This is a genomic window from Bartonella quintana, from assembly GCF_009936175.1.
GTDB classification, from domain to species: Bacteria; Pseudomonadota; Alphaproteobacteria; order Rhizobiales; family Rhizobiaceae; genus Bartonella; species Bartonella quintana.
Genome location: NZ_AP019773.1, coordinates 1420343 through 1535685, shown reverse-complemented (window position 1 = coordinate 1535685; position 115343 = coordinate 1420343). Strand labels below are relative to the sequence as shown.

95 protein-coding genes and 8 pseudogenes (2 of these 103 running past the window's edge) are annotated in these 115343 nt (G+C 40.5%); 57 read left to right on the top strand and 46 right to left on the bottom strand.

Features of this window, described 5'->3' with window-relative positions; genetic code table 11:
• Positions 1-168 (top strand): annotated as a pseudogene (locus tag MF1_RS07010) (DUF188 domain-containing protein) (it extends 323 nt beyond the left edge of the window).
• Position 169: 1 nt separating this feature from the next.
• Here MF1_RS07010 and MF1_RS06345 read toward each other — a convergent pair.
• Positions 170-874: a TlpA disulfide reductase family protein gene (locus tag MF1_RS06345; RefSeq protein ID WP_014924592.1), complete on the bottom strand. Its 705-nt coding sequence runs from the start codon at positions 872-874 to the stop codon at positions 170-172.
• Positions 875-908: 34 nt separating this feature from the next.
• Here MF1_RS06345 and argH point away from each other — a divergent pair.
• The 5 genes and pseudogenes from argH (at position 909) to MF1_RS06320 (ending at position 7349) form a co-directional block, all read left to right on the top strand.
• Positions 909-2306 (top strand): annotated as a pseudogene (gene argH, locus MF1_RS06340) (argininosuccinate lyase).
• 59 nt (positions 2307-2365) lie between these two features.
• Positions 2366-2545 carry an LPS translocon maturation chaperone LptM gene (gene lptM / locus MF1_RS06335; RefSeq protein ID WP_042995521.1) on the top strand — a complete coding sequence of 60 codons (180 nt, stop codon included), beginning with the start codon at positions 2366-2368 and terminating at the stop codon, positions 2543-2545.
• An 8-nt stretch (positions 2546-2553) separates the two neighbouring features.
• Positions 2554-3828 carry a diaminopimelate decarboxylase gene (gene lysA / locus MF1_RS06330; protein WP_161510714.1) on the top strand — a complete coding sequence of 425 codons (1275 nt, stop codon included), beginning with the start codon at positions 2554-2556 and terminating at the stop codon, positions 3826-3828.
• Positions 3829-3939: 111 nt separating this feature from the next.
• Entirely contained in the window at positions 3940-6354 is a 2415-nt protein-coding gene (locus MF1_RS06325; RefSeq protein ID WP_161510713.1) for a TIGR02302 family protein, read from the top strand.
• 260 nt (positions 6355-6614) lie between these two features.
• On the top strand, positions 6615-7349 hold the full coding sequence (locus MF1_RS06320; protein ID WP_240532098.1) for a class I SAM-dependent methyltransferase: 735 nt from the start codon (positions 6615-6617) through the stop codon (positions 7347-7349).
• A gap of 74 nt (positions 7350-7423) precedes the next feature.
• Here the strand turns inward: MF1_RS06320 and MF1_RS06315 are convergent, their stop codons facing one another.
• The 3 genes from MF1_RS06315 to tsaD all read right to left on the bottom strand — a co-directional run bounded on the left by MF1_RS06315 (position 7424) and on the right by tsaD (position 12400).
• Positions 7424-8107 carry a response regulator transcription factor gene (locus MF1_RS06315; RefSeq protein ID WP_011179924.1) on the bottom strand — a complete coding sequence of 228 codons (684 nt, stop codon included), beginning with the start codon at positions 8105-8107 and terminating at the stop codon, positions 7424-7426.
• Between the two features lie 1179 nt (positions 8108-9286).
• A complete protein-coding gene (locus MF1_RS06310; RefSeq protein WP_161510712.1) occupies positions 9287-9715 on the bottom strand; it encodes an EVE domain-containing protein in 429 nt (142 codons plus the stop codon).
• Positions 9716-11305: 1590 nt separating this feature from the next.
• Positions 11306-12400, bottom strand: a complete 1095-nt coding sequence (tsaD, locus tag MF1_RS06305) for a tRNA (adenosine(37)-N6)-threonylcarbamoyltransferase complex transferase subunit TsaD (protein WP_011179922.1) — start codon at positions 12398-12400, stop codon at positions 11306-11308.
• A gap of 380 nt (positions 12401-12780) precedes the next feature.
• On the opposite strand from tsaD, the gene MF1_RS06300 reads away from it, so the two are divergent.
• The 4 genes from MF1_RS06300 to MF1_RS06285 all read left to right on the top strand — a co-directional run bounded on the left by MF1_RS06300 (position 12781) and on the right by MF1_RS06285 (position 17578).
• The gene (locus MF1_RS06300; RefSeq protein ID WP_161510711.1) at positions 12781-13953 is read left to right on the top strand and encodes a COG4223 family protein; all 1173 of its coding nucleotides are present in this window, start codon (positions 12781-12783) and stop codon (positions 13951-13953) included.
• A gap of 7 nt (positions 13954-13960) precedes the next feature.
• Positions 13961-15517 carry a heme biosynthesis protein HemY gene (locus MF1_RS06295; protein WP_161510710.1) on the top strand — a complete coding sequence of 519 codons (1557 nt, stop codon included), beginning with the start codon at positions 13961-13963 and terminating at the stop codon, positions 15515-15517.
• Between the two features lie 94 nt (positions 15518-15611).
• Positions 15612-16358, top strand: coding sequence for a glutamine amidotransferase (locus MF1_RS06290; protein WP_161510709.1), 747 nt, complete (start codon positions 15612-15614; stop codon positions 16356-16358).
• A 230-nt stretch (positions 16359-16588) separates the two neighbouring features.
• A complete protein-coding gene (locus MF1_RS06285) occupies positions 16589-17578 on the top strand; it encodes a DUF2125 domain-containing protein (RefSeq protein ID WP_244614184.1) in 990 nt (329 codons plus the stop codon).
• A gap of 17 nt (positions 17579-17595) precedes the next feature.
• On the opposite strand, the gene MF1_RS06280 is transcribed toward MF1_RS06285, so the two are convergent.
• A complete protein-coding gene (locus MF1_RS06280; RefSeq protein ID WP_161510708.1) occupies positions 17596-22284 on the bottom strand; it encodes an NAD-glutamate dehydrogenase in 4689 nt (1562 codons plus the stop codon).
• Positions 22285-22538: 254 nt separating this feature from the next.
• Here MF1_RS06280 and MF1_RS06275 point away from each other — a divergent pair.
• The 4 genes and pseudogenes from MF1_RS06275 to rpsP all read left to right on the top strand — a co-directional run bounded on the left by MF1_RS06275 (position 22539) and on the right by rpsP (position 25729).
• Positions 22539-23227: pseudogene (locus MF1_RS06275) on the top strand (carbonic anhydrase).
• A gap of 202 nt (positions 23228-23429) precedes the next feature.
• Positions 23430-25049 carry a signal recognition particle protein gene (ffh, locus tag MF1_RS06270; protein WP_014924578.1) on the top strand — a complete coding sequence of 540 codons (1620 nt, stop codon included), beginning with the start codon at positions 23430-23432 and terminating at the stop codon, positions 25047-25049.
• Positions 25027-25359 carry a chorismate mutase gene (locus MF1_RS06265; RefSeq protein WP_042995519.1) on the top strand — a complete coding sequence of 111 codons (333 nt, stop codon included), beginning with the start codon at positions 25027-25029 and terminating at the stop codon, positions 25357-25359. The genes ffh and MF1_RS06265 overlap by 23 nt, the downstream gene beginning before the upstream one ends.
• Before the next feature lie 16 nt (positions 25360-25375).
• Positions 25376-25729, top strand: coding sequence for a 30S ribosomal protein S16 (rpsP, locus tag MF1_RS06260; RefSeq protein WP_014924576.1), 354 nt, complete (start codon positions 25376-25378; stop codon positions 25727-25729).
• 146 nt (positions 25730-25875) lie between these two features.
• Here the strand turns inward: rpsP and MF1_RS06255 are convergent, their stop codons facing one another.
• Positions 25876-26091, bottom strand: a complete 216-nt coding sequence (locus MF1_RS06255) for a DUF1674 domain-containing protein (RefSeq protein WP_014924575.1) — start codon at positions 26089-26091, stop codon at positions 25876-25878.
• 84 nt (positions 26092-26175) lie between these two features.
• Between MF1_RS06255 and htpX the strand changes: the two genes are divergently transcribed.
• From htpX to MF1_RS07245, 5 genes and pseudogenes are all read left to right on the top strand, one after another.
• Positions 26176-27225, top strand: a complete 1050-nt coding sequence (htpX, locus tag MF1_RS06250; RefSeq protein ID WP_042995518.1) for a zinc metalloprotease HtpX — start codon at positions 26176-26178, stop codon at positions 27223-27225.
• A gap of 17 nt (positions 27226-27242) precedes the next feature.
• Positions 27243-28628: an RsmB/NOP family class I SAM-dependent RNA methyltransferase gene (locus tag MF1_RS06245; protein WP_174235342.1), complete on the top strand. Its 1386-nt coding sequence runs from the start codon at positions 27243-27245 to the stop codon at positions 28626-28628.
• 65 nt (positions 28629-28693) lie between these two features.
• Positions 28694-30403 carry a heparinase II/III family protein gene (locus MF1_RS06240; RefSeq protein ID WP_161510707.1) on the top strand — a complete coding sequence of 570 codons (1710 nt, stop codon included), beginning with the start codon at positions 28694-28696 and terminating at the stop codon, positions 30401-30403.
• Between the two features lie 160 nt (positions 30404-30563).
• Positions 30564-32180: a bifunctional phosphoribosylaminoimidazolecarboxamide formyltransferase/IMP cyclohydrolase gene (gene purH / locus MF1_RS06235; protein ID WP_161510706.1), complete on the top strand. Its 1617-nt coding sequence runs from the start codon at positions 30564-30566 to the stop codon at positions 32178-32180.
• 279 nt (positions 32181-32459) lie between these two features.
• Positions 32460-32607 (top strand): annotated as a pseudogene (locus tag MF1_RS07245) (DUF1127 domain-containing protein).
• Positions 32608-33736: 1129 nt separating this feature from the next.
• Here MF1_RS07245 and MF1_RS06230 read toward each other — a convergent pair.
• The gene (locus tag MF1_RS06230) at positions 33737-34522 is read right to left on the bottom strand and encodes an SURF1 family protein (RefSeq protein WP_161510705.1); all 786 of its coding nucleotides are present in this window, start codon (positions 34520-34522) and stop codon (positions 33737-33739) included.
• Positions 34523-34806: 284 nt separating this feature from the next.
• On the opposite strand from MF1_RS06230, the gene rpmB reads away from it, so the two are divergent.
• Positions 34807-35100: a 50S ribosomal protein L28 gene (rpmB, locus tag MF1_RS06225; protein ID WP_011179907.1), complete on the top strand. Its 294-nt coding sequence runs from the start codon at positions 34807-34809 to the stop codon at positions 35098-35100.
• Positions 35101-35335: 235 nt separating this feature from the next.
• Here the strand turns inward: rpmB and cobT are convergent, their stop codons facing one another.
• The 3 genes from cobT to MF1_RS06205 form a co-directional block, all read right to left on the bottom strand.
• On the bottom strand, positions 35336-37234 hold the full coding sequence (gene cobT, locus MF1_RS06215; protein ID WP_161510704.1) for a cobaltochelatase subunit CobT: 1899 nt from the start codon (positions 37232-37234) through the stop codon (positions 35336-35338).
• A gap of 29 nt (positions 37235-37263) precedes the next feature.
• Positions 37264-38235, bottom strand: coding sequence for a cobaltochelatase subunit CobS (gene cobS / locus MF1_RS06210; protein ID WP_161510703.1), 972 nt, complete (start codon positions 38233-38235; stop codon positions 37264-37266).
• A 193-nt stretch (positions 38236-38428) separates the two neighbouring features.
• Positions 38429-39043, bottom strand: coding sequence for a J domain-containing protein (locus MF1_RS06205; protein ID WP_011179904.1), 615 nt, complete (start codon positions 39041-39043; stop codon positions 38429-38431).
• Between the two features lie 121 nt (positions 39044-39164).
• On the opposite strand from MF1_RS06205, the gene MF1_RS06200 reads away from it, so the two are divergent.
• The gene (locus MF1_RS06200) at positions 39165-39443 is read left to right on the top strand and encodes a BolA family protein (protein ID WP_042995516.1); all 279 of its coding nucleotides are present in this window, start codon (positions 39165-39167) and stop codon (positions 39441-39443) included.
• A 24-nt stretch (positions 39444-39467) separates the two neighbouring features.
• Here MF1_RS06200 and MF1_RS06195 read toward each other — a convergent pair whose 3' ends face one another.
• Positions 39468-40436 carry a tyrosine recombinase XerC gene (locus MF1_RS06195; RefSeq protein ID WP_161510702.1) on the bottom strand — a complete coding sequence of 323 codons (969 nt, stop codon included), beginning with the start codon at positions 40434-40436 and terminating at the stop codon, positions 39468-39470.
• A gap of 2 nt (positions 40437-40438) precedes the next feature.
• Entirely contained in the window at positions 40439-41260 is an 822-nt protein-coding gene (locus tag MF1_RS06190; protein ID WP_011179901.1) for a SapC family protein, read from the bottom strand.
• Between the two features lie 131 nt (positions 41261-41391).
• Here MF1_RS06190 and rimM point away from each other — a divergent pair, with 131 nt between their 5' ends.
• From rimM to MF1_RS06155, 7 genes are all read left to right on the top strand, one after another.
• The gene (rimM, locus tag MF1_RS06185) at positions 41392-41985 is read left to right on the top strand and encodes a ribosome maturation factor RimM (RefSeq protein WP_161510701.1); all 594 of its coding nucleotides are present in this window, start codon (positions 41392-41394) and stop codon (positions 41983-41985) included.
• A complete protein-coding gene (gene trmD / locus MF1_RS06180; RefSeq protein WP_161510700.1) occupies positions 41982-42680 on the top strand; it encodes a tRNA (guanosine(37)-N1)-methyltransferase TrmD in 699 nt (232 codons plus the stop codon). Before rimM ends, trmD begins: the two co-directional genes overlap by 4 nt.
• 207 nt (positions 42681-42887) lie before the next feature.
• The gene (gene rplS / locus MF1_RS06175) at positions 42888-43328 is read left to right on the top strand and encodes a 50S ribosomal protein L19 (protein WP_011179898.1); all 441 of its coding nucleotides are present in this window, start codon (positions 42888-42890) and stop codon (positions 43326-43328) included.
• 488 nt (positions 43329-43816) lie between these two features.
• On the top strand, positions 43817-44218 hold the full coding sequence (gene sdhC, locus MF1_RS06170; RefSeq protein WP_042995515.1) for a succinate dehydrogenase, cytochrome b556 subunit: 402 nt from the start codon (positions 43817-43819) through the stop codon (positions 44216-44218).
• A gap of 18 nt (positions 44219-44236) precedes the next feature.
• Entirely contained in the window at positions 44237-44623 is a 387-nt protein-coding gene (sdhD, locus tag MF1_RS06165) for a succinate dehydrogenase, hydrophobic membrane anchor protein (protein WP_014924560.1), read from the top strand.
• Between the two features lie 5 nt (positions 44624-44628).
• Positions 44629-46470 carry a succinate dehydrogenase flavoprotein subunit gene (sdhA, locus tag MF1_RS06160; protein ID WP_014924559.1) on the top strand — a complete coding sequence of 614 codons (1842 nt, stop codon included), beginning with the start codon at positions 44629-44631 and terminating at the stop codon, positions 46468-46470.
• Positions 46471-46484: 14 nt separating this feature from the next.
• On the top strand, positions 46485-47264 hold the full coding sequence (locus tag MF1_RS06155) for a succinate dehydrogenase iron-sulfur subunit (protein ID WP_011179894.1): 780 nt from the start codon (positions 46485-46487) through the stop codon (positions 47262-47264).
• A gap of 2240 nt (positions 47265-49504) precedes the next feature.
• Here the strand turns inward: MF1_RS06155 and virB11 are convergent.
• The 20 genes and pseudogenes from virB11 to MF1_RS06060 form a co-directional block, all read right to left on the bottom strand.
• Positions 49505-50566, bottom strand: coding sequence for a P-type DNA transfer ATPase VirB11 (virB11, locus tag MF1_RS06150; RefSeq protein ID WP_161510699.1), 1062 nt, complete (start codon positions 50564-50566; stop codon positions 49505-49507).
• A complete protein-coding gene (gene virB10 / locus MF1_RS06145) occupies positions 50541-51704 on the bottom strand; it encodes a type IV secretion system protein VirB10 (RefSeq protein WP_161510784.1) in 1164 nt (387 codons plus the stop codon). The genes virB11 and virB10 overlap by 26 nt, the downstream gene beginning before the upstream one ends.
• A complete protein-coding gene (gene virB9, locus MF1_RS06140) occupies positions 51704-52510 on the bottom strand; it encodes a P-type conjugative transfer protein VirB9 (protein ID WP_161510783.1) in 807 nt (268 codons plus the stop codon). Before virB9 ends, virB10 begins: the two co-directional genes overlap by 1 nt.
• A 13-nt stretch (positions 52511-52523) precedes the next feature.
• Positions 52524-53222 (bottom strand): VirB8 family type IV secretion system protein, encoded by a 699-nt coding sequence (locus tag MF1_RS06135; RefSeq protein WP_161510698.1) that lies wholly within the window; start codon positions 53220-53222, stop codon positions 52524-52526.
• Positions 53219-53362 carry a TrwH protein gene (locus tag MF1_RS06130; RefSeq protein ID WP_042995511.1) on the bottom strand — a complete coding sequence of 48 codons (144 nt, stop codon included), beginning with the start codon at positions 53360-53362 and terminating at the stop codon, positions 53219-53221. The genes MF1_RS06135 and MF1_RS06130 overlap by 4 nt, the downstream gene beginning before the upstream one ends.
• Positions 53363-53527: 165 nt before the next feature.
• Positions 53528-54412: a TrbL/VirB6 family protein gene (locus tag MF1_RS06125; protein WP_161510697.1), complete on the bottom strand. Its 885-nt coding sequence runs from the start codon at positions 54410-54412 to the stop codon at positions 53528-53530.
• Positions 54413-54653: 241 nt separating this feature from the next.
• Positions 54654-55430 (bottom strand): TrbJ/VirB5 family protein, encoded by a 777-nt coding sequence (locus tag MF1_RS06120; protein ID WP_161510696.1) that lies wholly within the window; start codon positions 55428-55430, stop codon positions 54654-54656.
• A gap of 67 nt (positions 55431-55497) precedes the next feature.
• Positions 55498-55599, bottom strand: a pseudogene (locus tag MF1_RS06680) (TrwG protein); the annotation flags it as partial.
• The gene (locus tag MF1_RS06115; RefSeq protein ID WP_042995511.1) at positions 55596-55739 is read right to left on the bottom strand and encodes a TrwH protein; all 144 of its coding nucleotides are present in this window, start codon (positions 55737-55739) and stop codon (positions 55596-55598) included. The pseudogene MF1_RS06680 and the gene MF1_RS06115, both read right to left, overlap by 4 nt.
• Positions 55740-55904: 165 nt before the next feature.
• Entirely contained in the window at positions 55905-56789 is an 885-nt protein-coding gene (locus MF1_RS06110; protein ID WP_161510695.1) for a TrbL/VirB6 family protein, read from the bottom strand.
• A gap of 253 nt (positions 56790-57042) precedes the next feature.
• A complete protein-coding gene (locus MF1_RS06105; RefSeq protein ID WP_161510782.1) occupies positions 57043-57792 on the bottom strand; it encodes a TrbJ/VirB5 family protein in 750 nt (249 codons plus the stop codon).
• Between the two features lie 8 nt (positions 57793-57800).
• On the bottom strand, positions 57801-60272 hold the full coding sequence (locus tag MF1_RS06100; RefSeq protein WP_161510694.1) for a VirB4 family type IV secretion/conjugal transfer ATPase: 2472 nt from the start codon (positions 60270-60272) through the stop codon (positions 57801-57803).
• 2 nt (positions 60273-60274) lie between these two features.
• Positions 60275-60583: a VirB3 family type IV secretion system protein gene (locus tag MF1_RS06095; RefSeq protein WP_161510693.1), complete on the bottom strand. Its 309-nt coding sequence runs from the start codon at positions 60581-60583 to the stop codon at positions 60275-60277.
• 16 nt (positions 60584-60599) lie between these two features.
• Positions 60600-60920, bottom strand: a complete 321-nt coding sequence (locus MF1_RS06090; protein ID WP_161510781.1) for a TrbC/VirB2 family protein — start codon at positions 60918-60920, stop codon at positions 60600-60602.
• 151 nt (positions 60921-61071) lie between these two features.
• On the bottom strand, positions 61072-61386 hold the full coding sequence (gene trwL / locus MF1_RS06085; protein ID WP_161510692.1) for a VirB2 family type IV secretion system major pilin TrwL: 315 nt from the start codon (positions 61384-61386) through the stop codon (positions 61072-61074).
• A 132-nt stretch (positions 61387-61518) separates the two neighbouring features.
• A complete protein-coding gene (gene trwL, locus MF1_RS06080) occupies positions 61519-61821 on the bottom strand; it encodes a VirB2 family type IV secretion system major pilin TrwL (protein ID WP_161510691.1) in 303 nt (100 codons plus the stop codon).
• Positions 61822-61862: 41 nt separating this feature from the next.
• Complete coding sequence (trwL, locus tag MF1_RS06075; protein WP_161510690.1) at positions 61863-62180, bottom strand: VirB2 family type IV secretion system major pilin TrwL; 318 nt, start codon at positions 62178-62180, stop codon at positions 61863-61865.
• 161 nt (positions 62181-62341) lie between these two features.
• Entirely contained in the window at positions 62342-62659 is a 318-nt protein-coding gene (gene trwL / locus MF1_RS06070) for a VirB2 family type IV secretion system major pilin TrwL (RefSeq protein WP_161510689.1), read from the bottom strand.
• Positions 62637-62921, bottom strand: coding sequence for a KorA family transcriptional regulator (gene korA, locus MF1_RS06065; RefSeq protein ID WP_014924541.1), 285 nt, complete (start codon positions 62919-62921; stop codon positions 62637-62639). Before korA ends, trwL (MF1_RS06070) begins: the two co-directional genes overlap by 23 nt.
• Before the next feature lie 136 nt (positions 62922-63057).
• On the bottom strand, positions 63058-63672 hold the full coding sequence (locus MF1_RS06060) for a lysozyme family protein (RefSeq protein WP_161510688.1): 615 nt from the start codon (positions 63670-63672) through the stop codon (positions 63058-63060).
• A 753-nt stretch (positions 63673-64425) separates the two neighbouring features.
• Here MF1_RS06060 and MF1_RS06055 point away from each other — a divergent pair.
• A complete protein-coding gene (locus MF1_RS06055) occupies positions 64426-64713 on the top strand; it encodes an H-NS histone family protein (RefSeq protein WP_161510687.1) in 288 nt (95 codons plus the stop codon).
• Positions 64714-65442: 729 nt separating this feature from the next.
• On the opposite strand, the gene MF1_RS06050 is transcribed toward MF1_RS06055, so the two are convergent.
• A complete protein-coding gene (locus MF1_RS06050) occupies positions 65443-66723 on the bottom strand; it encodes a ubiquinone biosynthesis hydroxylase (RefSeq protein WP_161510686.1) in 1281 nt (426 codons plus the stop codon).
• Positions 66724-66901: 178 nt separating this feature from the next.
• On the opposite strand from MF1_RS06050, the gene MF1_RS06045 reads away from it, so the two are divergent.
• The 6 genes from MF1_RS06045 (at position 66902) to MF1_RS06020 (ending at position 75660) form a co-directional block, all read left to right on the top strand.
• Positions 66902-69340, top strand: coding sequence for an FtsK/SpoIIIE family DNA translocase (locus MF1_RS06045; RefSeq protein ID WP_161510685.1), 2439 nt, complete (start codon positions 66902-66904; stop codon positions 69338-69340).
• A gap of 122 nt (positions 69341-69462) precedes the next feature.
• Positions 69463-70071 carry a LolA family protein gene (locus MF1_RS06040; protein WP_161510684.1) on the top strand — a complete coding sequence of 203 codons (609 nt, stop codon included), beginning with the start codon at positions 69463-69465 and terminating at the stop codon, positions 70069-70071.
• Positions 70072-70100: 29 nt separating this feature from the next.
• Complete coding sequence (locus MF1_RS06035; RefSeq protein WP_161510780.1) at positions 70101-70910, top strand: exodeoxyribonuclease III; 810 nt, start codon at positions 70101-70103, stop codon at positions 70908-70910.
• Between the two features lie 62 nt (positions 70911-70972).
• A complete protein-coding gene (locus tag MF1_RS06030) occupies positions 70973-72457 on the top strand; it encodes an efflux transporter outer membrane subunit (RefSeq protein WP_161510683.1) in 1485 nt (494 codons plus the stop codon).
• Complete coding sequence (locus tag MF1_RS06025) at positions 72454-73674, top strand: efflux RND transporter periplasmic adaptor subunit (RefSeq protein WP_161510682.1); 1221 nt, start codon at positions 72454-72456, stop codon at positions 73672-73674. The genes MF1_RS06030 and MF1_RS06025 overlap by 4 nt, the downstream gene beginning before the upstream one ends.
• 3 nt (positions 73675-73677) lie before the next feature.
• Positions 73678-75660 carry a MacB family efflux pump subunit gene (locus MF1_RS06020; RefSeq protein ID WP_014924531.1) on the top strand — a complete coding sequence of 661 codons (1983 nt, stop codon included), beginning with the start codon at positions 73678-73680 and terminating at the stop codon, positions 75658-75660.
• 1331 nt (positions 75661-76991) lie between these two features.
• Here MF1_RS06020 and MF1_RS06015 read toward each other — a convergent pair.
• The 5 genes from MF1_RS06015 to MF1_RS05995 all read right to left on the bottom strand — a co-directional run bounded on the left by MF1_RS06015 (position 76992) and on the right by MF1_RS05995 (position 83056).
• Positions 76992-77666: a YdcF family protein gene (locus MF1_RS06015; RefSeq protein ID WP_014924530.1), complete on the bottom strand. Its 675-nt coding sequence runs from the start codon at positions 77664-77666 to the stop codon at positions 76992-76994.
• A 4-nt stretch (positions 77667-77670) separates the two neighbouring features.
• Positions 77671-78624 carry a cell division protein FtsX gene (locus MF1_RS06010; protein ID WP_011179863.1) on the bottom strand — a complete coding sequence of 318 codons (954 nt, stop codon included), beginning with the start codon at positions 78622-78624 and terminating at the stop codon, positions 77671-77673.
• The gene (ftsE, locus tag MF1_RS06005; RefSeq protein WP_011179862.1) at positions 78617-79276 is read right to left on the bottom strand and encodes a cell division ATP-binding protein FtsE; all 660 of its coding nucleotides are present in this window, start codon (positions 79274-79276) and stop codon (positions 78617-78619) included. Before ftsE ends, MF1_RS06010 begins: the two co-directional genes overlap by 8 nt.
• Before the next feature lie 505 nt (positions 79277-79781).
• Positions 79782-81740: an acetate--CoA ligase gene (gene acs, locus MF1_RS06000; protein WP_161510681.1), complete on the bottom strand. Its 1959-nt coding sequence runs from the start codon at positions 81738-81740 to the stop codon at positions 79782-79784.
• A 626-nt stretch (positions 81741-82366) separates the two neighbouring features.
• Positions 82367-83056 (bottom strand): YggS family pyridoxal phosphate-dependent enzyme, encoded by a 690-nt coding sequence (locus MF1_RS05995; protein WP_161510680.1) that lies wholly within the window; start codon positions 83054-83056, stop codon positions 82367-82369.
• Between the two features lie 183 nt (positions 83057-83239).
• Between MF1_RS05995 and leuS the strand changes: the two genes are divergently transcribed.
• Both leuS and lptE read left to right on the top strand, forming a co-directional pair.
• A complete protein-coding gene (leuS, locus tag MF1_RS05990) occupies positions 83240-85882 on the top strand; it encodes a leucine--tRNA ligase (protein WP_161510679.1) in 2643 nt (880 codons plus the stop codon).
• On the top strand, positions 85869-86471 hold the full coding sequence (gene lptE, locus MF1_RS05985; protein WP_042995500.1) for an LPS assembly lipoprotein LptE: 603 nt from the start codon (positions 85869-85871) through the stop codon (positions 86469-86471). The genes leuS and lptE overlap by 14 nt, the downstream gene beginning before the upstream one ends.
• On the opposite strand, the gene fsa is transcribed toward lptE, so the two are convergent.
• Entirely contained in the window at positions 86468-87121 is a 654-nt protein-coding gene (gene fsa, locus MF1_RS05980) for a fructose-6-phosphate aldolase (protein WP_161510678.1), read from the bottom strand. The genes lptE and fsa overlap by 4 nt on opposite strands.
• A gap of 240 nt (positions 87122-87361) precedes the next feature.
• On the opposite strand from fsa, the gene MF1_RS07090 reads away from it, so the two are divergent.
• The 10 genes and pseudogenes from MF1_RS07090 to MF1_RS05935 all read left to right on the top strand — a co-directional run bounded on the left by MF1_RS07090 (position 87362) and on the right by MF1_RS05935 (position 98443).
• Positions 87362-87490: a hypothetical protein gene (locus tag MF1_RS07090; RefSeq protein ID WP_276224812.1), complete on the top strand. Its 129-nt coding sequence runs from the start codon at positions 87362-87364 to the stop codon at positions 87488-87490.
• Positions 87491-87593: 103 nt separating this feature from the next.
• Positions 87594-89816: a primosomal protein N' gene (locus MF1_RS05975; RefSeq protein ID WP_161510779.1), complete on the top strand. Its 2223-nt coding sequence runs from the start codon at positions 87594-87596 to the stop codon at positions 89814-89816.
• Positions 89817-89881: 65 nt separating this feature from the next.
• A pseudogene (locus MF1_RS05970) lies at positions 89882-90176 on the top strand (hypothetical protein); the annotation flags it as partial.
• A 410-nt stretch (positions 90177-90586) separates the two neighbouring features.
• The gene (gene atpH / locus MF1_RS05965) at positions 90587-91171 is read left to right on the top strand and encodes an ATP synthase F1 subunit delta (protein WP_161510677.1); all 585 of its coding nucleotides are present in this window, start codon (positions 90587-90589) and stop codon (positions 91169-91171) included.
• Positions 91171-92706 (top strand): F0F1 ATP synthase subunit alpha, encoded by a 1536-nt coding sequence (atpA, locus tag MF1_RS05960; RefSeq protein WP_011179854.1) that lies wholly within the window; start codon positions 91171-91173, stop codon positions 92704-92706. The genes atpH and atpA overlap by 1 nt, the downstream gene beginning before the upstream one ends.
• A 20-nt stretch (positions 92707-92726) precedes the next feature.
• Entirely contained in the window at positions 92727-93638 is a 912-nt protein-coding gene (locus tag MF1_RS05955; RefSeq protein WP_014924521.1) for a F0F1 ATP synthase subunit gamma, read from the top strand.
• 19 nt (positions 93639-93657) lie between these two features.
• Positions 93658-95268 carry a F0F1 ATP synthase subunit beta gene (atpD, locus tag MF1_RS05950; RefSeq protein ID WP_014924520.1) on the top strand — a complete coding sequence of 537 codons (1611 nt, stop codon included), beginning with the start codon at positions 93658-93660 and terminating at the stop codon, positions 95266-95268.
• Between the two features lie 73 nt (positions 95269-95341).
• On the top strand, positions 95342-95758 hold the full coding sequence (atpC, locus tag MF1_RS05945; protein ID WP_174235340.1) for an ATP synthase F1 subunit epsilon: 417 nt from the start codon (positions 95342-95344) through the stop codon (positions 95756-95758).
• A gap of 46 nt (positions 95759-95804) precedes the next feature.
• Positions 95805-97442 (top strand): MFS transporter, encoded by a 1638-nt coding sequence (locus tag MF1_RS05940; protein WP_434061853.1) that lies wholly within the window; start codon positions 95805-95807, stop codon positions 97440-97442.
• Positions 97439-98443 carry an HlyD family secretion protein gene (locus tag MF1_RS05935; RefSeq protein WP_014924517.1) on the top strand — a complete coding sequence of 335 codons (1005 nt, stop codon included), beginning with the start codon at positions 97439-97441 and terminating at the stop codon, positions 98441-98443. The genes MF1_RS05940 and MF1_RS05935 overlap by 4 nt, the downstream gene beginning before the upstream one ends.
• 445 nt (positions 98444-98888) lie before the next feature.
• Here the strand turns inward: MF1_RS05935 and MF1_RS05930 are convergent, their stop codons facing one another.
• Complete coding sequence (locus MF1_RS05930) at positions 98889-99173, bottom strand: hypothetical protein (protein ID WP_161510674.1); 285 nt, start codon at positions 99171-99173, stop codon at positions 98889-98891.
• A gap of 235 nt (positions 99174-99408) precedes the next feature.
• Between MF1_RS05930 and ispG the strand changes: the two genes are divergently transcribed.
• The gene (gene ispG, locus MF1_RS05925) at positions 99409-100650 is read left to right on the top strand and encodes a flavodoxin-dependent (E)-4-hydroxy-3-methylbut-2-enyl-diphosphate synthase (RefSeq protein ID WP_161510673.1); all 1242 of its coding nucleotides are present in this window, start codon (positions 99409-99411) and stop codon (positions 100648-100650) included.
• A gap of 65 nt (positions 100651-100715) precedes the next feature.
• On the opposite strand, the gene MF1_RS05920 is transcribed toward ispG, so the two are convergent.
• Positions 100716-101621, bottom strand: coding sequence for a polyprenyl synthetase family protein (locus tag MF1_RS05920; RefSeq protein ID WP_042995497.1), 906 nt, complete (start codon positions 101619-101621; stop codon positions 100716-100718).
• A gap of 445 nt (positions 101622-102066) precedes the next feature.
• Between MF1_RS05920 and rpmF the strand changes: the two genes are divergently transcribed.
• Positions 102067-102246 (top strand): 50S ribosomal protein L32, encoded by a 180-nt coding sequence (gene rpmF, locus MF1_RS05915; protein WP_004857790.1) that lies wholly within the window; start codon positions 102067-102069, stop codon positions 102244-102246.
• 487 nt (positions 102247-102733) lie between these two features.
• Here the strand turns inward: rpmF and MF1_RS05910 are convergent, their stop codons facing one another.
• The 3 genes from MF1_RS05910 to MF1_RS05900 all read right to left on the bottom strand — a co-directional run bounded on the left by MF1_RS05910 (position 102734) and on the right by MF1_RS05900 (position 105554).
• Entirely contained in the window at positions 102734-103318 is a 585-nt protein-coding gene (locus MF1_RS05910; protein ID WP_011179845.1) for a CarD family transcriptional regulator, read from the bottom strand.
• Positions 103319-103626: 308 nt separating this feature from the next.
• Complete coding sequence (gene fdxA / locus MF1_RS05905; protein WP_011179844.1) at positions 103627-103965, bottom strand: ferredoxin FdxA; 339 nt, start codon at positions 103963-103965, stop codon at positions 103627-103629.
• A gap of 20 nt (positions 103966-103985) precedes the next feature.
• Positions 103986-105554: a hypothetical protein gene (locus MF1_RS05900; RefSeq protein WP_161510672.1), complete on the bottom strand. Its 1569-nt coding sequence runs from the start codon at positions 105552-105554 to the stop codon at positions 103986-103988.
• 574 nt (positions 105555-106128) lie between these two features.
• On the opposite strand from MF1_RS05900, the gene MF1_RS05895 reads away from it, so the two are divergent.
• Positions 106129-107040, top strand: a complete 912-nt coding sequence (locus tag MF1_RS05895) for an RNA polymerase factor sigma-32 (protein ID WP_011179842.1) — start codon at positions 106129-106131, stop codon at positions 107038-107040.
• Positions 107041-107844: 804 nt separating this feature from the next.
• On the opposite strand, the pseudogene MF1_RS05890 reads toward MF1_RS05895, so the two are convergent.
• A pseudogene (locus MF1_RS05890) lies at positions 107845-109379 on the bottom strand (M48 family metalloprotease).
• A 142-nt stretch (positions 109380-109521) separates the two neighbouring features.
• Between MF1_RS05890 and MF1_RS05885 the strand changes: the two are divergent.
• From MF1_RS05885 to MF1_RS05875, 3 genes are all read left to right on the top strand, one after another.
• Entirely contained in the window at positions 109522-110157 is a 636-nt protein-coding gene (locus MF1_RS05885; protein WP_014924509.1) for a thiamine diphosphokinase, read from the top strand.
• A 103-nt stretch (positions 110158-110260) separates the two neighbouring features.
• A complete protein-coding gene (locus MF1_RS05880) occupies positions 110261-110659 on the top strand; it encodes a YMGG-like glycine zipper-containing protein (protein ID WP_161510670.1) in 399 nt (132 codons plus the stop codon).
• A complete protein-coding gene (locus MF1_RS05875) occupies positions 110659-112500 on the top strand; it encodes an ABC-F family ATP-binding cassette domain-containing protein (RefSeq protein WP_161510669.1) in 1842 nt (613 codons plus the stop codon). Before MF1_RS05880 ends, MF1_RS05875 begins: the two co-directional genes overlap by 1 nt.
• Here the strand turns inward: MF1_RS05875 and MF1_RS05870 are convergent.
• Positions 112497-112754: a DUF2312 domain-containing protein gene (locus MF1_RS05870; protein ID WP_042995616.1), complete on the bottom strand. Its 258-nt coding sequence runs from the start codon at positions 112752-112754 to the stop codon at positions 112497-112499. The two genes, MF1_RS05875 and MF1_RS05870, sit on opposite strands and share 4 nt — an antisense overlap.
• Before the next feature lie 246 nt (positions 112755-113000).
• Between MF1_RS05870 and MF1_RS05865 the strand changes: the two genes are divergently transcribed.
• The 4 genes and pseudogenes from MF1_RS05865 to MF1_RS05850 form a co-directional block, all read left to right on the top strand.
• Positions 113001-113534 carry a DUF1036 domain-containing protein gene (locus MF1_RS05865; protein ID WP_014924505.1) on the top strand — a complete coding sequence of 178 codons (534 nt, stop codon included), beginning with the start codon at positions 113001-113003 and terminating at the stop codon, positions 113532-113534.
• Complete coding sequence (pyk, locus tag MF1_RS05860) at positions 113531-114967, top strand: pyruvate kinase (protein WP_161510668.1); 1437 nt, start codon at positions 113531-113533, stop codon at positions 114965-114967. Before MF1_RS05865 ends, pyk begins: the two co-directional genes overlap by 4 nt.
• 29 nt (positions 114968-114996) lie before the next feature.
• Positions 114997-115179, top strand: a complete 183-nt coding sequence (locus MF1_RS05855; protein ID WP_161510667.1) for a hypothetical protein — start codon at positions 114997-114999, stop codon at positions 115177-115179.
• 20 nt (positions 115180-115199) lie between these two features.
• Positions 115200-115343 (top strand): annotated as a pseudogene (locus MF1_RS05850) (pyruvate kinase); its annotated part runs 221 nt beyond the window's last position; the annotation flags it as partial.

Here is a 115343-nt window from a genome sequence, read left to right as displayed (position 1 = left end):
CAAGCTCAATCGGTTAAGCTTTGACGATGCACGATTTGAGGGAAGATTTGCGAGAACAGGGTAAAATGATCGGAGGTCCCCGTCTTTTTTGTCCCAAGGACCGACCATTTTGCTTTTTTTTCGACACTAGCTTTAGTTCTACAACGTTTAAAAAAGTGCGGTTATTAGGTTATTGTGCTTCTCTTATGACAGCTTTTATAAGTGCTTTGGCATCGTTATTGGCCCATGGAGCTGCACCATTGAATGAAGCAATGAGATAACCATTTTTATCGATGAGAAGTGTTAAAGGCAATCCTAAAGCCAGCCCTTGTTTTCTCACGCTGTTGAAAATAGTCATTGTTTCATCGCGATAGTAAAGCAAGTTATCCGCATGAACATTCTGTAAAAATTGCTGAATTTTTTCAGGAGAAGCAGCTTGATCAACATTAATGGCCATTACATCGAAATTTTTTCCACCCAATTCACGTTTTAATTGGGCTAATTCTGGCATTTCCATGCGACAAGGTGCGCACCAAATCGCCCACAGATTGATCAGCATCGGTTTTCCGGTAAATTCGGCGAGTTTGTGGTCTTGTCCTTGAATATCCTTAAAAGAAAGTTGATTCATGTCATAAGGCATATCAGTAAAACGTATATGAGTAAAAAAGCCTTTGGCTGCTTTTTTGATTGCCATTCTTTTTTCTATTCGTGTTTTATCGATGTTTGTTTGTTGCGCTTTTGCCGTTGAAATGAAATTGGAAAAGAAAGACTCTCTCTTGTTATGATTGCTTGTTGTTGTGTATAAACTCAAGGCAACGGTAATGATAAAGAATGCGATGAGCAATTGTATTTTTTTATTGTTGTGTTTTGTACTGTTAAGAATTTGAGAAACCATAATTTTTGCCCTTATTAATGGATGCTTTGGAGATATGATGGATAGGAAATTCAAAAATCAAATGTGGGGTAGCGATGGGGTAGCCAGTTTGTCGCAGGACCCGCTGAAATTATAGAAAAAACTAATGCCTCATCAACAAGATATGAAGGTTCACTTGCTCATGCAACGATGCTAGCACAAACGAGGATTATTTCACAATCGGATTATGAAAAAATTGTTCATAGTTTAAAACTTATTCGACAAGAACTTGAAAATGGCACATTTGTTTTTTCACGAAAATTTAAAGATACTCACATGAATACTGAAGTGCGGCTGGCTGAATTAATTGGTCCTGTTGCAGGGCGTTTGCATATCGCACGTTCACGCAATGATCAAGTTGCTGTTGATTTTCGTTTGTGGGTGCATGATACAATGCAAAAAATAGCGCAAGCTTTAAAAGGATTGATAGAGCATTGCTTGTTCAAGCAGAACAACATGTCCATACACATGTCCATACCTTTATGCCAGTTTTACGCATTTACAACCGGCACAACCCGTAACATTTGGTCATTATATGATGGCTTATGTTGAAATGTTTGGTCAGGATTTATCGCGGATGCGTGATGCGGTTGAAAGAATGAATGAATCGTCTTTAAGGAGCCGTAGCTTTGGCAGGAACAAGCTTTCCAATTAATCATTTTATGCCAGCAGAAACGCTACGTTTTTAAGAATCAAAACGGAATTCGATTGATAGTGTTTTAGATCGTGATTGTGCGTTAGAATTTTTAAGCGCTGGTGTTCTTTGTGCAACGCATCTTTCATGCTTAGCAGAAGAAATTGTCCTTTGGTCAAGTGCACAATTTCATTTTATCCGTTTATCGGATGCTTTCAACGGGTTCATCTATTATACCGCAAAAGAGAAATCCTTATGCTGCCGAACTTGTGCGTGCCAAAAAGGGATATATAAATGGTGCATTGATTGGGTTGTTAACGGTGATGAAAGGATTACCCTTTGCCTCTTCAAAAGATAGGCAGGAAGATAAGGAATATGTGTTTGATGGTGCTTTGAGTCTAGAATTATCACTGGCAGCAATGACAGGAATCATTGGTGGATCTTGAAGTTAATAAAAAAGGCATGAGACAAGCAGCTGATTTGGGTTATGCGACAGCCTACGGATTTTGTTGATTGGCTTTTGCGTGAATTAGGGCTTCCTCTTCGTAAAGTACACCATATTACAGGGCAAGCTGTGGTATTGGCAGAAAGAAAAAATGTGGCCTGAATGATTTGTCATTGGACGAGCTTCAAACGATATGTCCAGATATCAATGCAGCACTTTTTGATGTTTTAACGGTTGAAAAATCGATTAAAAGTCGTAAAAGTTTTGATGGTAAGGTGCTTTCAGAAGTACTTTATCAAATTGCCCATTGGAAAAAACGCCTTGTAAACGCCTGAGTGATTTTATTTTTAACCCAGAAATAAGGAAAAAGATCGATAGGAGGAAAAGAGGGCATATGAAAATTATTTTAAAGAGTCTGATGATTGTCCTTTTTTATGGTGCTGTTGTAGTTGGATGCGGGCGTAAAGGCGCGTTAGAATTGCCTCCTCCAAGTATGGAAAAACCTGCGCAAGAAGCATCTGTTGCCAAAAACAAAGTAGATAAGCCTTTTATTCTCGATCGGTTGATACACTAGAGGTTTTTATGCATTTTTTTTCTTATAATCAGGGTGTCCTTCATGCTGAAGGTCTTTCTCTTTCTGCATTGGCGCAGGATGTCGGAACTCCTTTTTATTGTTATTCGGCTAATGCGCTGGTTACACGTTTTAAAGATTATCAAAACGCTTTTCGAGATATGCCTAGTTTGATTGCTTATGCCGTGAAGGCTAATTCCAATCAGGCAGTGTTACAACTTTTAGCGGCAAACGGGGCGGGAGCTGATGTGGTTTCAGAAGGTGAGTTGCGACGCGCACTTGCTGCTGGCATTCCTGCTCATTGCATTGTTTATTCTGGTGTTGGCAAAACGGTAAAGGAAATAGATTTTGCTCTTGCGCATGATATTTGTTGTTTTAATGTTGAATCAGAGCCTGAACTTGAACAACTTTCGGCACGTGCTGTTGCATTTTCAAAAACGGCACGCATTTCATTGCGCATTAATCCAGATGTAGATGCAAAGACCCATAAAAAAATTACAACGGGTAAATATGAAAATAAATTTGGTATTCCATTATCGTTAGCATGGGATGTGTATAAAAAAGCAGCTCAATTGCCAGGCATTCATGTGTGTGGTGTGGATATGCATATTGGCAGTCAGATTTGTGATCTAAAGCCGTTTGAAGATGCATTCCTTATTTTTGCAGATTTTGTGCGTCATTTATCGAGTAGTGGATATGCACTTACCCATGTCGATATTGGGGGGGGGCTTGGTATTGCATATGGTCATGAACAACATTCAGTGCCGTCTCTTTTTGATTATGCAGCACTTGTCAAGAGGCATATTGCACCTTTAGGGCTTAAGATTATCGTGGAGCCTGGACGCAGTATTATTGGCGAGGCTGGTGTGTTGGTGACATCTGTTATCTATTTAAAAAGAGGAGAAGGACGGAATTTTGTTGTTGTGGATGCTGCGATGAATGATCTGATACGTCCAACGCTTTATGATGCTTGGCAAAATGTGGTACTTGTAAAACAAGCACCAGAGGATGCATCATTTATTCGGGCAGATATTGTTGGTTCAGTTTGTGAAACCGGTGATTATTTAGCATTAGATCGCCGTGTGCCGATCTTGGCGGCAGGCGATCTTTTAGCCATTACGGGGGCTGGTGCTTACAGTGCAGTGATGGCGAGCACTTATAATAGCCGGCTTTTGGTTCCGGAAGTTCTCGTTCAGGATACGCGTTATGCGATCATTCGTCCACGCCTTGATTATGCGCAATTGATAGGCTGCGATTATATTCCAGATTGGATTGAGCATCGTTAAATATTCTTATTTTTACTAAACTTTGATGAAACGATTTAGTTTCTGGAAATTGCCTTGTATGCATTTTATGATCTCAATTACACCACTGTAAAAGGGGACAAATGTTTTTCTATGAAAAATGAAAACATCAAAAATTTTTCAATAATAAAGCTTTTATGTACGCGCGTTTTGATGTGGTGTATCATCTTTTTTGAGCGGATATGGATACGGTTGTTGCCGTTTTTCTTGGTTCTTAGTGTTTTTTGTTCGCTTAGTTGGTTGGGTGTTTTTGGCATTCTAGGTTATTGGCCACATTTACTCTTACTTGGGTTTATGCTTTTTTCTGTTGTAGGAAGTTTATTTTTTCTTGTCAGTTTTCGGTTTCCGACTGTCGGGGAAGTTAATCGTTGTCTTGAGCAAGCAAACAATCTAAAAAATCAGCCTTTAAGCGTGCAAACAGATCATTTATGTTCTGAGAATGATGAAGGTTTTCGTGGAGCTATTTGGCGCGAACATCAACGCCGCATGGCAAAACAATTATACCATTTAAAAACTGGCTTTGCTTATCCTAATAGTGCGGCTTGTGACCCTTTGGCGCTTAGGTCTTTATGTGTCCTCCTTTGTGTGTGTGCTTTTAGTTTTTCTTTTGGCTCGTTAGGGGGGCGTTTGGCAGATGCGTTCGATTTACGGCCTTTCATTGATGAAACGTCAATGCGGATTGATGTTTGGGTAACACCACCTGCTTATACGGGCGTTGCACCTATTTATTTAACACAAGGTGAGACAACACACTTTGCTGTTCCTGAAGGAAGTAAAATGGTTGTGCGTGTTGTTAATGGTGCTGGGGTTACAGTAAAAGCGCTCTCTGAAGAGGATGCGCATGAAATTTTGTTTTCTAAGAAAAGCGAAAAAACGGCTTTAAATGATCCAATTGTTCATTTTGAAACATACTTAGAATGTTCAACAGATTTATTTGTATCATCACGGCATAAGCAACAGCAGTGGCATTTGCAGGTGATTAAGGATCAGCATCCGACAATTCATTGGTTGGAAAAACCAGGGCGAATTTTGACTGGTTCGTTAGAATTTCAGTATGAGTTGGATGATGATTATGGAGTGACAAAGGCTTTTGTAGAAATAGAACCTTTTCTTGATCAGCATAAAAGTGCTGATTCCCTTTATAAGGCACCTGAAATACAACTTCTTCTTCCGCGTGATGGAAGGGGTAAAATGCGGATGGTACAAGATGTATCAGGTCATCCATGGGCTGGTTCGGGAGTTAAAATTACATTGGTGACAGAAGATGGTGCTAGGCAGCAAGGCCGTAGCAAAACTTTTGTCATGACGTTACCACAGCGTGCTTTTTCGAATCCTATTGCTCGTGCAGTAATTGAATTGCGTCGGTTGCTGGCTCTTGATGCTTCTAAGAAAGAGCGCGTACTCGATATGCTTTCTACTTTGCTTGTGCGTCCAGAGGAGGGGCTTCAAAATGCCATACATTTTCTTGTTCTAAAAAGTGCATGGACAAGACTTTCTATGGCAGAGACAGAGGGCGATTTGCGCAATGTAGCCGATTATTTATGGCAGATTGCTTTAAGTATTGAAGGTAATCAGCTTGAATCCGCTCAGAAAAATTTAAAACAAGCACAAGCTGCTTTGCGTGATGCACTTCGCTACGGTGTTCCAACTAAAGAAATTGAACGGCTTATGGCCAATTTACGCCAAGCTATGGATGATTATGTTCACACTTTAGCTGAAAAGGCACAAGACAAGAGCAATCCTAGCCTTCCCAATCTTTCAAAGAGTACATTACAAAAAAAACTAAATTTAATTGAAGAAATGGCTAAGATGGGTTCTTCTTTCGCGGCTGAACAGTTATTGGCTGAAGTTGAGCAGATTCTTGATCATTTGCAGGTTCGAAAAGGCAATCAAGGTGCAGAGCAGAGCAAGAACCAATTTGCACAAATGAAAGAGAAAATGGATCAACTTGGTGATTTAATGCGTCGTCAGCAAGAAATTCTCAATGAAACACATCAGTTGGAAATGGAACAACGCTTTGGGGAAAATGTGCCGGAAAAGCAAAGAAAATCTTTAAAAAAACGTCAGACTGAATTGCAGTCGGAATTATCAACGTTAGAAAAAGAATTGTCAGAGCAGAAGGTCGAACAGAGTGACAAATTGAAAAAAGCAGAAGAAAAAATGAACTCTGCAGAAGCTGCTCTTGATCACGGAGACTATCAAATATCTATACAAAATCAGTCAGATGCTTTAGAAGCATTAAGGCAAGGTGCACAAAATGTTTTAGAAAAAATGCGAGAGATCCTCAAAGAAGCAGGAGATAATAAAAATGCTGTTTCTGGTCGTGAAGATCCATTAGGACGTCCACTTTCTTCAAAAATCGATCAAGGGCAAGAAGGTATTATACCACAAAAAAGTGATCAAATGCGTGCACGGCAGATTTTGGAAGAAATTCGCAAACGCCTTAGTAGGGGGCATATTCCAGAAGTAGAAAAAAACTATCTTGAAAAGTTGCTTCATTTTAATTAACCATTTTGTTTTTTGTCTTTATCAATGTAAAAAATAGTACATTGAAAACCTTTATGGGATGCAAGTCTTAAGATAGAAATACCATCAAAGTGCGTTTAGTGAAATGATCGGAGAAACATTCTGCTGCTTTTGGAGTCATTTGGGTTTAAAATATGAAATACTAAAGTTTTCGCTATTGCGGAGAAAAGGCAAAGGTCCATATAAGTGGGGTATATTAAAACCTGTGATATTTGAATTTTTTTTCTACACGGTATGTTGAGTTGGATATAGTCACACTTAAAGATTTTTATGCTTCTGCTCTTGGTAAGCGTGTACAGGAAACACTGTGTGATAAATTAAATTTGTGTTGGCCGGATCTGAATGGTAAAAGGGTCATGGGGTTTGGTTATGCACTTCCTTATCTTTCTGCGGTGCGGGCACGTGCACAACAATGTTTCGCTTTTATGCCAGCTTGTCAAGGTGCTTTACCTTGGCCTTGTGCCGATAAGGTTGCTACAGCACTTGTTTTTGAAGAAAATTTACCACTTCCTGATGCTTCGATTGATTGTATTTTGTTGATACATGCACTTGAATATACAGAAAATTCATTCGAAACACTGCATGAAATATGGCGTGTTTTAGCTCCCAATGGCCACTTGATCGTTATTGTTCCTAATCGCTCCGGCTTTTGGGCGCGTAATGGTTGTACACCCTTTGGTTATGGTGAACCTTATAGTCGACAACAAATGGCGCGTTTGTTTGAAAAAACGCATTTTATTTCTGGTCCAGTACAAGAAGTTGTTCATTATATGCCTTCTTCGGGTTATGTCTCACGGTTGTTTTCATTTCTTTATGAACCATTTTCACGTTATCTTTTGCCTTATTTTGGTGGACTTTTAATCTGTCAAGCGCGGAAACATGTTTATCAAGGTTTGCTTGTGCAGCGTCGCCAGTCGCGGCGTGTTTTTATGCCTGCGTTGTCGCCACAAGCGTGTGAGAGTTCTCTCTCGTCTTGAGTTTTATTTTGCTTTCAGAGAAGAAAAATTAAAGGTATCGCAAATCGTTGTTGAAGCGGTAACTTTGGATAAACTTAAATATTAAGACGATATCCGTTTTGATCTGTAATGAGAATTTGTGCATTGGAAGGATCTTTTTCGATTTTTTGTCGCAAACGATAAATATGGGTTTCTAACGTGTGGGTAACAATGTTTTCATTATAGCCCCAAATCTGTTCTAAAAGTGTTTCACGATTGACGATTTTGTCGTTGTTGCAAGATAGATATTTAAGAATCGCAGCCTCTTTTTCTGTGAGGCGAATTTTATTGTCTTGCTGATCAATGAGGAGTTTTTGTCCAGGTTTAAAAATATAAGGACCAATACAAAAAACAGCATCTTCATTTTGCTCATATTGGCGTAATTGGGCGCGAATCCGCGCCAACAGTACTGCAAAACGAAAGGGTTTTGTTACATAATCATTGGCACCTTCTTCAAGATCTAAAATGGTGTCGCAATCTGTATCATAGTTCGTAATCATGATAATGGGGGCGCGAAATCCTTGATTGCGAAATTTTTTAACGGCTTTATGGCTAGCAAGATCAGGAAGTTCAGTACCCAAAATGGCCAGATCAACATTTTCTTCTTGGGCTATTTTAATCCCTGCTTCAGCTGTCTTCGCTTGGAAAACTTTAAATTCTTTGTGAATTTGCAACTGTTCTACCAGCATAGGGCGCAAATCATCATCATTTTCAACAATTAAAAGATTATAATAATTCATTTTTTTTCCTTATAAAGGTCTATTAATGCACCGACTGGTTGAGATTTAGAGTAGTTTCATGAAAAATGAGATTTCATGCAAGGAAAATTAGAAAAGGAATCCTATAAAAAACAAACTTTTGTTCATTTTATGATTGTTCGCCGATAAGCAGGTCATTGTGAACGTGGCATTTTGTGCGTTGGTCAAAATCATTTTTTTGTGCTTTAGGGTGGACCGGTATTTCTGCTTTTAAGCGCGAAGGTGAACAGTGCAACATCTTTTTGGCACATATGCGTTTTTTAGGAGAGGATTTCGTGGCAATTCTTATTATTTTTTCTCACGTTCCGTTTTGCTTTTTCGCCGTATTCGAGCATAGGATGGTTGGTGTGATGCGAATGGTGATGCCAATTATAATCGTTTGGTACGTCTTCCTTATTGTAATAGTGCTAAAAAATGCATCGTGAAAATGGTTTTTATGAAATTGTCTTTGTTTTGGATTGAAATAGGTAGATAGAGGGCGGAAAATGGCAAAAGGGAGTGCTATTTTATGCATTTAGCACGAGAAAATATACACGCCAACAGAAAGATATATTGCGCTCGTTCATTGTGATCTAGAACGCCTTTTGCCGCATATTAGCCGACGGACTAAAATTATTGTTTAGGATGAAAGCATTTCCACTTTTACCATCTTCTTTTAATTCTGCTTTATGGTTTTCAAAAGCTTTTCAAAGGAAATATCTTTTAAACAATGAAGATTAATGACCCAGGTTTCAGGTTTTTGCTTGTCACTTTCCTATGAGCGGATCATCTCTTCTCGAAGAATAGCACGCTGTTTTGCTGCTTATTTAAATACCTACTTAAGCATCTCAATTTGCACCCAATGTTATCTTTCGGTACTGTCTATGAATGGCATAAAATGTAAAATCCATGAAGCGCCACCATCCTTGCGCTTAATGTAGTAACAGACTGTGGCGGTGCTATTGTTGTATTTTTCAACTCCGGATGGTGCTTTCTTCTCTTGCATTTAAACGATTCATAAGAGCTATATTGGATCTGTTCTCAAACAGTTTTTTCCGTACATTACTCTCTCTTGTAACATGAAAGTAAATGATTTTTTGTTCTGAAGAGAAAGAATAAAAACAAAAAAATATTGCTGCATTTGTTGCTTTCATTCAATATCAAATTATGTATTATTATGAATCAATATGTTGCTATATGAAGATTGCCCATCAAACAGACTTCTCTCCATTCGTCTTTTGTCACAGGTTGGACTGATAAGCGGCTGGCATTGACTAAGACCATATTTTTCAGTTTTGGGTTAGCTTTGATCTGTTTTAGTGAAACAGGGGTTGGCATATCAAACAGAGCACGGATATCCACACATTCCCACTGTGGATCAGAAGTTGTAGAATCAGGGTGTACTTCAGCACAGACTTCTACAATACCTACGATTTCTAATCCTTTATTTGAATGATAAAAAAAACCTTTATCGCCATATTTCATGGCGCGCATATTGTTGCGGGCTTGATAGTTGCGGACACCATCCCATTGTTCGCCATCAGCACCTTTTTGCTTCTGCATGTTCCATGACCATTTGTGGGGTTCAGATTTAAAAAGCCAATAAGCCATGAGACCTCCTTTTTTATGAGATTATTTCGTCAAATCACAAACATCTATATAGCACTATTAAAAATGATTTTGGATTTTAAAGGGGACAAAGAGTGCTTATCATCGATTTGTTTTTTCCTTTTTTCCGAAATGATAAAATTGTGATAAAGGAATACGCCATGCTTTCTAGGTGTTTTAGTGCAGCAATCAGCAAAAGATTTACCGTTTACGGATGGTAAGTCTGTTAGGATGGGCGTGAGTACTGAAAACCCTACCCGTTTTTGTTGAAAGCATTCATTTTATTTTAAAAGCCAGAAGTCAAGGATGAGAGTTTCCCCTTTCGTCAGGTAAATGAGGTACATCCATGCATCCATGCATCCATGTATCCATGTATCCATGGTAAGTGGCATAGTATCCATCGATCAATGTTATAGTCCTGGTTGGTGCTAGAAAAACCGTTGGCATCCAGTTTGGGAAGCGCTTATCAACTTCGTACAAGATCTTGTTTATAAAGATAATCATGAGATACTTAAGATACTCTCGTTTCAAACCTGTTTATGTTGGATCAAACAAAACTATTCGCTTCCACGTCACAAGCCGGATTGGCTGTGTGGATAAAAATATTGAAGAAAAGAGTAAAAATGCCTCTTAGGAACCGTCTCAATGCAAGAGCTGTCTGCACCATTGGGGGTTGTTGGCAAAAATAATGATGGTGCCAGACTGGCTTCTTCCTAAGCGTACGAACTATGATGGTAATCTGTGAGGAGTGATATTACCTTTCTTTGTCCTCACTTCTTCCTGTGTGGGAAACTATAGATTGTATTGTGGGCTATTATAGAAAGAGAAAGGGCAGCATGAGAGGGAAATGTTGCAAAAAGCAGGGCCAAGATTTGACCCTGAAGTGCTTTGTTTGCTGTGGTCAATAACCTTGAGCTAAGCTTTGTGTTTTCTTCTTAAGAACAGGGGACTGGAATGCAGTTATCCAAGCAGCTTGTTTGTTGATGGAGAGGAAAATACACCAGTTGTTAGGGAGATGATAGAAGTTATGTTCAGATGCATGAACAGAAGGGATGAGGAAACAAAATGCATCCTTGTTCTTTCTTCTCATCCAAACCAAACTGCAAAATAGCACAACACAACGATGGTGAACATTTTTATAAAGAATGCTACTTTGTTGAAGCATCCTTTAATAAACGTGACCGCTTCACACCTATCGCCTCTTTGATAAAAACTTCTCCTTTTATGGGATTGCTCATCTCTGATGCAATCGTCCTATGCTCCTAAAAAGTGAGGGGCAAAAAACTAGGAATTTTTTATAATCTATGGAGAAGTTTTGATTTCGTTTACTGCTAGCAAATAAAGGTGCTTGGATGTGTGTCAAAGGGTAGGCTTAAAGTCAATCGTTAAACGTGCGAAATGCAACTATTCCTTCTATATTGGTTTGGAAAGTTCATTCAATATGATGGTATTGGGTAGGAAAAAATATGGCAAGGAAATCAGTCTCCAAAAGGTTAAATGGCTACAGTGATAAGTGATAATGATAACAGATAAAGTGCAAATGATGATTTATCTTGTGTTCTATGGATGAATATAAGCGTTGGTTTGTTTTTCTTATGCTTTTGTTCCACGGCGTCCTGTCCCGATTAAAGGAGCAGCTTTTTCATCCAATGGCCACCGTGAGCGAGGGGCAATATCAAAGGAATTTTTTTCTCCCCGGGCGAACTTTTGTGCACCAGCAAAAGCAATCATTGCAGCATTGTCGGTACACAAGGAAAGAGGGGGCGCTATAAATTCAAAGCCATGTTGGTGTGCAAGTTCTTGTAGTGTCAATCGAATGGCTTGGTTTGCTGCTACTCCGCCTGCGACAACTAAAGCAGGAGGACGGCGCCCTTTGTAATGAGAGAGTGGATACTGATGGGTAAAGTACTGCAAAGCCAAATGAACGCGATCATACACTGTATCGGTAACGGCTGCTTGAAAACTTGCTGCAATGTCAGCAACATCGTTTTCTGTAAGAGGGGACATAGCTGTCGCGGCTTGTCGGACAGCAGTTTTGAGACCGGAAAAAGAAAAATCTAATCGTTTTTCACCTTTCAAAGGTCGTGGAAGAGAAATACGATTTTTATCACCCAACAAAGCTGCCTTTTCAAGTGCTGGGCCGCCAGGGTAAGGAAGGCCTAAGAGTTTTGCTGTTTTATCAAAAGCTTCTCCCAATGCATCATCAATGGTGGTTCCTAAACGTTGGTAATTGCCCACTTCATGCACAAGGATTGTTTGTGTATGGCCACCTGAAACTAAAAGCAATAAATAGGGAAAAGCAACATTATGCGTTAGCACGGCTGTTAAAGCATGTCCTTCCAGATGATTGACAGCAATAAAAGGTTTTCCAGTGGCAAGAGACAGCGCTTTTGCACTCATAACGCCTACTAAAAGTCCTCCTATCAAACCAGGACCACTTGTGACCGCAATGGCATCAATGTCTTTCAATTTTGTATGAGCGTCGGTAAGAGCTTTCAGAATTAAATCATCGAGAATTTCAACATGGGCACGAGCAGCAATTTCAGGAACCACACCGCCGTAAGGTGCATGATTATCCGTTTGGCTCCAAACAATATTGGAAAGAATTTGGCTGTTTCCTTCAATATTATGTTCAATAACAGCAGCAGCAGTTTCATCACAACTTGTTTCTATTCCCAATAGGCGCATTTTAGACAAAACCTTATGTTTAAGCTTCTTTCATGTGTGGGTAGCATGGACAGGTAAAGATGCAAAGAACTTCTCTTAAAATTGATCCCTCTATAAAAAAATTAATTTTGATTCTTTCTTTAAAAGAATTGCTCTGTTGACAAAAAGTTAAGTTATGTTTTTCAATATAAACCGTTTATATGTTTTCAAAAGCTTGTTTATTAAAGTATAGAGTTGTAAGTAATTGCAATGAAGAGGCAGTCCTGAAAATTTTGGCGAAGAAATACTCTTGATAAGAAGAGTGTAAAATAAATTATGCTGTTTGAAAAACGTTTAATTTTTAAAGCTTTTTTCATTTTGTTATTTTATTGTTAAAAAGAAGTATCAAAAAAGTGACTAAGATGAAAGATTCTTCAAAACCGAAAGTCAAACCACATTACACCAGTGTTCGACCTAAGAAACCTTTAATTGAACATGAAGTTGCAAACCATAATTCAGAGCAAAAAACACAAAACTCTGTAGAATTGGAAGTAACAGAGAAACAGAGCAAGCAAAGTACACAGAGTAAACACATATCGGGCATGACTTGGCTTTTCTTGCCAATTTCAGGAATTTTTGGTGGTCTTATCACTTTGGGTCTTTTGATGGGACTTCAATGGGCGGGTTTGCTTTCTTCTGCTTTTATGGATAATCATGCTGGAGAGGAGAAAGCGTTACAGATTGCTGAAACCGCAAAAAACCAAAGTGAAGAAACAATGCGGCAATTGAGGCATGTGCTTCAAGAAATGAATAGGTTGAAAACAGAGCTTTCTTCTTTTTCATCACAAAAGGTTAAAATTGTTCAAGATGATCAAGCACCGAAAGAAGACAGTAGAAAAGCCTTTGCAGCTTTAGAGGAAAAGGTAAGTGATCTTGAAGAGTCTATACAAACTTTAGTTGAAGTTCCAAAAGATGTGGAAAAGGCTTTGTCCGCTGGACAGAGCAACGCAAACAGTCTTGCTGCGTTAAAACAACAATTAGAGACCATAGAGAAAGAGATTACTGCTAAAAGTGATGATAAAGACAACATGAATACTGCGCTGTTTATTGCTATCAGTTCTTTGAAAAATGCTGTAGAGCGCGGTGGATCTTATAGCAACGAATTAAAAATATTACAGCAATTATCGCCTTCCATCGATGGGCTTGATCTGTTGCAAAAAACAGCCACTATAGGTCTTCCAAGTCCAGCGCAGCTTTCAGCCAATTTTGCCAATGTTGCCGATGCAATCGTTGCTACGCAAAAGGTTGTTGCGCCAGATGCTAGTTTTTTTGAACGGATTTTTGCATGGATAAAAGGTTTGGTTATTTCGCGACCGATTGGAGATGTTAAAGGTATGACGCTAGGAGCGATTGCAGCACGGATGGAAGTTGCTATTCAAATAGGTGATTATAAAAAGGCTTTGAGCGAATGGGAAACATTGCCCCAAAGTGCAAAAGATATTTCGGTAGATTTTGTTCGCCAACTTGAAAGACACATTGCTGTTCATCATCTTCTTCAGCAATTACTGCTATCTACGCAACAAAAATGTAAATAGGCTCAAAATGACACGTGTTTTGATTTACACTTTTGGTGTATGTATGTTAGGCTTGGCTTTTGGGTGGGTTGCTAATCACAATGATGTTTTGATCATAACGTTTTTGCACTTTCGATTTTCTATTTCACTGTTGACGCTCTTAAGTGTGCTCATTTTATTTCTTGGAATTTTGGTGTTTTTATGGTGGCTTTTGTCTGTCCTTTTTTCCCTACCTGGCACCCTCTCCAATTATTTTTATAAACGCGGTCAAAAGCTCGGTTATGAAGCTCTTTCCCAGGGGGTTCTTGCAGCTTTTGCTGGCGATGGTGTTGCAGCTAAAAAAATGGAGGCACGTGTTGTAAAATACCTTGCAGGCAAGCAAGAGCCCTTGGTTAAGCTTTTACAAGCTCAAGCCTTATCTTTGCAAAATAATTCTGCGCGTGCCATTAGTCTTTATGAGGAAATGAGAAAAGAAACACCGACAAAATTGGCAGGGCTTTATGGTTTATTTCATGAAGCTATGAAGGCCAATGCTTATGAAGCAGCGCAGCAATATGCACAAGAAGCACTAGCTTTATCGCCAGCACTTTTGTGGGCTTATCAATTAGTGCTTGATCGGTTGAGTGCGCAAGGTAGGTGGGACAAAGCACTTGATGTTTTTGAACGGGCACAAAAAGTTTTACCACGTTCTGTTCGCTCAACTCCAGAGCGTCAACATGTACAAGCTTTGCTGTTAAGTGGGCAGGCACTTCATCTGTTTAGGACGCATCCTACAGATGCGCGTAAAGTTATTTTAAAAGCACATAAACTCGTGCCTGATTTTGTGCCTATAACAGTGATTGCGGCCGATATCCTTTATAAACTCAATGAAACGCGTAAAGCTGATAAAATGATTATTGCGGCTTGGCAGAAAAACCCTCATCCTGATTTGGGAGCACTTTATCTTGAAAGAGAAGAAGGAGCTGTTGGGCGGTTGAAAAAAGCTAAGGCACTTGCTTCTTACAGTAAAGACACGTTTGAATCGGCTTTCCTCGTTGCTAAAGCTGCTCTTGATGCCGGTGAAAGGGTATTGGCGAGAGAACAGGCACAAAAAGCACTTCAGTATCATCGGCGGGAAAGTGTTTATTTGTTGCTCGCAGATATTGAAGAAGCTCAGGGGAATAATCAGGCGGCAGTGCGGCAATGGCTTTCTTTGGCGTTGCGTGCTGAGCGTGATCCGGTATGGATGTGTGACGGTACCATTTTTTCTTCTTGGTTACCAGTTTCTCCAATAAGTGGGCGCTTAGGGTGTTTCGAATGGAAAGCGCCTCCCAGTCTACCTCCTCTCACATTAGAGACTGACAACACTATTGTACTGACAAAAAAAAGCCAAGAAGACAAAAACGATATTATGGGCAAAAATGTTGTTGTTGAAGATAAACTACTGAACGAATTTCCTGCTGTAAAAAATGATCTTTTGCATAGTGTTCAGACAAATAAACAAGGTGCAAGGCAATCTAGCAAAACCCGATTAAATGTTGATGATCCAGGGATTAAAACAGAAGAAGATGCGTTTTTGTCGAAAAAGGAATTTCAATTGTTTTAAAAAGAAGGGCTACAATGAATATTGTTCATTGAAATTGTTTTCTTGTGCTTAAAAAACGAAATTTTGTTTGATTATAAAAGTGATTGGTTAAAACATGTTTTTGATACAAAGATGTATTGATAAAAAACAAACAAATAGCAAACAAAGAATTGCTGTCGTTATTCATCGTCAATCTACCTATACTGGTCGTTTGGGAAAATTTTTGCAGAAAGGTGGTTTTGTTCTTGATATTTACCGTCCTATTTTGGGGCAGAAACTTCCCAATACATTAGAGCATTATGCTGGTGTTGTCATTTTAGGAGGCCCGATGAGTGTGAATGACAGGGAAGCATATATTAGCGAGGAAATTGAATGGATTTCTTTGTCGTTGAAAGAAAATAAACCTTTTTTGGGCATTTGTCTTGGAGCACAAATGTTAGCGTGCAAGTTAGGCGGGCGTGTGTGTACAAGAAATGATGGAATCGTTGAGGTTGGCTGGTATCCACTGGAAGCCACTTCACAGGGTAAGGCATTGATGAATTGGCCAGAAATGGTCTATCATTTTCATGATGAAGGTATTTATGATTTACCTAAAGAGGCAGTACTTTTAGCAACAGGTGATACATATCCTACACAAGCTTTTCGTTATGGAGACAATGCATGGGGTTTGCAATTTCATGCTGAATTCACAAGGACTATGATGCGGCGTTTGATTGTGCGCTCAGCCCAGAAATTAACCGAAAAAGGTGCTCAGCCGGCTTCTGCACATTTAAAAGGGCGCTTAATATATGATCGGGCTTTGAGCCAATGGTTTGAAAATGCATTGCGACAGATTTTTAATGTATCTACCGTACATGCGTGAGTGTTAAGAAAACTATGACCATGTTGACTGGTATCATGAGATAAGGAAAGTTTAAAGTTTGTTTATATTTTCTCAATTGAAATCACTCCGAAAAAGCCTTTCTTTAAGCTTTCTGCTTTGGGGGGTGTTTTGTTTTATTTTGATACTAATTTATAGCTCAATCTGGTTTTTTTTCACATAAAATAGAAGAGCGTGTTTCCAATATAGTTGCAAGGGCATCTTCCCGTGATGTGATGGTTGTGTGCGAACATATACGCAAGAATGGTTATCCGTTACGTATTGGTGTTGTTTGTGATAAATTTCAGTTTTCTTGGCCGTTGCACGGTTTTTCTTTATCAACTGCGCATTTAATGGTGGGTGCACCAATTTATGCACCTCATTGGCTAGGGGTGGAAGTTCATTCTCCTGCATCATTTGTTTTAGCTGGAAGAAATCCTATAATGTCATGTTGGCGCAATTTGGTGATTAGAACGGAACCTTATTGGAGAACCAGTAAGACATTTGAGCTTATAGCTGAAGAGCTTGAAATTTTTCCCATTACATTTTCTTTTAAGGACCAAAAATTTCAGGAAGCATCGGAATCACAGAGAGTAGATAAAAAAACAACACAAGAAAGTGGTAAAGATCAGACATCTTTGGGAGATGCTGAGGGAGCCATTGTGCATTCATTAAATCAAAAGAATGCAGCCCAAAAAATAACAGCAGAATTTGTGCGGTTTGATCTTAAGAAAGAAAAAAACAATTTATCGGGGCATTTTACTTTCGATGGTTTTGATTTGTCCGTGTTTATTACACCTTATTTTGTTGATTTTCCAAAAATTGATGGCAATTTTAAATGGATTCTCAATGATATCCCTGATTTGTTTGACACAAATGGTGGAGGTAATTGGAAACAGCACTTGTATGGGAAAAGTGGTCTTTTAAAGCGCGGTGAATTGATCTTTCATACAGGCGGAGTGGTGCGTGTAAATGGACCTTTTTCCTTCGATGATGAAGGGTATTTAACAGCAAAATTTGAACTTGCCTTTGTTAAACACACAGAGCTTCTTGCTACTATGCAACGTTTGTTTCCCACGCAAGCCAACAATCTTCAAGCTTTATTTTTTATTTTGAGCGCTATGCCTAAAAATGCAGATGGCTATCCGGTTCTGCCCTTACTGGTTACTCATGGGTGGGCAAAACTTGGATTTTTAAAACTTGGCCGTTTTTCACCACTTTAAGTTTAAAAGGCAGAGTGTTAAAGTTGTGCAATCAACCCTGCTGCAAAGGTAAAGCGAGAAATGTTGAGATCATTTTCAATGAGTGCACCAATGCGGTTTGTTACATTGTGAATTTGATCTTCTTTTGTTTTGCTCCAGGCTACGAACGGATCATTTTTTGCTCCATAATTTTTTAGGATTTTCATAACGATTTTCCGTAAGTTTTCGGCAATATTTTCTTTGGCTTGGTTTAAGGCCATGCTATCATAATAATCAAGCACAGGAATTGTTTGGCTCGCTTCATTGAAGCGGCTTATACGAATGATTTGAGCAAGTGAGAAATAGATTTCTGCAGTTTTAATAAGGTCACTGTTGCTTTGTTTGGCAACCAAAGAAATATCACAAATTATTGGAGCAGCTTCCAAGAGAGCCAATTGTTTTGCTAAAGCTTTTGGCGCTCCTTCTTCGCTATAGTGTATTGCTTTCTCATTAATTTTTTGATTAATATCTTTACCGTTTAAGTTCGTAAGCTGTTTTTCAATAACACTCCGGGCTTGCTTCGTTGTTTTCACAAGTTCTTCTAGTGGGACAGAGAGATCCATGTTGCGTAAGCCCCAAGTGGTTACTTCAAAGAGCATTGAGGTTATTGCTGCGTAGAACTTATTTTGAATAAGACCGGGTATTTTGTTATCAAGTTTATCAATTTGGTTAGACAATTGAGGAATTTCAAAGCCATCGCACAGTGCGGTAAAGACGCGAATAATATTTTCAACTGTTTGTTCTGTTGTATCTTTTAGGCGATTAACAAAAGTAGGTCCTCCGCGATTAACAATATCGTTAGCAATGAGGGTTGCAATAATATCAGGACGCAATTGGTGATTGATGATTTCTTTTTCAAAGCCTTTCTGAATTTGGGGTGGAAAATAGTTCAATAGAGCGGTGTTGAAATAACCATCATCAACAATCGGACTATGGGCGATTTCTTCTTGCAGGGTTAATTTAGCATAAGCCAAAATAACAGCGAGTTCTGGACGAATAAGCCCTTGTCCTTGGGCTATTCTTTGACGCAAAATTTGTTCATCAGGGAGAATTTCGACTTTGCGATCTAGAAGCTTTTTCTGTTCTAAATCCTGCATAAAGCGTATTTGATAAGGCAAGTCAGTGGTGCTTTGGCTTTCAGCCAAAGAGAGAGCAAGTGTTTGCAAATAATTGTTACGCAGAACTAACTGTTCAACTTGTGGAGTCATTTTTTTCAAGAGTTCGTCGCGTACTTCGCGGGTAAGCGTTTTTGCACGAAGTGCTGATGCGAGAACAATTTTAATATTAACCTCAACATCTGAACAATTAACGCCTGCGGAATTATCAATGGCATCCGTATTGCATCGCCCACCATTTAAGACATACTCAATCCGTCCCCGTTGCGTGAGACCAAGATTAGCGCCTTCACCAATAACTTTTGCACGTACTTGCTCACCGGTGATGCGTATTGCATCATTTGCACGATCACCTACTTGTGCGTCGGTTTCTGTTGCTGCACGGATATAAGTACCAATGCCGCCAAACCATAAAAGATCAACAGGCGCTTTGAGAAGTGCAGAGATAATTTCAAAAGGCGTTCCTGTTTGTTTTTCGAAGCCAATGGCTTGTGATGCTTGAGGTGAGAGAGTAATGGTTTTCATTGTGCGCGAGAAAATGCCACCACCCTTTGATAATTTTTTGTGGTCGTAATCCTGCCAGCTTGATCGAGGGAGTTTAAAAAGGCGCATACGTTCTGCATAGCTTTCAGCTATGTTTGGATCTGGGTCGATAAAGATATCGCGGTGATCAAAGGCAGCGATAAGCTTTGTTTGTTTGGAAAGCAACATTCCATTTCCAAAAACATCACCGGACATATCACCAACCCCGATACAAGTGAAGGGGGTTGTTTGAATATTGTGATTAAAGGATTCTCGAAAATGTCTTTTAACTGCTTCCCACGCACCTTTTGCTGTAATCCCAATGGCTTTGTGGTCATATCCTGCTGATCCTCCAGAGGCAAAAGCATCATCGAGCCAAAAGTGGTTTGCTTGACTGATAACGTTGGCTGTATCAGAAAAGGTTGCTGTGCCTTTGTCTGCAGCAACAACAAAATAAGGATCATTGCCATCATGACAGATGACATTTGGAGGTGCGTTTCTTTTGCCGTTAACCAGATTATCGGTGATGGAAAGCAAAGCCGTGATAAAGTCAATATAAGCTTGTCGTGCGGCTTCTGTTATTTTTGCACGGTCGTTGGTTTGGGGAAGGCGGTGAGGATAAAATCCACCTTTTGCTCCGACAGGAACAATAACCGCATTTTTAACTTGTTGGGCTTTGACTAAATCGAGCACTTCAGTGCGATAATCTAAAGCACGGTCAGACCAACGAATTCCACCACGAGCAACGGGGCCAAAACGCAAATGAACGCCTTCAACTTCTGGACCGTAAACAAAAATTTCTCGATAAGGACGCGGTTCTGGCAAACCTTCAATTTGGCGCGGGTCCAATTTGGTTGCTAAAATACGCCGTGGACTACCCTCTTGGAGAGGGGTAAAGGCATTGGTTCGTAAACTCGCATTGATAAGATTAAGGTAACGGCGTAAAATGAGATCATCATCTAAGCCTGGTACCTTCTGCAATTTTTCTTCAATGCGTTGTTGAATGACTTGTTGGTTTTTCTTCCGCTCTTTTTCTGTATGGCTTTGATGAAATTTCAAATGAAATAAAGCATAAAGATCTTGGGTAATATCGGGATAGGCATTTAAAGTTTGGGCGATGCATTCTTGTGAATAAGGAATTCCAGCTTGTTGGAGATAGCGTCCATAATGGCGGAAAATAACAATTTCACGCCAATCAAGTTCAGCTGTTTGGGTTAAGCCATTAAAGGCATCATTATCGGCATTTTGCGCCCAAATAGCTTCAAATGTTTCGGCGTGCTTTTGACCGTTTTTGTCGAAATCGATAGAGAGTTGGAAAGCACTCTCCAGTTGCATATCATGAAGATATACACAGTTTCCGTTGTCATCTGGTAATTTAAGTGTTTGTTCAGCGATAACCCGAAATCCCATATTTTCAAGGAGGGGTACGCGTTTGGAAAGGGCAAGTGCTTCATGACGGTGAAAGAGTCGGAGAGAAATTATTTTTTTTTCTTTGTTGTGTGCATAATCAAATGTAACAAAAAGCGGTTTTTTATCATGAAGACTTAAAATATGTTTGGCATCTTCAATGGCATCTTCAGCTGAAAATAAGTCACGATAGCTGTTGGGAAATTGGCTGGCTAAACGCGTTTGTTGCTCTGTTATTTTGCGGTTAAGAGCTATAGTTTGAATGCTTTCTTCCCAACTTCGTGCTATAGAACGCACATGTTGTTCAAGTATGGTGCGCTCGATAAGAGGAGCACTTTCACTCACCTTACGGTGAATGATATAATAGACACGTGTAAGGGTGCTTTCCAAAAATAGCGGATAAGATTCAAAAAAATCACCTTTATAAAGCTCAACAAAATATTCGCCAATTTTTTCGCGAATATTGCTGCTGTATTGGTCACGGGGCACATAGACAAGTATAGAAACAAAACGCCCAAAAGAATCAGTATGGGCAAGCACCCGCAAACGTGGACGTTCGTCTAATTGCATGATAAGTTTGGCATTTTCCGTTAATGTATCAACATCAGAGCGAAACATTTCATCTCTTGGATAGGTTTCTAAGACGCTGATGAGTGCTTTTCCAGAATAGTCAGTGCGATTATGTCCAAGGCGTTGAATAATGGTTTTGGCCTTCTCGTTTAAGAAAGGGATTTGCAAAATAGAACACGTGTAAGCTGAGGAGGTAAACAACCCTACAATACGCAATTCTCCACATAGTTTACCTTCTTTATCAAAGATTTTAAGACCAATATAATCGAGCCAAACAGAACGGTGAATTTTTGAACGGCTGGTGGCTTTTGTCACAATAAACAGGTTATCACTTTCCATAAAGGAGAGGATTTCTTGGGGAGGCTCTTCCATGCTTGAATCGCCAATAATACGAATAGAAGCATCGGTGAGAATGCCTAGTTCAATATTGCTGGCTGTAAAGGCTTTTGTAGGTTCTTGGTTTTTGATGAAGTTATAAGTGCGCATGCCAAGAAAGATGAAATTATTGTCCATCAGCCAATTGAGAAATTCAATGGCTTTTTTGCCTTCTTGTTTGTAGCGCGGTGGGAGGTTTGTTTGATAGGCATGGATATGCTTTTCAATTTCTTTAAGCATAGGTTTCCAGCCTTGCACAGCAGCATTGACCTGCTCAAGGACTAAGGCGATCTCCTCTTTAAGCTTTTGTATTTGCTGCTCGTTTAAGGACTCGATGTGGATTTGCATCAGACTGATGCGTTGTCCGGAGGCACAATCAAGGATAGGGTGCGCAATCAAATAAATGTGATTTTTGTGATGATTGAATATATTCAAAATAGAATCAAGAAGGAAGGGTTTGTTGTCGTTTACCAGTGTGATAACGGTTATAGGTTTGTTATTACGGGTTAAATTTTGTTCAAAACAGATGATACTTTTGCCTGCTTGATGGAGCTTAAAGGCCTGAACGGCGGTGATTGCGGCTTTTTGGAGTTCGTTGCTTTCGTAACAGGCGATATCTTCTTTATCGGTATGAGCAAAAAGGATTTGTTCTATTTCATCTTGGTTGTTCTTTGTTTCTGATGTTTTTTGTTTTAACACAATAATTTTCCCTTTTTTGCTCTTAGGATTTCTTTTTCATAGGAGTAGACTATTATATCATTCTCTGCAGTATGACACTTTCTTCCTTAAAGTGTAACACCTTCCTCCTTAAGAGAATAGTTTTTGGATAGGATAAAGTTGTTTCTTCTCCTTTACAATAATAATTTGCCGTTCTAAGAAAATGTTTTGCGTCGATGAAAGGACATTTTTAGTGTTTTTGTATATTAATAGTCTGTTCTTTTGAAATATATAAAATGACGCGTTTACCAGAAAGACTTTTAAACATTTATCAGTCGTTTACAAAAAATCATTTTTCATATAAAATAGCCCATTGTCAGCAATTGGCGATTGAAGAGCAGAAACCTGAAGTTTTAGTCATTACTTGTTGTAATTTGCGGGTAGTGCCAAGAGCGATTTTTTATGCTAAACTTAAGTAAAATTTTTACGCCTGCGCAACGTGGCAAATTTAGTTCCTCTTTTTTGTCTTGATAACCAATATCACGCAACATCAGCAGCGATTAAACATGCGGTGCAATTCCTTGAGGTCAAGCATATTGTTGTTTTTGGTTATGGCCATTGTGGGGAAGGGCTGAGCTGAGCACTGTTCTTGAAGGGACGGCAAATCTTTATCGTCAAATGATTTTATTGGTCAATGGATAAGTCTTTTGGCACCAGCAGCACAAACAGTTGTTAGCAATAAATCATTGACTGGGCCAGAGCAGCAGACCGCATTAGAGTAATTTTTTATTCGTTATTCGCTGAAAAATTTAGAGACATTTCCCTGTATAAAGGCGTGCAAAGATCAAGATGTTTTGACGTTACACAGGGTTGGCTTGATATCTCAACTGGTGAATTATGGAGTGTAGAACAGGAAACAGGCCGTTTTATGCGTGTCGATGTCGGGAATTTTAGGCGTAACGCTTGTTGCTTTTTTGCTTCCTAAAGAGGTATTGTATGATAAATCTTGACAAAGGGGTGGGTTTATTGTTTGAAAGAGTAAGCTTTCAGTGACAAAATTAACTTGGAGCCACCAACTGAGACCCCAGTTTAAGGGTATAAAGAGATCTCAGAGGTCAACATCCGACGGCGCGATGCGTTCTCGGATGCCACTTTAGTTTGTTTGTTATGCAGCAATGAGGTAGATCATGTTTGAATCCTTACAAGAGCGCCTTGGCTCCATCTTGTCTCATTTAACAGGGCGTGGTGCTTTGTCGGATCAGGATGTAGCAACGGCACTGCGGGAAATTCGTCGCGCTTTGTTAGAGGCTGATGTTGCACTTGATGTCGCGCGTTCTTTTACTGACAGGATTCGTGAAAAAGCTGTTGGGGCCGCAATTGTTAAATCAATTAAACCTGGACAGATGGTTGTTAAGATCGTTCATGACGAACTGGTTCATGTGCTCGGAAGTGAAGGTGTTCTGAGTGATTTAAACGCACCAGCACCGGTTGTTATCATGATGATTGGTTTACAAGGTTCCGGAAAAACAACGACAACAGCAAAGCTTGCAAGGCGTTTAACCAATAAACACAATAAAAAAGTTCTCATGGCGTCATTAGATACACGTCGTCCTGCGGCACAGGAACAATTGCGTCAATTAGGAGAACAGGCAAAACTTGCAAGTTTGCCCATTATTGCAGGACAATCTCCTATCGATATCGCAACACGTGCGGTACAAGCAGCCAAATTAGGCGGTTATGATGTGCTGCTTCTTGATACAGCAGGCCGCAACCATATCGATGAAGCTTTGATGCTCGAATTGGCTCAAATTAAAGATTCTTGCCTTCCTTATGAAATTATGTTGGTTGCTGATAGTCTTACTGGTCAAGATGCTGTTCACCTTGCACGTTCTTTTGATGAGCGTGTAGGGATTACAGGGATTATCTTAACACGTATGGATAGTGATGGCCGCGGTGGTGCCGCTCTTTCAATGCGTGCTGTTACGGGAAAGCCGATAAAAGCAATTGGAATCGGAGAAAAAATAGACGATTTAGAAGAATTTCATCCCAGTCGCATTGCTGATCGGATTCTTGGAATGGGCGATATTGTTTCTTTGGTGGAAAAAGCTGCTGAAACGATGGATCATGAAAAAGCGGTCGCTTTTGCAAAAAAAATGCAAGCTGGAAAATTCGACCTAAATGATTTTGCAGAACAATTACAGAAAATGAAAAAACTTGGGGGAATAGGCGGCTTTATGGAAATGCTGCCAGGGTTGGGCAAGGTAAAAAATCAACTTGCCGCCGCGGGTTTTGATGACCGTTTGTTTAATCGTCAATTGGCTATTATTTCATCAATGACGTCCTGCGAGCGTGCCAATCCAGAGATTTTGAAACATAGTCGTAAACAACGGATTGCTAAGGGCTCTGGCACGAGTACTGCTGATATTAATAAGCTTTTGAAAATGCATCGCCAAATGGCTGATATGGTGAAAGTCATAGGAGGTAAGGGTAAAGGCGGTTTGATGAAAAAAATGTTTGGGGCATTTGGTTCTAAAATGGGGCTTGGGGGTGTGGGAGCTTTAAATGGAGATTCTGTAACTATGCCCGATTTATCGCAATTTGATCCAAAGCAATTCTCAACATATCAGAAACAGATTCAAGGTGGTCATGGAAAGAAAGTCTTACCCGGTCTTCCGGGGCGTGGTTCTCTCTTTCCTGGTTTTTCCAATGGCAATACCGATCATAGGGGGGAATTTTCCTCAGCCTCTCAAGAAAAAATAAGATGCAAAGAGGGAAGGAAGGATGATGCAGGAAAAAATATTGAGTGAATTGACGTATTTACGAACATCTATTGATAATTTTGATACAATGTTGATTCATATTTTAGCAGAGCGTTTTCGTTGTACGCAAGCAATTGGGCGCTTAAAAGCCCGTTATAATTTGCCTGCAGTAGATTCTCTGCGTGAACAATATCAAATAGCGCGATTGCGGCAATTAGCTATAGACAGTCATCTTGATCCTGATTTTGCTGAGAAATTTTTAAAGTTTATCATCAAAGAAGTCGTGCGCCAGCATGAAGTCATTGCTGAAAAGCAAAAAACAAACAAAATAAATTTAAACGAAAGCCAGCAGAGCTAACAATAGGAGATAAAATATGGCATTAAAAATTCGTTTGTCCCGTGGAGGCTCAAAAAAGCGTCCTTATTATCACATTGTGGTTGCGGATGCTCGTAGTCCGCGCGATGGGCGGTTTCTTGAACGTGTTGGTGCATGGGATCCCATGTTGCCTAAAGATGGACCACGTGTAAAGTTAAACGAAGAACGTATTCAATATTGGCTTGGTCAAGGTGCTCAGCCAACAGATCGTGTTTTGCGGTTTTTAGATGCTGTTGGCTTAAAAAAGCGTCCAAACCGCAATAATCCACACAAAGGTCAACCTGGTAAAAAAGCGCAAGAACGCATAGCTGCAGCAAAGCAAGTTGCTGAAGCAGAATCTGCTTCAGTATAAGATAAAGATGTGATTATTCTTAAAATATAATCAATTTTGCTATTAAAGCCTTTAGAGAGAAGAACAATATGATCCGTTTTTGACGAACAAAAACGGATCTTCTTTAAAAGGGTTTTTGATTTTTTTTAAATCAACATGCGGTTTTTTTAAAAGTCAATGGCGCGGCCTTTAATTTCCCAATCTCCATAGCGTGAAGGGTCTTTGCCGCCACGTCCACCATTTTCTAAAGGTTTATCTTTATTTTTTTCATGTTTACGCCTTTCTTCAGCTTCGTTTAGGGCGCGTTGTGCCTCAGAGGAAAGAGGTTGTTGTTTATCGACGGTTGCATTTTGTTTGCTTATTTTTTGGTCTTTTTTATCCATTTTACACCTTTCTTCATTGAAGAAGTAAAAAGAAAACCCCATCATATATGAAGAATTGTATTTTATCATGGAGTTTTTTGAGTAATGAATATAATGCGTACAGCAATGCTTTTGGCATTTATGACAGCCCTTTTTATGGGAGTTGGTTATCTCATTGGCGGGAGCAATGGCATGGTCATCGCACTTTTGATGGCAGGTGGCTTAAATTTTTTTTCTTATTGGAATTCGGATAAAATCGTTTTAAACATGTATGGTGCTCGCAAAGTTGATCAGCATTCGTCACCTGTTTATTATAAAATTGTAAGCGATTTGGCTCAAAGAGCTTCTCTCCCTCAGCCAAAAGTTTATATTATTGATAGTGCACAACCAAATGCTTTTGCTACGGGACGCAATCCTCAAAATGCAGCTGTTGCTGCAAGTACTGGGTTGTTAGAGCAGTTAAGCGCAGAAGAAGTTGCTGGAGTTATGGCGCATGAGCTGGCACATATTGAGCATCGTGATACTTTAACAATGACTCTAACCGCAACGATTGCTGGGGCAATTTCAATGCTTGGTAATTTCGCTTTTTTTATGGGAGGGCAGCGGAATTCTTCAGAACATTCGCATGGTGCTGGGGCGCTTGGGGGACTTATTGCTCTGTTTGTGGCACCTTTTGCTGCTATGCTAGTGCAAATGGCCATTAGTCGCACCCGTGAATATGCTGCTGATAGGCGGGGTGCTGAAATATGTGGTAACCCTTTATGGTTGGCTTCGGCATTAAGTAAAATTGCTGGCGGTGGGCATACGGTATACAATGAAGAAGCAGAGCATAATCCAGCAACAGCGCATATGTTTATTATCAATCCTTTGAAGGGTGAAGGGGCTGATAGCCTTTTTTCTACCCATCCAGCAACAGCCAATCGTATTGCTGCTCTTCGTCGGCAAGCAGAAGAGATGAAAGAAGCAATGCCAAAGAGCATGGGATGGAGTGAAGAAGAGAATTTTCACAAAAAAAACAGCAACTTAGATTATGATGGTCTGAATCGCAGTGCGCAAACCAGCATATTCGGTAATCAGGAAAACAATGCTGTTCAGCGCATTAAAAAACGTCCTTCTTGGCTTCGTTATGAAGACTCAAAAAGGTCTCGATCATAAAGTTCTTATAGGGACAAATGCGTAAAAGTATTGTTTTGAAACGCGAAAAGGTGGGATGTGTGGCCGAAAAGAATGTTCCGGGATTAACTGTTCGGCAAGTGTGTGTTCGCCTTTTAGGGGCGGTAATTGATAAACGCACGTCTCTTGCTGGTTTGACGGATAATGAGCACGGACATCCACAGTATTTAGGGCTTTCACATCGAGATCGTTTGTTGTGTCGTGCCATTTTGGGAGCAGCGTTACGTCATCGGGGACAGATTACAGCGGCTTTATCGCGCTTTTTGACACGGCCTTTACCTCCACAGGCGTTTTCACTTCAGCATCTTTTGCATATCAGTGTGGCACAAATTCTTTATCTTGATATTCCGGATCATGCTGCGATTGATTTAGCAGTGCGTGTGGCTAAAATTGATCCGCGGATGCGCCGTTTTTCAGGGCTGGTGAATGTTCTTTTACGCAATGTTGCACGTGAGGCAGTATTTTTATGCCGGAAAGTTCCCACTATTGAAGAAATTCCGGGGTGGTTTGGACAGCTTTTAGTGTCAACTTATGGAAAAGAAAAAACAGATCAGATTTTAGCAATTCAAAGTCTAGAGCCACCGCTGGATTTAACGGTGAAATCTGATAGTGTTGGATGGGCAGAACGGTTGGGGGGGATTATTTTGCCCAATGGTTCGGTTCGACTGGGTCGTTTAAATTGTTCTGTTTCTGAATTACCAGGGTATGCCGATGGGGATTGGTGGATTCAAGATTTTGCAGCAGCATTGCCTGCTTGTTTACTCGGAAATATTTATGGCAAACAGGTGGTTGATCTTTGTGCAAGCCCTGGCGGAAAAACAGCACAATTGGCTTTGCAAGGGGCTGATGTGACAGCGGTTGATCTCTCTGCTCATCGGTTAAAACGCTTGAAGGAAAATATGAAGCGGCTTCATTTTTCAGTTCGCTACCATGAAGGTGATGTGAAAGATTTTCATCCCAAACGGCTTTTTGATGCTGCCCTTCTTGATGCCCCTTGTTCCTCTACAGGAACAATACGTCGTCATCCGGATATTTTATGGACTAAATCGATGCACGATGTCATCAAACTTGCAGCATTGCAATATGATTTGCTTGTGGCAGCAATTGCTTTGGTTAAAAAAGGTGGCCGCATTGTTTTTTCCAATTGTTCATTGGCAAGAGAAGAAGGTGAAGACCTAATTGAGAAAATTTTATCAACATGCAATGATGTTGTTTTAGAGCCTATTTGTGCAGAAGAAATGGGTGCACTGGCGCATTTGCTTTCTGCGAAGGGGATTTTGCGCACGACCCCTGCAGATTTTTGTCATGAAAATTTTGATGCTGAGAAAAAAATGTTTTTAGGAATGGATGGTTTTTTTACAGCGCGTTTCCGGAAAGTAAATTAATTTAACGATTCATTTACTAAAATGGCTGAAGTTATGCTCAATTAAGCATATACGGAGACAAGATTGTGGCGGTTGCGATAAACGGTCCTCAGATAAAGGCTTCAGCCTTTGTGTCCATGACACATCAATTTATGCGGCGTTTATGGGTAGGACCGTTGTTTCGTTGGCGATTTTCGGGGTTTCGTCCCCATAAAATTTTAGCGTATCCCATTGATTTGCACCTCGCTGATCCGATGATGGCGCATGAATTTTACCATGGTCGTTTTACTTTTGCTGGTCATATTGTTCATTCTGGTGCTGTTTCACCTTTTTCTTTAGTTTCACCAACGCCTGAATGGGAAGAAGCCCTTCATAATTTTCATTGGTTGCGACATATGACGGCAGCAGATAGTGATTTAGCTGCTGCCCATGCACGCGCGCTCGTAGAAGACTGGCTTGACCAGTGTGTCAAGAAAATAAACGGCCTTGCTTGGAGTGCGCCAATTGTGGCACGGCGTTTGATTTCGTGGATTTGTCATTCGCAAATGTTGTTGAAGGGGGCAAGTGAGCGGTTCGAAAAACGTTTTTTACAGGCGCTTGGTTTCCAATTTCGTTATTTGCGTGTGACGATTTCCAGTATGGAAAACAATGATAAACGTTTACGAGCAGCTGTCGCTTTGGCATTCGCATCTCTTGCTTTGCCGATTTCTGTAGCAATGAAAAAAAAGGTGCAAACCACTCTCATAGAGGAGCTTTCACGTCAGATTTTGGTTGATGGGGGGCATATTTCGCGTAGCCCTGCCATCTTGCTCGATTTATTATCGGACTTATTGTCTTTGCGTAATCTTTTTATGCATAGTAATGAAACAGCACCACGTATTCTCATTGATTCTGTTGAGCGTATGTTGCCAGCTTTACGGTTTTTTCTTCATGAGGATCACACATTGGCGCATTTTAATGGTGTTGGTTCACTTGAACCTAAACGCTTATCAACACTTTTAGAGCTTGATGAAACAGCGGGGCGTCCTTTTAGTTATGCACGTTATTCAGGATTTCAACGTTTACAGGCTCAGCAAACGACAGTGCTTGCAGATACAGGAAAGTTTCCACCACACTCTGCCGCAGAACAGGCTTGTTCAGGGTGTTTGTCTTTTGAAATGTCTTCACAGGGAAGCCGTTTTGTTATCAATACGGGTGTTAATCCTTATGGATCTGAGGAGTATCGATATTTCGGGCGTGTTACCGCAGCACATTCAACGGTTACGGTTAATAATTGTTCGGTGGGTGTTTTTCGTAAAAAAAACAAGAGTGGTGCTTCCTTTTTACTTGGGGGGCCTACGGATGTTAAAGTGCGGCGTATAGATGATTCAGAGAAAATCGGTTTTATTGCTAGTCATAATGGTTATGTGCAACCTTTTAATCTGATTCACGAGCGTGGTCTCATTTTAGCAACAAATGGAGCAATGATTGAGGGGTTTGATCGATTTTTTACACCATACAAACGGCAATCAAAGAGATCTATAGCAGTTCAAAATGAACAGCATAATGTTGCTGTTCGATTTCATCTTCATCCGAAAGTTGAAGTCAACTATGATGGTAATCGTGTGCGTTTAGCGGTAGAGGGCGGAAAGGTATGGTATTTTATATCACCTGACGTTGATATTTATCTTGAAGATTCGATTGATTTTACTGGATTAACAGGTCCGCAACGCACACAACAGATTGTTTTGTATTTTCGTCCTGCATTCCAAGAAAAAGTTCGTTGGCGTTTTATCTGCCCTCAGTTAGAGCAATGATTCACTCCTCTTTAATAATATCGATAAGGGAGAGATATTCTTTGTGTGTTAAAAAATGCTATTCTATTCTTTCGGTGTACCTTGATAAAGGTGCGTGCTATGATTAGCCAAAGCTATTTTGCTTGAATTTTAACCGTTTTATTTTTTAGGATTCCTAATTATGGGTGTTGTTGCCAAAAAATTTCCCATACCTGATCTTCATCGGGTTCGTCGTGTTCTGCTCTCTGTGTCTGATAAAACGGGTGTGGTGGCGTTTGCACAAGCGCTTCATGCTTACAGTGTTGAACTTATTTCGACTGGGGGAACAGCCAAAGTCTTAATGGATGCTGGTTTACCCGTAAAAGATGTTGCTGAAGTTACTGGGTTTCCGGAAATAATGGATGGGCGTGTCAAAACACTCCATCCTCTGATCCATGGTGCTTTGTTAGGGGTAAGGCAGGATCCAAGTCATGCCGTGGCTATGGAGAAGCATGGCATTCACGGAATTGATCTTCTGGTGGTGAATCTTTATCCTTTTGAAAAAACTTCCCAATCTGGGGCTGATGGACAAACAATTCTTGAAAATATTGATATCGGTGGACCAGCAATGATCCGCGCTGCAGCAAAGAATCATGCTTATACTGGTGTTGTAACAGCGGTGAGTGATTATGATTTTGTTTTAGCTGAATTAAAGCAGCATGATGGGTGTTTAAGCTTTTCCATGCGACGTCAGTTAGCAATGCGTGCTTATGCATACACGGCTGCTTATGATGCGGCGATAGCAACGTGGTTTGCGCAGGATTTAAAAATTGAAACGCCATCTTGGCAAAGTTTTTCTGGTTATCTTGAAAATGTCATGCGTTACGGAGAAAATCCACATCAACAGGCAGCATTTTATCGCAATAATGAAAAACGTTTTGGTGTTGCAACAGCAAAACTTTTACAAGGCAAAGCACTTTCTTATAACAATATGAATGATACAGATGCAGCATTTGAACTTGTGGCAGAATTTGATCCACAAAAAACCACTGCTGTTGCTCTTATTAAACATGCTAATCCTTGCGGTGTTGCAGAAGGAAAAAGTTTAAAGGAAGCTTATTTGAAAGCTCTTATGTGTGATAATGTCTCGGCATTTGGTGGAATTGTTGCTTTAAATCAACCCCTTGATGAAGAATGTGCTGAAGAGATTGTTAAAATTTTTACGGAAGTGATTATTGCGCCTGATGCAACGATAGCTGCACGCGAAATTATTGCCAAGAAAAAAAATCTTCGTTTGCTAACCACAGGTGGTTTGCCTGATCCACGTTGCGGAGGGCTTGTTGCCAAAACGCTTGCAGGGGGAATTTTAGTGCAGTCACGTGATAATATGGTTGTTGATGATCTTAACCTGCAAGTGGTGACAAAGCGGGCCCCAAGTCAAGATGAAATGCGTGATCTTCAATTTGCTTTTCGTGTGGTGAAACATGTCAAATCAAATGCTATCGTTTACGCAAAAAATAGTGCAACAGTTGGGATTGGTGCAGGTCAGATGAGTCGCATCGATTCAGCTAAAATCGCTGCGCGTAAAGCTGAAGAAAGTGCACAAAGAGCAGGTTTAACAGAATCTCCTACTCGAGGGTCCGTGGTTGCATCAGATGCGTTTTTTCCTTTTGCAGATGGTTTATTAGCGGCTGTTGAAGCTGGTGCAACAGCGCTTATTCAACCGGGCGGGTCAATGCGTGATGAAGAAGTCATTGCCGCAGCTGATGCGCATGGTTTGGCTATGGTTTTCACCGGTGTGCGGCATTTTCGTCATTAGCGTTTTTATTCTTAGGTTATTGATTTTTCAACTAAGATAAGTTTTGAATAAACCTAGTGAAAAATAGGTGTGATCCCGGTTTGCATGAGCGCTTCGTATTTATGATATTGAATTTATTTCGATAGGAGGGACAGCTAAAGTCTTGATGGTTACTACTTTATTCGTAAAAAATGTTGCTTATCCTGTGATACATGACAGTTAACAATTGTAGCACAACTTTTTTTGATATTTTGTCTGTATTGCATCCTAAAAGTTGTAATGTAAGCTTTGGGAAAAGATATGAAGATTCTGCGTTTTTATAGTAATTGGTGCCGATATCGTCGGACAGTTAACGCTTTAAGTCCTCTTTCAACATATGAACTCAACAACTATTCATCGAGGTAATATTGATTCAATTACGCAACGCTGTTCGCATAAGTCTTGTTAAGTGTGGATGATCACTTAAGGGCTTGTTTTATTGTGAGACATCATCTGCTTTGTGATTACGGTGTTTGATCAGTGGAGCATTTACTTCCGGGTTTTCAGGTTTGGTGATGAGGAAGAGCGTTTTCGTATATCTTTTGGTAAGATTGTTGTTGCTTTTAGAAAGACAAATGTCAAACACCTCATATTTTCAGCATGAGAATTTAGGGCATCACACCTTAGGTTCTGTGTACATAACTTTTTAAACGAGAGAACAATAGAAGCTTAAGGTAGTAGTCCCATAAAAGAAGGCGCTTTTCATAAGAAAATACAGTTGAAATATTTGATTTCATTAAACAAGCATTCGATAAGAGAGCTTTTTTTGTAAAGGTCTTTATCATTGTTCTGAGCTTTTTATCTGTTTGAACAGGCAGAAAAGACAAGCACGCAGTTTTGCTGCCTCATCCTCTTTCTCGTTGTACCTCTAAAGTATAACCTTTAGCAGCATAGTTTTTGTATTTTCATCTCTTTCAACAAGTTGAGGTGCTTGAAATATCATTTCAATTCCTCAGTGTAATAAAAAACATAAAGCTTAACCCAATCTTACAACAGCATGATTCTTCGTGATCAAATCTTGGCTTGTTTCTTCGCAATGTTTTCCTCTTATGTTGATTTATCTATAGTTCATAAGCAAAAAGATGAGCCAGAAAAATGGTGGTATCGGTCTTCACAGATTCGCCATTACAATTCATAACTCTTGGTAAGCTCTTCCAAAATCGGATACCAAATCTCTTTCTAGCATCAGGATTGAGAACGTTTAGACCATTTGCCTGATAATCAAAGAGAAATGTTTCGCCCTTGAAGTTCAGCTTTTAAAATAAATGCTTTCAACAAAAAGGGGAGGGTAAGGTTTTCAGTCCTCATACGCATCCCACAAGCTTTTCTCAATAAATTGTAAATTTTTTGCCAATCCTTGCGCTTTATTGATGAAATATTTCTCCTTGGTAATATGCCTGTTTTTTAACAAATGGAACGTTAACGCTGCTCCATATTTCCTTAACTCAGGTCACAAGCCTCAAGATGCTTTTTCATGAAAAATGCATCTTTTAAAACGAAAATGCTCAGCATCTTCTTTAAGAGTGGAGAGTGTTTTTTTAGCTTTTTTGCCGTAGCAAAAAAAGAGAGGCGCCGAGGACGCCAGCAGCCAAGATAAACCACGTAAGAGCGTAGACAAGGTGATTATTTCGGAAGTGGACAACAGTTAAACCAGCAATGGGGAGTTCTTCCCGCGGGGCTGTTTTTTTTTCAGCATCAATGAAATAAGGAGCAACAGATGACAGTCCAAGTTTTTGTGCCATCGCGGGGAGATCACGTGTATACCATAGATCATGATCAGGATTATTTTTGCGTGGAAAAAAACCGTTTTTTTCACTCATACGTAATAGACCTATGATTGTAGTTTGTTCTGTATCAGTGGCAGAAGGTTGATTAGAAGTGTCATTTGTGTGTGGCTGTTTTAGCTGTTGAAAGTGAGGGCGTGCGTCCATGGGAATAAAACCGCGATTTACAAAGGTTATTGCGTTATTGGCTGTTTGTAAAGGCGTTAAGACCCAGTAACCACTGGTATCTTGAGCAACAGCAGTAACAAGAATATTTTTATTTGTGAGGAATTTTCCAGTGATGATAACAGGTCGATATTCATCTTTCTCAAAAGTAACAGATGCCCATTGATTTTTGGGTGGTGCTTTGATGGGAGGCAAATGAACACGCTGATGTGCGCTGGTGATAAGATTTGTTTTCCAGTTTAATCGTTGTATTTGCCACACACCTAATGCACTGAAAATAAGAAAAAAACATATACATAAAGCACCAAAAAGAAGGGAAGAGAAACGGATATTTTTGTGTTGAAGCTCTGTTATGGTGTCTTCTGTTTTGCTCATGATGCATACTTCCCTTTTTTGTCTAGTGAGCATTAAATTTTAGCACGATGAGTATTTAAAAAAAATATTTTGTATGTCTTTTACAGAAAAAGATGAGAAAATAAACCGATAAGAGACCCAAAAGGTTTTATAAAAGACTTGACCTTTCGTTGGCGACACCCTATTAGAAACACGACTTCCCAATGGTGCCCATTTAAGGCAATGTTTTGTACGTGCTTTGCGTTCATTCTGTTTTACTGGGATTGGGATTTAAGAGTTTCTTAGAGTTTAAAAAGGTGAAGCTTATGTCTCGTGCCTGCGAATTGACAGGAAAAACAGTTCAGTATGGCAATAACGTTAGCCATGCGAATAATAAAACGCGTCGTCGTTTTTTACCAAATCTTTGCAATGTGACATTAATTTCGGAGGTATTGCAGCAAAGTTACCGTTTGCGTGTTTCGGCGAGTGCTTTGCGTTCTGTTGAGCACCGCGGTGGTCTTGATAGCTTTTTGGTCAGAGCTGATGATAAAGAATTATCGCAACGTGCCCGTTTGTTAAAACGTCAAATTGTTAAGAAAAAAGCTGAACAAGCGGCGTAATCGCCTTTGTTGACTACGAGACTGAATTGTTTGCTCTCGTTTTAAGGTTAGGGGGCGCTGTTTTGGGCTTTTACTGTTTGTTCCTGTATTGAGTGGGTTCCATTACCCAGGTTAAGGAACTCTCCTCACGCAGTCCTTTGTTAGAACAGCAAAAGAAGAGGTATGTTGTTTTTTCTGTTTTTGCAATGTGCCTTGCTATGACTGCTTCTAATATTTTGATTCAGTTTCAGGGGGCTTAAGATTTCTTATAAAGATGAAGCGTTTTTTCGGTAAAGAGTGCGGCTAATTGTTTTGTTATCGCGTCGGCTAATCCTTCAGCATTCATAACTGTTACAGCGCGTTGATAATAACGTATAACGTCATGACCAATGCCAATGGCAATAAGTTCTATGGGCGAATGGATTTGGATTTCTTGAATCACCGCGCGTAAATGTTTTTCAAGATAATTGCTAGAATTAACGGACAGTGTTGAATCATCAACAGGAGCTCCATCAGAAATAATCATGAGAATACGACGCTGTTCACGCCGTGATAAAAGGCGCTGATGCGCCCAAATAAGTGCTTCACCATCAATATTTTCTTTCAGCAATCCTTCCTGCATCATCAAACCTAAATTGCGTCGTGCTCGACGCCACGGTGTATCGGCGTTTTTATAGATGATATGACATAAATCATTAAGGCGCCCCGGATTATTAGGTTTATGCTGATTGAGCCATTTTTCGCGCGATTTCCCTCCTTTCCAAGCTTTGGTGGTAAAGCCCAAAATTTCAACTTTGACTCCGCAACGTTCAAGAGTTTGGGCTAAAATATCTGCACAACTTGCTGCAACAGTAATGGGACGTCCTCGCATTGATCCTGAATTATCAATGAGGAGTGAGACAATAGTATCGCGAAATTGGGTATTGCTTTCCATTTTAAAAGAGAGGGATTGCATTGGATCAATAATAAGGCGTGGGAGTCGCGTTGTATCGAGATATCCTTGCTCAAGATCAAAATTCCAACTGCGATTTTGTTGTGCCATAAGACAGCGCTGGAGGCGGTTTGCTAAGCGTCCTACAATGCTTTGGAGATGATTGATGTGCTTATCAAGACACTGACGCAAGTGATCCAATTCGCTTTCAGAACAAAAATCAGTTGCTTCCAAAACTTCGTCAAATTGTCGGGTGAAAATTTTATAGTCAGCAAGTCCTTCCATTTGGTCCGAAACAGCGAGAAAACGTTTGGGTTTACTCGGTTTTTCTTGCCAAGCGCTTTCTTGTTCTTCTTCGGCTTTATCACCCTCGTTTGATTGAGCTACTTGCGTTTTTCCTTTATCTTGTGCATCGCTTTCTTGTTCAGTTGTTGTTTGTTTTTCGCTTTGATCCTGTTTTTCGTTTTCACTGTCTTCTTCTGCTTTGTTTTCAGATTTACACCCGTTTCTTACTTTTTTATTGTCTACGCTGTCAGAAGTTTCTTCTAGTTGGGCTGCCATTTTTAGAGCAAAAAGCATTTGCCGAACAATTTGTGCAAAAGCATGTTGGTTGTGAATATGATGCGCTAGTTCGTTTAGTTGTGCTGCGGCTTTTTGTTCGATTGAATGGCGCCATAATTCCAATAAAGGTCCAGCTTCTTTGGGAGGAGGGCGTTTTGTTATTTTTTCACGCAATAAAAGTGCAATCGCGTCTTGAATGGGGGCTTCACTTTGGGTGTTAATCTTTCGATAATGGGTTTTTTGATATTTATCGGCGAGCATTCTATCAAGATTTTGTGCAATCCCCTCCATAGCTAAAGTGCCGATTGCTTCAACACGGGTTTGTTCGAGAGCATCAAAAACAGCGCGTGCTTTTGATTCTACTGGAGCAAGTCGTGTGTGAATGCTGTTATTATGCCACGCTTTACGTAGGGCTATGGAATCGCCTAGTCCACGGGTAATGCTTACATCTTTATCTGTTGCGTGTTGTGACAGTTCCGGTAAGTGCGCATAATTTCCGTTCAGTGATGGTCTGTGGTGACTAAAAGAAACTTCAAGCTCGTGCGTACCAGCAATTGCCCGGATACAGCTGGAAATGGCTTTTTTAAAAGCTTCAGCATCAAGGGTACTGTTGGGAGAGTCGTTTTTCAGATTTTGGCTGTTTTCGCCAGCTTCTGCGGCCATGATAGACGTATCCCTTAAGGTAAGACACACTAAATGAATGATTCAGGAAGCTCTTGTCCAAAGGCACGTTGGTAAAATTCTGCGACAGTGGCACGTTCTAGTTCATCACATTTGTTAAGAAAAGTTAAACGGAAGGCAAATCCAATATTTTGAAAAATTGCCGTATTCTCTGCCCAAGTAATGACAGTGCGTGGGCTCATGACCGTTGAAAGATCTCCATTAATAAAAGATTTCCGGACCATATCAGCAACATGCACCATTTGTGAAATTGTTTTTTTTCCCTCAGTTGTTTGAAAAGTTTTGACCTTTGAACAAACGATATCAACTTCTTTATCGTGAGGTAAATAATTTAAGATCGTCACAATGGACCAGCGGTCCATTTGAGCCTGATTGATTTGTTGTGTACCATGATAGAGCCCTGTTGTATCACCAAGACCAATGGTGTTGGCGGTTGCAAAAAGACGAAATGCTGGATGAGGCGCAATAACACGGCTTTGATCAAGTAGGCTTAGTCGTCCACAAGCTTCAAGGACGCGTTGGATGACAAACATAACATCGGGGCGTCCTGCATCATATTCATCAAACACAAGAGCAACATTGTTTTGATAAGCCCATGGCAAAATACCTTCTTTAAATTCAGTAATTTGGAGTCCATCTTTTAAAACAATGGCGTCTTTTCCTACGAGATCAATACGGCTGACATGACTATCGAGATTAATTCGAATACAAGGCCAGTTAAGACGCGCTGCGACTTGTTCAATATGCGTCGATTTACCTGTGCCGTGATAACCGGAAACCATAACACGGCGGTTAAATGCAAAACCTGCTAAAATCGCTAAAGTCGTTTGTTGATCAAAAAGATAATGAGGATCTAAATCAGGAACATGGGGGCTTTTTGTGCTAAAAGCAGGGACTTTCATATCCGTATTAATATTAAACAGATCACGAGCACAGAGTGTAATATCGGGCACATTTTCAACTGTAGGATTTGTTTTTGTCATTGTTTTTCCAGAAGGAAGTACGCTATTTATTTTCATTTGTTGGAAAACGATACAAGAGTTAAAGAACTTATGCAATGCTCTATAAAGCGAGGCTTTGGTTTTAAAAAAACGCTTTATCACCTATGTTCTATATTAGCTTGCGAAAACGAGAAAAGTTCAAACTAAAATGGTTTCATATGAAGCTGAAGCTTTTCTAGCATAGGCCAGATTTTCTTAAGAGATTATAGGCATGAAGGACATCGCGAAAGCGCTCTTCTGAAGAACGGTTGCCACCATTGGTATCAGGATGGTGTCTTTTGACCAGTTCTTTATATCTCATTTTGATATCTTCAGCTGAAGCGTTTGCTTGTAATCCCAATATATCAAAAGCTTTAGCTTCTAAAGGTTTCAATTTTCGTGAATGCGTATTAACTGAATGACGTTGGGTAAACAAAGTGAATGGATTGCGCATACGATTTTGGTAGGCAGCTGTTCCAGAGCGGATTTTTGCATAATTGACAGCTGTTTTTTTCGACACACCATTGCTGAGGTCTGTAGGCCATGTTGGGCGATGTCCTGTGAGAGCATCCTTTTGAAACTTTTCGATATCTTTGTCACTAAGATCAGAAAAATAATTAAAGTTTTTATTATAAGCGCGCACATGCTCAATACAAAAGTACAAATATTGTCCTTCACGATTTCGACCTGCTGGTGCTTTATGGGCTCCTGGTTTCTTACAGCCTTCCCATTGACACTGTTGTGCTTCAGGCTGCTTCTTTTTATTAGAGCTGATTCGAATTGAGTCAAATAATTTGGATGTTGTTACCATATCTTTGGTTTATGAAAAATTGATCAGTTTGACAAGAATTGACTTTTGAAAAATTTGTGTTCACACGCATTTGGTAATCAAAAAAGTTTATTGAATTGATCATTTTGTGAAGGAACAAAAAATGTCTACTGCGATTCAAATAACGATCAGGAGGAAACTCCAGGATGCCTTTTGTCCGCAAAAGCTTGAAGTGATTAATGAGAGTCACCTTCATGTTGGACATCCTCATCAGGAACATGCCCTTTATGGGAAAGGGGAAACGCATTTTCGGGTGAAAATTCTATCTTCTTCTTTTTCAGGTATGACACGTGTAGAGATACATCGGGCGATTTATAAAGTTTTACAAAAAGAGTTAGCAACATGTGTTCATGCTTTGGCGCTTGAGATTGAATCTGTTTAACGTGTTTTTTCGTTCAAAAGTCTTTTAGGCACGGGGGTGCGCTTTTTGATAAATTTCTAACAAACGGTCTGTATCCACATGTGTATAGATTTGTGTGGTAGAAAGGGAGGCATGGCCGAGAAGTTCTTGAATGGTGCGCAAATCTCCTCCCCGTGATAAAAGATGGGTGGCAAAGGAGTGGCGCAGTGAATGGGGGGTGGCAGTTTCTGGTAAACCAAGGCTTGAACGTAAGTTTCGAACAGTTCGTTGAATAATGGCTGGCTGCAAGGGGCCACCTCGAGCACCGCGGAACATTGGTTGGTTTTTCACTAAAGGATACGGGCAGCATTTGAGGTAATTTTGTATTGTTTCGTAAACAACTGTAATGAGAGGGACAAGGCGTGTTTTCCCACCTTTTCCGGTCACGAATAAACTTGTTTTTTCAGGATCAGAAAATTGTTCTGGCGTGAGCGCTAGGGCTTCTGATATTCGCATTCCACAGCCATAAAGGAGTATTAAGACAGCAGCATTACGGGCAATGATCCATGATTCATTTTCCTGTTGATTTTCTTGTTTAACGACATGAAGTGCTGATTTTATAGCCAAAGGTTTGGGTAATGATTTTGAGTATTTGGGTGTTCTGACAAGCTTAGAAGCAGGAATGCTGACGATCCCTTCGCGGGATAAGTAGTTGAAAAAAGAACGTAAACCCGCCATCGCCCGGCTTAAAGAACGAGCGCTTATATTGAGTGTGCGGCGATAAGCCAGATAAGCACGCAAGTCAGTAACGCGCAAATTGGCCAGATCATGAAAGGTTGGTTTGTGCCCAAGGTGTTGACAAAGAAAAGACAAAAACTGTCGTGTATCACGTTCATAGGCTTGTGCTGTGTGTGTTGCCATGCGACGTGTTCGTAGAAGATTATCCAACCAGTTTTTCCTGGCGGCTAAAACAGAAGGATCCGCTGGAATCAGAAAGACATTTTTGCCTTTTCTACTGTCATCTTTTGGGGGCATTTCTAGTTGAAGGTCTCTTTCTTTTTAGGTTTTTCGCTATTGGCGTAATCATTCTTTTTTGAAGCTTGTTCTTTATGATTGGTCATATGTTTTTCGCCTTTTAAAGAGAGTATCTTTAAAAGATTGTGCGTTGACATAAGATGGGCAAAAATCAATCCTAAAAAGCCATTTTTATGGAGCTTGGCAAGTTGGTGCGCGGATAATTTATTCAGTTTTTCTTCATCAACGACCCAGAAATGTTCCAATTGCGCTGAAAGACCTTTGTCATTTTTTACATTGATTGATTTTTGACTCAGAAGATCCATCTCTACAAGGGCATCGATAAACTGAGCGGTTTTTTCCATAGCGCTTTTAAAGCTTTCAAGAAAACGAATACGCTCTTCCATGAAGGGAGAAACAGATCCATCCGAATTAAAAAGTTCTGTACCTGCAACCTCATTGAACATGCCTGATTGCTGATCAAAGCAAACAGAAAGTTCTTTTTCATTTTTAAATTGTGCAAGCGCAAAAGGATAGCGACGGACAAAAGCTGGGAGATACGTATTTTTTTTCCAACTTTTATCGGAGACGATGTAATCGTTTTCGTCGTTAGAAAGACCTACAAGAGCAGCAGATGTATAATGCCGTTTCTTTTGTTCATCTTCTGCGCACATAAACAAAATGGGATAGTCTAGAGCAGCTTGAAAATATTCACTACTTGCTAAAGGAACCCAGTGAGTATCCTTGGCGAAAGACATATCGCTTGGAGGAGCAAACTTTAGGTTTTTATGGGAAACTTTGTTGATTGGGGTAATATCTTTGTAGAAAAGCATAACATTTGCCATAAGACTTCTCCTTTTATTAATTTGTTTTTGTTACCAAGAAAGGTCTTTCTGGAAGATTTTTAATATGGCAACAAAATTTAATAGAAAGTTACGAGACTGAGAGATTCGCTTTTAAAAGACGGTATTTTCGTATGAAATATAGTAGAAAAAAGCTTAAAAATAAAGTTTATCTTGCCATTATTGATTTACCTCATGGTGTAAAGGGGGATGTTTTGGTGAAGGTCTGGAGTGCTGAACCACAGCGTTTAAAGACTTATGGTATCCTTTATGATGATACGGGACGGCCTTATGAAATTGTAATGCTTCGCGTGCAAAAAAATAATGCAATTGTGCATTTTAAAGGGGTTGAAGATCGCAGTGCTGCTGAGGCTTTAAAGGGGATTCGCCTTTATGTTACGCGCGATCAATTGGTTGATGATTTGGCTGAGGATGAATTTTATCAGGTTGATTTAATTGGGCTTCGTGTTCAGGATTGTGCCGGTCAAAGCTTAGGCAAAGTGAGTGGTTTTTTTAATTTCGGGGCTGGTGATTTGCTTGAAATTCGTTTGAATACGCGTAAAACAACCGTGCTTATTCCCTTTAGCAAGGCAGCGGTGCCAGAAATTTGCGTTACTTCTGGTTTTCTTGTTGTCGAGCCAGTGGCAGCTGGTTTGTTGAGCAACAAGGAAAAAAATAAGGTAGAAAACGACTTGGATTCAAATGAGGATGAAAGAATGAAAAAATGAAGTTTCAAGCGCGCGTTTTAACACTTTATCCCGAAATGTTTCCTGGATTTTTGGGTTATTCTTTAGCAGGGCAAGCTTTAGAACGAGGAATATGGTCGCTCGAGACAGTGCAGATTAGGAATTTTGCTTTGGATAAACACCATAGCGTTGATGATACACCAGCTGGTGGGGGGGCTGGTATGGTGATGCGGGCGGATGTGTTAGCGGCTGCACTTGATAGTTGTCCACATGATTCAACAAGGTTGTTGATGAGTCCGCGTGGACGGCCTTTTAACCAAGCTTATGCGCGTTCTTTGGCGTGTGAGTCGGGAGTGACATTGGTTTGTGGACGTTTTGAAGGCGTCGATGAACGGATAATAGAAGCGCGGAAATTAGAAGAAGTATCCATTGGTGATTATATCCTTTCAGGAGGTGAAACGGCTGCGTTGGTTCTCTTGGATGCTATCGTGCGTCTTTTACCAGGGGTTATGGGCAATGAGGCTTCTGGAAAATGTGAAAGTTTTGAGAATGGTTTGCTTGAACACCCTCAATATACGCGCCCTTCTATTTTTGAAGGGCGTTGTATTCCGCCAGTGTTGACATCAGGTCATCACAAAGCTATCGCTGATTGGCGTCAACAGCAAGCCGAATTGTTAACACGTCAACGTCGCCCTGAGCTTTATGCTCTTTATGATAAAAATCGTCAGAAAACTTGATTCATGTTGTAAGATGGTGTATTTGTATGGCTCTCTTTTTAGAGAGTTTTCCTGTGAAGGATTTTCTGTAGTTCCAAAATTTAAGGGATAGTGTATTCGCTCCTGTGTAAGGCATAGCCTAAAGAATTTTTCTGTTTGTGAAAAGGCTTTTTTCGGCAAGAGTTGGGCGCTCTGACTGGTCAATAAAAAACATCAAGGATGAAAGCAATGAATATTATCGCGCAGCTCGAAGCTGAACAATGCGCAAAAATTGAAGCAAAACGCCAACTGCCAAAATTTCAAGCAGGAGATACCGTCCGTGTCATGGTGCGTGTGACCGAAGGTACACGGACACGTGTGCAAGCTTATGAAGGGGTTTGTATCGCACGTTCAGGTGGTGGTCTGAATGAAACCTTTACAGTGCGCAAGATTTCTTATGGTGAAGGTGTTGAACGTGTATTTCCAGTTTATTCTCCCTTAATTGAGGGAGTTGAACTTGTGCGCCGTGGTAAAGTGCGTCGGGCGAAACTCTATTATCTGCGTGGTTTGAGAGGTAAGGCTGCGCGTATCGCTGAAAAGAGAGTATACCGGAAAAAAGATGAAAAGGTTGCTGAGAGAGTACAAGCAACCGCTGTTACAGTGGATGTTGCAGAGCAAGCTGCTGAATAACTACTGCATCTGCTAGAGTTTATGACAAAGCGACTTTTATGTCGCTTTTTTTGTGTGGTCAGTGATTCGTATTTGTAGCTAAAACATTGGCTTTCCTGTGTATCAAAACGTTGAAGCATCAAAGGTCTATACCTCTTGTTTCTCTTAACGATAGCTGAAATTCAGGACATCGTGGAGCATATTGTTGATATTCAGAGAAGCAGGGATAAATGCATTTGGAAAAATGCATGTTTATATTTGAGAAACAATGATAGACCTTTGACGTGGAGAAAAAATTGTATTAAATAAAGTGAGTTCCATGGCTTGTAGCTGTAGAATAATCGGTTTTTTTTATGCGTGACCTTTAATCCGTTATTTGAGATAACCGACCTGTGAATATTGGCATCATTAGGTGCTAAATAAATGGAAACGATAATATACTTGGTCATTTTGTGCGAGTCTTCCTCGCTTATGATGCGATTATAGTTAAAGCCAGGTCAGGGTATTTTATGACAGAGACAACTATGATAAAAGAGCGCCCTCGTTCTCCCCATGTGAGTATTTATCGTTGGACCATCACTATGGCGATGTCCATTGCGCATCGTATCACCGGCCTAGGGCTTTATTTTGGAATGATATTCTTCACTATTTGGTTAATTTCAATTGCTTGTGGGGATGAGATGTTTCGAACAGTTCATGAAATTTATAGTTCTTTGCCTGGGCTTTGTATTTTGTTTTTTTACACGCTTGCTGGAGTTCATCACATGGTTGGCGATATTCGCCACATTGTTTGGGACATGAATCCTTGCCTTTTAGATAAAAAAAAGGCAGTGTTAACCGCTTGGGCGACAGTTTTTATTTCTCTTATTGTCACTCTGACGATTTGGATTATTGGATGCAGCATTGTCTAGCTAGGGGCAAAAAGAGGTATGAAAAAAGATTTTCGAACAGAACTTGGGAAAGTGCGTGGACTTGGGAGTGCGCGTGAAGGGACAGAGCATTTTTGGCTAGAACGTTTGACAAGTGTGCTTAATCTGCCACTTTGTATCTTTTTTATTGTTCTTATTCTCTCACTTATTGGAAAGGACTATACCATTGTGCATGCACGGCTTTCACATCCGGTTGTAACTATTTTAATGGGATTGCTAACTTTTTCAGTTCTTTATCATATGAAACTTGAAATGCAGGTTGTTATCGAAGATTATATTCGACGTGAAGGCCTGCGGATACTCTTTTTGGTATTAAATGTTTCATTTTGTTTTGTTCTGGGCGGTATAATCATTTTTGCTCTTTTAAAAATTGCATTAGGGGTTTAAACAATATGGGCACAGAATTATCTCTGGGCGCTAGAGCAGGTAATGTTCCTTATCATTATGTAGATCATAAATTTGATGTTGTTGTCGTTGGTGCAGGCGGTGCAGGTTTGCGTGCGACGCTTGGTATGGCTGAACAAGGATTAAAGACAGCATGTATCACAAAGGTTTTCCCAACAAGATCGCACACAGTTGCAGCACAAGGCGGAATTGCAGCGTCACTTTCAAATATGGGGCCCGACAATTGGCAATGGCATTTATACGATACGGTAAAAGGGTCTGATTGGTTAGGCGATACCGATGCAATGGAATATTTGGTGCGTAACGCACCTGCTGCTGTATATGAATTAGAACATTATGGGGTTCCTTTTTCGCGTACGCAAGAAGGTAAAATTTATCAACGTCCTTTTGGGGGGCATACGACAGAGTTTGGTGAAGGTCCACCAGTCCAACGCACTTGTGCGGCGGCTGATCGTACGGGGCATGCGATCTTGCATACGCTTTATGGGCAGAGCTTAAAGCATAATGCGCAGTTTTTTATTGAATATTTTGCGCTTGATTTGATTATGACCGATGATGTGTGTACGGGCGTTGTAGCGTGGAATCTTGATGATGGTACAATGCACCGTTTTTCTGCCAAGATGGTCGTTCTCGCAACCGGTGGTTATGGACGTGCTTATTTTTCGGCGACATCGGCTCATACTTGTACAGGGGATGGTGGTGGAATGATTGCACGTGCTGGATTGCCACTTCAGGATATGGAATTTGTTCAATTTCATCCCACGGGTATTTATGGTTCTGGTTGCTTAATTACAGAAGGAGCGCGTGGTGAAGGAGGCTATTTGGTCAATTCTGAGGGCGAGCGTTTTATGGAACGGTATGCCCCTTCCTTTAAGGACTTGGCTTCACGTGATTTGGTGTCGCGTTGTATAACACTCGAAATTCGTGAAGGGCGCGGCGTTGGGCCGAAGAAGGACCATATTCATTTGGTCCTCAACCATATTGATCCTATGATATTACATGAGCGTTTACCCGGGATTTCGGAATCAGCAAGAATCTTTGCAGGTGTTGATGTAACAAAAGAACCTATCCCCATCCTTCCAACGGTTCATTATAACATGGGTGGTATTCCCACCAATTACTATGGGGAAGTTCTTAATCCAACAGCTGATTCGCCTGATCGTGTTCAACCAGGTTTGATGGCAGTGGGTGAGGCTGGATGTGCTTCTGTTCATGGTGCTAACCGCTTGGGTTCAAATTCATTAATTGACCTTGTCGTCTTTGGCCGTGCAGCTGCCATTCGAGCGGGGGAAGTGATTGATCGCGATGCAGAAATTCCACCTCTTAATGAAGAAGCTGTTGATGAGATTATGGCACGTTTTGATCGTTTACGTTTTGCTGACGGTGCGACGCCAACAGCAATATTGCGTGAAAAAATGCAACGCACTATGCAAGAAGATGCCGCTGTCTTCCGTACAGCAGATTCTTTGCAGCAAGGATGTCAGCGGATAAGTCAAATCTGGGGTGAGCTTTCTGATCTCAAAGTAACAGATCGCTCACTGATATGGAATTCTGATTTGGTTGAAACATTAGAGCTTGAGAATCTAATGGCTAATGCAATTATGACTGTTTATTCAGCAGAAGCGCGTTTAGAAAGTCGAGGAGCTCATGCACGTGAAGATTATCCAGAGCGTGATGACGAAAATTGGCGTAAACATACGCTTTCCCACTTGTCAAAAGATGGTAAGGTCGCATTATCATATCGACCCGTCCATGTGGATCCATTAACAGCTGAAGCGGATGGTGGGATCGATTTAAAGCGCATTGCGCCTAAAAAACGTGTTTACTAAGGGAAGGATGAATTATGGTACAAATTAAACTTCCTAAAAACTCTCAAGTTAAAGCCGGAAAGGTTTGGCCTAAGCCTGAAGGTGCTACACAACTGACAGAATTTCACGTTTATCGTTGGTCTCCTGATGATGAGGAAAATCCCCGTCTTGATACCTTTTATGTGGATCGTTCGGCTTGCGGTCCAATGATTCTTGATGGGCTTTTATTTATCAAGAATCATATTGATCCAACTTTGACATTGCGCAGATCATGCCGTGAAGGTATCTGTGGTTCATGTGCAATGAATATTGATGGAACCAATACGCTGGCTTGTACCAAAGGGATGGATGATGTGAAACATCCCATTAAAGTGTATCCTTTGCCTTCTATGCCCGTTGTCAAAGATTTGGTTCCTGATTTGAAGCGCTTTTATGCACAGCATCGTGTGATTGAACCTTGGTTGCAAACTGTCTCTCCCGAGCCTGCTAAAGAGTGGTTGCAAAGTTACTCTGACCGCCAAAAAATCGATGGTCTTTATGAGTGTATTTTGTGCGCATGTTGTCAGACATCATGTCCAAGCTATTGGTGGAATGGTGATCGTTATTTAGGACCGGCTGTTTTGCTCCAGGCTTATCGTTGGATTGCTGATTCACGTGATGAAATGTGCGGTGAACGTCTTGATAACTTAGAAGATCCTTTCCGGCTTTATCGATGCCATACGATTATGAATTGTACGCAAACTTGTCCAAAGGGGCTCAATCCAGCCAAGGCAATTGCTGAAATTAAAAAACTCATGATTGAACGCCGCCTTTAAAAAATTTATCAGTCGACGAGGTTAAAGTGAGAAGATGCAACCACTTCTCCATATTTTTGTGCTTTTTGAGGGAATGTACGGATCTTAATCTATAAAAGCTTGTTGATTTTTATGAAAATTGAAATGTGCTTGTCACTGGTTGAAAAAGGCAAAATCCTTTTAGAAAAAAGAGAGAGTTGATTTGAAAAAAAGCATCTTAAATGTGGATAAGAAGTGGCAATGATACAGCATTCGGGGTTCTGTGTATTTAAGTAAGATGTGAGAGTAAAGGTGGAATTGTTTGCAACATTTCATTTGTAAAGAACAAGGACATTTCCAGACAGAAGCATTCCATAAAGGAGCCAAGATTGGAAAGAATTTAGGCATTTATTGAGAATAAGTTTCTGGGATGCACGTAAAAGGGCTGAAAACCTTCCCTGCCGTTTTGTTAAAGGTGTTCATTCTATTTTAAAAACGGGGGGCAAAAAGGAGAAATTCTTTTTTCTCAGGCAAGTGACAAAGCACTCCTCAATTATGAATCCTGGTGTTAAAAAGCGGGCTGACATTCGTTTTGGGGAAAAGTTTGTCAAGGATTATGAACTGTGGATTATGATGGTGAATCTGTGAGGATCGATGGACTCCGTGTCCGAGCTCTACAGGTTATAGAGAAGGTTGGTATGAGAGGGAAGTATTGGCAAGGAGCAAGCCAAAATTTTCTCTCCGAACAGTTATGCTATGGTGGATTCTTTGGATCAAGAACTTTACGTTTTATCTCACTCTAGAGAATTGGAAAAATATGATTCAGACAGCGTAGCTTCCTGAATGATTTGAAAATACACAAGTTTTGTTGATGAAAGTTATAATCGAGATAGATTCAGAGAACAAGTGAGGAAACAACAAAACTGCTTTCCTTTCTTTTCTTCTTGCTCAAACAGGGAAAGACTGCATAATGATGAGAAGCTTTACAAAGAACGTAACTTTATTGAATACTTCTTCAAGAAACTAGTATACTTCAGATGTGAGTCTGGCGATTCGGTAAACAAGTTTCTTCTTTTATGAGATGCTTATTCTATTCTTCAATCGTCCTTTAATTTAGAGCGTTCGATGCGCTGAATTTAGGTACATTCACTCATCATAAAAATGATGCTTTATTCTGATAGAATTTCACGGACACCCATTTTTTTCTTCTTAGCTGCGAAAAAAAGAAATTTTTACTACGGTTTAAGATGGAGCTTTCGTTATATTTTTGATCCTCTCAGCTTGCTTAGCTTGGCTATAAGCGCACAGGATTTGTTTGAGCAATGAAAAATATTTTTATCACGCATTTTCCAATTCCAACTTGAAAGAGAGAGTTTATAATGACTATCGGAAACATAGATCAATCAATGTTTTCTCTTTATTGTTCAAGATAAAGAAGAGCTTTTGCGGCATTTTGTTGTGTTCATTTGCTCATAGTTTTCGTCAGTATAGTATAGGTTGTGTATAATTTTTCGAGCAAGAACTTATGTGAAAAATAACTCCGATGGTTGAGAAATGATTTGCTACTATGCAAAGTTATGTTGGAAAAGAACTATAGAAAGGGTGGACGTATGATGGAGTCGCAAAATTGATCCAAGATATTCTCGGATGCCGCTTTTGTGACGACAAGTGGGTTTATATGGCACAGAAGTTCACTGCTCATTACCCACTTAGTAAGGTAATCAACAAGGTGGCTAAAAGTATTACGCTGCTATGCCTTCAATGAGTGGATTGGAATATGATCTTTTTCTGCCAAATTAAACGCATAATGTATAAAACTATCCGTTTCAGTAAGCTGAATGAGCTGTCTGATCAAGAATTATAACAAAATGGCTTGCAAATAGAGCATGGAATTTCTGAAAAATTAACTATTATTTCTAAGGGCAATGATTATTTGTGGTTTTTGAATGTTTCATATCTCATAGAATTTTCATTAATGTATAGGGCGAAAGTCATTTCTTCTGTTGGAAATGTTTGTTCTATCGTGATTTTTCATCCTCGTTATAAGAGGCATACTTCCAAAAAAATAAATAAAAAAGTTACTGAAAGCGATGAGAGTTTTGTACATGATTTTGTTTCATGTGGTATTGTTCCTATTACTCTTTCATTTTTTTGTTGCAAGCGTGCGAAAGCTTCACCAGGGAGGCGGAAGAATTTTATTTCAAAAGGTTAAATAAGAAAGCCGTAATAATTTATTACGGCTTTTTGTTGAAATTTCGGTACTGCTAAGAGAAGATCCTTATTTAAGCTATCTTCGATTTAGAAAAAACTGGGTCGTAAAAAACTTCAGAAAGCTTTCGATCCTTAAAGAATAGCACTACATCAATTGTGGTGTAGAGCACCATCTTTATCATTTCTAGATCGAGTTGGCGGCCAATTTCTGATCTTTTGACCAATGTGGCACACCGTTCGAACGTTTGCAAAGCATTGTTGGCATGTGTTGTGGTAATTGATCCGGGATGGCCAGTATTTAATGAGTTGAGGTATTCCCATGCCTCATTACCACGCAGTTCAGCGAGAAAAATACGGTCAGGCGATTGACGCATACATGCATCTAAACACTCATCAGCTGAAACACGATCCACATCGTCACCATAAAGCATATGCACATGATTGGGATGATTGGGTAAAAAAAGCTCATGAACATCCTCAATCGTAATAATACGCTCTTCTGTAGGCACCTTTTCGATTAAGGAACGAGCAAATGTTGTTTTACCTGATCCTGTTTTGCCTGCAATAATGATATTGCGTTTATGAAATACGCATTTTTCCAAAAATTCAAGAATTTTTCTGTCACGTTTGAGTTGCAGAAGTTGAACTTCAAATGGCTCCAATCGTGTAAAATCCTGTTTTAATAGGAAATCATTCGCTTCTTTTTCTGAAGGCTTATTGAAACTCACGTCGGTAAAGTCATTGAGTACACCTTCTTCATTAAGTTCTTCTAGCGTCTTCACCATCAGGGAGTGTTTACGAATCATAAAGGAGAGTGTGCCGTCGATGACAGCTGGTGTTTGCACAATTGTACCGCGCTGCCCTCCAGGCAACAGCACATAATTAATGCTTTTGGGAACCATACCGTTGTAAACGATAATGGCAGTGATAAGCGTTTGCAAAAAAGAGCTTGTCAATTTTGGTACGCTATGTACCTTCCAGCCCTCGAAGCTTTTTGTCCACACTTCACAGGGACGGCAGATCGATAATTCAGTAATTTTCGGATCTTTTAAGAAAGAATCAAGCGGCTGTAGAAGTTGTGCAACTGCTTGATCTTTCTGTACTGGGTTAGCGTGTAATGAGGCTGTAGACATCGCTGAAATCCAGATCGCGAGCAACAAAAATACTCACCCGCTCGCCTTGGTTTTTGTAAAGTGTTGGTGGAATGTTGATTGAATTGTGAAGAACTTCGTTAACCACTGATTCAGGACTCTGTGTATTTTGAGATAGTGATTTTTCCTTGCTTTCTTTATCTCCTTGACCAATTTTATTTTTCACCCATCCTCCCAAATCACCGATTATACTCATCATGATTGCACCGCCAAATCTTTGCCAGAAATGTGTATCAATCCAACCATCGATCCCAGATTCCCCAAGAGGGCCAGTACCAGGTGAGTCAAGATTGACAATAACACCAGACGGCGTTTCAATACGCGACCATTGCACGAAAACGCGCGTTTGTCCTTGTTGTATGCCACTTTGGTAGAAACCGACGACTTTGGAACCACGATCGAGCAAAACAACACGACCGCTCGTAGAATAGATATCGCGTGTTAAATGACATGTTGTCATTCCCGGTTGTGATGTGACGATTTTTGTTTCCAGCGTACAATCTATTTGCGTTCCCTGCGTAATCAAGAGATCACGGTTACGCAGTTGGGCTGCGTGTGATTGACCTAATCGTACAGGCTGGAGCTTATCGAATAATACACCACTATTTCCATTGTCAAGTGTATTCTTTTTTGAATTTTCTGTAGAGCTTTCGCTACTGCTACCATTGTTAAGACCAGAACTTAACATACGTTTGCGTGCCAATTCTTCAGCATCCTGAATCAAATTTTGTGGCATTGTTTGAAGAAGTTGTGCTAAGGCTGGTGGAATAGACTGCGTTAGTTCTTCTGCCTGTACTGGTGTTTCTGGTTCTTCTAAAATTTTCGGTTCCTCTGTGATTCGAGGGGTGTAGCGAGGTATAATTTGCTCTACTGTCTGTTGAGGCTTTTCTTCTTCAACGTCTATGGCATTGCGCATTTTTAAAGCCTTCCAAGACAGAGCAATCGGCAACGCTACTATGACAATAAGCCCTACTATTAACAATGTCCGTGCACCGGGAACTATTGGACGGCGTTCCGAGTCTAATTCGGAGCTACCATACGCACCTTCAATATGTTTATGCTCAGTGTAGTTTTGTTCTGCACCTGTATTGATCTCATCTCCTTTCTTATTGTCGAACATCATTTACCTCCTTTATTGATGCGATGAACCACCGAGGATACCGTTCCAGTTGTGTTTGGTATACCATTGGGGTCATAGGCTTCATTGAAAACAGCTAAAGCGCGTTTGCCAAGTCGTATGAGCCACTTAGGATTGACTTTATGAACAGCGATAATATCATTGGAACTTCCTACAACAGTACGCGGTATCAAGCTTTCATTGCCTTCGGCATCTACAATGTAAATTGATGGCATATCCATGTTGGCGGGAAACTTGAAATAGGTAATACGTCCATTGTCCCAAGCATTTATAGGAGCAATATCTTGGTTGCCGCTCATGGTGTAACTAAGGTTATAACCGTTCACGGCTTGATGAAAACCACGTTCAATGGCAAGGCGTTGGTTGTTTTCCTCTAACTTTTTATTATTTGCATCGGGATAATGGAAAGCTAATTCATAGGTAGCTCCAGCACGATCATTTCGAAACTGTAGCCGGAATTTATAACTACGCTTGTCGGTAACAACGATAAGATTCGTATTGGCGAGTTCTGCTTTGGGTTTAATAAAAATGTGCCGCCCTTTATGTGCAAAAGCATAAGCTTCAGAATCGCCAAAGGCGTGGGTGATATACTGCTCGCCTTCTTCAAGAATGATATGTGTTGCTACACCGAGAACAGTTTCAATCTGAACCACATCAGCAACATTATATGTTACATAGCGAATGCGATGGTCATATTGGGAACTGGATGGGGTTTTAAGCGCTTGCACGGATATCGTATAAAAAGAGGAAAACGAAGACAGGAGTGCGATAAACACAAGTTTTTTCATCATAATCAATTCCTTAATCATTCAAAAGTATTTCCGGGTCAGCGCGGTAACTTGTAATTTGAAAACCAAGAGGATTAAGCAATCGATCAGATGATTTCATTGGCGCACCAACATAGGTGTAGCCAATTGTTGCGATTTGATGTTGCTTTGGCCCAACTGTGCCTTTACTGTCATGTTGTTGTGTTGTAAAACGCACAGTCGCTTGACCTCGCCCATTTGGCTGAATCGAGCGTACTTTAACTGTAATGCGCGCTTTGTTGGAAAGCACTTGATCACGGGCATTTTCACCCTCATAGATTTTGTAAAACTCCTGTTGAACAGTTGGAGCGCTTAAAAGTGCTGCAGTATCATAGTTCAGCTGAATGGTGTCGTAATCATAACTTTCACGGTTAAGCACATATTGATTGAGCCAGTACCTGTCCACAACTTCGCCATAGCTGGTTTCATGTTCACGCATCATAGAAATAATATCGACCGCGCCAGTTGTGTTATCAACGCGCAGCACCAAGGGAGTGGGAGCTGGTTGAGAAAAGCCAACTACCCCACACATCATGCCAAACAACCCAAAAATGCCAACAACGCACGCCACACGCCACGCTATTTTGCGTGATCTTATAAACTCGCCGATGAGTTCACGTTCTAAACCTCGGCTTTCTTCATAATAACTGTTCAGTCGTTCGGCTTTTACTGGTTTCACTTCTTTTTTTTTCATATCACTCCTCGCTGAATTTCGGCAGGGACCACTTTATTAACAGGCATTCGATTCCAGTTATTGGGTTGTTTTGGCTTTGGAGCCAATGCGCAAGCCGATAAAAGACTCGCAATCAAAATTGTAAAAATGATTGATCTCATTTTAACATTCCTCTTTATTCGACTGTTGAATTCTGTTTAACACTTTTTTATCATTATTTCAATTTTGATTAGAAATAATGTTGACCGCTTTTCGATCTAATTTTATTTACGAAAATCTTCAGTAGTAGCGCGGAGAGTTATCTCTTGCGCTCCTAGACATTTTTCTCATTTGGCTGTGCGACTTTTTTGAGAAGCATTGCCTACCCCTGCACCGTGTTTCCAGAGATGTCCAAAGGTAATGCCTTTTGCCAAAGCACTCGCAATGCTGGATAGTTTGAGCAATAGCATAATGGAGGTAATGGACAAGATGAGCGCACCACCAAGTGTGTAACCGATATTTTGCTGTCCATCAAATTTCAGATCTTCCATGTAATTTGCAAAGATATTCATCATTAGACTAAATATAGTGGCGAGAAGCACAATGAGAATTATGTAGCTCAAGACTTGGCCTATCCATTGCTCGAAAAAGCGATAGGTTGGTTGCCAGAGTAATGCAATGATGAAGAAAGGTCCGAGTCCGGCGAGAAGTATAAGTGCGATTTTTGCTAACAGAATAAATGCACCACCGATTGCTACGAGGAAGCTTGTTGCAAGCAAGATGAGGATGCCGAAGAGACCGAAAAGCAACCCATCGGCATTCAAGAAAGCGGATTCCTCGAAAGCTTCGCTTGCACGGTCGAAACCTTTTTCAGCCACTTTGTCAATCAAGTTAGTGAATTGATTATCTGTTAGTGGATTGCTTATCAGCGTGCTTACCAGCTCATTAGGCATTTTTATTATCAAATCTGCCAGATCTTTCTGATATAGCCCTGTAGTTAATGCAATTGAAGTAATAATGCTGATTCGCAGGCAACGGCTCAAGAATCCAGAGACTGGCATATCTATTGCCCCACGCATAATGAGCCATCCATAGACGATGAAGGCGATGGTAAGACTGATGGATACGAAGGGGGTCATTGTAGCAATGGCCTTTGATGAAATACCCGTGACATATGTTGTTATTGCCTGATCAATTTCAGTGAACAGTTGCGTAAACATTGTGAAAGCCATGGCATTCCTCTTTAATGAATTTTCATCTTCCCATCATTTAGGACAGTGATGCATATTGCGCATTTCATTTGCATTTATGCAATTTGCTCCGCGCATTTTTTCATCAAAATCGTTTTGCGGTGGAATAAATCACCAGTGTGTCCCTTTGAATTGTTGAGACAACACTGAAATTATAGACACTGGTTTCTACTTCTGAGAGCAGAAAAAACCGGTGACATAGGAGAAATTCTTATAAAAAACTTCACTGGGTGGCTTTTGCATACTGTATATTTGGCATTTGTGTGTTTTTACTTTTAAAAATTGTGGCACTGCGTTTACGTTTTAGCTGGCTGATGAGTTCCTGTTCAGCGTTACGCAAATGCGCAACCATTTGCAATTTTGTTGCTTCATTTTGGATCATGGCTAATTTGCCCTTGATCTGAGCCTGCAAGTCAGCAATGCTTTTCAGATCGTTCATTGTGTCGATATCTTTTAACATTTTTTCGATTTGGCTAAAACGATTTTTTGTTTCTTCAAAAACTCGCAAACTTACAGCTTTATCGACCAACGCTGCATATTTGATACGTTCATTGATAGAGTCGCGTGCTTCACGAGTAGAGATATTGTGAGGATAATTTTCTTTATCTCTAATATTTTTGATGAAGGTTGCAACCTGGTTTATCTCTGATTCTTTATCGCGTTTGTAGATGAATTGTGGGTTTTTAAGAAAAAAACTATCACTATCTTGGTATATGCTGGTGGTTTTTTGATTGCTTGTTATAGACCCATACAGTTTTTTTGCTTCCTCGAGTTGCTGTTTGTTGATCTCTAGCTGTTTCTTTATTGCTTCTAGCAAAGCATAATCACCAGATCTTTCCGCTAGTTCCTTTCTTTGTCTCTCTTTTTCCTGAGCTATCGTTTGTTGTAACTGATGCATACTTACTCTAGGGTTAACATGACTTCGATCCGAGTGTGCTAGTGTTGAGTTTGGCATGCCAAGAACTACACTTACTAATGCTATAATAATCAGCTTTTTCATATTTCATTCCTTTTAGTTTTCACATATTGCAAAAGAATTACTAATTACATTACTGCCTTATTGCTTATTTTATAAACTCGCCGATGAGTTCACGTTCTAAACCTCGGCTTTCTTCATAATAACTGTTCAGTCGTTCGGCTTTTACTGGTTTCACTTCTTTTTTTTTCATATCACTCCTCGCTGAATTTCGGCAGGGACCACTTTATTAACAGGCATTCGATTCCAGTTATTGGGTTGTTTTGGCTTTGGAGCCAATGCGCAAGCCGATAAAAGACTCGCAATCAAAATTGTAAAAATGATTGATCTCATTTTAACATTCCTCTTTATTCGACTGTTGAATTCTGTTTAACACTTTTTTATCATTATTTCAATTTTGATTAGAAATAATGTTGACCGCTTTTCGATCTAATTTTATTTACGAAAATCTTCAGTAGTAGCGCGGAGAGTTATCTCTTGCGCTCCTAGACATTTTTCTCATTTGGCTGTGCGACTTTTTTGAGAAGCATTGCCTACCCCTGCACCGTGTTTCCAGAGATGTCCAAAGGTAATGCCTTTTGCCAAAGCACTCGCAATGCTGGATAGTTTGAGCAATAGCATAATGGAGGTAATGGACAAGATGAGCGCACCACCAAGTGTGTAACCGATATTTTGCTGTCCATCAAATTTCAGATCTTCCATGTAATTTGCAAAGATATTCATCATTAGACTAAATATAGTGGCGAGAAGCACAATGAGAATTATGTAGCTCAAGACTTGGCCTATCCATTGCTCGAAAAAGCGATAGGTTGGTTGCCAGAGTAATGCAATGATGAAGAAAGGTCCGAGTCCGGCGAGAAGTATAAGTGCGATTTTTGCTAACAGAATAAATGCACCACCGATTGCTACGAGGAAGCTTGTTGCAAGCAAGATGAGGATGCCGAAGAGACCGAAAAGCAACCCATCGGCATTCAAGAAAGCGGATTCCTCGAAAGCTTCGCTTGCACGGTCGAAACCTTTTTCAGCCACTTTGTCAATCAAGTTAGTGAATTGATTATCTGTTAGTGGATTGCTCATCAGCGTGCTTACCAGCTCATTAGGCATTTTTATTATCAAATCTGCCAGATCTTTCTGATATAGCCCTGTAGTTAATGCAATTGAAGTAATAATGCTGATTCGCAGGCAACGGCTCAAGAATCCAGAGACTGGCATATCTATTGCCCCACGCATAATGAGCCATCCATAGACGATGAAGGCGATGGTAAGACTGATGGATACGAAGGGGGTCATTGTAGCAATGGCCTTTGATGAAATACCCGTGACATACGTTGTTATTGCCTGATCAATTTTAGTGAACAGTTGCGTAAACATTGTGAAAGCCATGGCATTCCTCTTTAATGAATTTTCATCTTTCCATCATTTAGGACAGTGATGCAGACAGTGATGCATATTGCGCATTTCATTTGCATTTATGCAATTTGCTCCGCGCATTTTTTCATCAAAATCGTTTTGCGGTGGAATAAATTGCCAGTGTGTCCCTTTGAATTGTTGGGACAACACTGAAATTATAGACACTGGTTTCTACTTCTGAGAGCAGAAAAAACCAGTGACATAGGAGAAATTCTTATAAAAAACTTCATCGGATAAAGCGTATAGTTGGCATTTCTTTGCTTTTACTGTTAAGAATCTTTAGATTGCGTTTTTGTTTTTGTTGGCTTATAAGCTCCTGTTCTGTATTACGTAAATATGCAACCATTTGCAATTTTGTTGCTTCATTTTGGATCATGGCTAGTTTGCCCTTGATCTGAGCCTGCAAGTCAGCAATGCTTTTCAGATCTCTTGTTTTGTCGATTTTGTTTAACAACTCTAAAATTTTTTTAGAGCGATTCTCTGTTTGCTGAAAAGCTTGCAAGCTTATAGCTTTATCAACCAACGCTGCATACTCGCTACGTTTCTCTATAGATTCACGCGCTCCAGCAAGAGAGGTAGAAACTTCTTCCTCTTCTCTCCGAATCTTCTCAAATGATGCAGATATATCTTCATGTTTTCTCTTACTATCATAGACCGATTGTGGATCTTTGAAAAAAGAGTTGGTATATTTTTCTTGTGAAGTACTGGACGCTTTATTTCCCATTATGGACTGTTGCATTTTTTTAGCTTGTTCCAGTTGCTGTCTATTTACCTCGAGATGTTGTTTTATTAAAGCTAGCAGTAAGGCATTGTCTGAAGGTTTACCTGTCTGTTGGGGGGGGGACCACGAACCAAATAAATTTGGTACTGTTCGGCTTAAATCCACTGCATCAGCTCCCCACCAAGCCATTGCTGAGTTTGGGATCCCTAAAACTACGGCTATTGCTAATGGAATTATTATCTTTTTTATCTTCATATTTATCTTCATACTACTCTCCTCTCAGTTTTTATATGTTGTAAAAAAACTGGCAACCATACCGCTGGATCGTCCCCGACTTCAGCGATAAGGGTTTCGACCAACTCTGCATTATCTGGCGTACCGGATAATACTAAGAGTTCGTCACTAAAGTCACGTTCGATAGTTTTTCCATCAGTTGTGACATTGAATTTGCCGAGGTTAAGCTCTGCAAGCGCAGACTGATCACCTTGCTTGATGAGGAACTGACGACTAAATTCACCAAGTCCTTTGACCAGTTCAAATTCAGCATCTGTTAGTTTGAAGCCTTCAGTATAATCTTCATAATTCGCTTTAGGATTGGCTAGAAAAATGTAAGTTGCGCATTGTTGAATGAGCGTCTTAGCAATATTGCTTTCCAGTGCGTCACTAGGCTCTTGCGTAGCAAAAACAAAAATACCATTTTGTTTACGAATAGTTTTTTGCTTGTTCTTTGCTAAATCTTCAAAGTACGGATCCTGTAAAGATTTCCAAAACTCGTCAAAGATATACATAAACCGTTGCCCACTGATCATCCCTTCTGTACGATAGAACAAGTACATTATCACTGGAGTACGAGTCTCTGGATTATCTAAGAATTCTGTAATATCAAAGCCGTAAATTTGATGCGTTGAGAGATCAAGTGCATCCTGAGGATTATCAAAGAGCCATCCATAATCACCATTTTGGCACCATTTTGCCAAGCGAGCGTGAACAGATGGGTGTGCATTATAATGACTTGAACGCGGATTGGGTAAGAATTGCAGCAGAAAAGACAAACGACGGAGCGATCGGTCAATGTTGCTGCTCATAATAGATATGACAGCTTGATTAATTTCCTCTTCGTCGCGATGAGTAATTTCGCCACCAGCTTCTGCCAATTTTTTAACAAATTGTTTAAGAAAAGTTAAGTTGTCTTGTGTCGGTGGAAGTTGGAACGGATTAAAACTACTTGGCCTACCAGGTTTGAATGTTAGATACCGTCCTCCCATAGCACGAATGGCAATTTCCATGCCACGATCTTTATCAAAAACGACAGTTGTCGGTTTGAATTTTTGCGCTTGCGCTAACAAAAATCCAAGAAGGACGGTTTTACCAGAACCAGACTGTCCAATGATTGCAGTATTACCAAGTAACCGCTTGTTTGTCGCATCTTCTTCGAGTTTAGAGGCATGAAAATTGAAATAAAGCGGTGTTTTACTTATTGTTTTAAGAATTGTAACTGCCGGCCCCCATGGATTCCCGGTTGGTTTGCCTGACATAAAGTTATGAAAAGATGAGAATGATAAAAAGTTCAGTGACGTAATCGGTGCGGGACGTGGTCGCCATTTCCAATTTCCGGGAAGTTGTGCCCAATAGCCAGCTTCTATGGCCAAATCTACAGGTTTTGGTAACACGGCAACGTCTAGCATATCCGCATTCGCTTTTGCCATATAGTCACGAACTTGTTGAATTGTATCGCCATAGATGGTCAATGTGCAATGGTGCTCACCCATAACAAAATGCCCACTTACAAGTTGATTAAGTGCTTCGTCAATTTGCTCAATTTGACTTGTTGCTACATCGCGAGCGTCGATAAGATTTCGTTGATGCCGCTGCAAATAATCCTTGGCTGCATGGCGCGAGAGTACAGAAAAGCTCTGTGTTAACACAAATTCGAAATCACTTTCCAGTAAAACATTTAATTGGCCCGGTTTGGTTGTCGTGTCATATTCCTTAATTTCCATCATTCCAAATCGGCGCATTCCAGTGGTTGTGCGCAGTTCACCCAGTGCTCCCCATTTTGAGAAGAAAGGCCGATTGATAGACATATAGTCAGCAAAACGGTCATGGCAGATTGGCATAGGCTGGTATTCACCATTGACAAGCATTGCAAGAAATTCAAGGGCAGAAGAATAAGCGTGGCCATTTTTTTCATATGCACCAAGAAGTTCCGCACCATAAGATTTAAACGATTGACTTAAGGTACGGTTGATATCATTGAGAGCTTTAATACATGATTCTTGCCGCATCTTTTTTTGATCAAGCGTTTCACGTTCATGCTGGGAAAAAAACGACATAACCTTATCAGTGACTGGTTGGAACACAATGGTCAAATATAGATCATTGACCATTAGATTATAACCAACAAAACTTTGTCGGTACTTTTCATCAAGCTGATAGCAGAACATTTTATCAAATGTTGAATCAGGATATTCATAAACACGTCGACGTACGATATGCGCCCACAGTGATAAATTAGCCGATGCAATACCACGCAGGGTATTGTTTAGCTCTTTAGTCCACCGAAAAATATCCTCTTCTGAAGCGCTTTGATGTGAGCGTCCGTCAATTTTCCAGACCGACAAATACTCCGCATTTTTGGTAGAGATAATCGTATCTGTAACATGATGTGAATAGGGTATAAATAAACTTACTGGTGTTTCTGACGCAAGCCGTTTCATGCTTTCAACAGCCGTCATGCTTATCTCCTTTTCTGGTAATTAGAGGGACTGTAACTTGATGCGCCCCAAAAGCTCTTGTTACGGTTGCGAAATTTGGTGTCGATCCACAACCACCAGATATGGAATGCTTTGTCATCATTTTTGGTAATTTGTGCCATAACGAACCACAATGGCGGTGCAATAAGCCATAAAAAGATGTTTATTGTCATGGATATAACGGCTACGCCCATAACCATAACTATAAGCGGCATCATTGGTACACCCCAAATTGTTGGAACACGAGTTGCTCCCTTGAATAAGGGGAATGCTTCGGGCTTTTGTGATTTCATGAGCAGCTCCGATCGATTAGGTGATGTGAAACAATATACTGCTAATATAAAATGCTGCTCCAGCAATAATAACACTAAACGTCCATCTTACGAATGTAACCCTTGAAATGATGCGAAAAACATAAATAAGCAAGAGAAATAAAAGAATGATGACAGCAGCAATGGGAATAATCAGAGTTAATCCGTACTGTACACCCATGAAAACATCTATGTTTTTGCTTGCTGTTTGAGCACATGCAGATCGGGCCGCTAAAAATATGATCAGAGTTGCAAAAATAGTACTGATCTTGTTATTTTTATTTTCAGTTTTTGCTTGAAAAGTATTTAACTCTTTCATGTTTTTCATTTTCATCATGGTTGAAGTTATCATAAATAACACCTCCCTTTTAGTATCAGTGAGATTACCATTATTCTATCTACGACTGATGGATACGGTGCTCATTTTTTAATAAAAAGAACATTTTGTATCATTCTAGTTCTATTATTAATTATGAGAGCAACATAGCGGCGATTTGGGTTGCTGAACCAGCGATGATAACACCGATTGCCCACCGTATGAATGTATCTTTTTCGATGTAGCGTCCTGCATAACCAATTGCTAAGCATAAAAGTATAAGAGCAGCAGCGATAGGTATAATTTTCGTAGTAAGTTCAGTCTTCAGCTTTTCTAGAACAGTTTTAGCGTTATCTAGAGTTTGTACTTGAGCATACGCGGGATAAGCCATAAAGAACACGGTTATAGCTGCAGCAATTGCGATGCTTTTGTCGTTACTTTTTGATTGTAGATTGTCTAATTGTTTCATGTTTCTTACTCTTATTACAATTACTCATAACTGACATTCTTTTTTGGTATCAGTGAGAGAGATTACCATTATTCTATCTACGACTGATGGATACGGTGCTCATTTTTTAATAAAAAGATTGTAGTTCCATTATTAATTTAAGAACAACATATTAGCGATTTGAGTTGCTGAACCAGCGATGACAACGCCGATTGCCCACCGTATGAATGTATCTTTTTCGATATAGCGTCCTGCATAACCAATTGCTAAGCATAAAAGTATAAGGGCAGCAGCAACAGGAATAATCGCCTTCAATTCACTCTGGAATTTGTTTAAAGCATTTTTTGCTGTCGTTAAATTTTGTGCTTGGGCATATACAGGGTAAGACATAATAAATACAATCATAGCTGCGATAGTTTTATTATAAACTACTATTTTAATATTTGGTCGTTTCATAAATTTATCCTAATTGAGATTGAATTGCCATGAAAAGCTTTCTATGTAGCTTTAAAAAGCATTGTGGCGATTTGAGTTGCTGAACCAGCGATGACAACGCCGATTGCCCACCGTATGAATGTATCTTTTTCGATATAGCGTCCTGCATAACCAATTGCTAAGCATAAAAGTATAAGAGCAGCAGCAATAGGAATAATCATATCCAATTGTTTTTTGAAGCTGTCTAAGACCTTTTGAGCATTCGTCAAACCGCCCACTTGCGCATACGCAGAATGAACCATAAAGAACACGATCGTAGCTACAGCAATTGCGATGCTTTTGTCGTTACTTTTTGATTGTAGATTATTTAACCGTTTCATAATGATTTATCCTGATTTAAATTGTATATTGGTGCAAATGACTCCTGTGCTGCACTGTGAGAAATGCTTGCATTGATACTTGTCAGATTGGCAACACTCAGTTCTCTTTTTTTTGGATAAGAATAACATTTTTTGCTATATAGTTTTATGATTCACTTTCATTATCCAGATGTAAACAACATATTAGCGATTTGAGCTGCTGAACCAGCGATGACAACACCGATTGCCCACCGTATGAATGTATCTTTTTCTATATAGCGTCCTGCATAACCAATTGCTAAGCATAAAAGTATAAGAGCAGCAGCAACAGGAATAATCGTCTTCAATTGATTCTGGAATGTCTCTAAAGCAGTTTTTACTTTCCCCAAATCCTGTGCGTAAGTATATGTAGGATGAGTTATGAGAAACACAATAATAGCCACTACAGTTGCAGTAGTCCTATTATGAACCGCTATTTTAATCATATTTGATCGTTTCATTTTGTTTGTCCTGATTCAAATTAAATTTCCCATAAGTAACACCTCTTTCATGAAGAAATTTAAAGAGACATTTAGGATTGGCCCAAGTTCTTAATTTTCCTCTCTGTGTAAGAAGTGCATATTCATTTGGTTTACCGGTTACCGGATCATCTGCAATGAACGTAAAATACCATTTCTTCTCTGAGCCCATCACGATTGTAATTTCACGTGCCGCTTTTTGATTAAATGCTATATCAATGCTGCTTTGTTCTATCATTTTCATTATTTCAGCCCTCAATTAGAAAAGATTTTGTCTAATCTTAATAATTAGAGCTTTAATATTTCTTTATCTATCTCTCATCATTGTATCCTATCAAAATTATAATTCTAATCCGTAAATGCAGTAGCCATTACTCTTGTTATCTTTCGAAGGACGAAGAATCCTTTGTCGTTAAAGAGGAATTTTCTGTTGTGAAAGCATCACGAACACTGCTTGTCTCATGCGTAAAGGCATCCTCCAATTCTTCGGAAGAGGAAGGAAGAGCCTCTGTCTTCATTGTTTGTTCTGATTCTTTTGTACTAAACTGTACAGATTGTTGCAGTTTTTCACTAAGAAGTGCAGGCGCTTTTTCTGCAACATGTGAGGCAATTTTCTGCACATAAGCGTTGCTCAAACTGCTCTTAAAGCTTCCCCTGTTATAAAAGTTCAGTGCAGCTTGCAACGGAGTTTGTTCAGAGTTGTTGTACTCCGACATTGCACGTTCATAGCAGTGCGTCAGAACAATTCGTACAGCTTTGAGATTTTTACAGAAATCAAACAAATTGACGCAACCAATAAAGCGAGACATACAGAACCACTCCAAATTTTTGACGTTAATTTGTCCCAAACTTGTGCCAAAATTATGTCCGCTCTGCTTAAACTTTTCAGTTTTTACAACTGCTTCTTCAAACGTAAAAGGTTGAACTGAAAATATTGTAGGATGAATAGACGGTACGTATGCAGCAGCGAGCACCATAAAGCTTGGAACAATCATGAACAATACACCCGATGATGGAAAAATTTATCAATATAAAAGTCAATTCTGTATGTTTTTTCCAAATGTCGCCACACTATATTGCTGTAAATTCGCCAAGTAAATTTGTTCAGTTTAGGACTTTGTTTTTTAAGACGATAGCTTTTGTTTTTTCCGAAAGTGTTTTTGACATATGTCAATATATATTTTACCGTGCAAAGATCTGAAACGAAACCGAATGTATCACGCCAATTGATGGGATAATCATTAAGGTTATAAAAGAAAAAGAAGTATTTAAACCATGGCTGTTTCTGTTGAAACCTTGAGGGTGACTGCATCATATAATTTTCTGCGGTTCTTACTCTTTCTGGGTATGGCTGATATAAAGTAGAAACCCGTTTTATGTGAGAGTGCTTCTTATTATAGGAATGAAATGCACCATCGTTATAGGTAGAGGGCTTGTCCTTTATTAAATCTTGCCATAGTTTATAAAATGACGATTTATATGCACCTTCGACTGCTGGTCCATGAGAATTATAGAAATACAATGAAGTTTTCACAATCCGCTTACCAGTTTCAGCGATCGAACTAAAAGAGGATACGGTAGTGATATCTGAGGCACAAATAAGCAATTCTTCGTGGTTCAAAGCATATCTCCGTGAAAGTGATATATTCATCATAATTTCAATTTTGATAATAAATAGACGAAAATTATCTATAATTGTGTTTAAAATATGGCAAAGCACAATTCTTTTTTGCAAGGGGAGTAATAAAGTGAACAATCTCAAAAACATGAATCTTGATGAGCTACAAGAGATGCGTATCCAAATTGATGCAGAATTAAAAAAACGACAAGCAAAAGAGAAACAGAATGCACGGCGAAAAATCCTTGAAATTGCCAATGCGCACGGAATTGATATCGCCGATCTTGTGAGCAAAGAGCGTTATTATAGAAATCCCAATAACCAATGGGAATTATGGAATGGGCGTGGGCGTAAACCTAAGTGGATTAAAGAATGGTTGGAGAGTGGTTATACGCTTGAAGAACTAGAAGTAAAATAACATATACATATACGCAATTGCAGAAAAATGCTTGGTTATAGGCTTGTAATTCATAAGGGACAAGGTTTATCAAAGGGGTAAATGTGAGGAGTGTATTCTTTTTTGGAAATATAATGCGTCAAAATGCTGAGCTGATTCGTAAAGGGGGCTGGAGCGGTTGAATAAAGCCCTATGAAACACGGGCAAGTTTGTGCAAGTGCATGCTATAGCATGCACTTATGGGTTTGCAATGCTGATTTTGGAGCAGTAACTTAGTGCTTTTGTGGATTTTGGTCTGATATTTCGCCTTGTCAAGCGTGTATATCAGGCATCAGCTTCGTTTTTTACTGCTCATATAGGTTTATGAGAAAGTATCTTGGAAAATGAAATTTCTCTGCGATTGGTGTTGGTTTTAGCATTTTGATTTTGATATATGGTTCTGTGATACGTTTTGAAGTTGTTTGTCACCAAAATTCATCAATTAATAAAGAGTGCGTTGAAGATTGAAAAGGTTTGGCAATTTTCTAGCTTCTATCTGTGTTTTTTAATGTGGGAGAAGGGGAGGGTGCAATGCACGCGTTTTTACGTACTGGGATGGTGTAGGTTGTTGGAAACTTTGTTGGAAACTTTATTGTCGTATCATAAATCGGCTCTAGCAAAATCTTGGCACTTCAGAATGCATAAAGGGCTTATCTTGATAAAAGAGAGTCTTGTTTAGGCTACAAAAGGCACAATGGTACAATTTTTTTCTTAGAGTGGCAATCCGTGCAGCAGACGTGGGGCATGACGGGTGAGACCGGAGGCTTCTTGAATGAAATATTTTTTCATTTTTGGCGTTTGATTGACAATTCCAAGGCCAACATCGCGGAGCATTCGCAAGAGCAGGTTATCATTAGAAAAGAGTTGGTTAAGCCAGTCATTGCTCAGAGCCATACGTACAGTTTCAAAACGCCTCCAGCTTTGATAGCGTTCGAGAGCAATGAGAGATCCAATATCAAGACCTAACCGCGCTGTTTCAATAATCACTTCGGCGAGTGCGGCACTATCGCGTAATCCTAAATTGAGGCCTTGTCCTGCAAGAGGATGGATTGTATGCGCAGCATCACCAATGAGAACAAAGCGCGGTTTAATACATTGACGTGTTAAAGAAAGCTTTAAAGGAAAGGCTTGGCGTTCCCCATTCCAAGTGAGTTTTCCATATCGGTGACCAATACGTTTTTTGATTTCTGTTTCAAAAATAAGAGCATCAGCTTTGAAATAATATTGCGCAGTTTTATGCTGTTCATTCCACACCACGGCTGATCGATTTCCTTTGAGAGGGAGAAGAGCGAAAGGACCAGCAGGTAAGAAATGTTGGATTGCTTGACCATGATGGGGTTTTTCATGTTCAATCGTGCAGATGATTGCTGTTTGTTTATAGGGACGAGAAAAATTTTTAAGACCTGCTTTTTCGCGTAATTTCGAATGTGCTCCGTCAGCTGCAATCAGCAACTTGGTTTGCCAGATTTCTTCATTGCTTAAAGTGACAGTGGTGTGTTGATCTTTTTGGTGAAAATCAATAATACGCATGTTTGCGAAGAAAGGAATATCTAGATCTTTTGCACGCTTTTTTAAAGCATTGAGGAGCTCTCTATGTTCCACCATAGCAGCAAAGGGCTCGTTGGGGGTAACGTCTCCTTCAAAGGTTAAAAGAGTTGGTTTGACAGGATCATTTGTGTATGCATCTGTGATGATCATTGAATGAATAGGTTGAGCATGGGATTTTATATGTTCCCAACATTGCAGTTGTTTCAACATACGAATAGAGGCAGCAGAAAGGGCAAGTGCGCGTATATTGGAAACAGGGATATCTCCTTGAGGAACAGCATCGACGATCTTAATTTTCAAACCAGGGGCAGCTTGTTTGAGCGCTACTGCCAGCGTTAAACCGACAGCCGCGCCACCTGCAATGAGGAGATCACATTGTTCTTTTTTTTTATTGGCTCTAGTGTTTTTATTGGGTTTTATACCTTCATTGAGATCAGAATACACAACACTTCCTTCTATTGTTCGCAGTTTGTCCGCTCTTAAACGAAAAGGGTATTTTTCTTCAATATCACCGTTATTATAAGGAAATTGTTATGATTATGATAGTTAAAACTGTATTAATATTTTGCGGTCATAATTTTATAACTCTTTAATACGAAGGTTTTGTATTTGGAATTGATGGATGCACCAAAGTTCTTCTCCTTATGATTTATTAGAAGTGCAGAACTCTCAAGGTTCGCGGCTCATTGAAATATTTTTGCGCCAAATTGGGGTTTTCATAGGGCTTGGGCTTTTGGGTTTTATTGTTTTTTGCATTTTTGCTTTGGCAACTTGGAATGTTGCAGATCCGTCATTAACGCATGCAAGTATAAATAAAATTACCAACTTTATGGGGTGGCCAGGTGCAATTTTCTCAGATTTTTTTATGCAGTTTTTTGGTCTGGCAAGTCTTGGTGTTTTGCTGCCACCATTATTTTGGTCGTTTCTTTTGCTGGCACAGAAGAATATCCACAATTTGATTTTTCGCCTTTTTTTATGGGTGGTCTCAACGATTTGTTTTGTAGTTTCTTTTGCTCTTATGACACCTCTTGCTCCTTTTACGCAATGGCCATTGCCGATGGGTTTGGGAGGGGTTTTGGGTGATAAAATTTTAAGTGCTGCTTCTTTAATCTTTCCTGTCCTTCTTTCTCCATTTCAGAATGTGCTCTTGGGTGTTGCTCTTATCTTGTTAAGTTTTTTGATAGCTGCTTTTGCTGGCAATGTTGTGTGGCGGCGTCAATCAAATAAAAGAAAAACAAAAAACGTCCAGAAAAACGAAATCGTGGATCCAGATTTCGATGTGTCAGGAGAGGTAGAATATGCTGCAGATGAAACACAGCACGGTTTTTTTGCTACAGCTTTTGGAGCTATTTTACACCTTTTTTATTTTTTACAAGCACGGTTTTTTCGTTTTTTCTTCTTTAAAAGTCAGGCTAAAAAACAAGAAAAGTCATTTGATCGGATTGAACCAATTTTCTTTGATGAAAAAATAAAATGCGAAAATTCTCAAGATAAGATGCCTGCTTCTTCGGTTAAAAACTGTGTTTTCAAACCTTTAACGGCTTCTTCAACGGGTGATTTTCTTCTTCCGCTTTTAGATTATCTTTCGGTTTCTCCACCAGCAGCAAGGGCGACAAAACTTTCTCCTGCTCTCTTAAAAGCCAACTCTCAGGAACTTGAAGGTATTTTGTTAGATTTTGGGGTCAAGGGGCAAATTATTGATGCACGTCCTGGTCCAGTGGTGACTTTGTATGAATTTGAACCGGCTGCAGGCATTAAGTCTTCCCGGATTATCGGTCTGGCAGATGATATTGCACGCTCGATGCGTGCGATTTCAGCCCGTGTTGCTGTGGTTCCAGGACGCAATGTGATTGGAATCGAATTGCCCAATGCAATGCGTGAGATGGTTTATTTACGGGAAATTTTACAAGCTCAGGAATTCTTAGAGAGCGAAGCAAAATTAGGTCTTGCTTTGGGCAAAACAATAGGTGGTGAAACGGTTATCGCGGATTTAGCAAAAATGCCCCATCTTTTGGTGGCAGGCACAACAGGATCGGGAAAGTCTGTTGCCATTAATACGATGATTTTATCGCTTCTTTATCGTATGACACCTGAGCAATGTCGTCTCATTATGGTCGATCCGAAAATGCTTGAACTTTCGATTTATGATGGCATTCCCCATTTGTTAACACCTGTGGTAACAGATTCTAAAAAAGCAGTGATTGCGCTTAAGTGGGCTGTTCGTGAAATGGAAGAGCGCTACAGTAAAATGTCAAAACTTGGGGTACGCAACATTGATGGGTTTAATGCGCGTCTCAAAGAGGCTGAAAGTCAGGGAGAGACAATGGTGCGTACAATTCAAGTTGGATTTGATCATGAGACCGGCGAACCTCTTTATGAAACGGAAACACTCGATTTCAGTCCTATGCCCTATATTGTTGTCATTATTGATGAAATGGCCGATTTGATGATGGTTGCTGGCAAAGATATTGAAGGAGCAGTGCAACGCTTAGCACAAATGGCGCGTGCTGCCGGTATCCACGTGATTATGGCTACACAGCGTCCTTCGGTGGATGTGATTACCGGCACGATTAAAGCCAATTTCCCCACACGCATTTCTTTTTCTGTGAGTTCGAAAATCGATAGTCGAACCATTCTGGGTGAACAGGGGGCTGAGCAATTGTTGGGACAAGGAGATATGCTTTTAATGATGGGAGGAGGACGTATCCAGCGTGTTCATGGACCTTTTGTGGCCGATGATGAAGTGGAGCAAGTTGTCACGCATCTTAAAGCACAAGCACGCCCTGATTATTTGGAGACCATTACACAAGAGATCACAGAGAATGAGGCCAGTGTTTCCTTAGCATCTTCTTCTTCAGCTGATGATCCCTATAGTCAAGCTGTTGCTATTGTTCTTCGTGATCGTAAGGCTTCGACCTCTTATATCCAGCGCCGTTTAGGTATTGGCTATAATCGTGCTGCTTCACTGATTGAGCGTATGGAAGAAGAAGGCATTATTAGTGCTGCAAATCATGCAGGGAAACGGGAAATTTTGGTGCCTGCTGAGGAAGAACGCTTTTAAAATAAAAATCTTTTGATAGTTGCTTTAAACAATATATTTCTTTTTTAGAGGAGGATATTTATTCATCATTTGCCACTTGATTGTATTGTAAGGTAAAACTGTCCGGTTTGGGAGCATTTTCTATGAGAACTTCTTTTTTACCACGGAAAAGAATATTTTGGTTTATTGGAATTATTGTTTTTTGTTGTTTAACTTTTCCTGCTTTTTCGCAATCATCCAAGAAAGTGGTAAAGGCGCAGAAGATTGCCAATCACTTTGCGGCGATTAAAACAATGACAGGTGATTTTATTCAGTTTAGTCCAAAGGGAAAAATGTCCCAGGGAACATTTTATTTAGAGCGTCCAGGAAAAATTCGTTTTATTTATAAAAAAATACCTTTACAGATCATTGCAGATGGTCAATTCATAGGCATTAACAATCGTGCTCTGAATACTTGGAATTTCTCACCGCTCTTTCAAACACCGATGAAGTTTCTATTGGACGATGAAATTGATTTATCATCAGGGCGTTTATTAGCATTTCGTGAAGATCCAGGGGCGGTGACGGTTACTCTACGGGATAAAAGCACTGGGTCAGGGCAAATAAGGATGGTTTTTGATCCTAAAACCTATACTTTGCGGCAATGGACAATTATTGACCAACAGAATTTGGAAACCACTGTTCAAATCATGAATGTGCGCACAGGGGTGAAGTTTGCTGATGAGATGTTCACACTTCCCTCTAAGAAGTAGTACGCTGTATGCCATCGGAATTGAAACAGATGTTTTTTCGGATTGCGACTTGGAATGTTAACTCTATCCGTTTGCGTCTTGCCCAGGTTTTTCAGTATCTGGATCTGTTTGCGGCAGATGTTTTGTGTCTCCAGGAGACAAAATGTCCAGATGCTTTGTTCCCACGTGAAGCTTTTGAAACGGCTGGATATAAGCATATCATATTGAGTGGACAAAAATCTTACAATGGTGTGGCAATTGTTTCACGTTTGCCTTTTAAGAATGTTGAAAAGCGTTTCTTTTGTCAAAAACAAGATTGTCGTTACATTTCGGTGATTGTTGAAGCCTACGGCAGGAACATACGGATTCATAATTTTTATGTTCCCGCTGGGGGTGATGTGCCTGACGCTGATGTGAATGAAAAATTTCGTCATAAACTTGATTTTCTAGAAGAAATGGCTTCCATCCGAGCTAATCAAGAAGATGGTCTCGCTTCTCTTTTGGTGGGCGATTTGAATATTGCTCCTTTGGAAGATGATGTTTGGTCTCATCAGCAATTGTTGAAGGTGGTAAGCCATACGCCAATTGAAACCGAGCGTTTACAAGCTTTATGCTGCCAAGGTGGATGGGTCGATCTTATGCGTCTGCATTTTCCTCCTCCTACAAAGATTTATACATGGTGGAGCTACCGCGCACGCGATTGGGCACTTGCTGATCGTGGGCGGCGCCTTGACCATATTTGGTCTTCTCCCAATTTAGCACCTTTTGTAGCTAATCTTTCGATTTTTCGTGATGCACGGGGATGGAATCAGCCTTCAGATCACGTTCCTGTACAAACTGTATTTGATTTTTCACGCTGATTTTGGAATAAGAGTTAAATAAAATGTTAATCAGTTGATTCTGAAAACATATGAGAGAGTGGATGCAGATCAGAGACCTAAAGTGTATTGCTTATAACAGATTATTTTGTAGTGCTTTTTTATGTTTTTTTGTACTGTCAGGATGTATGGTTGGTCCTAATTATCATAAAACATTTTTTCGTGTTCCAGCAGTTTGGGGACAAAAGTCGGCCCAGATAGCTGAGCATCCGGTTGCGCTTGCAGGGTGGTGGCGGCGTTTGGATGATCCTGTTTTAAATGTGTTAATAAATTACGCGATTTCTGGAAATAATAGTGTTGCGGTTGCCAAAGCACGAGTTCGAGAGGCGCGTGCAGATTTGGGGCAAGCCGTAGGATTTCTTTTGCCAAGTGTGTCAAATTCAATTTCAGGAATGCGTAGTGCTTCTGGACAATCTGATGCGTCTTTAAGCCAATATCGGAGTGGTTTTGATGCAAGTTGGGAGCTTGATTTTTTTGGTAGGCGTAAACGAGCGGTCGAAGCCTCACATTATGGTCTTGAAGCAACCGTGGAAGATATGCGTGCCACAATGGTGACACTGTTAGGAGATGTGGCAACAAATTATGTTCAAATGCGTGGTTGGCAACAAAAGTTGTTGATTGTGCGGCAAATTGCTTTATCACAGCGTAAAACATATGAATTGATGCGTGCCAGATTAAAAGCTGGTGATGTTTCGGAGCTTGATGTTTCAAATTCACAAGCACAAATGGCAAATACAGAAGCAGATATATCACAGATGGAAGCAAATTTGGAAATGAGCATTCATCGCTTGTCTGTCTTAACTGGTCGTGCGCCCACGGCTTTGAAGGATCTTTTGCAAAAAAATGCGAAACAGGCAAAGATTCCGCAACCAAAATGGCCAATAACAGCAGGAATTCCAGCAGATATTTTGTTAACACGTCCGGATTTACGACGGGCAGAACGCCAATATGCGCAAGCAACAGCGCGGATTGGTCAGCGTGAAGCAGATCGCTATCCATCACTCACTTTAACAGGGACTATTTCGACAGCAGCAACAGCAATTGATCAATTATGGAAAAACTCAACCATTGGGTGGTCTTTTGGACCCGGTCTTCGTTTTCCCTTTTTTAATGGGGGGCAGATTGTCGCTTCTGTCGCGGTAGCACGTGCACAGCGTGATCAAGCTTTTATTACTTATCGGGCGGCTGTGTTGGGAGCTTTAGAAGATGTAGAAAATGCGCTTGTAAAATTGAAGAACGAACATCAGCGTCTAGAAAAACTGATCGTTGCAAATAAAGCTTCTTTGCATTCTTTACAACTTGCACGGAGGCTTTTTGAAAATGGAAATACCAGCTTCCTTGAATTGTTAAATGCTGATCGCTCCTATTATTCTGCACAAATGGCGCTGAAAGATAGCCGTGTTTCTTTGGTTATCCAATATATTGCATTGATGAAAGCTTTGGGTGGTGGATGGGATGGCGTCGTTGATGTGTCACGTCCGGAAGTCGTCGATGGTGTTACCAGTTCACAGGCAAAGGTAAGACAATGAAAAACAGTTTCATCAAAAAATTTATTACAAAACGCAAAAAACTTTCCCTATTTTTAGCGGGTATATTCTTTGTCGTCTTGTTGTTGTGGCTGCGTTCTGTTTTTTTTGGAACACCATCACCTACTTATATGACGGCGGTGGTAAAGCGTGGTGATGTTGAGGAAAGTGTTTTGGCTTCTGGTCTTGTGCGTCCTTATCGCTTAGTTGCTGTTGGTGCACGTACGACAGGGCGTGTGGTGTCAATGCCTGTTTTTCCCGGAAGTGTTGTCAAAGAGGGCGATCTCTTGGCAGAAATTGATTCTACAGATCAGGAAAATGATCTGAAAAGAAAAAAAGCAATATTATCACACTATTATGCGAACCTGCTAGAACAACAAGCTTATCTTTCTCTTGCTCAGAAAAATTTAGCACGTCAGAAAAAAATGATCAAAACGCACGCCATTTCGCAGGCTAATTTCGATGAAGTTGTGACACAATTAAAAACACGCGAGGCGCAAATTGCTCAGCTTAACCAGCAGATTGTACAAGCACAAATTGATGTGGACAGTGCAGAGGTTAATCTCGGTTATACAAAAATAACTGCACCTTCAGCAGGAACAGTTTTAGCAACAGTTGTGGAAGAAGGGCAAAATGTTAATGCCGTTCAGTCAGCGCCAACAATCGTTATTTTAGGTGATTTGTCAAAAATGACTGTCAAAGCGCAAATTTCAGAAGCCGATGTTCTTAAAGTTCATGCTGGACAACCTCTTTATTTTACCGTCTTTGGGAATTCACAGCGTCGTTATGAGGGAACTTTAGAAAGGATAGAGCCTGCTCCTGAATCGATACGCGCTGATGAGAGTATTAATCCTGGTATGGAGAGGGGCAATTCTTTAACGTCATCGGCTATCTATTATAATGGGATTGTGCATGTGGATAATAAGGACAATTTTTTACGGACTTATATGACCGCTCAAGTTCATATTATTTTAGGTCGGGCTCAGAATGTCTTATTGGTTCCAAGTGATGCTTTACATGATGAGACAGAAGAAGGTAAAGCATGGGTTTCTCTTTTGGTGGGGCGAAAGGTCGTTGCAAAACAGGTAACAGTCGGGCTTAATAACAAAGTTATGGCAGAGATTGTTTCAGGACTTAGCGAGGGCGATGTGGTTATTACCGGTTCACGCGATGGAGCGATATCAGAGTCTTCTGGTGTTCATAACGAAGATGAGATTTAGGCTATGAGAACAGAGCAAGCAGATGATGTTCTCGTTTTGGAAAATATTGTGCGCAAGTTTTCTGCGGGTGAAACATTTGTTACTGTTTTGAAAGACATCAATCTTACCATTAAGCGCAGTGAAATGGTGGCAATTGTCGGAGCTTCCGGTTCAGGAAAATCCACGTTGATGAATATTCTAGGCTGTCTTGACCGACCAAGTTCTGGCCGTTATTGGATTTCAGGTAAAGAAACAGCTTGCCTGTCTGCTGATGAATTGTCAGCTTTGCGACGCAATCATTTTGGATTTATTTTCCAGCGCTATCATTTGCTGAGTGAGTTGACAGCGCTTGGAAATGTTGAAATCCCAGCGATTTATGCAGGATGCTCACCGCAAATACGAAAAAAACGTGCACAGGATCTTTTAATACGCTTAGGTATGGGAGATCGGATAAATCATCGTCCGAATCAGCTTTCAGGTGGTCAGCAACAACGTGTGTCTATTGCTCGTGCTCTCATGAATAATGCCGAGGTCATTCTTGCCGATGAACCAACCGGTGCTTTAGACAAAAAGAGTGGTCAAGAAGTGTTACGTATTTTGGATGAATTGCATCAAGAAGGGCGCACCATTATCATTGTAACGCACGATATGCAGGTCGCTGAAAGAGCAGAGCGTATTATCGAAATCAGTGATGGAGAAATTATTGCTGATAATGTGGCAAAAGTTGCAAAAATAAAGTCTAAGGGTCAAACTCTTCAGGGAAAACAAAATCTGAAAAACCAAAAAACACTTGGTTTTTTTCGTTCTTTTGCTGAACGCTTTCGTGAAGCATTTGTTATGGCATTGTTGGCAATGAATGCACATCGGATGCGTACTTTTTTAACAATGCTTGGGGTGATTATCGGGATTGCTGCGATTATTGCAATGGTGGCTTTGGGAACTGGTACACGAGAAAAAATCTTAGAAAATTTTAAAAGTTTTGGTTCTAACACATTGACGATTTTGCCTGGAAAAAGCCTTTCTGATCCACAATCAGACAAAATAACAAGTCTCGTTGAAGCAGATGCAGAAGCCCTGTCAAGGTTACCCTATGTTTCTGGTGTAACACCTCAGGTTTCAGCAAGTTCTACAGTCCGTTTTGGTGCTGTTGAAGTCAATGCTGTGATTGTAGGAGTGGGAGAACAATTCTTTCAGACACAAGGACTCGATGTTGTTCAAGGTCGGTTGTTTGATCAGAAAAGTGTGCGTGATCGGGCGGTAGATCTCGTGATTGAAAAAGAAGCACTTTCTGTCCTTTTTCCACATAGTCGTGAGAGTCCACTCGGGAAAGTGGTCCAGGTGGGATCAGTTCCAGCGCGTATTGTTGGTGTGGTAGATCAGCAACATAATGGAGGCATTTCAAAAACGTTGCAGGTTTATTTACCTTATACAACTGTGCAAACGCGTTTTATTGGAACAACACAAGTGCGTGCAATTACGGTTAAAATTGCCGATGATATTGATTCACATTTAGCGGAGTCTATGGTACGGCGTTTTCTTATTATGCGTCATGGTGAGGAGGATTTTTTCATTAGAAATTCTCAGTTATTTCTGGATCGTATCATGGAAAGCACCCATATTTTAACACTTTTAGTGTCCTCAATTGCAGCTATTTCATTGATCGTCGGTGGTATTGGAGTGATGAATATTATGCTGGTGACTGTTTCTGAGCGAATCAATGAAATTGGGGTGCGGATGGCAGTTGGTGCACGGCAGAGTGATATTTTGCAGCAGTTTTTAATTGAAGCAATTTTGGTGTGTATCATAGGAGGTGTTTTGGGGATTCTGTTTGGGCTTTCTATCGGTGGTTTGTTTGTGCTCTTTGAGGCCCCTATCCAGCTGATTTATACAATTGATTCGATCATTATATCACTTACTTTTTCGACTCTCATCGGGATATGTTTTGGCTTTTCACCAGCCCGGCAAGCTTCACGCCTTGACCCCGTTGTTGCCCTCTCGCGCGATTAATCATCATGAATCGCACGGTGTCATATTATTATTGCCATTAACACTGGATGAAGCATTCGGGGAAAGGAATATTGTCCAAGAAGACGATATTTGTATGGAATGGTTGCTTCAATAAAATAGCCGGTCAAGGGTGGTTATTTGATCAGAAAAATGTGCATGTGAGATCAGCGGATGAAACAAATATTTTGGCTTTTATTGTGGTAATCATAGGTGGATTAAGTGACCCTACGAGGATTTCTTTTCTTCTTTAAAGAAGCTTCTCTGCTCAATCTCAAGCCCATTTTACAGCGATACCCATGAATTGGTATAAGGCAAGATCCATTGGGCACTACCATCTTTTTTGCAAGCTTACAATGTTGTAAATGCTCTTGCATTGAGATGATTCATTAGGAGGCATATTGGACTCCTCTCTTAAGCGATTTTATCCACATGTTGATCTCTTTTGTGACGGGTAAATGACCGCGTTTTCTTTGATTCTGAATGTGGGGATTTGAAGATAAGATAATCTTCCTGGATTCGGGCCTTTCATTTAACATGCAAAACGGTTAAATATCTTTATAAATCAATATGTTGTCTTAAAGATAACTATTCGTTATAGACTTTCTCTTAATGATAAGGTTTCGATGATAAGATACTGTTCTTTTTTAATGGTTTCAGCAATCTAACCAACCCACTAAAACTGCATTTTGAAAATCATCATAATCGTTGGCGTAAAGCTCCTTAAACCTTTGAATTATCTATTCTAAAGGTCTCTATTTTCTGGATGAGTTCATAAGGGATCAGCCACATGGAACACGTATTAAAAAAATTCGAAGGAAATATGCAATTTTATGTCGCCGCCTCACCAGCAATTTATCATCTTTAGAGAATTTGTGCATTCCAAAAAAAGTTATAATATCTTGTGGTGAGCTTTTCCTGTTGTAACAGGGTTCGAATTTAGTAGGCAACATGCTCTGCATCCACGTTCAATCGATCCACTATGCGTCAATAGAATTAAGAGAATCACTCTGCTAGATCATACGCCTTTTCAGCAATCGAAGATGAAAGAACCATTTTTGCCTTCCAAGATGCAAAAATAGCGTAGACAAAATTTATGCAAAGGACACTCTTTGTTTTGGGTGTTTTTAAACTTTTTTATAAAAACGGGTCTTAGAGGGAAAGAATTGATATCAAAAGGCAAAATAGATTGGTATGAAAAGAGTGAATTGTTAGTGGTTCCCGTTTGTGTAACAAAGGGTCGATCATGTCTATGACCTAAGAGCTGTGTAAATACGATGAACGTAATGAAGGGCTGGTTCGAAAGATTTTCAGAGAAAACCAGTGTGTAAAGACTAAAATGCAGTCCTTATATAGACCTCAAGCGTTTTAATATATTGGAAGACAAGAATACGTATTTGATTGATCTGTTGTATCGTGCTTTCAATTTCACTCTTTTTGACGGGATAGGCAATGAAATTGATGTCAGGCATTAAGTATTTTAGTTCACGCAAAGAACGCCACATGTGGTAATCATGGGTAACGATATAAACTGTTTGGTAGTGGTGTTTTTTGATCCAATCTGCGCTTTCTTCGGCGTTTCCTTTTGTGTTAATTGCTTTATGTCCGATGTCAACGCAACAGGCGAAGAGCTGTGGGGTAATATGTGTGCTGTACATGAATCTTTTGAGATTGGTTGTTGTGTTAACTCCACTAATTAAGAGCCGCGAACCAAGCTCTTGCTGTAAAAGATTCAATCCTGTTTCTATTCGTTTCTCTCCACCTGTAAGAACGATGATTGCATCTGCTTTTGGTAAAGGATTTGGTGGTTTAAGTTGTTCGGTTTTTTCAGAAAAAATAACAAAACCAGCGCAAAAGAAGAAGACAATCATTAAAAGAAAAAGGGCTGTCGGTGGCAAATGGCGAAACAAGCAGCAAGGATGCCATAGACTGCGGTGAGCGCGTTTCTCGAGGGAACGCTCTAGATTGTCTTGTGGCAAGGATTGCGGGTCATATGGTTTGTGGGTCATAAAATTAAAATAAGCCATTTTCACATTGATCGATTTTTTTAAGTTGTGCCAGAATGGTCATTCGGTTTGTAAGCATGGTCAGAAAAGAAACAAACAGAATAAGGCCAATGATTTTTGTATAAGGGATAAAACTTATGGAAAAATGTCCAAACAAAGCAGTTATTTGGCTGGCTTCGACTTTCCCTAGGTTGTAGTTTGTCCAAAAAGAGAAAGCACCAAACAGAAATATACTGATGACACCACCGTATAATGCACCACGAAGTGCCGTTTTAAAAAAATGCCAGTCAAATTGTCGCGCAATGAAAAGGGTTTCAGTACCGAGGAAGTACAAAACATTAATAATATACGCATTCTCTGCCAGTGCATTGCGTGTCGCAAAAATAATCGTTAATATCAGTGAGCCTAGAACCAGTGTTAAAATGAAAAAACCAATAAAAACAGTTGCTTGTGCCATTGTTGCAAAACGATTCACCCAAACACGATGATCATCAAACTGGCCTCCTGGAATTTGTGTTTTGATTGCGTGATTGATTTCACGAAAGTTGATCTCTTCATTCTCTTTCAGTGTTACGATGATAAGGCGGGGAAGGGGCAATTCACTCAAATTTAAACCCGTTCCAAGCCACGGTTCGAGCAATTTTTCCGTGGCTGATTGGTTAACAATTGTGGCATTTTTTACACCATGAAATGTTTTAACTAATTTAACCGCATCACGAAGAGCTTTTTCGATATCAACATTTTCAATAGGGCGTATTTGAATCGTTGCTTCATAGCTAATTTGATTGCTCCAACTGTGAGCAGCACGCTGTACGAAATCAACACCGATCAATGTCAGGCTTGAGAGAAATGTCATGATAGCAATGACTGCAACCAATGCTTGCCCAGAAATATTGCTGCTAGGAATGATAGGAGTTATGTTTTTTTTATCGCTTATAAAAATGGGGAAAGACTTATTCATGAATTGTCATCCGTCCGTTATGAAGAAGCATACGCCGTGCTGCGACTTGTTCCATCAGTGCGATATCATGAGTGGCAATGATGACAGCTGTTCCAAAACGGTTTAATTCAATAAACAAGCGTAAAAGGCGTTTTGCCAAAGGTGGATCAACATTTCCTGTCGGTTCATCAGCCAGAAGGATTTCAGGTTGATCAATGAGCGCGCGTGCAATTGCTACCCTTTGTTTTTCTCCACCGGAAAGAACTGGTGGTAAAACATGAATATGATTGCCAAGTCCTACCCAACAGAGAAGATCTTCCACTTCACTGCGATAAGTTGCTTCTTCTTGCCCCTTAATGCGTAAAGGTAAAGAGACATTCTCGTAAGTTGTCATATGATCTAGTAAACGAAAATCTTGAAAGACGACACCGATACGTTGACGCAATGCAGGGAGCTCCTGCCGTTTGAGGAGTGCTGTATCTGTTTGAAATAAATCAATATGACCACGGGTTGGTTTAAGCGCCAAAAACATAAGACGCATCAAAGACGTTTTACCTGCTCCAGAGGCGCCAGTGAGAAACTGAAATGATCCGGGAGGAATGTGAAAGCTGATATCACGTAAGACTTCAGGACCCATTCCGTAGCGCAACCCGACATTTTCAAAATGAATCACTTGTTGTTACCACTTCTGCTTTTATGTTGCATCATTGTGAGGACCTTTGCTCTCCTTGTTTTAGGTTCTTGTTAGGTTCATATTCTACTATTCTCAATGTTTTTCTTTAACCATTTCCAATTTGTTATCGGACAAGAGTATTTGTGAAAATCTCAACCATTTTTTAATATATCCTCATTTGTGATTTTAGCAGGAATTTCAGGGTGATTCTAGCAGAAACATTAGAACAGCCATTCCTGTTTTTGTTCGGCATTGGTCTCTCTCTTTTTACGGTTCGCAAAGGGCACTTTGCTCTTATTGCTTCATAGTTCTTTTGAGAGTTTATACTCCACAAGCGTGAATGTTTTTTTCAACCGTTTCTGGCTTATTATGAACAGAGAGTGTCTGTTTTCATAGATATTGAGAGTCCTATTCATTGTTATGTTTTTTACCTTTATGGTGGCTTTGGCGTTTCTGTTAAAATGACCTCGGCATTCCTGCTCAAGCCATCGTTGCTGTTTTTCCATTAAGCCGTGGTTTCTGTATTTTGTCTGTTGGCAATAAGATCGTCAACGACTTGTGGTTCGGCAAGGGTTGAAATATCTCCTAGGTTATCGAAATCATTTTCGGCGATTTTTCTCAAAATGCGTCTCATAATTTTTCCCGATCGCGTTTTGGGGAGCTGAGGGGTAAACTGAATTTTATCCAAGAGGGCAATCGATCCTATTTCTTTTTTGACATGCTGAATAAGATCTTTATACAATTCTTCACTTGGGGTTATGCTTTCCATTAAGGTGACAAAACTGTAAATTCCTTGTCCTTTAATGGGATGAGGGTAACCGACAACAGCTGCTTCTGAAATAGCGGGGTGAGAAACAAGCGCTGATTCGATTTCAGCTGTTCCTAATCTGTGTCCAGAGACATTGAGAATGTCATCAATCCGTCCTGTAATCCAGTAATAACCGTCATTGTCTCGTTTACAACCGTCGCCTGTAAAATATTTTCCTTTATATGTGGAAAAATAGGTTTCGATAAAACGCTCATGGTCATTATAGAGAGTGCGCATTTGACCAGGCCATGAGTCAATAATACAGAGATTCCCTTCTGCTTCACCTTCCAGAACATTTCCTTCGCTATCAATGATTTGGAGTTGAACACCAAAGAATGGATGGGTGGCTGATCCTGCTTTGAGTTGTGTTGCGCCTGGTAGGGGCGTGATCATATGCCCTCCTGTTTCTGTTTGCCACCATGTGTCGAGAATGGGACAGCGATTGTCTCCAACCGTATGATAAAACCATTTCCATGCTTCTGGATTAATCGGTTCGCCTACGGTGCCTAAGAGGCGTAAGGATGTTCTTTTAGAATGTTCAACAAAAGAATTTCCAGCACCCATTAATGCGCGAATAGCAGTTGGTGCAGTGTAAAGCGTATTTACTTTATGCTTATCGACAATTTCCCAAAATCTACCTTGGTCGGGAAAGGTTGGTATACCTTCAAACATTAAAGTGGTGGCACCGTTGCATAGAGGACCATAAATCAAGTAAGAATGACCACTGATCCAGCCAATATCAGCAGTACACCAGTAAATTTCACCAGGATGATAATCAAAAACATATTGATGTGTCATTGATACATAAACGAGATAGCCAGCTGTTGTATGCAGAACACCTTTTGGTTTGCCTGTTGAACCCGAGGTATAAAGAATAAAAAGTGGATCTTCAGCATTCATCGTTTCTGCTGGACAATCCGTTTTGGCATGAGATATTTCTTCATGATACCAAAAATCACGTCCCTTTACCCAATCAATTGTTCCACTTGTACGCCGTATGACCAAGACTTGATTAACATGAACACCACGGCGTGCTGCAATATCAATAGCATGATCAATATTGTTTTTTAACTTGATCAATTTTTCTCCACGCAGGCCTTGATCAGCGGTGATGATAAAGGTTGATTTGCAATCAGCAATGCGGTCTGCTATCGCTTCAGAAGAAAAGCCGGCAAAAATAACCGAATGAATAGCACCAATGCGAGCGCAGGCGAGCATGGCATAAGCTGCTTCGGGTATCATCGGGAGGTAAATGGTAACTCTGTCACCTTTTTTTACGCCATGATTCTTTAATATATTAGCAAAGCGACAAACATGTTCATAAAGTTCATTATAGGTTATTTTTTTATCATGATAAGGGTTATTTCCCTCCCAAATCAATGCGATATGGTTGCCAGAGTTTTTTAGATGACGATCAATGCAATTATAGGCAACATTTGTTATACCATCTTCGTACCATTGAATCGATACATTACCGTTAAATGAAGTGTTTTTTACTTTTGTATAGGGCTTAAACCACTCAATGCGTTGGCCATGTTTTGCCCAGAAGGCTTCTGGATCATTAATGCTTTCCTGATACCATTTTTGATAGGTCTCTTCATTGATCAAAGCATTTTTTTTGATATCGGTTGGTACTGGATAGATTTTTTCAGACATAGTTCCCTCTCTTAAACTATATTTATTGTTTGGAAAAATCAGCTGCTGTATTTTTGCGTTTTTTAGACAGAATTTCCCTACAAACTTTTCACTTTAGGAGAAGCTTTATTTTAGACTAGACTAAATTACAAAGGTTTGCACAGATAATTTTAAAAATGAGTCTTACACAATTGTATTTAAGGGAGCATTTTATACTCCCTTATGGTTGATGCCGCTGTTGATAGGAAAACACATCAAGTTATTGATTTTTAAATATAAATTGTCAATATTTTCTGTAATATCAAGCCATTTGATATTATACTGTTTTTCTTTTTTGTGCATGATTATTTGTTATCAGCAAAAATCATACGATCGCAGTCTTAAAAAGTGGATTGAGGGGTGGATTGCATAGAGAGGGAACTCTATGGTTTAAGTGCGAAAGCAAGGGCAAAACTGGATTTTTTTTAAGTAAAAACAATGATAGTGCCGGGATAGTGCTGTCTCTGGGTTTTATAAACATGAGAACGGTAGTGTTCAGGAGATGTTGTGCTATTTCATAGATGGTATGAGAGAGGGAATGAGCAGTTTGTGGCCAGAGAGCTTTGAAGTAAGTGTGTGCGTTAGCAGCATTTTCAGTGGAAATCGGATCACATAGAGCGCTTTCCAAATAAAGCGGAGCCAATGCGGAGAGTATTAGAGCCAAATTGAAGAGCAATTTTAAAGTCATTCGACATTCCCATAGACAGTTTTGGGAGATCAGCTTTTTTTGCCAGTTTTGCTAACAGTGCAAAATAGGGGCCGGGGTTCTCCTTTACAGGTGGGATTGCCATAAGGCCGATAATATCAAGTCCATAATGATTTTTGCATTGGGCAACAAAGGGTATAACTTCTTGCGGTGGAATACCACTTTTTTGGAGTTCTAATCCAATATTGACCTGGACATAACAAGGGAGGCTTCTTTTTTGTTTTTGCATTTCTATGCTTAAACTTTTAGCTATTTTTTCACGGTCAACAGTTTGAATGACATCAAAAATTTTGACAGCTTCTGCTGTTTTATTCGATTGTAAAGGACCAATGAGATGAAGCTCAATGAACTTAAATTGTTGGCGCAAGCGAGGCCATTTTTCAGCGGCTTCTTGTACGCGGTTTTCTGCAAAAACAGACTGACCTGCTTGCAAAAGGGGGAAAATATGATCTGCAGAGACAGTTTTTGAAACAGCGATCAGTTGAACCTCTTCTAAGGGGCGATTCATGTTTTGACATATTTCAATAATGTCTTTTTGGAGGTTTTTCCATGCTTTGACGGAAGGAATATACGGGGTAGCTTGTGTGTTCATTTTTTTGTGCTTTGTCGTTTTTGTTGGGGGATTGGGGCGTTATTTGTAAAAGCTTTGTAAAATACTTAGTGAAAGATTTACTGAAAATCTTGACGATGAGGTTAATCCATGATGAAGCATAATAAAACAAGTTTTTTGGTTCAATTTTATTAAAGAGTATAATTATTAAAGAGTATAATAGGAATGACGATTGAACATTCTAATGTAGATGAACGCTATAATCCACGTGCCCGAGAACAAAAATGGCAAGCAATTTGGGATGAAAAGAAAATTTTTCAAATCACTGAAGAGAATTGCCGTGAAAAATATTATGTTTTAGAGATGTTCCCTTATCCTTCTGGGCGCATTCACATGGGGCATGTGCGCAATTACACTATGGGCGATGTTGTTGCCCGTTATAAACGCGCAAAGGGGTTTGATGTGCTTCATCCTATGGGATGGGATGCTTTTGGTATGCCAGCTGAAAATGCTGCACTGCAAAGTAAAGTGCATCCCAAAACCTGGACTTATCAGAATATTGCAGTAATGCGTGGGCAGTTAAAGCAGTTAGGCCTTTCTTTGGATTGGTCGCGTGAATTTGCAACTTGTGATGTGGCATATTACCATCGCCAACAAATGCTGTTTCTTGATCTGTATCAGAAGGGGTTGGTTGCGCGCAAAGTGGCCAAGGTAAATTGGGATCCCGTTGACCAAACCGTTTTGGCAAATGAGCAGGTTGTTGATGGATGCGGGTGGCGTTCTGGTGCTTTGGTTGAACAGCGTGAATTGGCACAGTGGTTTTTCAAAATTAGTGATTTTAGTGAAGATCTCTTGGCAGGGCTTGAAGAGCTTGAGCAGTGGCCGGAAAAAGTCCGCACTATGCAAAAAAATTGGATTGGAAAGTCACAAGGTTTATTGATTCGTTGGGCTTTAAAGTCGACAAATGGTGCTGATGAGGTTTGTGAAGAATTTAAAGAAGTTGTTTGTTATTCAACGCGACCTGATACGCTTTTTGGAGCCTCTTTTTTGGCGCTGTCTATCGATCATCCCATTTCGCAAGCTTTAGCGCAAAAAGACAAAGCACTTAGCGCTTTTATCGAAAATTGTCGGTGTGGTGGAATGACAACCGCAGCACTTGAAACAGCTGAAAAGCAAGGATTTTGTACATCGCTTTTGGCTGTTCATCCCTTTAATTCAAGGATACATCTTCCCGTTTATATTGCTAATTTTGTGCTTATGGACTATGGAACTGGAGCTGTTTTTGGTTGTCCTGCCCATGATCAGAGGGATTGGGATTTTGCACATAAATATGATCTCCCCGTGCAGCCGGTTGTTTTGCCAAAGGGGAGTGATGCCGAAGATTTTGTCATTGCTGAAACGCCTTACACCGGTGATGGAGTGATGATCAATTCAGACTTTTTGGATGGTTTGACGCCGCAAGAAGCTTTCGAGGCAGCAGCAGAAAGGCTTGAGGGGCAGATGCTCAATGGCCAGCCTCAGGGGAAAAGAACTGTGCAATTTCGCTTGCGTGATTGGGGTATTTCACGTCAACGTTATTGGGGCTGCCCAATTCCGATAATCCATTGCGCGGCTTGTGGGGTGGTTCCTGTACCGCGTGCAGATTTGCCCGTTGAATTGCCTGATGATGTGACTTTTGATCAGCCTGGTAATCCTCTTGAGCGTCATGAAACATGGCAAAAAGTCGCTTGTCCTGTCTGTGGTCAGTCTGCCAAACGTGAAACCGATACAATGGATACATTTGTTGATTCCTCTTGGTATTATGCGCGTTTTACCGCACCTTGGGCACAAGAACCGGTCGACAAAAATGCCATAGCTGAATGGTTGCCTGTGCAACAATATATTGGTGGAATTGAACATGCGATTTTACATCTTCTCTATGCGCGCTTTTTTATGCGTGCCATGAAATTGATGGGTTATGTGACGGTGGATGAGCCTTTTAAGGGGCTTTTTACCCAAGGGATGGTTGTTCATGAAACCTATCGGGATGATCAGGGATGGGTTTCACCAGCAGAAATTTCGATTATTGAAAAGGATGGAAAACGTCAGGCTCACAAATTGACAGATCAGAGCGAAGTGACAATTGGCTTGATTGAAAAAATGTCAAAATCAAAAAAGAATGTTGTTGATCCTGATGATATTATTGCATCCTATGGAGCAGATACCGTGCGCTGGTTTGTGTTGTCAGATTCTCCTCCTGAACGGGATGTTATTTGGACAGAATCGGGTGTTGAAGGAGCGTATCGCTTTGTACAGCGTGTTTGGCGCTGTGTGGTTTTAAGTGCTCCGGTTTTAAAGGAAGTGATTCCATGTACAGGGCATCAAGGTGCAGCTTTGGAACTCTCAAAAGCAGCACACCGCATGCTTTGCACTGTGGAAGATGATTTGGAAAAATTTGCCTTTAATCGGGCGATTGCGCGCCTTTATGAATTCTTGAACATCATGGCGCCATTGTTAAACAAGGTAGCAAGTGTTGAAGATGAAATGAAGGCATCTCTCCGTCAAGCAATGGATTTTTTTCTTGCACTGATTGCACCTATAATGCCTCATTTAGCAGAAGAATGCCATGCTGCTTTAGGGGAGAAAACCCTGATTTGCGAGCTTCCTTGGCCTGTTTATGATCCCGCATTAATCGTTGAGGACTGCTGCACTTTGCCGGTACAGATTAATGGTAAAAAACGTGGTGAGGTGACTGTTGCAGCAACAGCGAGTGAAGCGATGATTGAAGAAGCTGTTTTGGCTCTTGATTTTGTACAAGCGCATCTGGTTGAAAAATCCATTAAAAAAATGATTATTGTTCCACAAAGGATTGTGAATGTTGTTCTTTAAAAGTTTTATTCTTGCGATTCTAATGGTTTTTTTCACCTTTCTTTATGGGTGCAAAGTTGAACCGCTTTATCGTCAAGGACCCCAAATTTCGACGACAATGGATTCTATAAATTCTGGTTCCCATGGTTTGTCTTCAGGAAAAGATTCTTTAGGGCTTTCTGGGAAGCTTGCAAGCATTGTCGTTGAAGAACCTTCAGATCGTTTTGGTCAAATGGTGCGCAATCATTTACTATTTCTTCTTTATGGAAATGGTAGTAAACCTTCCGATCCAACTTATCAATTGGCACTGCAGACATCCGTATTTACAAGAGAATCGATGCAGATAGAGGTTGATCGAGACAGGAAAAAAACAGGACGACCTTCCGTTGGAACCGTGGTGAGCAAAGCATCCTACACCTTAAAGGATATGAAAAATACTCCTGTTGCACAAGGAATGGGAAATGTGCGTGCGTCTTTTGAGCGGATGCGCCAGGAATATGCGACGCTGCAAGCAGAAAAAGATGCGCAAAGGCGAGTAGCTGAAGAATTGGCTGAACAGATCTTTATGTTGCTTTCAAGAGATCTTTTAAATAAAACTTCTGGGCGTTAAGCGATATTTTGTCCGGTTTTTTTCCAATCATCGAGGAATGTTTGCAAACCTTTATCAGTTAAAGGATGTTTGACCAGTGCTTTTAAGATTGTTGGGGGAACGGTTGCAACATCTGCACCGCTGAGTGCTGCTTCTTTGACATGATTAACAGTGCGGATTGAAGCTGCTAAAATTTGTGTTTCAAAGCCATAATTGTCATAAATCGTGCGAATTTCGTGAAGCAATTCACTGCCATTTATTCCGCAATCGTCGAGTCTGCCGATAAAAGGTGAAACAAATGTTGCGCCAGCTTTTGCCGCCAATAAGGCTTGATTGGCAGAAAAACAGAGTGTGAGGTTTGTTTTTAATCCCTGTGCTGCCAGGGCTTTACACGCTTTCAATCCCTCAAGCGTTAAAGGAAGTTTGATGCAAATATTGTCGGCAATTTTTGCTAAAATAGCCGCTTCTTTCATGATGATTTCGAATTCAGTTGCTGCAACTTCGGCAGAAACAGGTCCTTCGATGAGGGTACAAATTTCTTTGATAACATCAAGAATATTGCGTCCCGATTTTAGAATAAGAGAGGGATTAGTGGTAACACCATCAACGAGGCTTAAATTTTTTAGCTCTCGGATTTCTTCAATATTGGCGCTATCCACAAAAAATTTCATGTCTAATTTCCTTGTTTTTTAAGCTCGTTCATTCACAGTTTGTGCTGTTCCAGCTTGTTTCTATATATGCGCTATTGTTTATCGCAAAAGCAAGAAAGAAGTTTAGTGTCTCATATGGTAAGTTGGGACATAAGTTGGAAAAAAAGAAAAAGATTTGGGTATTGGAAAGAGGGCAAATTTCAGGAAAGGGTTTGTTTATGATGTTAGCGTTTACAATGTTTGTATTAAATATATGGGGTTATGGAGTTGCGTCTTTCATGGAGGGGAGAAGTTGGTTCTTTTGTTAGTGTTTTGGTGGGGACACGCATTGAAAATGTGCATAGTTGGCAAGATATTTTGATGGGGACGTTGTTGACGGGGATGAAATGATAAGTCACGCAAAAAAAAGATTTTTCACAATAGATGATCCGCCAAAAATACAGGTACAAGGACAATGTTTGTGTAGAAGGGTTCGATAAAATTGTTACAAAAGATGAAGCCAAATGTAACACAGGGCGTGACAAAGAGAAAGATTGTTTCGGTTTTAGTGCCCCTTCCTGTTCCTCATGCTTATAGTTATGAGGTTCCATCTTCTATGGAGGGTAAAGTTGGTTCTTTTGTTCGGGTTCTGGTGATGGGGCGCGAAGTTTGCGGTTTTGTGGTAGACGTTGGAGAGCAGCCAGAAAAAGTTGGGCAAAGTGCAGCACCGGTGGCAGCTAAAAAATTACATTCTCTCCTGCATGTTTTTGATTGCCCACCGTTAAAGGCAGAGATGATCACGTTCTTACGCTTTGTTAGTCAGTATACGATGGCTCCTTTTGGTCTTGTAGCACGATTGGTTTTGTCTGTGCCGGCCGCTTTAGAGCCAGAGGCACAGATGCTTGGGTTGCGGTATTGTGGAGGGGTTGTTGAACGTTTAACACCAGCACGTTCACGGGTTTTAGGGTTGGCGCGCGATGGTGAGGTTTGGACACGTGCTGGTCTTGCGCATGCGGCAGGAACCTCTGTTTCCGTTGTTGAAGGGCTAAAATCGCTTGGGGTTTTTGAAGAGGTTATGGTGTCTGTACCGACTCTTGTGGCAATGCCCGATCCTAATTTTTGTCCTCCCGTGTTGGAGGGAGCGCAGAGCGAAGCAGCGCAACTTTTACGGAAGGGTGTTTTATCTTCTCAGTTTCAGGTTTTTCTGCTTGATGGTGTGACGGGGTCAGGGAAGACAGAAGTTTATTTTGAAGCGGTCGCCCAAGCGCTCATAGGTGGCAAGCAGGTTTTGATTTTGTTGCCGGAAATTGCTTTAACACAGCAATTCTTAGATCGTTTTCATGAGCGTTTTGGAGCATCAGCGGCTGAATGGCATTCAGATTTGCCGCCGCGTCGTCGGGAACGTGTGTGGCGGCAAATTGCAGAGGGGCGGGTGCGGGTCGTTGCAGGGGCACGTTCGGCGCTTTTTCTTCCCTTTCAAGAGCTTGGATTGATTGTTGTCGATGAAGAACATGATGGCGCTTATAAACAAGAAGAGCGCATTTTTTATCATGCGCGTGATATGGCGGTGGCACGAGGCTCTTTCGAGCATTTTCCTGTTATTTTATCCTCAGCAACACCGTCGATTGAAAGTCAGGCTAATGTTTTAAGAGGACGTTATCAAAGGGTGCATTTGCCATCGCGTTTTAAAGAAGCAGCACTTCCACAATTGCGAGTGGTTGATATGCGCCAAGGGGGTGTGCAAAAGGGGCGTTTTATTTCCTCCGCTCTTGAACATGCTTTAACACAAACCCTCAAAAAAGGTGAACAAGCTCTCCTTTTTCTTAATCGCCGTGGTTATGCTCCTTTAACTTTATGCCGGGTTTGTGGACATCGTTTTCATTGTACAAATTGTTCGAGTTGGTTGGTTGAACATCGCGCGCAAGGGCAGCTTAAATGCCATCATTGTGGGTATCATCAGCCTTTTCCAGAAGTGTGTCCTGAATGTGGGACTTTAGATCATCTTGTGGCTTGTGGGCCTGGTGTAGAAAGAATTGCTGAAGAGACACAGATGCTTTTTCCCCAAGCGCGGTTGTTGATTCTGTCAACCGATTTAAAAGGTGGCATTCGTCAATTACGAAGTGAATTGGAAGCAATTGCGAAAGGCGATGTTGATATTATTATTGGAACGCAGTTGGTTGCTAAAGGACACCATTTCCCTGGGTTGTCTCTGGTCGGGGTGATTGATGCTGATCTTGGTCTTGCAAATGGCGATTTACGTGCAAGTGAGCGCACCTTTCAGCTTTTGTCTCAGGTCACAGGGAGAGCAGGGCGGATAGGATTAGAAAGTTTAGGATTATTACAAACCTATCAACCCAATCATCCCGTGATACAAGCCCTTCTTTCACGACAAAGTGAGGATTTTTATACGCATGAACTTGCAGTGCGTCAGCATTATCATCTCCCACCTTATGGAAGGCTTGCCTCTTTAATTGTATCTTCAGAAAAACGTCAAGCGGCGGAGCATTATGCGCGTGCGTTACGCCAAGTTGCACCACGGGAGAAAAATGTCTCACTGATGGGGCCTGCGGAGGCACAGCTGGCTCTTGTGCGGGGGCGTTATCGGTTTCGGCTTTTGCTGCAGGGGCAGCGCTCTTTTGATATGCAGGGTTTTATTCGTGCAATGCTTGCAAGTGCTCCCAAAATGCCCAGTTCGGTTCGGGTTCAAATTGATATTGATCCACAAAGTTTTTTCTGAAAATAAAGCACCATGACATTGAGGGCTATTTGCTCGAGAAATGCCTTTTAAAAGGGAGTCTGTCTTATTATCATTTGTCCCTTCACGGCTGGTTTGCCTCTTTAATTGTATCTTCAGAAAAGCATCAAGCGGCAGAACATTATCCGTATGCGTTACGCCAAGTTGTACCACGGGAGAAAAATCTCTCACTGATGGGTCTTGCAGAGGCACAGCTCGCTTGACAGGGGCGTTAGCGTTTTCGGCTTTTGCTCCTTCGTTTTTTATAGGGTAGTGCTTTTTGATGATATGCAGGGGTTTATTTATGCAATGCTTGCAAGTGTTCCCAAAATGCCCAGTTCGGTTTTGGTTCAAGAAGCTTGAAAACAATATACTTTTTCCGGAACAGTGCTAGAAGCTCTTTTGGTGCAAAAAAATTGGCGAGAATATCTCATTTAAAAACTGAAGAAGAGAATTTTACTTCTGATTTCACACTGTTTCTGGAGTGAAAGAAAAAATACTTGAAAAATTTGTCAAAGGATGTCAAAAAAAGACATAGAAAAACTGATGGTCTCCTGAAAAATTGTTTTCAAAAGTGTTTTGGATATTTTATTTAAAATTTTCAAAAAGCTTTGATTTGTGGTGTTGCGAGTCGGTTCTGTCTATGCTAGAAACCGAGAAGTTTTTTGTTCTGGATTTTAAGAAAGAGAAAGAGATTCTTAAAATTTGGGGTATCTCGTCCATTTCATCTGATAATTATCAGAGAGTTGCTCAAGGGAAAGAGGCGGTATTTCGTGTCGGATTCATTTGCTCTTATACCGCTGCCATTGGTAGATCAACGTTACGCGCAAGCGCTTTTTGATTTCGTTCAAGAAGCAAGATCTGTTGAAAATGTTGAAAAGGCAGTGGCATCTTTTTTAGTTGTCTTAGATCAAAATGAAGACCTAAAGCGCTTTGTGCAGAGCCCATTCTTTTCAATAAAAGAGCAAATTAAAGTAATGCGTTCTGTTTGTGAAAACATCAAGTTTGCTGATCAGGGTGCTGGTCAGATTCTCAGTAACTTTTTGCGTGTTATCACAGTAAACCGTCGGCTTTGTGCTTTGTCTGGTATTTTACAGGCTTTTCAACATCGTGTCGCTCTCTCTCGCAGAGAAGTTTCGGCACAGATTATTTCTGCACGTCCGTTGAGTTCTCATCAGGAAGAAGAGTTGCGCGTGGCTTTGGAAGGTGTCATTAGAGGAAAGGTTTTGCTACACATGTGTGTTGATCCAACAATCCTTGGTGGACTGATCATTCGTTTAGGATCATCGCAGATTGATACGTCCCTTGTGACGAAATTATCTTCGCTTAAGCTTGCATTGAAAAAAGAGGTCAGCTGATGGATATTAGACCGTCGGAAATTTCAAAAATTCTAAAAGAGCAAATCAGAGACTTTGACCAAAAGGCTGAAGTTTCAGAAATTGGTTGGGTTTTGTCTGTGGGTGATGGTATCGCCCGCGTTTATGGTTTGGATAATATCCAAGCAGGTGAAATGGTTTCCTTTTCAAATGGCGTGCATGGTATGGCATTGAATTTGGAAATCGATAATGTCGGGGTTGTGATTTTCGGATCAGATCGTGATATCCGTGAAGGTGATTCCGTTAAACGACTTGGTGCTATTGTCGATGTTCCTGTGGGCCCAGCTTTGCTGGGGCGGGTTGTCGATGCACTCGGAAATCCTATAGATGGAAAGGGGCCTCTTAAGGCAACAGAGCGTCGTCGTGTCGATGTCAAAGCTCCGGGAATTATTCCACGTCAGTCAGTGCATGAGCCAATGCCAACAGGATTGAAAGCTATTGATGCGCTTATTCCTATTGGACGTGGGCAGCGTGAATTAGTCATCGGTGATCGTCAAACAGGGAAAACCGCGATTTTGCTCGATACGTTTTTAAATCAAAAGCCCTTCCATGAAAAAGGTGCTGGGAACGAGCAAGACAAAGTCTATTGTATTTATGTTGCCATTGGTCAAAAACGTTCAACGGTTGCGCAATTTGTTAAAGTTTTGGAAGAGCGTGGAGCTCTCGAGTATTCTATTATCGTAGCGGCTACGGCCTCTGATCCTGCTCCTATGCAATTTATCGCACCTCTTGCTGGTTGTGCAATGGGGGAATATTTCCGTGATAATGGGCAACATGCTTTGATCGGTTATGATGATCTTTCAAAACAAGCGGTCGCTTATCGTCAAATGTCTCTTTTGCTTCGTCGCCCGCCTGGTCGTGAAGCTTATCCAGGAGATGTTTTTTACCTTCATTCACGTCTTTTAGAACGGGCGGCAAAGCTCAATGCTGAAAATGGTTCTGGGTCTTTGACAGCTTTGCCAGTTATTGAAACCCAGGCAAATGATGTTTCTGCTTACATTCCCACAAATGTGATTTCGATCACCGATGGGCAGATTTTTCTAGAAACCAATTTGTTTTATCAGGGAATTCGTCCTGCTGTGAATGTGGGTCTTTCTGTGTCGCGTGTTGGTTCTGCTGCACAAATTAAAGCAATGAAGCAGGTTGCAGGTTCAATTAAAGGGGAATTAGCACAATATCGGGAAATGGCAGCTTTTGCGCAGTTTGGTTCGGATTTGGATGCGTCAACCCAGCGTCTTTTAAACCGTGGTGCCCGTTTAACAGAACTGTTAAAGCAACCACAATTTTCTCCACTTAAAACAGAAGAACAGGTTGTTGTTATCTTTGCTGGTGTTAATGGTTATCTTGATGCTTTGGCTGTTTCTGATGTTGGTCGATTCGAACAAGGTCTTTTGACACTTCTCCGGAGTGATCACCCAGATCTTTTGCAGGCAATCGCCCATCAAAAACAGATAACCGATGATGTTAAGGATAAGTTGATTGTTGTTCTTAATACTTACGCAAAGATTTTTTCGTAATAACTTAATGGAATGCGCGAATGGCGTCGTTGAAGGATCTTAGAGATCGTATCGCCTCGGTTAAGGCAACACAGAAAATTACTAAAGCAATGCAAATGGTTGCAGCAGCAAGGTTGCACCGTGTGCAAGAGGCAGCTCAGTCTGCTCGTCCTTATGCCCAGCGGATGGCCGCTATTTTAGCCAATGTTGCCACTGATGTCGATGCCATCGATGTGCCCCCTCTCATGCGTGGTACTGGTCGAAATGATGTCCATCTTTTAGTGGTATGTACTGCTGAGCGTGGTCTTTGTGGTGCTTTTAATATGCAAATTGCTCGACGGGCACGCCAACAGATTAAAGCACTGCTTTCTGCCGGTAAAATAGTTAAAATCTTAACCGTGGGAAAAAAGGGAGCGGATATTTTATCACGTGATTACAAAGCTTTGATGATTGATCACATCGATTTGCGTTCTGTAAAGCGGGTTGGTTTTGCAGAGGCAGCTATAATCAGCCAGAAGATCATTGATTTATTCGATAAGGATACCTTCGATATTTGTACTCTGTTTTATTCTGAATTTGTTTCAGTGATTAATCAGCGTCCTGTGGCTTTTGGCTTAATCCCTATGGGGTCTCCCAAAGGAGCTGTTGAGGCAGAAGATGTTACTCAAAAAGTAGACGAAAACAAAAATCTACAATCAATTGTTTATGATTATGAGCCTGATGTAGCTTCTCTTTTGGAGGAGCTCGTGCCACGCAATCTTTCCGTGCAAATCTTTCAGGCTTTGCTTGAAAATGTCGCCGGTGAAATGGGAGCAAAAGTGACTGCGATGGATAATGCATCGCGCAATGCGGGTGAAATGATCAATAAATTGACGGTGGCTTATAATCGTCAACGTCAGGCGCAGATCACAACAGAATTGATCGAAATTATTGCGGGCGCTGAAGCGCTTTAAATTGAAAAGGTAAGGATTGATGGTAAAAGCAGTGTCGTCAAGCAAAGGAGCAGCAAAAGTTGAACAAAAAAAATCAGCTGCTCGTTCAGGCGTGAAAAAAAACGCCTCAAAATCTCAAGCCAGTCTACAGGATACCTCTAGTCCTCTAAAAACTTCTTCTAAAAATGCCCATGCAAAAAAAGATGTCCAGGCAAAAAGAGCAGTGGGTGAGATCAAACAGGTTATTGGTGCTGTGGTCGATGTGCAATTTGAAGGCGCGTTGCCAAATATTCTTAATGCATTAGAAACAGAAAATTTAGGCAATCGACTGGTTTTAGAAGTCGCTCAGCATTTGGGTGAAAATACAGTGCGTACAATCGCCATGGATACAACTGATGGTCTTACGCGTGGTCAAAAGGTTTTTGATACAGGAACACAGATCTGTGTTCCTGTGGGAGAAGCAACCCTTGGTCGTATTATGAATGTCATTGGAGAGCCAGTCGACAATGTTGGACCAATCGCTACAACCAAAACCCGTTCCATTCACCAAAAGGCCCCTGAATATGTTGACCAATCAACAGCATCAGAAATCCTTGTTACTGGTATTAAAGTCGTTGATTTGTTAGCACCTTATTCTAAAGGTGGTAAGGTTGGTTTGTTTGGCGGTGCTGGTGTGGGTAAAACCGTTCTCATTATGGAGCTCATCAACAATATTGCAAAGGCCCATGGCGGTTATTCAGTATTTGCCGGTGTTGGAGAGCGCACACGTGAAGGAAATGATCTCTATTATGAAATGATCGAAAGCCGTGTGAATGTGAATCCAAAAGACAACAATGGTTCAACAGAAGGATCAAAATGTGCCCTCGTTTATGGACAAATGAATGAGCCACCAGGAGCACGGGCACGTGTTGCACTTTCAGGATTGACCATTGCAGAAAGTTTCCGTGATGAAGGTCAAGATGTTCTTTTCTTCGTCGATAATATCTTCCGTTTTACACAAGCAGGCGCTGAAGTGTCAGCTCTTTTAGGACGTATCCCTTCTGCTGTGGGCTATCAGCCAACTTTGGCAACGGACATGGGGGCTTTGCAAGAGCGTATTACAAGTACAAAAACAGGCTCTATTACTTCTGTTCAGGCTATTTATGTGCCGGCTGATGATTTGACAGATCCAGCACCAGCTACATCTTTTGCCCATTTGGATGCGACAACGGTTCTTTCCCGTTCGATTGCTGAAAAGGGTATTTATCCAGCAGTTGATCCCCTTGATTCTTTCTCACGCATGTTGGATCCATTGGTTGTGGGTGAAGAGCATTATACTGTTGCCTGTCAAGTTCAGACCATTTTGCAACGTTATAGATCGTTGCAGGATATTATTGCTATTCTTGGAATGGATGAACTTTCTGAAGAGGACAAGTTGCTGGTAGGACGAGCGCGTAAAATTGAACGTTTTCTTTCGCAACCTTTCCATGTGGCTGAAACCTTTACTGGATCACCTGGAAAACTGGTACCTTTAGAAGAAACAATCAAAGGGTTTAAAGGTCTTTGTGCTGGTGATTATGATGATTTGCCAGAAGCAGCTTTTTATATGGTGGGTTCGATTGATGAAGCTCTTGAAAAAGGAAAACGTCTTATTGCAGAAGCTGCTTCATAAAGAGAAAATTTGTAATAAATGCTTATTGTAGACAGGACAAGACGTCCTCATATCGAGCCTCGTGGAGATTTGTGTGGAAAACAAGAGAGTAGAGCATTTTTTATTTGAGCTTGTATCACCTGAAAAACTGGTGTTTTCAGAGCAGGTAATATCTGTTGTTATTCCTTCAGCCTCAGGTGCTCTGACAGTTATGGCGCATCATGAACCTTTAGTGGCGAGCATTGTATTGGGCAGTGTGCGTGTTCTTACCTCTTCAGGGGAAAAGCTTTTTGCTGTTTGCAGAGGCGTTGCGAATATTACATCTTCGGGCTGTTCTCTTTTGGTAGAGAAAGTTGTTGCTGTTGAACATCTTTCTTTTGATGTATTGGAGCAGCAGATCTCCCAAGTGCAAGCAACGTTAGAAGGCGATTCAGATGATCGCATAAGTCATAAAGTCCAAGATTTTTTTCATCAATTGACAAATGCTGATGGTGTACTGACAAAGGCATAACGGGTTATGCAGGAAAAGGGACGTGAGCGGCAGAAAAAGTAAGATTATGTCTGCTAAAAGGGGGGGGAAGCCTTTTCCCCATCCAGGTGTTGTTTTTGCCGGACCTTTGCCAAAATGTTTTGTCTATATTTTAGCCTCTTTTATTTTGCAGTGGGCTTATGGCTTAGGGGCAAATATTGTTCAATCTAATATTGTCTATTTTACTGGTGATTTCAACGCAACTCTGGCAGAAACAACATGGTTGGTGGCTGCTTATATGGCACCAAATGTGAGTGTTGCGATCATGTTGATCAAGATCCGCTATCAGTTTGGACTTCGTGCTTTTGCTGAATTATCAATTCTTGGCTTCGTTTTGGTCTGTGTTTTGCAGTTATTTGTTACGGATTTGCGGTCTGCACTGATCATTCGTTTTTTCGCTGGTGTCGCTGCGGCGCCATTGGCTTCATTAGCGCTTCTTTATATGATGGAGGCTTTTGCACCAGCAAAGAAGTTCACCATTGGGCTTAGTTTGAATTATATGAATGCAGCTTTAGCGACGCCTTTATCACGTTTGATTTCGCCTGATTTGCTGGAAAATGGTGGATTTTCAAGTCTTTCAGCACTGGAAATGGGATTGGTTCTCATCAGTTTGGGATGTATCTATGCTCTTCCATTGACCCCTGTTGTACGCAACAAGGTCATTCAGAAATTAGATTGGGTGAGCTATAGTTTGATTGCATTTGGTCTTGGATTAAATGCAGTGATTATGTCTGTTGGCATGTTGTATTGGTGGTTCGAGGCACCATGGATCGGTTGGGGTCTGGCACTGGCTGTTTTGTCTTTGGTCATTGCGACGATTATTGAGCTTAATAGAGAAAAGCCGTTGATTGATTTACGCTGGCTTTTCAGTAAAGAAATCGTACAATCTGTTCTCATTTTATTGGTCTTTCACGTTTTCTTATTGGAGCGATCAAGTTTAGCAGCCGGTTTTTTTAATCTTTTTGGTTTGTTAAATCGTGAAATGATGCCCATGTATCTTGCAATTACATTTGGCACCCTTTTAGGGGGTGCGATTTGTGTCTTTTTTTTACGGGCCGGTCGTGAGGACTATTTTTATCTTTTATCTTTGGGTTGTTTGGCGCTTGGGGCTTATTTAGATAGCCATGTCAACCACTTAACACGTCCGCAAGATATGATGCTGAGTCAAGGATTGGTGAGCCTTAGTTATGCGCTTTTTTTACCTCCTACGCTTTTCAAGGGGTTCGTGGTGGCTGGTGCGCGAGGACCACGTTACATCTTAAGTTTTATTGCTGTTTTTCTGCTGACGCAAGTGACGGGGGGATTGATGGGGTCGGCTTTTTTTGGCAGTTTGCAGTTTATTTTCGCTCATAAGAATTTTGAATCCTTAATACAAAATATTGTTGTTACGGATTCCCTTATTTCAGGTGAGGTGAATACCTTATTTTCGTCTTCTTTTAGGGTTCCTATGTCCCATGTTTTGGGGGATAAGCAAGACGTATCTAGGCTGATTGAAAAATTTAAGTTAACAGCAAACATTTTTGCTTATGATGATGTTTTTCGGCTTTATTTTTATATTGCAACGGTTGTGTTTGCTGTTTTTCTTGCCAAAATATTTTTAAAGTTATGTTTTTTACGTGCATACGAAAAGAAGAGCAATGTCAGTGAAGAGGAGTGCAAAAAGTGATAAAGGCATTACGGTCAAAAGCGACCATTATTGCATTCCTATCAGGTGTTACGGGTGTTTTGCTGATTTTATGGGCTTGGAAACTTCCCCCATTTGTCAGTGCAATTCAAATAACGAATAATGCTTCTGTTAAGGGCAATGTCACTCTGGTGAGTTCACAGATCTCTGGTGTGATTGCACGGATTTATGTTCAAGATTATCAAAGAGTTGAAAAAGGAATGCTTTTATTTGAACTCGATGATGCCCTCTTGCGCCAACAACTTGCACGAGCACAGGCTGTTTTGGATTCAAAAAATGCAAAACTTGCAAGCGTTGTTTTGCAGGCTCAGTTCTTACAGGGAGAAATTAATACAGCGGAAGCCGAACTTGCCCGTTTGCGAGCGTTTTCCAATATTCTTCCTGGACACAAAAAGTCAAGCTTTGATGATACTGCGAGTTCAGTTGTTCGTCCTTTTTCGCAATTATTGACAGCGCTTGAAACAAAACGCCAATTGCAAAAACAATTAGAGCTTGAACGGCAAAGTTTACAGTCAGAGGTTGCTGGAGCAAAAGTTGGCGTTGAATTGGCTAAGCTCAATCTGAAGCACACAAAAATTTTGTCTCCTAAAACAGGACATGTTGGCTTGGTTAGTGCTCGGGTAGGACAATATGTTTTGCCTGGTACGCAATTAGTGTCACTCATTTCTGATGATATTTGGATTATTGCCAATTATAAAGAAACGCAACTTTCTCAGATGCGTGTTGGGCAACCTGTTGTTTTTTCTGTTGATGCATTGAACAATCAGAAATTGACAGGACGTGTGGCCCGTTTCGCACCTGCCACAGGTTCAGAATTTTCATTGTTAAAAACAGATACGGCAATCGGTAATTTCATCAAAATTGCGCAACGTATTTCAGTTCGTATTTCTTTAGATCCTGGACAAGAAGGGGCTGAAAAGCTCATTCCTGGTATGTCGGTGGTTACCTATGTGGATACTTCAAAAAGCGGTTCTGGAAAATAAGATTTCGCTCTTTTGAATTTGATTTTTATCCCTTTTGATTATAGTAAATGGGTGTTTAATTTAAAGAATTTCGTTTTTTTGTTATAATGCACAGGGCTATTTTATCGAAATTGCGCAACCTATTTCTTTAGAGCTTGAACAGGAGAGAGCTAGTAAGCTCATTCCTAATATGCCTGTTGTTCCATAGATGAATATTTCACAATGCGTTTCTGGAGGATAAGTTTTTGGGTCTTTTGATTTTTATTTTTATGCCTTTTTCTTATAGCAAATGGGTATTTACTTTGGAAGATTTCATTTGGTTTATTCTAATGCATATCTTAAAGTACTTTTTCTGATCTGAAATGGAAATGGTATTTTGTAACGTTGCCTTAAAGGCAGAGAAAAATGCCCGCTTCAAAGCGGGCATTGAAAAGTTTGATTTTTGAAAAATCTCATTATTGGCGTGTTAATTTTTACGTGTCAGAAAAAAGCCAGCTAAAGCCATTCCTGCTGCCAATGCAAGGATTGTTTTAGGGTTTTCTTTTGCTTTTCTTTTCAATTTCGTAGCATGTTCGTTGAGGTGATAAAGCGCGTGACGGATTTTTTGTTTCCATGAAGCAAACATGTCAGAGATGTTTTCAAAGCTATCTTTATAAGAACGAAAATGATTCACAGGGACGAGCTCATTTTTTAATTGTGCGATGCGTTTTTTAATTTTAGTATTTTGGGGGTGGGTCGAAAATAGGCACATCTGTTGACTCCTTCATGTTTATAGTGTTTCACGACAGTTGGGATTGTGTTTGGGGTTTTGCTATAACGGTTCGAAAATTGAAAGGTTGCATTGAGTGCGCTGTTTGTGGGTGAAGCCAAGAGCTTTGGCGCAATGAGAGAATTTTCTTTAATTCATTTTTTTAAATTGTACTCTGGCAAGTGTTGCCATAAAGAATGATCAGATAACGGCGGGTTTTTGAAAATTTGAGGATTTGATGAGCACAGCGTATTCTTTATCTAAACCTCTCGAGCGTCGCCAGTCTATTGCCGTTACGATTGGCGATGTGATGGTTGGTGGTCATAATCCGATCGTTGTTCAGTCAATGACCAACACTGATACTGCTGATGTTGATGCAACAGTAGCACAAATTGCTGCTCTTTGGCAGGTAGGTTCGCAATTGGTTCGCATTACCGTTGATCGTGATGAAGCTGCTGCTGCTGTTCCCAAAATACGGGAGCGATTGGAACGCTTAGGCTTTATTGTGCCATTGGTGGGGGATTTTCATTATATTGGCCACAAGCTTTTATCAGAACATCCTGCATGTGCTGAGGCGCTGGCAAAATATCGGATCAATCCTGGAAATGTTGGTTTTGGTGCAAAAAAGGATCGTCAGTTTGCGGAAATTATTGAGATTGCCTGTCGGTATCGTAAACCTATTCGTATTGGAGTGAATTGGGGATCTCTTGATAATGTGTTATTGACACGGCTTATGGATGAAAATGCTCAGCAAACAAAGCCCTTATCTGTCGCTGAAGTCATGCGGGAAACTGTTGTTCAGTCCGCTCTTCATTCAGCCGTTTGGGCTGAAGAGATAGGATTGGGACGTGATCAAATTATTCTTTCTGCCAAAGTGAGTGATGTACAAGATCTCATTGCTGTCTACAGCACCTTGGCAGAGCGTTGTGATTATGCGCTCCATTTGGGATTGACAGAAGCAGGGATGGGGACAAAGGGTGTTGTTGCTTCTTCCGTGGCTTTGGGGATTTTGTTGCAGCAAGGAATTGGCGATACGATTCGTATTTCATTAACACCTGAACCCGGTGGAGATCGGACACGGGAAGTGAAAGTTGCTCAAGAGCTTTTACAAGTCATGGGATTTCGGCAATTTTTTCCTGTGGTTGCGGCTTGCCCTGGATGTGGGCGCACCACTTCAAAAGTGTTTCAGCAATTGGCACAAAAAATTGAAGCGGATTTATATAAAAATATGGCGGTGTGGCGTGAAAAATACCCTGGCGTTGAAAGTTTAAAGGTTGCGGTGATGGGGTGTATCGTTAATGGACCGGGAGAATCAAAACATGCTGATATTGGGATTTCATTGCCTGGAATAGGTGAGAGTCCAGCAGCACCTGTTTTTATTGAGGGCCAGAAGGTGAAGATTTTGCGGGGCAACCATATTGCGGAAGAATTTGAATCTCTCTTAAGTCACTATATTCATACACGCTTTGGACAAGACTGAAACAAAGAAAAGCTTTTGTTCTGTTTGCTTCCTTTTTTGTGTTTCGACGTTGGTGACAAGGCTTCTTAATTTTTGCGTGTTGCACTAAAATGGGCTGCTTGTTGGAGTGGTTTTGCTTTGGTGCCAAAAGGCAGCAGAAGCGCTTCTGCTTTAGCGATGAGTTCATCTCGTTTTTTTTGTGTTTCTTGAATACCATAAAGACGAACAAAAGTGGCTTTTTGTGCCGTTTCATCTTTACCAGCGGTTTTCCCTAGGATTTCAGTGCTGGCGGTGATATCAAGAAGATCGTCTGTCAATTGAAACGCTAAACCAAGATAGGTTCCAAAAGCAGCAAGTTTTTCGGTTAATTCTTTGGAAGCGTTGCCGATGATCGCTCCTGCTTGGCAAGCAAAGCTTATAAGAGCGGCTGTTTTCATGTGTTGGAGAGTCAGAATACTGATGGTGCTATCTTGTGGTTTTTTTTCTGCTTCTAGGTCAAGCATTTGTCCGCCTATCATGCCGCCAAGTCCTGCTGATTGTGCAAGAGCTGTGATCAGTTTGATTCTGGTTTCAAAGGGGAGTGTACTGGCTTTATGAGCAATGATTTCAAAAGCAAAAGTCAAGAGGGCGTTGCCTGCCAGAATTGCTGTGGCTTCATCAAATGCTATGTGGACAGTGGGTTGTCCACGTCGGAGTGTGTCGTTATCCATGGCGGGAAGATCATCATGAATGAGCGAATAACAGTGGACACATTCTAAAGCACTTGCGACGTCGAGACAGTATTCAGCAGGGATATCAAAGAGTGCACCACTTTGAATAACAAGAAAAGGACGCAGACGCTTTCCACCATTCAACACACCATAGCGCATGGCTTTTATTAAGGCCTCAGGACGGGAAATTTCACCATTTTGGACTTGATCACTTAATAGTGTGTCAAGTCGCCTTTCAACACTGTGGGCGTGTTTTGCAAGAAGGGTGGTAAATTCATACATTCTTGCTTCCTTTATTTTTTGCAAAATGAGATTTTAAAGTTAAGAGCATAATAAAAGCTATAATTCTTTCTTGTTTTCATCAATTATAAACATGCATTTTTCCAAATGCACTTATCCCTGCTTCTCTGAATATCAACAATATGCTCCACGAGTCCTGAATTTCAGCTATCGTTAAGAGAAACAAGAGGTATAGACCTTTGATTGCTTCAACATTTTTATGCACATTGCATAGACTCTTTATTAAAAAATCGATTTCTCTTTATTTATACTTAAACCTATTGTATGCCGGAGCCCCTGTTAAAGCCACACAAAAAATTAAATGAACGTCTAGTCAAAAGACTTTAATCAGTGTATAACGCCATCAAATTTTATGATATTTTTTAATAAAAGCATTGTCGTTTTTGACATTGCTTTTTCTATTTTAATGGATTTGGAGTGTCTCTTTATGGCTGTACCTAAACGAAAAACCTCTCCATCGAAGCGGGGTATGCGCCGTTCGGCTGATGCCCTTAAGGCGCCGACTTATATCGAGGATAAAAATTCTGGTGAGCTGCGTCGCCCTCATCACATTGATTTGAAAACCGGAATGTATCGCGGGCGCTCAGTTTTGCCCCCTAAGGACTGAGATTTTTGTCTCTTTACCTGTGAAAATTCATTTGATTTATAGGAAAATGAATGCACAGGGCAAATGAATACATAGGTGAGATGCTCTTTTCGGTTATCTTTCTGAAAGAGATAGCGAAGCACAAGATTTTCTAGTTGTGTATAGGGTTTTCTTACAAACTTTTTTATCATCTTGAGTGATAATTTGAATGCGTGCCTGCACTTTATAGGGGAGTGGTATAGGGGAGTGGTCCTTGTGTGAGGGGCTGGTAAGAGCTCTCTTTTTCTTATCAGTGTCAATGAAATAAGCTTGGTAACGGAATCATTTTCCTCAAAAACCTTCTTAAAAGTGTATTCGGTGAATAGCGATAAAGGCAAGAATAGAAAGATCAATTTTATCATAAGATGGAGATCACACATCTCATTTCGTGTATGTCGTGTTCAATTCCATCAATATATTATTGCGTGGGGAAATTTGGTAGATTTCTTATAAAATGTCTTGCAATTTATTATGCGGCATATACAGCTTTGCTATCTGCATTTGTTTCATCACTCTTGGTTTTAAATTCGCACTTTGGTTTGTTGGAAAGATGCATTTCTATGAGATTGACTGCTTCTGTTTCAGAAAGACTATTAATAACAGCAATTTCGCGTGCCATCCTGTCAAGTGCAGCAGTATAGAGTTGGCGTTCAGAATAAGATTGTTCAGGTTGTAGATTTGAACGAAAAAGGTCGCGTACTACTTCAGCGATACAGATAAGATCTCCTGAATTGATTTTAGCATCATACTCTTGAGCACGGCGTGACCACATAGTTCGTTTAACCCGCGCTTTCCCATGCAAGATTTTTAATGCTCGTTCAACGGAATCAACAGCGGATAATTTGCGCATTCCAACGGAAATAGCTTTTGCAATTGGTACTTTAACATCCATTTTATCTTTAGCAAAATGAATAACAAAAAGTTTTAATTTATGTCCTGCAACTTCTTGATCTTCAATCGCTATAATCTGCCCTACTCCATGGGTAGGGTAGACGATATATTCAGAGGTTGCAAATCCCTTAGCATTGGAGGACGTTCTATGTTGGGATGCCATATTTTAGTTTACTCCCTTTATGACCAACAAATGTACCGGAAAACAGACTAAAAGCCTGAACTTTGAGTGTTCTTTGACCAAGTATATTACACGAATTTAATGAGCATAAAAGTTAAGTACTTTTAAATCCAACAAAAAATACCCTACTTTACAAAAAGAAAGCAAAGAAAAATACTTAGAAAGATGATCATGTTAAAATAACACTAACATCAAAATTGAAAAGAATCAATCATTTCGCTTAGGAATTTTTGTTTTTACAATAGAATAATCTCAATTTTTGAAGCCGTTTGATGTGTGCTGTATCGTTATTATTCACCACTTCCTGGATTTTCTGAAAAATACTTTTCTAATTTATTCGCAACGCCATCCATTTCTTTTGCTTGAGGAAGAGGGTCTTTTCGGGTGGTTAAATTAGGCCATTTGGTCGCATAATGGAGATTGAGCTCTAGCCACTTTTCAAGCCCCGGCTCTGTATCAGGTTTAATGGCTTCCGCTGGGCATTCTGGTTCACAGACACCACAATCGATACATTCATCGGGATGAATGACAAGCATATTTTCACCTTCATAAAAACAATCAACGGGGCACACTTCAACGCAATCAGTATATTTGCAATGAATGCAATTGTCAGTTATTACATAGGCCAAGCTCGAACTCCATTTTTATTTCAGTGACCTTTGGAAGAAAGTATATGTGCGTTTTTATCTTTGTCTTTTATAAGTTGATCGCGTAGCGCAGCTAATTTTGCAAAAGGTGAATCAGGATTAGGGCGCCTTTCTCTCTGAGATGATTGATTGTTTGTGCGTTTACTGTGCGATTTATTTGACTTATGAGAGTTTCTAGTGTGTGATGTGGCTTCTCGAGAGTTGTCTTCCTGTGCGCTTGTCCATTTCTTCGAAGCCTTTTTTTGTTTGTTTTGCCACCTCTGTCCAGATTTATCACGTTTTTTTTGTGTGTGGTGGTGAAAATGATTGTTATAACGCCATAGTAAAACAATTTTCTCTTCTGCTGCAATGCATTTTTGTTTGGCAAAATCGCCAACAGGTTCAGCTGCCGATAAACAATCTTCGGTATTGAATTTATCGGGTTGCATTTCAACGGAAGTGGGTAAAGCTCCCTTTTCTCCCTGTGTTGTTTGTGATATGCCTATTCTTTGCCACAGATCGCCAACGTATTCTGCCGCAGGGACCTCTTGTGCCGTCGTGTATGTATGGGTAGAGACTTTGTTTTGAAGAAGATTTTGTTCAAAAACAGTACTGCTACAGGCATGCGATTGATAACCAAGACCTTTTAAAATTTCTTCCATATCGGTTCCATTGGCTCCAAGAATGGACATCATTGTTGGAGTTACAAAAAAACTTTTACCATCATAAGCTCCATCAGGTTTGGGTTCATCCCCTTGTTTCCAATGAACTGCAGAACGGATTAGGTTAGCAAGACGTTCTAAAATATCAATCCGTACAGCACGTTGGCCTAACATCCGATAACCGGCTAACTGATAAAATTGGCGGTTATACGTAGGATCAATAACCAAGGAAGTCCGTCCAGCTGCTAACGCGGCAAAAATTTCATTGACACCAGTTTGGTTATGACCCTCATTTTGGAGATTCCATAACAGTGTAATTGCCTGGACCGGAGCTGGTTTAAGCATCCCTGCAATATAGATATGAAAAGCGCCAAAACGGACACCTAACCGCCGGAGCACTGCGCGCGATTCTTGATCAAGATTTTTAACAACATCGGCTATTTCTCGCCGAGGTATAATTCCTAAAGAGTTAACAAGTTGTAAGGCAAGACTGCTTGTTGAATCCGTCAAGCTATCGGCATTGCGCAAATCAAACAGTGGCTTTAAGTTCGTTTCAAAATGAAAGGTGACAAAACGCTCTAATCGTTTCACTACGTTGTCCCGGGCTTCTCCCGTTAATTGGGTATCTGCTAAAACAATCAGTTTGGGTTTTAAAAAATCTTCTGTTGCAATAAGTTGCCCCACAGGTTGTCCAATCCAGCGCACAATTCCGTTAGAACTGAGGGTAAAGTCTCCATTGGCTGAAGCACAAAAACGCATTGCGCGTTTGGAAAAAGCGAGAATCAAATTCTCATTATCTGCTAAACTTTGCGTATCAGCTACTTGATCATCGGTATTGTTCTTGTTGGCATAAAAACGAAAACCTTCAAACTTACCATTTCCATCTTTTTCAATAAGAATATCATTCTTTTGAACAATCTTACTATCCATGATCATTTTCTTTCTTAGTGCTACGCGGGTAAAAAGCTTATTCTCGACAATTCCACAATTATGTTGCTCCTTTAACACGTTTGGTGCATTTGCTTCAATCATTCTTGTTGTTTTTTTGCCACTTTAACTTTAGGTGTTTCCTTTTTCATTCATTTTTTGTTCAGTTTGGATGCTTTATACATGTTCGTTACACGTATTGGTTGTTTTGTAAAGCTAGAAGCATAAATAAATTTTTTACTGAAAAGACAAATAAGCCGAAAATCAAATAAAACAGATGCTGCTTTATGTGATCTTTTTATTTTTTATAGTTCTGTTTTGAACATGTGGGAAGAAAGCTTTTTCGCGTATTTCTTAGGGTGAGGGGCGCTATATCGCGGTTTTGTCAGTTGAAACTGTGTCTTATGACAAGACGTTTTACGATGACAATAAAAAACAATTGAAAAAAACAATTGCGATTATAAAAATACACGTTAAAGTAGTGTATATAAAATAAACAACCTATACGTTCTTTTCAGAGAGAACGATGATGTCGTTGCCAAATCAACTTTAATAATTTTAATCGCAAGGGGTTATTATGGGTAATCTTTCAAATGCTGTTTACAAAAGTAGCAAAAATTATAGCGATGCAGATAAAAGTTTGGGACGCAATATGATGCGTTCTGCAATGCAAGCGCCTTATCTTGAACGGCAAAAAGAGCATGATTTGGCTCTGCGATGGAAAGACAAACGCGATGATGATGCTATGCATCAAATTGCAGCCGCTCATATGCGTTTGGTGATTGCGATTGCTAACCGTTTTAAACGTTTCAAAATGCCATTGGGGGATTTGGTGCAAGAAGGCTATGTAGGGCTGTTGGAAGCGGCTGCGCGTTTCGAGCCTGATCGGGAGGTACGTTTTTCGACTTATGCTACATGGTGGATTCGTGCTTCTATTCAGGATTATATTTTACGAAATTGGTCAATCGTTCGAGGAGGAACCAGTTCTTCGCAAAAAGCGCTTTTCTTTAATCTTCGGCGATTGCGAGCAAAATTGGTCCAAGATGATAACGCTCTGACAAAACAAGATATCTTTCGCACAATCGCTGAAAGGCTTGGCGTTTCCGTTCGTGATGTTGAAACAATGGATTTCCGTTTTTCTAGCTCTGATAATTCATTAAGCGTTTCTGTGTCTGAAAACAGTGATAATCCGATTGCTAAAATGGATGCGCTTGTGGATGATAGTCCTCTTCCTGATGCTTTAATTGAGCAAGTGATTGACAGTCAACGGCGGACACAATGGCTTCATGATGCGTTACAAAGTCTCAATGAACGGGAACTTGAAATTATTCGTTTCCGTCGCTTAAATGAAGAAGGCGCTACTTTGGAAGTTTTGGGTGAAAAATTGGGAATTTCGAAAGAGCGCGTGCGCCAAATTGAAGCACGGGCTTTGCAAAAGCTGCGTTCTGCCCTCCTTATGGTTAATCCTGCAGATGCCTATGATCTGTAAGCAGTTAAGGTTTTTTGGGAAAATTATTTTTGATTTTGTGGGTATGTATTAAAAAGAGACATTAAATTTTACGATAGATTCATTAAGTTTTTTGCTGAGGTTAAGAAGTTTTTCTCTTTCCATGTGTTGAATTCTCTGTCAATTTTAGGAATGTTTTTAATGGTAACAGACTCCGAGGGTCGAATGCATTTGCCGCTTCAGCACTTAATGTTGGTGCTAAGTTTTGATTTGCATATTTAATACGATTAAGTAGGTTTTTTAATTTAATATTCATTTTAATGTTTTTGGTGGATATTTAATTTTAAAGAATTTGGAAATTATCTACTCAATGTTTTCTCTTTTATTTAAACCATCGGCAGTGACCGGTGGTTTATTTTTAATTCATTAAAACGAGTCCACAATGTCGCGCGTACGTTTTCCATTTTCTAGTCTAAAAGGAATATAAAGCCATTATTTGCGATAGTGTACGAAACATATTCATCATATTCACAAGGGATTTAGCTGCAGGGATGAATGGAGGAGAGAAAACTTCACATTGTCTTTGTAAAGATACATCACTGTAAGGAAATTACAGGTTTTTTTCTTTCGTCCTTTCATCTTTAAAATTCGATGTAACTTGGGTCCAGTGATAACCTACAATTTTTAAAGCTTGAAGTTAGGTATGTGTCATTGGAGGGGAGAGAGCACAATGAAGCTGGTTTCGAAGTGCAACCGGATCAGTGCAGTAAATGCCTAAGAGTGCCGAGGATAATAAAAAACAGAAGCGAATCAGGAGCGCAGAAAACGATGAAGAAGGCTGTATATTTACTGCGTGATAATTTTAACGGCTGTACCTGTGTGTAAAGTTTGTGTTGGTGAGAGTCCGTTAAGAATGCGAAAGAATTTTTCTTTGTGTGGTGTATTTTGCATTTTATTCGCAAGGCTTACAACGTTTTCTCCTTCTTTAACGCGCACAACACGGATTCTCAAAGGTTTCAGCTTGTTTAACTGTGATGTTGAAAGGGAATGAAAACTTTGTACCGTTCTTTTGGCAACAGCTTCAAAGTTTTGAGAATGATGGGGGGCAGCGGTGAGGAAGCGAAAGATGTGATTGTTGAACAGAATGACGGCCACATCGAATTGCCATTGTTCATTGGTAGCACGGGCACGGGCTGCAGGTAGATCTTGGAGCGTAATTGGGTGAACTGACGATTCATCCAGTCCTGCAATCCATCCGCTCTTCAAATAATCGCTTGCAGACATGTTTGCAGGAAGTGGTACTGCATCAAAACGAATGGCAATTTTACTGGGGCCACTGGCCCAAACAGTGTGCATTGAATTTTCTATTGTAAAATTGTTTGGAACGGAAAAAGTTACGCGCAATTGCGGGTGAATAAATTGGTTTTCTCGCACAAAACCTGTATAAAAGTTCCCCCCAAAAATCATGCCATCAATGCTCTTGAGAAAAGAATCACGGTCAGTGTTTCCAATGTTCGTTGCACTGATTTTACGCGCTTTTTCTATAGCAAGTTGAATTCGTTGCGGGGTGGTTGGATGGGTTGCTAGAAAATCTAAGGAATTACTTGTAGTGCCTGAGATATTACGAAAAATGCTATACGCTTCCAGTGATTGGAGAAAGCGTGGAGAAGCAAACGGATCAAATCCTGCTTGGTTGAGCATTTCGAGTGCAATTGAATCGGCTTGGAGTTCCTGATTGCGTGAAAATTGTGCAAGTTGTTGCTTGTCTTCAATGGTTTTTTGAAGTTTTTTTCCGGCGTGGGAGAAAAGATTTTGTGACATGCGCTCTGTCATCTTCAATTCCGCTTCTTTTTGCAGGCGTAAAATGCCGTGATTGGCAGTGATATGGGCTATTTCATGGGATAAAATTGCTGCAACTTCTGAAGAATCATTGGCCAATGCGAGCATGCCGCGCGTTATGTAGATAGAGCCATTGGGGAGAGCAAATGCATTGACATTCTGCGAGTTTAAAATTGTTATAGAATAGCTTTGGTGAGAATTTTGTGATCCAACAGTGAGTTTACGCACAATATTTGCTAACATGCGTTCAAGTTTTGGATCATAATATGCACCACCATGGATTTGCAAAATACGGAGGTGTTGTCTCACACTTAATGTGGCATAGATATCGTTCTTAGAGGTGCTTTTTATTTTTGTAGAAAAATCCCAAGAAGAGAGCATCTTATTGAGAGATGGACGCGTAGAACACGCAGAAAGGAGAAGCATGAAGCTTATCAAAGATACTTTATACATGTTGGTACGAAAAAAGAATGTTCGTTGAAAAATTGGGTGCCTCTGACGAGTGTACACTTTTTTTCTGATTGTATTTTAACAAATTTCATTCGTATCTTTATTATATGTTTCTAAAATAAAAAAAATTCTTTGGGAAGAAGTTTTTTGAAAAGGATTCATTCGGCTCTATTACGGTTATTTTTATACAAAAATGTTCTACAAGGAAAGTATTATACAAAGGCATAATCTGTCATGACAACATTTACAATATTGTTAAATGGAGATATTTTTATCACCGATCGTTTGCGTAAGCAAATTCATAAGAGCCGAGTGATTGCGGCCGATGGTGGAATACGGCATGCTGGAGCGCTGAATGTGATCCCTGAGTTGTGGTTGGGGGATTTCGATTCCTCTGATCAAGCTTTAATATGCGAATATGGGGATGTTCCCCGTGAAGTTTTTCCCACTGATAAAGATATGACCGATAGTGCACTGGCATGTGAGAGAGCTCTACAAAAGGGTGCCAAAAAGCTTATTTTGTGTGGTGCTTTTGGAGGTGAAAGAAACGATCATAGCCTTTCTCATATGACGCAAGCACTGATGATGGAAGAAAAAGGCATTTCAGTTTTATTGACCAGCGGTCGTGAAGAAGGGTGGCCGGTTTTGCCAAAGCCTTTTTCGTGTGATTTGCCTGCTGGGTGTTTGTTTAGTATCATCGGTTTTTCTGATTTAAAAGGATTAACCCTTTCAGGTGTGAAATGGCCTATTTGTGGTAAAAATGTGTCATTTGGCTCTTCTTTAACACTTTCTAACCGTATTTATGGAACCTTCTCTTGTCATTTATGTTCTGGAAAAGCTATATTGTTGGCATCTGTACCTATTCCATAAAACTCTTCCAGTATATTTAATGAATGCAAGGGGGAGATAAGTGATGAAGTGCCAGCGTGAATAATATACTTATGTTTTGATCTTGAGAAGGAGAGGTTTTTATATGTTAAAATCAATTTTGAAAGTAGTAGTCGTTTCAGCCATTGGTTTAAGTTCAGTGGCTTGTTCTGTTAATGATCAGAGAGTTGCACGTTATGGTGTGGGAGGAGCGGCAATAGGTGCTTTGGCAGGAACAGCAATTGCTGGAAGCACTCCTGGAGCAGCGCTTACAGGTGCAGCAGTTGGAGCAATCGCAGGGACAGTAACAGGGGCTGCGGCAAATCAGAAAAGACAACAATCTCAGGTTATGATGCAGCAGTCAACACTGTGCACCTATCGTGATCATAAAGGTCGGGTTTACCAAGCACCTTGTGCTCAAAAAGTGCAAGTGCCACAATTGTGTACTTACCGTGATCAAAAAGGTGTAATGTATCAGGCACCTTGTCTGCAACGTAGCCGTTAATGGCGGTACCGCTGCTGCGGCTTGATCGTATTTTCCTAGCCTTTGGAAAAACGCCCTTGCTCAACCAAGCTTGTTTATCGGTTGAGCAAGGTGCCCGTATCGCTCTGGTGGGCCGTAATGGTTGTGGAAAATCGACGCTGTTAAAAATTGCCGCTGGAATGATAGAACCAAGTGAAGGGGAGATTTTTTGCCATCCTCGGGTTACTGTTCGTTATGTATCACAAAACCCCGATTGTTCAGGCTTTGAAGATGTTCACGCTTACGTGGAAGCTGGTCGGGACAATGCACCTGATGCGCAGTGGCTAAATACACTTCGCACAAATCTTGGTTTTTCAGGAACCGAAAAGTTGGCAACCCTTTCAGGGGGTGAAAAGCGACGCCTTTCATTATTAAGGGCGATTGCCGCAAAACCCGATGTTCTTCTTTTGGATGAACCAACCAATCATCTTGATTTACCAACTATTGAATGGCTCGAAAGGACTTTATGTTCTTTACGGTCGGCCGTTGTGGCTATTTCACATGATCGACGATTTTTAGAAAATGTGACGCGCTCAACAGTATGGATTGATCGGGGCACCACCAAAAGAGTAGAAAAGCCTTTCTTGGAGTTTGAAAATTGGCGCGATAAGGTCCTTGAAGAGGAAGCTTTAAATCAACACAAATTGGCTCGACAGATTGCGCGGGAAGAACAATGGTTGCGCTATGGGGTGACAGCGCGGCGCAAACGGAATGTGCGGCGTTTGGATGCGTTAAAAGAACTACGGCAGCATCGTCAAACCTATAAAAATCCACCTGGAAATGTTCTCTTCACAACTGCGAAAAGTCACGATTCTGGTCAATTGGTGCTTGAAGCAAAGCGGATTTCAAAATCTTATGGCGATCGCATTCTTGTAAAAGATTTATCTTTGCGCGTTCAACGTGGTGATAGGATCGGTCTGGTTGGGCCAAATGGTATAGGAAAAACAACATTGTTGTCTGTTCTGATTGGCCAAGAATCGGCCGATGTTGGAACGGTGAAGCATGGATATAATCTTTCCATGGCATTGCTTGATCAACAGCGCATTTTCAATAAAGAAGAAACTTTAGCACAGTATTTAACGGGTGGTAGGGGTGATACGCTTGTGATCAATGGGCAAGAGCGGCATCTCGTTTCTTATATGAAAGACTTTTTATTTTTGCCCGAACAAGCCCGCACACCACTCAAAGAATTATCAGGGGGAGAAAGAGCTCGTCTCATGCTTGCTCGGCTTCTTGCACAACCTGCAAACTTTTTGATTCTTGATGAACCGACCAATGATTTGGATATGGAGACATTAGATTTGTTGCAAGAATTTATTGCCGATTTTACTGGGACAGTGTTGTTGGTGAGCCATGACAGGGATTTCTTAGATCGAACGGTGACCCATACGTTGGCACCTCAAGGTGATGGTCATTGGATTTTGTATGCGGGCGGTTATAGTGATATGATAGCACAAACCAGGCAAGCTGCATTGTTACAGCATAAAGAATTTTCGCAGCGTAAAGAGCTGCCAAAGCCTCGTATGCGAAGTCAGACAAAACATCAATCCTCACCAGAAAAAACAACATTGCGTAAATTGTCTTACAAACAGGTTTATGCACTTGAAAAACTGCCTGCACAAATCGCTGTTCTGCAAAACGAAATTAAAAAAATTGAACAAGAACTCTCTGATCCTACGTTGTATTGTTGCAATAAAGCGCGTTTCGAGCGTTTATCGGTAGAACTGGAAGAAAAGAAAAATTCTTGTGCGCAAAAAGAAGATGAATGGTTAGAACTTGAACTTTTACGCGAAGAAAGAGAGAAGCAAACCCACCTACATTAACTCATGCCGAGCGCATTTTTATAGAGTTGGATAACCGCTTCTTCTTCCATTCGTTCATGTTCTTCTTTTTTGCGCAACCGTATAATGCTCCGAACAGCTTTACTATCAAAACCAGAGCCTTTAAGTTCGGCATAAACCTCTTTAATATCATCAGAAATAGTTTTTTTCTCTTCTTCTAGCCGTTCAATGCGTTCGATAAAAGCACGCAGTTGGTTTACGGATATAGAATGTGTTTGATCGGTTACTGTGTTCATTTGCATTTTTCTCCGGATTCTCTGTTTTAAGCTGTTTTTTCGACAATAGAGTTGTGTTGAGGAAGCCTGAAGAACAAAAAGTGAATCAGGCTGTACACTTTTTTACAAATTGACTTTAAATATTTTGTAAAAGTTTGAGGTGTGTGCATTGACAAAAAGGTGATAAGGAGCAGAAAAGAACAAAGATATACCTATATACACTTAAACACTTGGAAAGTTCTTGAAAACAGAGAAGAAAAGGGATGTATGTTTTGTTTTAATGGTTTACGTCATAAAGGCGGTTTTGTGGTTGCCAGAAAACAGACAGGGGTGTTTCAGAGAGGACTTGGGGTTTTTCTCGTGAGTGTTTTACTCTTGTTCCCACTTGTTAATTTTGCAAAAGCTGATTTCCGGGTTTGTAATACGACTCAACAGCCTGTTGGCGTCGCCCTTGGTTATCGTACGCTTTCAGGTTGGGTAAGTGAAGGATGGTGGACGGTGCCAGTTACAGGGTGTAAAACCTTGATCGAGGGGCCTCTTTCTTCGCGGTTTTATTATTTTTATGCAGAGGGTGCACAGAAAAAAGGGAGCTGGCTAGGTTCGGTGACCATGTGTGTGCAAGACAGCCAATTTACCATTCAAGGGGTTCATGATTGTTTTCCTCGTGGGTATCAAAAGGCTGAGTTTAAAGAGATTGATACAGGCAATCAAACCAGTTGGATGGTTCAGTTGACGGATACGTCTTTGTTCAACGATTCGGTTGTCCAGCCTCCCATTCTTTCAGGAGATTCTTCACCGTGAAGCGTGCGCGTAAAGTAAAAATTGTTGCTACTCTTGGCCCTTCTTCTTTTTCCATTTCGATGATTGAGAAGCTTTTTATGGCGGGAGCAGATGTTTTTCGTCTTAATATGAGCCACACAGATCGTAAAACAATGTGTGATTTGGTGAAGCGAATCCGGAAGGTCGAAAAAACCGTTCGCCGACCAATCGGTATTTTAGTGGATCTCCAGGGACCTAAGTTGCGTGTCGGCTGTTTTGTTAAAGGACAAGAGGATTTACGTGTTGGGCAAAAATTTACATTGGATGATCGTGATGTTCTTGGTGATGTACAGCGTGTTTTTTTTCCGCACAGCGAGGTGTTAGCGGCTGTTAAACCCGGTGATCGGTTATTGATTGATGATGGGAGGCTAGAATTATGCGCTGAAGTGTGTTACGGTCATTCTGTTCAGTGTCGTGTGGTTGCTGGAACCCATATTTCTGATCGAAAAGGGGTTAGTCTTCCCGATACGGTTTTGCCTTTTTGTCCAATGACGCCAAAGGATAAGGCTGATCTTCAGGCAGTTTTGGAACAGTCTGTTGATTGGGTTGCTCTTTCTTTTATCCAGCGGCCGGAAGATATTATATCAGTGCGCCAGTTGACAAAAAGCAAAGTGTCTTTGATGGCTAAGATCGAAAAGCCTCAAGCTTTGGCGCATAGAGAAGAAATTATTGATGTTTCCGATGGTATTATGATTGCACGGGGAGATCTCGGAGTGGAAGTACCGTTGGAGAGGATTCCAGCCATTCAGATGGAACTTATAAAAGCTTGTCGTTTAGCGGGGAAACCTGTCGTTGTGGCTACGCAAATGCTCGAATCAATGATTACATCATCTGTTCCGACACGGGCAGAAGTTTCTGATGTCGCTACAGCAGTTTATGCGGGAACTGATGCTGTAATGTTGTCTGCTGAATCAGCATCTGGTCTTTATCCTGAAGAAGCCGTGCTGATGATGGACCGAATCGCCCAGCAAATTGAACAAGATCGCACTTATACCGCTATAGTTGATGCACAACACCCTGCGCCAGAGTCAACAGGAACAGATGCAATTTCTCTTGCAGCGCGTCAGATCGCCGAAACGCTTCAATTGGCAGCCATCGTTGCTTATACTGCTTCAGGCACAACGGGTGTGCGCACATCTCGTGAGCGTCCGAACATACCCATTATTGCTTTATCGCCGATCGTGAAAACAGCACGGCGACTGGCTTTGGTTTGGGGGCTTCATTGTGTGGTTACCGAAGATGCTCGGGATTTGGAGGATATGGTTGATCGTGCAGCGGCGATCGCTTTTCAAGAAGGCTTTTGCCAAGGAGGAGATCGATTCCTTGTGACAGCTGGCGTCCCGCTTGGAAAACCTGGCTCTACGAATTTACTGCGCATCGCTTCTGTTTCTCAAGATGGAACAAAGGGCGTTTGAATGTTCACACGAGTGATATTTTTGGGGGAGTGCCCGACCAGAGCATACCCATTATTGCTTTATCATCTATCGTGAAAGCACAGCAACTGGCTTTCGTGTTGTCTGCTGCATGCATGTCTGGTTTTTATACTGAAAAAGCCGTGCTGATGATGGACCGAATCGCCCAGCAAATCGAGCAAGATCGCACTTATGCTGCTGTGGTTGGTGCATAACATTTGCACCAGAGTCAACGGGAACAGATGTTTTTCGTCTTAATATGAGTCACACAGATCTTAAAACAATGTGTGATTTGGTGAAGCGAATCCGGAAGGTCGAAAAAACCGTTCGCTGACCAATCGGTATTTTCGTGGATCTCCAGGAACCTAAGTTGCATGTC

Coding starts and splice junctions, on each gene's coding strand:
- sdhA (WP_014924559.1), top strand. CDS start 44,629: ATGGGCACAGAATTATCTCTGGGCGCTAGAGCAGGTAATGTTCCTTAT.
- trwL (WP_161510691.1), bottom strand. CDS start 61,821: ATGAAACGACCAAATATTAAAATAGTAGTTTATAATAAAACTATCGCA.
- sdhD (WP_014924560.1), top strand. CDS start 44,237: ATGAAAAAAGATTTTCGAACAGAACTTGGGAAAGTGCGTGGACTTGGG.
- ffh (WP_014924578.1), top strand. CDS start 23,430: ATGTTTGAATCCTTACAAGAGCGCCTTGGCTCCATCTTGTCTCATTTA.
- cobT (WP_161510704.1), bottom strand. CDS start 37,234: ATGGCCGCAGAAGCTGGCGAAAACAGCCAAAATCTGAAAAACGACTCT.
- MF1_RS05875 (WP_161510669.1), top strand. CDS start 110,659: ATGGCGGTACCGCTGCTGCGGCTTGATCGTATTTTCCTAGCCTTTGGA.
- MF1_RS05885 (WP_014924509.1), top strand. CDS start 109,522: ATGACAACATTTACAATATTGTTAAATGGAGATATTTTTATCACCGAT.
- MF1_RS06310 (WP_161510712.1), bottom strand. CDS start 9,715: ATGGCTTATTGGCTTTTTAAATCTGAACCCCACAAATGGTCATGGAAC.
- MF1_RS06190 (WP_011179901.1), bottom strand. CDS start 41,260: ATGGCAAATGTTATGCTTTTCTACAAAGATATTACCCCAATCAACAAA.
- MF1_RS05895 (WP_011179842.1), top strand. CDS start 106,129: ATGGGTAATCTTTCAAATGCTGTTTACAAAAGTAGCAAAAATTATAGC.
- lptE (WP_042995500.1), top strand. CDS start 85,869: ATGTTGTTCTTTAAAAGTTTTATTCTTGCGATTCTAATGGTTTTTTTC.
- MF1_RS06095 (WP_161510693.1), bottom strand. CDS start 60,583: ATGAAATCACAAAAGCCCGAAGCATTCCCCTTATTCAAGGGAGCAACT.
- MF1_RS06060 (WP_161510688.1), bottom strand. CDS start 63,672: ATGATTGTTCCAAGCTTTATGGTGCTCGCTGCTGCATACGTACCGTCT.
- MF1_RS06315 (WP_011179924.1), bottom strand. CDS start 8,107: ATGAATTATTATAATCTTTTAATTGTTGAAAATGATGATGATTTGCGC.
- MF1_RS05870 (WP_042995616.1), bottom strand. CDS start 112,754: ATGAACACAGTAACCGATCAAACACATTCTATATCCGTAAACCAACTG.
- MF1_RS06205 (WP_011179904.1), bottom strand. CDS start 39,043: ATGGTAACAACATCCAAATTATTTGACTCAATTCGAATCAGCTCTAAT.
- htpX (WP_042995518.1), top strand. CDS start 26,176: ATGAATATAATGCGTACAGCAATGCTTTTGGCATTTATGACAGCCCTT.
- MF1_RS06045 (WP_161510685.1), top strand. CDS start 66,902: ATGCACCAAAGTTCTTCTCCTTATGATTTATTAGAAGTGCAGAACTCT.
- cobS (WP_161510703.1), bottom strand. CDS start 38,235: ATGACAAAAACAAATCCTACAGTTGAAAATGTGCCCGATATTACACTC.
- MF1_RS05940 (WP_434061853.1), top strand. CDS start 95,805: ATGTCTGCTAAAAGGGGGGGGAAGCCTTTTCCCCATCCAGGTGTTGTT.
- MF1_RS06035 (WP_161510780.1), top strand. CDS start 70,101: ATGTTTTTTCGGATTGCGACTTGGAATGTTAACTCTATCCGTTTGCGT.
- ispG (WP_161510673.1), top strand. CDS start 99,409: ATGAGCACAGCGTATTCTTTATCTAAACCTCTCGAGCGTCGCCAGTCT.
- atpA (WP_011179854.1), top strand. CDS start 91,171: ATGGATATTAGACCGTCGGAAATTTCAAAAATTCTAAAAGAGCAAATC.
- MF1_RS06255 (WP_014924575.1), bottom strand. CDS start 26,091: ATGGATAAAAAAGACCAAAAAATAAGCAAACAAAATGCAACCGTCGAT.
- trmD (WP_161510700.1), top strand. CDS start 41,982: ATGAAGTTTCAAGCGCGCGTTTTAACACTTTATCCCGAAATGTTTCCT.
- MF1_RS06010 (WP_011179863.1), bottom strand. CDS start 78,624: ATGAATAAGTCTTTCCCCATTTTTATAAGCGATAAAAAAAACATAACT.
- trwL (WP_161510690.1), bottom strand. CDS start 62,180: ATGAAACGGTTAAATAATCTACAATCAAAAAGTAACGACAAAAGCATC.
- MF1_RS05995 (WP_161510680.1), bottom strand. CDS start 83,056: ATGAACACACAAGCTACCCCGTATATTCCTTCCGTCAAAGCATGGAAA.
- atpD (WP_014924520.1), top strand. CDS start 93,658: ATGGTAAAAGCAGTGTCGTCAAGCAAAGGAGCAGCAAAAGTTGAACAA.
- MF1_RS07090 (WP_276224812.1), top strand. CDS start 87,362: ATGGAGTTGCGTCTTTCATGGAGGGGAGAAGTTGGTTCTTTTGTTAGT.
- leuS (WP_161510679.1), top strand. CDS start 83,240: ATGACGATTGAACATTCTAATGTAGATGAACGCTATAATCCACGTGCC.
- MF1_RS06300 (WP_161510711.1), top strand. CDS start 12,781: ATGAAAGATTCTTCAAAACCGAAAGTCAAACCACATTACACCAGTGTT.
- MF1_RS06135 (WP_161510698.1), bottom strand. CDS start 53,222: ATGAAAAAAAAAGAAGTGAAACCAGTAAAAGCCGAACGACTGAACAGT.
- virB9 (WP_161510783.1), bottom strand. CDS start 52,510: ATGAAAAAACTTGTGTTTATCGCACTCCTGTCTTCGTTTTCCTCTTTT.
- MF1_RS06290 (WP_161510709.1), top strand. CDS start 15,612: ATGTTTTTGATACAAAGATGTATTGATAAAAAACAAACAAATAGCAAA.
- rimM (WP_161510701.1), top strand. CDS start 41,392: ATGAAATATAGTAGAAAAAAGCTTAAAAATAAAGTTTATCTTGCCATT.
- MF1_RS06265 (WP_042995519.1), top strand. CDS start 25,027: ATGCAGGAAAAAATATTGAGTGAATTGACGTATTTACGAACATCTATT.
- rplS (WP_011179898.1), top strand. CDS start 42,888: ATGAATATTATCGCGCAGCTCGAAGCTGAACAATGCGCAAAAATTGAA.
- fsa (WP_161510678.1), bottom strand. CDS start 87,121: ATGAAATTTTTTGTGGATAGCGCCAATATTGAAGAAATCCGAGAGCTA.
- MF1_RS06090 (WP_161510781.1), bottom strand. CDS start 60,920: ATGAAAGAGTTAAATACTTTTCAAGCAAAAACTGAAAATAAAAATAAC.
- MF1_RS06195 (WP_161510702.1), bottom strand. CDS start 40,436: ATGCCCCCAAAAGATGACAGTAGAAAAGGCAAAAATGTCTTTCTGATT.
- MF1_RS05930 (WP_161510674.1), bottom strand. CDS start 99,173: ATGTGCCTATTTTCGACCCACCCCCAAAATACTAAAATTAAAAAACGC.
- lysA (WP_161510714.1), top strand. CDS start 2,554: ATGCATTTTTTTTCTTATAATCAGGGTGTCCTTCATGCTGAAGGTCTT.
- MF1_RS06155 (WP_011179894.1), top strand. CDS start 46,485: ATGGTACAAATTAAACTTCCTAAAAACTCTCAAGTTAAAGCCGGAAAG.
- virB11 (WP_161510699.1), bottom strand. CDS start 50,566: ATGTCTACAGCCTCATTACACGCTAACCCAGTACAGAAAGATCAAGCA.
- MF1_RS06110 (WP_161510695.1), bottom strand. CDS start 56,789: ATGGCTTTCACAATGTTTACGCAACTGTTCACTAAAATTGATCAGGCA.
- virB10 (WP_161510784.1), bottom strand. CDS start 51,704: ATGTTCGACAATAAGAAAGGAGATGAGATCAATACAGGTGCAGAACAA.
- purH (WP_161510706.1), top strand. CDS start 30,564: ATGGGTGTTGTTGCCAAAAAATTTCCCATACCTGATCTTCATCGGGTT.
- MF1_RS06345 (WP_014924592.1), bottom strand. CDS start 874: ATGGTTTCTCAAATTCTTAACAGTACAAAACACAACAATAAAAAAATA.
- MF1_RS06115 (WP_042995511.1), bottom strand. CDS start 55,739: ATGAGATCAATCATTTTTACAATTTTGATTGCGAGTCTTTTATCGGCT.
- rpmB (WP_011179907.1), top strand. CDS start 34,807: ATGTCTCGTGCCTGCGAATTGACAGGAAAAACAGTTCAGTATGGCAAT.
- MF1_RS06200 (WP_042995516.1), top strand. CDS start 39,165: ATGTCTACTGCGATTCAAATAACGATCAGGAGGAAACTCCAGGATGCC.
- trwL (WP_161510689.1), bottom strand. CDS start 62,659: ATGAAACGATCAAATATGATTAAAATAGCGGTTCATAATAGGACTACT.
- rpmF (WP_004857790.1), top strand. CDS start 102,067: ATGGCTGTACCTAAACGAAAAACCTCTCCATCGAAGCGGGGTATGCGC.
- acs (WP_161510681.1), bottom strand. CDS start 81,740: ATGTCTGAAAAAATCTATCCAGTACCAACCGATATCAAAAAAAATGCT.
- MF1_RS06020 (WP_014924531.1), top strand. CDS start 73,678: ATGAGAACAGAGCAAGCAGATGATGTTCTCGTTTTGGAAAATATTGTG.
- lptM (WP_042995521.1), top strand. CDS start 2,366: ATGAAAATTATTTTAAAGAGTCTGATGATTGTCCTTTTTTATGGTGCT.
- MF1_RS05955 (WP_014924521.1), top strand. CDS start 92,727: ATGGCGTCGTTGAAGGATCTTAGAGATCGTATCGCCTCGGTTAAGGCA.
- MF1_RS06325 (WP_161510713.1), top strand. CDS start 3,940: ATGAAAAATGAAAACATCAAAAATTTTTCAATAATAAAGCTTTTATGT.
- MF1_RS06025 (WP_161510682.1), top strand. CDS start 72,454: ATGAAAAACAGTTTCATCAAAAAATTTATTACAAAACGCAAAAAACTT.
- MF1_RS06030 (WP_161510683.1), top strand. CDS start 70,973: ATGCAGATCAGAGACCTAAAGTGTATTGCTTATAACAGATTATTTTGT.
- sdhC (WP_042995515.1), top strand. CDS start 43,817: ATGACAGAGACAACTATGATAAAAGAGCGCCCTCGTTCTCCCCATGTG.
- MF1_RS06230 (WP_161510705.1), bottom strand. CDS start 34,522: ATGAGCAAAACAGAAGACACCATAACAGAGCTTCAACACAAAAATATC.
- MF1_RS06245 (WP_174235342.1), top strand. CDS start 27,243: ATGCGTAAAAGTATTGTTTTGAAACGCGAAAAGGTGGGATGTGTGGCC.
- rpsP (WP_014924576.1), top strand. CDS start 25,376: ATGGCATTAAAAATTCGTTTGTCCCGTGGAGGCTCAAAAAAGCGTCCT.
- MF1_RS06125 (WP_161510697.1), bottom strand. CDS start 54,412: ATGGCTTTCACAATGTTTACGCAACTGTTCACTGAAATTGATCAGGCA.
- MF1_RS06120 (WP_161510696.1), bottom strand. CDS start 55,430: ATGAAAAAGCTGATTATTATAGCATTAGTAAGTGTAGTTCTTGGCATG.
- MF1_RS05910 (WP_011179845.1), bottom strand. CDS start 103,318: ATGGCATCCCAACATAGAACGTCCTCCAATGCTAAGGGATTTGCAACC.
- tsaD (WP_011179922.1), bottom strand. CDS start 12,400: ATGCGCCTATTGGGAATAGAAACAAGTTGTGATGAAACTGCTGCTGCT.
- MF1_RS06040 (WP_161510684.1), top strand. CDS start 69,463: ATGAGAACTTCTTTTTTACCACGGAAAAGAATATTTTGGTTTATTGGA.
- MF1_RS05900 (WP_161510672.1), bottom strand. CDS start 105,554: ATGGATAGTAAGATTGTTCAAAAGAATGATATTCTTATTGAAAAAGAT.
- MF1_RS05920 (WP_042995497.1), bottom strand. CDS start 101,621: ATGTATGAATTTACCACCCTTCTTGCAAAACACGCCCACAGTGTTGAA.
- MF1_RS06295 (WP_161510710.1), top strand. CDS start 13,961: ATGACACGTGTTTTGATTTACACTTTTGGTGTATGTATGTTAGGCTTG.
- korA (WP_014924541.1), bottom strand. CDS start 62,921: ATGAAAATGATAGAACAAAGCAGCATTGATATAGCATTTAATCAAAAA.
- MF1_RS06130 (WP_042995511.1), bottom strand. CDS start 53,362: ATGAGATCAATCATTTTTACAATTTTGATTGCGAGTCTTTTATCGGCT.
- MF1_RS05975 (WP_161510779.1), top strand. CDS start 87,594: ATGAAGCCAAATGTAACACAGGGCGTGACAAAGAGAAAGATTGTTTCG.
- MF1_RS05880 (WP_161510670.1), top strand. CDS start 110,261: ATGTTAAAATCAATTTTGAAAGTAGTAGTCGTTTCAGCCATTGGTTTA.
- MF1_RS05865 (WP_014924505.1), top strand. CDS start 113,001: ATGTTTTGTTTTAATGGTTTACGTCATAAAGGCGGTTTTGTGGTTGCC.
- MF1_RS06100 (WP_161510694.1), bottom strand. CDS start 60,272: ATGACGGCTGTTGAAAGCATGAAACGGCTTGCGTCAGAAACACCAGTA.
- MF1_RS06015 (WP_014924530.1), bottom strand. CDS start 77,666: ATGACCCACAAACCATATGACCCGCAATCCTTGCCACAAGACAATCTA.
- MF1_RS06105 (WP_161510782.1), bottom strand. CDS start 57,792: ATGAAGATAAAAAAGATAATAATTCCATTAGCAATAGCCGTAGTTTTA.
- trwL (WP_161510692.1), bottom strand. CDS start 61,386: ATGAAACAATTAGACAATCTACAATCAAAAAGTAACGACAAAAGCATC.